The sequence below is a fragment of the Methylotenera sp. E1MeOHC1 genome (assembly GCF_058745595.1).
In genome coordinates this window covers 1382242-1497584 of record NZ_CP196025.1, presented here as the reverse complement: position 1 = coordinate 1497584, position 115343 = coordinate 1382242, and the positions used below count along the sequence as shown (strand labels likewise).

The 115343-nt window shown below is 45.9% G+C and carries 114 protein-coding genes (2 of these 114 only partly in view); 47 read left to right on the top strand and 67 right to left on the bottom strand.

Annotated features, from left to right (window positions below; all coding sequences use genetic code 11):
- The 4 genes from purE to ACSSU7_RS06815 form a co-directional block, all read left to right on the top strand.
- Positions 1 to 347, top strand: the 3' portion of a protein-coding gene (gene purE, locus ACSSU7_RS06830; protein WP_492515818.1) for a 5-(carboxyamino)imidazole ribonucleotide mutase. 160 nt of this gene lie to the left of the window's left edge; only the last 347 of its 507 coding nucleotides appear in the window; its start codon lies beyond the left edge, outside the window; it ends in the stop codon at positions 345 to 347.
- Positions 344 to 1498 carry a 5-(carboxyamino)imidazole ribonucleotide synthase gene (locus tag ACSSU7_RS06825; RefSeq protein WP_492515817.1) on the top strand — a complete coding sequence of 385 codons (1155 nt, stop codon included), beginning with the start codon at positions 344 to 346 and terminating at the stop codon, positions 1496 to 1498. Before purE ends, ACSSU7_RS06825 begins: the two co-directional genes overlap by 4 nt.
- Before the next feature lie 141 nt (positions 1499 to 1639).
- A complete protein-coding gene (locus ACSSU7_RS06820; RefSeq protein ID WP_492515816.1) occupies positions 1640 to 2476 on the top strand; it encodes a prohibitin family protein in 837 nt (278 codons plus the stop codon).
- A 9-nt stretch (positions 2477 to 2485) separates the two neighbouring features.
- Positions 2486 to 2938 (top strand): hypothetical protein, encoded by a 453-nt coding sequence (locus tag ACSSU7_RS06815; RefSeq protein ID WP_492515815.1) that lies wholly within the window; start codon positions 2486 to 2488, stop codon positions 2936 to 2938.
- A gap of 112 nt (positions 2939 to 3050) precedes the next feature.
- Here ACSSU7_RS06815 and rpsT read toward each other — a convergent pair whose 3' ends face one another.
- Positions 3051 to 3314 (bottom strand): 30S ribosomal protein S20, encoded by a 264-nt coding sequence (gene rpsT / locus ACSSU7_RS06810; RefSeq protein ID WP_015831476.1) that lies wholly within the window; start codon positions 3312 to 3314, stop codon positions 3051 to 3053.
- Between the two features lie 182 nt (positions 3315 to 3496).
- On the opposite strand from rpsT, the gene murJ reads away from it, so the two are divergent.
- The 5 genes from murJ to ACSSU7_RS06785 all read left to right on the top strand — a co-directional run bounded on the left by murJ (position 3497) and on the right by ACSSU7_RS06785 (position 10056).
- Entirely contained in the window at positions 3497 to 5041 is a 1545-nt protein-coding gene (murJ, locus tag ACSSU7_RS06805) for a murein biosynthesis integral membrane protein MurJ (RefSeq protein WP_492515814.1), read from the top strand.
- Positions 5042 to 5950 (top strand): bifunctional riboflavin kinase/FAD synthetase, encoded by a 909-nt coding sequence (locus tag ACSSU7_RS06800; RefSeq protein ID WP_492515813.1) that lies wholly within the window; start codon positions 5042 to 5044, stop codon positions 5948 to 5950.
- Positions 5951 to 6113: 163 nt separating this feature from the next.
- Positions 6114 to 8930 (top strand): isoleucine--tRNA ligase, encoded by a 2817-nt coding sequence (ileS, locus tag ACSSU7_RS06795; protein WP_492515812.1) that lies wholly within the window; start codon positions 6114 to 6116, stop codon positions 8928 to 8930.
- Positions 8923 to 9384, top strand: coding sequence for a signal peptidase II (gene lspA, locus ACSSU7_RS06790; RefSeq protein WP_492515811.1), 462 nt, complete (start codon positions 8923 to 8925; stop codon positions 9382 to 9384). Before ileS ends, lspA begins: the two co-directional genes overlap by 8 nt.
- 33 nt (positions 9385 to 9417) lie before the next feature.
- Positions 9418 to 10056: a molybdopterin-dependent oxidoreductase gene (locus ACSSU7_RS06785; RefSeq protein ID WP_492515810.1), complete on the top strand. Its 639-nt coding sequence runs from the start codon at positions 9418 to 9420 to the stop codon at positions 10054 to 10056.
- A gap of 47 nt (positions 10057 to 10103) precedes the next feature.
- Here ACSSU7_RS06785 and ACSSU7_RS06780 read toward each other — a convergent pair whose 3' ends face one another.
- Both ACSSU7_RS06780 and ACSSU7_RS06775 read right to left on the bottom strand, forming a co-directional pair.
- Positions 10104 to 10682, bottom strand: coding sequence for a response regulator transcription factor (locus ACSSU7_RS06780; protein ID WP_492515809.1), 579 nt, complete (start codon positions 10680 to 10682; stop codon positions 10104 to 10106).
- 9 nt (positions 10683 to 10691) lie between these two features.
- Positions 10692 to 11972, bottom strand: coding sequence for an ATP-binding protein (locus tag ACSSU7_RS06775; protein WP_492515808.1), 1281 nt, complete (start codon positions 11970 to 11972; stop codon positions 10692 to 10694).
- 229 nt (positions 11973 to 12201) lie between these two features.
- Between ACSSU7_RS06775 and ACSSU7_RS06770 the strand changes: the two genes are divergently transcribed.
- Complete coding sequence (locus ACSSU7_RS06770) at positions 12202 to 14517, top strand: TonB-dependent receptor (protein ID WP_492515807.1); 2316 nt, start codon at positions 12202 to 12204, stop codon at positions 14515 to 14517.
- Positions 14517 to 15713, top strand: a complete 1197-nt coding sequence (locus ACSSU7_RS06765; protein WP_492515806.1) for a sialidase family protein — start codon at positions 14517 to 14519, stop codon at positions 15711 to 15713. The genes ACSSU7_RS06770 and ACSSU7_RS06765 overlap by 1 nt, the downstream gene beginning before the upstream one ends.
- A gap of 34 nt (positions 15714 to 15747) precedes the next feature.
- On the opposite strand, the gene ACSSU7_RS06760 is transcribed toward ACSSU7_RS06765, so the two are convergent.
- The 11 genes from ACSSU7_RS06760 to ACSSU7_RS06710 all read right to left on the bottom strand — a co-directional run bounded on the left by ACSSU7_RS06760 (position 15748) and on the right by ACSSU7_RS06710 (position 24927).
- A complete protein-coding gene (locus ACSSU7_RS06760) occupies positions 15748 to 16410 on the bottom strand; it encodes a sulfite exporter TauE/SafE family protein (RefSeq protein WP_492515805.1) in 663 nt (220 codons plus the stop codon).
- Between the two features lie 7 nt (positions 16411 to 16417).
- Positions 16418 to 16684, bottom strand: coding sequence for a hypothetical protein (locus tag ACSSU7_RS06755; RefSeq protein ID WP_492515804.1), 267 nt, complete (start codon positions 16682 to 16684; stop codon positions 16418 to 16420).
- A gap of 12 nt (positions 16685 to 16696) precedes the next feature.
- A complete protein-coding gene (ccoG, locus tag ACSSU7_RS06750) occupies positions 16697 to 18133 on the bottom strand; it encodes a cytochrome c oxidase accessory protein CcoG (RefSeq protein WP_492515803.1) in 1437 nt (478 codons plus the stop codon).
- Positions 18134 to 18265: 132 nt separating this feature from the next.
- Positions 18266 to 19168: a cytochrome-c oxidase, cbb3-type subunit III gene (gene ccoP, locus ACSSU7_RS06745; RefSeq protein ID WP_492515802.1), complete on the bottom strand. Its 903-nt coding sequence runs from the start codon at positions 19166 to 19168 to the stop codon at positions 18266 to 18268.
- The gene (locus ACSSU7_RS06740) at positions 19165 to 19308 is read right to left on the bottom strand and encodes a cbb3-type cytochrome oxidase subunit 3 (RefSeq protein WP_492515801.1); all 144 of its coding nucleotides are present in this window, start codon (positions 19306 to 19308) and stop codon (positions 19165 to 19167) included. The genes ccoP and ACSSU7_RS06740 overlap by 4 nt, the downstream gene beginning before the upstream one ends.
- 11 nt (positions 19309 to 19319) lie before the next feature.
- Complete coding sequence (ccoO, locus tag ACSSU7_RS06735; protein ID WP_492515800.1) at positions 19320 to 19946, bottom strand: cytochrome-c oxidase, cbb3-type subunit II; 627 nt, start codon at positions 19944 to 19946, stop codon at positions 19320 to 19322.
- 10 nt (positions 19947 to 19956) lie between these two features.
- Positions 19957 to 21390 (bottom strand): cytochrome-c oxidase, cbb3-type subunit I, encoded by a 1434-nt coding sequence (ccoN, locus tag ACSSU7_RS06730; protein ID WP_331019747.1) that lies wholly within the window; start codon positions 21388 to 21390, stop codon positions 19957 to 19959.
- A gap of 230 nt (positions 21391 to 21620) precedes the next feature.
- Positions 21621 to 22520, bottom strand: coding sequence for a heme o synthase (gene cyoE, locus ACSSU7_RS06725; protein ID WP_492517773.1), 900 nt, complete (start codon positions 22518 to 22520; stop codon positions 21621 to 21623).
- A 13-nt stretch (positions 22521 to 22533) separates the two neighbouring features.
- Positions 22534 to 23541, bottom strand: a complete 1008-nt coding sequence (locus ACSSU7_RS06720; RefSeq protein ID WP_492517772.1) for a COX15/CtaA family protein — start codon at positions 23539 to 23541, stop codon at positions 22534 to 22536.
- Between the two features lie 2 nt (positions 23542 to 23543).
- Positions 23544 to 24161, bottom strand: coding sequence for an SCO family protein (locus ACSSU7_RS06715; protein WP_492515799.1), 618 nt, complete (start codon positions 24159 to 24161; stop codon positions 23544 to 23546).
- A gap of 10 nt (positions 24162 to 24171) precedes the next feature.
- A complete protein-coding gene (locus ACSSU7_RS06710; RefSeq protein WP_492515798.1) occupies positions 24172 to 24927 on the bottom strand; it encodes an SURF1 family protein in 756 nt (251 codons plus the stop codon).
- 36 nt (positions 24928 to 24963) lie between these two features.
- On the opposite strand from ACSSU7_RS06710, the gene ACSSU7_RS06705 reads away from it, so the two are divergent.
- Positions 24964 to 25167, top strand: coding sequence for a twin transmembrane helix small protein (locus ACSSU7_RS06705; protein WP_135276182.1), 204 nt, complete (start codon positions 24964 to 24966; stop codon positions 25165 to 25167).
- Between the two features lie 82 nt (positions 25168 to 25249).
- Here ACSSU7_RS06705 and ACSSU7_RS06700 read toward each other — a convergent pair whose 3' ends face one another.
- The 7 genes from ACSSU7_RS06700 to ACSSU7_RS06670 form a co-directional block, all read right to left on the bottom strand.
- Complete coding sequence (locus tag ACSSU7_RS06700; protein WP_492515797.1) at positions 25250 to 26155, bottom strand: cytochrome c oxidase subunit 3; 906 nt, start codon at positions 26153 to 26155, stop codon at positions 25250 to 25252.
- A 144-nt stretch (positions 26156 to 26299) separates the two neighbouring features.
- Complete coding sequence (locus ACSSU7_RS06695; protein WP_492515796.1) at positions 26300 to 26863, bottom strand: cytochrome c oxidase assembly protein; 564 nt, start codon at positions 26861 to 26863, stop codon at positions 26300 to 26302.
- Positions 26864 to 26987: 124 nt separating this feature from the next.
- The gene (ctaD, locus tag ACSSU7_RS06690) at positions 26988 to 28580 is read right to left on the bottom strand and encodes a cytochrome c oxidase subunit I (protein ID WP_492515795.1); all 1593 of its coding nucleotides are present in this window, start codon (positions 28578 to 28580) and stop codon (positions 26988 to 26990) included.
- Between the two features lie 21 nt (positions 28581 to 28601).
- Positions 28602 to 29816 carry a cytochrome c oxidase subunit II gene (gene coxB, locus ACSSU7_RS06685; RefSeq protein WP_492515794.1) on the bottom strand — a complete coding sequence of 405 codons (1215 nt, stop codon included), beginning with the start codon at positions 29814 to 29816 and terminating at the stop codon, positions 28602 to 28604.
- Between the two features lie 23 nt (positions 29817 to 29839).
- On the bottom strand, positions 29840 to 30304 hold the full coding sequence (locus tag ACSSU7_RS06680) for a DUF2244 domain-containing protein (RefSeq protein WP_492515793.1): 465 nt from the start codon (positions 30302 to 30304) through the stop codon (positions 29840 to 29842).
- Positions 30305 to 30573: 269 nt separating this feature from the next.
- Positions 30574 to 30714: a cbb3-type cytochrome oxidase assembly protein CcoS gene (gene ccoS / locus ACSSU7_RS06675; protein ID WP_135276176.1), complete on the bottom strand. Its 141-nt coding sequence runs from the start codon at positions 30712 to 30714 to the stop codon at positions 30574 to 30576.
- An 11-nt stretch (positions 30715 to 30725) separates the two neighbouring features.
- Positions 30726 to 33068: a heavy metal translocating P-type ATPase gene (locus ACSSU7_RS06670; RefSeq protein WP_492515792.1), complete on the bottom strand. Its 2343-nt coding sequence runs from the start codon at positions 33066 to 33068 to the stop codon at positions 30726 to 30728.
- 159 nt (positions 33069 to 33227) lie between these two features.
- Between ACSSU7_RS06670 and clpB the strand changes: the two genes are divergently transcribed.
- From clpB to ACSSU7_RS06645, 5 genes are all read left to right on the top strand, one after another.
- Entirely contained in the window at positions 33228 to 35819 is a 2592-nt protein-coding gene (gene clpB / locus ACSSU7_RS06665) for an ATP-dependent chaperone ClpB (protein WP_492515791.1), read from the top strand.
- A gap of 50 nt (positions 35820 to 35869) precedes the next feature.
- Entirely contained in the window at positions 35870 to 36793 is a 924-nt protein-coding gene (locus ACSSU7_RS06660) for a lytic transglycosylase domain-containing protein (RefSeq protein ID WP_492515790.1), read from the top strand.
- Between the two features lie 2 nt (positions 36794 to 36795).
- The gene (locus tag ACSSU7_RS06655; RefSeq protein WP_492515789.1) at positions 36796 to 37359 is read left to right on the top strand and encodes a hypothetical protein; all 564 of its coding nucleotides are present in this window, start codon (positions 36796 to 36798) and stop codon (positions 37357 to 37359) included.
- Between the two features lie 68 nt (positions 37360 to 37427).
- On the top strand, positions 37428 to 37847 hold the full coding sequence (locus ACSSU7_RS06650; protein WP_492515788.1) for a secondary thiamine-phosphate synthase enzyme YjbQ: 420 nt from the start codon (positions 37428 to 37430) through the stop codon (positions 37845 to 37847).
- Between the two features lie 157 nt (positions 37848 to 38004).
- Entirely contained in the window at positions 38005 to 38286 is a 282-nt protein-coding gene (locus tag ACSSU7_RS06645; protein WP_492515787.1) for a hypothetical protein, read from the top strand.
- A gap of 131 nt (positions 38287 to 38417) precedes the next feature.
- Here ACSSU7_RS06645 and ACSSU7_RS06640 read toward each other — a convergent pair whose 3' ends face one another.
- Entirely contained in the window at positions 38418 to 39677 is a 1260-nt protein-coding gene (locus ACSSU7_RS06640; protein WP_492517771.1) for a murein hydrolase activator EnvC family protein, read from the bottom strand.
- A 19-nt stretch (positions 39678 to 39696) separates the two neighbouring features.
- Positions 39697 to 41253, bottom strand: a complete 1557-nt coding sequence (gpmI, locus tag ACSSU7_RS06635) for a 2,3-bisphosphoglycerate-independent phosphoglycerate mutase (protein WP_492515786.1) — start codon at positions 41251 to 41253, stop codon at positions 39697 to 39699.
- A 153-nt stretch (positions 41254 to 41406) separates the two neighbouring features.
- Between gpmI and ACSSU7_RS06630 the strand changes: the two genes are divergently transcribed.
- From ACSSU7_RS06630 to ACSSU7_RS06610, 5 genes are all read left to right on the top strand, one after another.
- The gene (locus tag ACSSU7_RS06630) at positions 41407 to 41820 is read left to right on the top strand and encodes a rhodanese-like domain-containing protein (RefSeq protein WP_492515785.1); all 414 of its coding nucleotides are present in this window, start codon (positions 41407 to 41409) and stop codon (positions 41818 to 41820) included.
- A 4-nt stretch (positions 41821 to 41824) separates the two neighbouring features.
- The gene (grxC, locus tag ACSSU7_RS06625; RefSeq protein WP_492515784.1) at positions 41825 to 42082 is read left to right on the top strand and encodes a glutaredoxin 3; all 258 of its coding nucleotides are present in this window, start codon (positions 41825 to 41827) and stop codon (positions 42080 to 42082) included.
- Positions 42083 to 42255: 173 nt separating this feature from the next.
- A complete protein-coding gene (gene secB / locus ACSSU7_RS06620) occupies positions 42256 to 42735 on the top strand; it encodes a protein-export chaperone SecB (protein WP_492515783.1) in 480 nt (159 codons plus the stop codon).
- A 5-nt stretch (positions 42736 to 42740) separates the two neighbouring features.
- Entirely contained in the window at positions 42741 to 43193 is a 453-nt protein-coding gene (locus tag ACSSU7_RS06615) for an SH3 domain-containing protein (RefSeq protein WP_492515782.1), read from the top strand.
- On the top strand, positions 43193 to 44185 hold the full coding sequence (locus ACSSU7_RS06610) for an NAD(P)H-dependent glycerol-3-phosphate dehydrogenase (protein ID WP_492515781.1): 993 nt from the start codon (positions 43193 to 43195) through the stop codon (positions 44183 to 44185). Before ACSSU7_RS06615 ends, ACSSU7_RS06610 begins: the two co-directional genes overlap by 1 nt.
- An 80-nt stretch (positions 44186 to 44265) precedes the next feature.
- On the opposite strand, the gene trmL is transcribed toward ACSSU7_RS06610, so the two are convergent.
- On the bottom strand, positions 44266 to 44730 hold the full coding sequence (gene trmL, locus ACSSU7_RS06605; protein ID WP_492515780.1) for a tRNA (uridine(34)/cytosine(34)/5-carboxymethylaminomethyluridine(34)-2'-O)-methyltransferase TrmL: 465 nt from the start codon (positions 44728 to 44730) through the stop codon (positions 44266 to 44268).
- 54 nt (positions 44731 to 44784) lie between these two features.
- On the bottom strand, positions 44785 to 45489 hold the full coding sequence (locus ACSSU7_RS06600) for a ComF family protein (RefSeq protein ID WP_492515779.1): 705 nt from the start codon (positions 45487 to 45489) through the stop codon (positions 44785 to 44787).
- Between the two features lie 97 nt (positions 45490 to 45586).
- On the opposite strand from ACSSU7_RS06600, the gene bioB reads away from it, so the two are divergent.
- The 5 genes from bioB to bioD are packed head-to-tail and all read left to right on the top strand — an operon-like array spanning position 45587 to position 50211.
- The gene (gene bioB, locus ACSSU7_RS06595; protein ID WP_492515778.1) at positions 45587 to 46648 is read left to right on the top strand and encodes a biotin synthase BioB; all 1062 of its coding nucleotides are present in this window, start codon (positions 45587 to 45589) and stop codon (positions 46646 to 46648) included.
- Between the two features lie 9 nt (positions 46649 to 46657).
- Positions 46658 to 47821, top strand: a complete 1164-nt coding sequence (bioF, locus tag ACSSU7_RS06590; RefSeq protein ID WP_492515777.1) for an 8-amino-7-oxononanoate synthase — start codon at positions 46658 to 46660, stop codon at positions 47819 to 47821.
- Entirely contained in the window at positions 47818 to 48630 is an 813-nt protein-coding gene (gene bioH / locus ACSSU7_RS06585; protein WP_492515776.1) for a pimeloyl-ACP methyl ester esterase BioH, read from the top strand. The genes bioF and bioH overlap by 4 nt, the downstream gene beginning before the upstream one ends.
- A 5-nt stretch (positions 48631 to 48635) precedes the next feature.
- Positions 48636 to 49532 carry a malonyl-ACP O-methyltransferase BioC gene (gene bioC, locus ACSSU7_RS06580; protein ID WP_492515775.1) on the top strand — a complete coding sequence of 299 codons (897 nt, stop codon included), beginning with the start codon at positions 48636 to 48638 and terminating at the stop codon, positions 49530 to 49532.
- A gap of 31 nt (positions 49533 to 49563) precedes the next feature.
- On the top strand, positions 49564 to 50211 hold the full coding sequence (gene bioD / locus ACSSU7_RS06575; RefSeq protein ID WP_492515774.1) for a dethiobiotin synthase: 648 nt from the start codon (positions 49564 to 49566) through the stop codon (positions 50209 to 50211).
- A 161-nt stretch (positions 50212 to 50372) separates the two neighbouring features.
- Here bioD and ACSSU7_RS06570 read toward each other — a convergent pair whose 3' ends face one another.
- From ACSSU7_RS06570 to ACSSU7_RS06520, 11 genes are all read right to left on the bottom strand, one after another.
- Entirely contained in the window at positions 50373 to 51950 is a 1578-nt protein-coding gene (locus ACSSU7_RS06570; RefSeq protein WP_492515773.1) for a M48 family metalloprotease, read from the bottom strand.
- A gap of 177 nt (positions 51951 to 52127) precedes the next feature.
- A complete protein-coding gene (nadD, locus tag ACSSU7_RS06565; protein WP_492515772.1) occupies positions 52128 to 52778 on the bottom strand; it encodes a nicotinate-nucleotide adenylyltransferase in 651 nt (216 codons plus the stop codon).
- A gap of 155 nt (positions 52779 to 52933) precedes the next feature.
- Positions 52934 to 54190: a glutamate-5-semialdehyde dehydrogenase gene (locus ACSSU7_RS06560; protein ID WP_492515771.1), complete on the bottom strand. Its 1257-nt coding sequence runs from the start codon at positions 54188 to 54190 to the stop codon at positions 52934 to 52936.
- Positions 54191 to 54289: 99 nt separating this feature from the next.
- Positions 54290 to 55303 (bottom strand): DNA polymerase III subunit delta, encoded by a 1014-nt coding sequence (gene holA, locus ACSSU7_RS06555; protein ID WP_492515770.1) that lies wholly within the window; start codon positions 55301 to 55303, stop codon positions 54290 to 54292.
- A 9-nt stretch (positions 55304 to 55312) separates the two neighbouring features.
- Complete coding sequence (locus ACSSU7_RS06550) at positions 55313 to 55822, bottom strand: LPS-assembly lipoprotein LptE (protein ID WP_492515769.1); 510 nt, start codon at positions 55820 to 55822, stop codon at positions 55313 to 55315.
- A gap of 3 nt (positions 55823 to 55825) precedes the next feature.
- Positions 55826 to 58267, bottom strand: a complete 2442-nt coding sequence (leuS, locus tag ACSSU7_RS06545) for a leucine--tRNA ligase (RefSeq protein WP_492515768.1) — start codon at positions 58265 to 58267, stop codon at positions 55826 to 55828.
- Between the two features lie 362 nt (positions 58268 to 58629).
- Positions 58630 to 59283: an adenylate kinase gene (gene adk / locus ACSSU7_RS06540; protein WP_492515767.1), complete on the bottom strand. Its 654-nt coding sequence runs from the start codon at positions 59281 to 59283 to the stop codon at positions 58630 to 58632.
- Between the two features lie 81 nt (positions 59284 to 59364).
- Positions 59365 to 60138: a 16S rRNA (adenine(1518)-N(6)/adenine(1519)-N(6))-dimethyltransferase RsmA gene (gene rsmA / locus ACSSU7_RS06535; RefSeq protein ID WP_492515766.1), complete on the bottom strand. Its 774-nt coding sequence runs from the start codon at positions 60136 to 60138 to the stop codon at positions 59365 to 59367.
- A gap of 36 nt (positions 60139 to 60174) precedes the next feature.
- Positions 60175 to 61191, bottom strand: coding sequence for a 4-hydroxythreonine-4-phosphate dehydrogenase PdxA (pdxA, locus tag ACSSU7_RS06530; RefSeq protein ID WP_492515765.1), 1017 nt, complete (start codon positions 61189 to 61191; stop codon positions 60175 to 60177).
- 34 nt (positions 61192 to 61225) lie between these two features.
- On the bottom strand, positions 61226 to 62527 hold the full coding sequence (locus ACSSU7_RS06525) for a peptidylprolyl isomerase (protein WP_492515764.1): 1302 nt from the start codon (positions 62525 to 62527) through the stop codon (positions 61226 to 61228).
- 2 nt (positions 62528 to 62529) lie between these two features.
- Positions 62530 to 64920: an LPS-assembly protein LptD gene (locus ACSSU7_RS06520; protein ID WP_492515763.1), complete on the bottom strand. Its 2391-nt coding sequence runs from the start codon at positions 64918 to 64920 to the stop codon at positions 62530 to 62532.
- Positions 64921 to 65212: 292 nt separating this feature from the next.
- Between ACSSU7_RS06520 and ACSSU7_RS06515 the strand changes: the two genes are divergently transcribed.
- From ACSSU7_RS06515 to ACSSU7_RS06490, 6 genes are all read left to right on the top strand, one after another.
- Entirely contained in the window at positions 65213 to 66238 is a 1026-nt protein-coding gene (locus ACSSU7_RS06515) for an aminoglycoside phosphotransferase family protein (protein WP_492515762.1), read from the top strand.
- Positions 66239 to 66307: 69 nt separating this feature from the next.
- Positions 66308 to 66967, top strand: a complete 660-nt coding sequence (gene murU, locus ACSSU7_RS06510) for an N-acetylmuramate alpha-1-phosphate uridylyltransferase MurU (protein WP_492517770.1) — start codon at positions 66308 to 66310, stop codon at positions 66965 to 66967.
- Between the two features lie 24 nt (positions 66968 to 66991).
- Entirely contained in the window at positions 66992 to 68296 is a 1305-nt protein-coding gene (locus tag ACSSU7_RS06505; RefSeq protein ID WP_492515761.1) for an aminopeptidase P N-terminal domain-containing protein, read from the top strand.
- Between the two features lie 6 nt (positions 68297 to 68302).
- Entirely contained in the window at positions 68303 to 69466 is a 1164-nt protein-coding gene (locus ACSSU7_RS06500) for an FAD-dependent monooxygenase (protein WP_492515760.1), read from the top strand.
- Positions 69463 to 70659 carry an FAD-dependent monooxygenase gene (locus tag ACSSU7_RS06495; RefSeq protein ID WP_492515759.1) on the top strand — a complete coding sequence of 399 codons (1197 nt, stop codon included), beginning with the start codon at positions 69463 to 69465 and terminating at the stop codon, positions 70657 to 70659. Before ACSSU7_RS06500 ends, ACSSU7_RS06495 begins: the two co-directional genes overlap by 4 nt.
- A gap of 120 nt (positions 70660 to 70779) precedes the next feature.
- Positions 70780 to 71499 (top strand): DsbC family protein, encoded by a 720-nt coding sequence (locus ACSSU7_RS06490; RefSeq protein ID WP_492515758.1) that lies wholly within the window; start codon positions 70780 to 70782, stop codon positions 71497 to 71499.
- Between the two features lie 56 nt (positions 71500 to 71555).
- Here the strand turns inward: ACSSU7_RS06490 and ACSSU7_RS06485 are convergent, their stop codons facing one another.
- Entirely contained in the window at positions 71556 to 72776 is a 1221-nt protein-coding gene (locus ACSSU7_RS06485; protein WP_492515757.1) for a type II secretion system F family protein, read from the bottom strand.
- A gap of 99 nt (positions 72777 to 72875) precedes the next feature.
- Positions 72876 to 74600, bottom strand: a complete 1725-nt coding sequence (gene pilB, locus ACSSU7_RS06480) for a type IV-A pilus assembly ATPase PilB (protein WP_492515756.1) — start codon at positions 74598 to 74600, stop codon at positions 72876 to 72878.
- 351 nt (positions 74601 to 74951) lie between these two features.
- On the opposite strand from pilB, the gene ACSSU7_RS06475 reads away from it, so the two are divergent.
- A complete protein-coding gene (locus ACSSU7_RS06475; RefSeq protein ID WP_015831543.1) occupies positions 74952 to 75155 on the top strand; it encodes a cold-shock protein in 204 nt (67 codons plus the stop codon).
- 110 nt (positions 75156 to 75265) lie between these two features.
- On the opposite strand, the gene icd is transcribed toward ACSSU7_RS06475, so the two are convergent.
- Entirely contained in the window at positions 75266 to 76522 is a 1257-nt protein-coding gene (gene icd / locus ACSSU7_RS06470; protein WP_492515755.1) for an NADP-dependent isocitrate dehydrogenase, read from the bottom strand.
- 15 nt (positions 76523 to 76537) lie between these two features.
- Between icd and ACSSU7_RS06465 the strand changes: the two genes are divergently transcribed.
- The 5 genes from ACSSU7_RS06465 (at position 76538) to ACSSU7_RS06445 (ending at position 80862) form a co-directional block, all read left to right on the top strand.
- Complete coding sequence (locus tag ACSSU7_RS06465; protein ID WP_492515754.1) at positions 76538 to 77092, top strand: pseudouridine synthase; 555 nt, start codon at positions 76538 to 76540, stop codon at positions 77090 to 77092.
- The gene (locus ACSSU7_RS06460) at positions 77089 to 77799 is read left to right on the top strand and encodes a type 1 glutamine amidotransferase (RefSeq protein WP_492515753.1); all 711 of its coding nucleotides are present in this window, start codon (positions 77089 to 77091) and stop codon (positions 77797 to 77799) included. Before ACSSU7_RS06465 ends, ACSSU7_RS06460 begins: the two co-directional genes overlap by 4 nt.
- A 50-nt stretch (positions 77800 to 77849) precedes the next feature.
- The gene (gene aroC / locus ACSSU7_RS06455) at positions 77850 to 78938 is read left to right on the top strand and encodes a chorismate synthase (protein ID WP_492515752.1); all 1089 of its coding nucleotides are present in this window, start codon (positions 77850 to 77852) and stop codon (positions 78936 to 78938) included.
- Positions 78939 to 79018: 80 nt separating this feature from the next.
- Positions 79019 to 80191 (top strand): MFS transporter, encoded by a 1173-nt coding sequence (locus ACSSU7_RS06450; RefSeq protein ID WP_492515751.1) that lies wholly within the window; start codon positions 79019 to 79021, stop codon positions 80189 to 80191.
- Positions 80191 to 80862, top strand: a complete 672-nt coding sequence (locus ACSSU7_RS06445; RefSeq protein ID WP_492515750.1) for a retropepsin-like aspartic protease family protein — start codon at positions 80191 to 80193, stop codon at positions 80860 to 80862. The genes ACSSU7_RS06450 and ACSSU7_RS06445 overlap by 1 nt, the downstream gene beginning before the upstream one ends.
- 113 nt (positions 80863 to 80975) lie before the next feature.
- On the opposite strand, the gene folE2 is transcribed toward ACSSU7_RS06445, so the two are convergent.
- From folE2 to ACSSU7_RS06420, 5 genes are read right to left on the bottom strand one after another with little or no spacing between them, the layout of a single operon-like run.
- The gene (folE2, locus tag ACSSU7_RS06440; protein WP_135276135.1) at positions 80976 to 81779 is read right to left on the bottom strand and encodes a GTP cyclohydrolase FolE2; all 804 of its coding nucleotides are present in this window, start codon (positions 81777 to 81779) and stop codon (positions 80976 to 80978) included.
- 42 nt (positions 81780 to 81821) lie between these two features.
- Positions 81822 to 83675 carry a 1-deoxy-D-xylulose-5-phosphate synthase gene (gene dxs, locus ACSSU7_RS06435; RefSeq protein WP_492515749.1) on the bottom strand — a complete coding sequence of 618 codons (1854 nt, stop codon included), beginning with the start codon at positions 83673 to 83675 and terminating at the stop codon, positions 81822 to 81824.
- Between the two features lie 33 nt (positions 83676 to 83708).
- Positions 83709 to 84620, bottom strand: a complete 912-nt coding sequence (locus tag ACSSU7_RS06430) for a polyprenyl synthetase family protein (protein WP_492517769.1) — start codon at positions 84618 to 84620, stop codon at positions 83709 to 83711.
- Positions 84613 to 84882 (bottom strand): exodeoxyribonuclease VII small subunit, encoded by a 270-nt coding sequence (locus tag ACSSU7_RS06425; RefSeq protein ID WP_492515748.1) that lies wholly within the window; start codon positions 84880 to 84882, stop codon positions 84613 to 84615. The genes ACSSU7_RS06430 and ACSSU7_RS06425 overlap by 8 nt, the downstream gene beginning before the upstream one ends.
- A 58-nt stretch (positions 84883 to 84940) precedes the next feature.
- The gene (locus ACSSU7_RS06420) at positions 84941 to 85621 is read right to left on the bottom strand and encodes an alpha/beta hydrolase (protein WP_492515747.1); all 681 of its coding nucleotides are present in this window, start codon (positions 85619 to 85621) and stop codon (positions 84941 to 84943) included.
- A 104-nt stretch (positions 85622 to 85725) separates the two neighbouring features.
- On the opposite strand from ACSSU7_RS06420, the gene ACSSU7_RS06415 reads away from it, so the two are divergent.
- Together ACSSU7_RS06415 and ACSSU7_RS06410 are read left to right on the top strand one after the other, a co-directional pair.
- The gene (locus ACSSU7_RS06415) at positions 85726 to 86508 is read left to right on the top strand and encodes a 3',5'-cyclic-nucleotide phosphodiesterase (protein ID WP_492515746.1); all 783 of its coding nucleotides are present in this window, start codon (positions 85726 to 85728) and stop codon (positions 86506 to 86508) included.
- Between the two features lie 66 nt (positions 86509 to 86574).
- Positions 86575 to 87693, top strand: a complete 1119-nt coding sequence (locus ACSSU7_RS06410; protein ID WP_492515745.1) for a cyclic nucleotide-binding domain-containing protein — start codon at positions 86575 to 86577, stop codon at positions 87691 to 87693.
- 114 nt (positions 87694 to 87807) lie between these two features.
- Here ACSSU7_RS06410 and ACSSU7_RS06405 read toward each other — a convergent pair whose 3' ends face one another.
- The 3 genes from ACSSU7_RS06405 to ACSSU7_RS06395 all read right to left on the bottom strand — a co-directional run bounded on the left by ACSSU7_RS06405 (position 87808) and on the right by ACSSU7_RS06395 (position 90354).
- Positions 87808 to 88167, bottom strand: a complete 360-nt coding sequence (locus tag ACSSU7_RS06405) for a pilin (protein ID WP_492515744.1) — start codon at positions 88165 to 88167, stop codon at positions 87808 to 87810.
- A gap of 445 nt (positions 88168 to 88612) precedes the next feature.
- Complete coding sequence (locus ACSSU7_RS06400; protein WP_492515743.1) at positions 88613 to 89149, bottom strand: SRPBCC family protein; 537 nt, start codon at positions 89147 to 89149, stop codon at positions 88613 to 88615.
- 203 nt (positions 89150 to 89352) lie between these two features.
- Positions 89353 to 90354: a YVTN family beta-propeller repeat protein gene (locus ACSSU7_RS06395; RefSeq protein ID WP_492515742.1), complete on the bottom strand. Its 1002-nt coding sequence runs from the start codon at positions 90352 to 90354 to the stop codon at positions 89353 to 89355.
- Between the two features lie 109 nt (positions 90355 to 90463).
- Between ACSSU7_RS06395 and ACSSU7_RS06390 the strand changes: the two genes are divergently transcribed.
- A complete protein-coding gene (locus ACSSU7_RS06390; protein WP_492515741.1) occupies positions 90464 to 90952 on the top strand; it encodes an RNA pyrophosphohydrolase in 489 nt (162 codons plus the stop codon).
- A gap of 142 nt (positions 90953 to 91094) precedes the next feature.
- On the opposite strand, the gene asd is transcribed toward ACSSU7_RS06390, so the two are convergent.
- From asd to nadC, 6 genes are all read right to left on the bottom strand, one after another.
- Positions 91095 to 91949: an archaetidylserine decarboxylase gene (gene asd, locus ACSSU7_RS06385; RefSeq protein ID WP_492515740.1), complete on the bottom strand. Its 855-nt coding sequence runs from the start codon at positions 91947 to 91949 to the stop codon at positions 91095 to 91097.
- Between the two features lie 203 nt (positions 91950 to 92152).
- Complete coding sequence (ilvC, locus tag ACSSU7_RS06380) at positions 92153 to 93169, bottom strand: ketol-acid reductoisomerase (protein WP_492515739.1); 1017 nt, start codon at positions 93167 to 93169, stop codon at positions 92153 to 92155.
- A 210-nt stretch (positions 93170 to 93379) separates the two neighbouring features.
- The gene (gene ilvN, locus ACSSU7_RS06375) at positions 93380 to 93871 is read right to left on the bottom strand and encodes an acetolactate synthase small subunit (protein WP_135276122.1); all 492 of its coding nucleotides are present in this window, start codon (positions 93869 to 93871) and stop codon (positions 93380 to 93382) included.
- Complete coding sequence (locus ACSSU7_RS06370) at positions 93871 to 95595, bottom strand: acetolactate synthase 3 catalytic subunit (protein ID WP_492515738.1); 1725 nt, start codon at positions 95593 to 95595, stop codon at positions 93871 to 93873. The genes ilvN and ACSSU7_RS06370 overlap by 1 nt, the downstream gene beginning before the upstream one ends.
- Before the next feature lie 173 nt (positions 95596 to 95768).
- Positions 95769 to 97553, bottom strand: coding sequence for a type IV pilus assembly ATPase TfpB (gene tfpB, locus ACSSU7_RS06365; protein WP_492515737.1), 1785 nt, complete (start codon positions 97551 to 97553; stop codon positions 95769 to 95771).
- Between the two features lie 164 nt (positions 97554 to 97717).
- Positions 97718 to 98599 carry a carboxylating nicotinate-nucleotide diphosphorylase gene (nadC, locus tag ACSSU7_RS06360; protein WP_492515736.1) on the bottom strand — a complete coding sequence of 294 codons (882 nt, stop codon included), beginning with the start codon at positions 98597 to 98599 and terminating at the stop codon, positions 97718 to 97720.
- 87 nt (positions 98600 to 98686) lie between these two features.
- On the opposite strand from nadC, the gene ACSSU7_RS06355 reads away from it, so the two are divergent.
- Positions 98687 to 99301 (top strand): glutathione S-transferase family protein, encoded by a 615-nt coding sequence (locus ACSSU7_RS06355; RefSeq protein ID WP_492515735.1) that lies wholly within the window; start codon positions 98687 to 98689, stop codon positions 99299 to 99301.
- 58 nt (positions 99302 to 99359) lie between these two features.
- Here ACSSU7_RS06355 and ACSSU7_RS06350 read toward each other — a convergent pair whose 3' ends face one another.
- The 4 genes from ACSSU7_RS06350 to ACSSU7_RS06335 form a co-directional block, all read right to left on the bottom strand.
- On the bottom strand, positions 99360 to 99689 hold the full coding sequence (locus ACSSU7_RS06350) for a hypothetical protein (protein WP_492515734.1): 330 nt from the start codon (positions 99687 to 99689) through the stop codon (positions 99360 to 99362).
- A gap of 15 nt (positions 99690 to 99704) precedes the next feature.
- Positions 99705 to 100814: a tRNA 2-thiouridine(34) synthase MnmA gene (mnmA, locus tag ACSSU7_RS06345; protein ID WP_492515733.1), complete on the bottom strand. Its 1110-nt coding sequence runs from the start codon at positions 100812 to 100814 to the stop codon at positions 99705 to 99707.
- Between the two features lie 25 nt (positions 100815 to 100839).
- Entirely contained in the window at positions 100840 to 101283 is a 444-nt protein-coding gene (locus tag ACSSU7_RS06340) for an NUDIX hydrolase (protein ID WP_492515732.1), read from the bottom strand.
- A gap of 101 nt (positions 101284 to 101384) precedes the next feature.
- The gene (locus ACSSU7_RS06335; protein ID WP_492515731.1) at positions 101385 to 102017 is read right to left on the bottom strand and encodes a MarC family protein; all 633 of its coding nucleotides are present in this window, start codon (positions 102015 to 102017) and stop codon (positions 101385 to 101387) included.
- A 74-nt stretch (positions 102018 to 102091) separates the two neighbouring features.
- On the opposite strand from ACSSU7_RS06335, the gene ACSSU7_RS06330 reads away from it, so the two are divergent.
- Both ACSSU7_RS06330 and rng read left to right on the top strand, forming a co-directional pair.
- The gene (locus ACSSU7_RS06330; protein WP_492515730.1) at positions 102092 to 102694 is read left to right on the top strand and encodes a Maf family protein; all 603 of its coding nucleotides are present in this window, start codon (positions 102092 to 102094) and stop codon (positions 102692 to 102694) included.
- A 27-nt stretch (positions 102695 to 102721) separates the two neighbouring features.
- Positions 102722 to 104167: a ribonuclease G gene (gene rng, locus ACSSU7_RS06325; protein WP_492515729.1), complete on the top strand. Its 1446-nt coding sequence runs from the start codon at positions 102722 to 102724 to the stop codon at positions 104165 to 104167.
- 120 nt (positions 104168 to 104287) lie between these two features.
- Here rng and ACSSU7_RS06320 read toward each other — a convergent pair whose 3' ends face one another.
- The 4 genes from ACSSU7_RS06320 to ACSSU7_RS06305 all read right to left on the bottom strand — a co-directional run bounded on the left by ACSSU7_RS06320 (position 104288) and on the right by ACSSU7_RS06305 (position 108600).
- Positions 104288 to 106378 (bottom strand): dynamin family protein, encoded by a 2091-nt coding sequence (locus tag ACSSU7_RS06320; protein ID WP_492515728.1) that lies wholly within the window; start codon positions 106376 to 106378, stop codon positions 104288 to 104290.
- A gap of 14 nt (positions 106379 to 106392) precedes the next feature.
- Positions 106393 to 106968, bottom strand: a complete 576-nt coding sequence (locus ACSSU7_RS06315) for a YggT family protein (RefSeq protein WP_492515727.1) — start codon at positions 106966 to 106968, stop codon at positions 106393 to 106395.
- 16 nt (positions 106969 to 106984) lie between these two features.
- Positions 106985 to 107791, bottom strand: a complete 807-nt coding sequence (gene proC / locus ACSSU7_RS06310; protein WP_492515726.1) for a pyrroline-5-carboxylate reductase — start codon at positions 107789 to 107791, stop codon at positions 106985 to 106987.
- Between the two features lie 113 nt (positions 107792 to 107904).
- Entirely contained in the window at positions 107905 to 108600 is a 696-nt protein-coding gene (locus tag ACSSU7_RS06305) for a YggS family pyridoxal phosphate-dependent enzyme (RefSeq protein WP_492515725.1), read from the bottom strand.
- A 73-nt stretch (positions 108601 to 108673) separates the two neighbouring features.
- Here ACSSU7_RS06305 and ACSSU7_RS06300 point away from each other — a divergent pair, with 73 nt between their 5' ends.
- Both ACSSU7_RS06300 and ACSSU7_RS06295 read left to right on the top strand, forming a co-directional pair.
- Positions 108674 to 109717, top strand: coding sequence for a type IV pilus twitching motility protein PilT (locus ACSSU7_RS06300; protein WP_492515724.1), 1044 nt, complete (start codon positions 108674 to 108676; stop codon positions 109715 to 109717).
- Between the two features lie 70 nt (positions 109718 to 109787).
- Positions 109788 to 110924: a PilT/PilU family type 4a pilus ATPase gene (locus ACSSU7_RS06295; protein WP_492517768.1), complete on the top strand. Its 1137-nt coding sequence runs from the start codon at positions 109788 to 109790 to the stop codon at positions 110922 to 110924.
- 78 nt (positions 110925 to 111002) lie between these two features.
- Here the strand turns inward: ACSSU7_RS06295 and ACSSU7_RS06290 are convergent, their stop codons facing one another.
- The 6 genes from ACSSU7_RS06290 to ribBA all read right to left on the bottom strand — a co-directional run.
- Positions 111003 to 112277, bottom strand: coding sequence for a dihydroorotase (locus ACSSU7_RS06290; RefSeq protein ID WP_492515723.1), 1275 nt, complete (start codon positions 112275 to 112277; stop codon positions 111003 to 111005).
- Positions 112274 to 113236 carry an aspartate carbamoyltransferase catalytic subunit gene (locus ACSSU7_RS06285; RefSeq protein WP_135276105.1) on the bottom strand — a complete coding sequence of 321 codons (963 nt, stop codon included), beginning with the start codon at positions 113234 to 113236 and terminating at the stop codon, positions 112274 to 112276. Before ACSSU7_RS06285 ends, ACSSU7_RS06290 begins: the two co-directional genes overlap by 4 nt.
- A 4-nt stretch (positions 113237 to 113240) precedes the next feature.
- On the bottom strand, positions 113241 to 113798 hold the full coding sequence (pyrR, locus tag ACSSU7_RS06280; protein WP_492515722.1) for a bifunctional pyr operon transcriptional regulator/uracil phosphoribosyltransferase PyrR: 558 nt from the start codon (positions 113796 to 113798) through the stop codon (positions 113241 to 113243).
- An 83-nt stretch (positions 113799 to 113881) separates the two neighbouring features.
- A complete protein-coding gene (gene ruvX, locus ACSSU7_RS06275; protein ID WP_492515721.1) occupies positions 113882 to 114346 on the bottom strand; it encodes a Holliday junction resolvase RuvX in 465 nt (154 codons plus the stop codon).
- Between the two features lie 17 nt (positions 114347 to 114363).
- Positions 114364 to 114945, bottom strand: coding sequence for a YqgE/AlgH family protein (locus tag ACSSU7_RS06270; RefSeq protein WP_492515720.1), 582 nt, complete (start codon positions 114943 to 114945; stop codon positions 114364 to 114366).
- A 10-nt stretch (positions 114946 to 114955) separates the two neighbouring features.
- A protein-coding gene (ribBA, locus tag ACSSU7_RS06265) for a bifunctional 3,4-dihydroxy-2-butanone-4-phosphate synthase/GTP cyclohydrolase II (RefSeq protein ID WP_492515719.1) crosses the window boundary here: on the bottom strand, positions 114956 to 115343 show its final stretch. 707 nt of this gene lie beyond the right edge of the window; 388 of the gene's 1095 nt are visible here — the last part of the coding sequence; its start codon lies off the right edge, out of view — the gene reads right to left on this strand; the stop codon is at positions 114956 to 114958.

Here is a 115343-nt window from a genome sequence, read left to right as displayed (position 1 = left end):
TTGCGCAGACTGCAGCCAGCAAGGGCATTCAAGTGATTATTGCCGGTGCGGGTGGTGCTGCGCATTTGCCGGGGATGGTTGCCGCTAAAACCACGCTGCCAGTTTTAGGTGTGCCGGTTCCATCTAAGCACTTACAAGGGCAGGACTCGTTATTATCAATCGTGCAGATGCCCAAAGGCATTCCGGTTGCAACGTTCGCCATCGGCGATGCGGGTGCTGCCAATGCGGGTTTATTTGCTGTATCTATCCTTGCTAATCAGGATGCTGCGCTGTCTGCCAAGCTGGCTGAATTTCGTATCAAACAAACAGAAAAAGTATTTAACATGGAGTTAAGCGACAAACCATGAGTCAACCTTCTATGATTCTTCCACCAGCTATGCTGGGTATGTTGGGTGGCGGTCAATTGGGCCGTTTTTTTGTGATTGCAGCCCATGAAATGGGTTATAAAATCACGGTGTTGGACCCTGATCAGAATAGCCCGGCTGGCAAAATTGCTGATGTGCATATATGTGCCCAGTACGATGACGCCGCTGCATTAAAAAAAATGGCAGAAACCTGCCAAGCCATTACCACTGAGTTTGAGAACGTGCCCGCTGCAACATTGAATACATTGGCGCAGTCCGTGCCAGTGCGTCCATCTGCAGAGGCGGTTGGTGTTGCGCAACATCGGGTAAGTGAAAAGAATTTTCTGAAAGAAGCGGGCTTGCCGGTGGCGCCTTATGCAGTGATTGATGCTGAGTCAGATTTACCGGCAGATGATAGCGAGATTTATCCAGCCATCCTTAAGGTGGCAAGATTTGGTTACGATGGTAAGGGTCAGGCGCGTGTTGCCAATTTGAGTGAGGCAAAAGCGGCTTTTGCGGCATTCTCGCAAGAAGAGTGTGTGTTGGAAAAGATGCTGAAGCTGGATTACGAGGTTTCAGTGGTGCTTGCCCGCGATGTGAACGGGCATATTGCAACTTTCCCTACTGCTGAAAACAGTCACTTGAATGGTATTTTGGATATCTCTATTGTGCCGGCGCGTGGCAGTGATGCCGTGAATCATCAGGCACAGAAGTTGGCAATCAGTGTGGCTGAGAAGCTTCAATATACTGGCGTATTGGGTGTGGAATTCTTTGTGTGTGATGGAGAACTGCTGGTGAATGAAATTGCACCGCGTCCACATAACTCAGGGCACTACACGCTGGACGCATGTATTACTAATCAGTTTGAGCAGCAAGTGCGTGTGATGACAGGTTTGCCCTTAGGCAGCAGTCGCCAACATAGCCCGGCTGTGATGGTGAATCTGCTCGGTGATATTTGGCCGGATGAAGCATCGCAAACCGAGCCAGCTTGGCAATTGGCGCTGGGTGCTCCTACGCTTAAAATGCATCTGTATGGTAAAGCAGAGGCACGTGCAGGCAGGAAAATGGGGCACTTCACTGTACTGGGTACCAATCGTGATGATGCAATTAAATTGGCGATGCAAGTGCGCTCTGAGCTCAAAATCGGCGAGTAAGCATAGTTAATCGTCTGCAAGACCTAGTCAGGTGTGGCTAGGTCTTTTTTTTATGTCTTTTTTATTTGTTTTAAGATTTTTATTAAGAGTTTGGTACTATTTGCGTACCAATAACTTTAAAAAAACAAATAGGGAGGCATTATGGCTATACTCAATAACCCCTCAGTTCAGCCTCAACCCGGCGTAATCAGGGCAATTAAATATGTCGCCATATTAATTGCAGCACTCATCCTTATCTCCTGGTTGAATCCGTTTGTAGTCATTAACGCAGGTAACCGCGGTGTGATCACGACTTTCGGTAAGGTTAATCCAATAGTGCTAGAGGAGGGGTTGCACCTCCGTATCCCAATCATGCAGCAAGTGACTGAAATTAATGTGCAAATTCAAAAAGGTGAGGGAGACGGCGATGCAGCTTCGCGTGATTTGCAACAAGTGCACGCCAAGATCGCGCTTAACTATCATTTGATTCCAAACCGCGTAGCTGAAACCTATCAAGCGATTGGTGATTTGAACTCTGTGGGTGACCGTATTATCATACCTGCCGTACAAGAGGCAACCAAAGCCACTACCGCTAAATACACGGCGGAAGAGCTGATTAGCAAGCGCCCGGAAGTACGCGACCAGATCAGTCAGTTCATGCGTGACAGGCTGTTGCGTCACGGCATCCAGATCGATGAGTTCAGTATCGTCAATTTCCGATTCTCTGAAAGCTTTAACCAGGCCATTGAAGCCAAGACCACAGCCGAGCAATTGAAACTGAAGGCTGAGCGCGATCTGGAAAGGATACGCGTTGAGGCTGAACAAAAAATCGCATCAGCCAAGGCGGAAGCCGAGTCACTGCGTTTGCAGAAACAAGAGATCACACCGGATCTGCTAAAGTTACGCGAGATCGAAAATCAGCGCGTAGCCCTAGAAAAATGGGATGGCCGTTTGCCGCAGGTCACCGGTGGTTCTGTGCCACTCATCAATATTAAGTAAGTGATATGCATGTTGAAACTTACAGTATTTCGCACCTTAATCATTTTGCTGCTGTGCGGCTTCAGTTGGGCTGCATTAGCTAAGCCACCTTATCTGGAGCCTGGTGTTAATAACTACAATGACATGCTCACATTGCTAGGAAAGCCTCTGTCAAAAGAGGCTACGCCTGATGGCTATAATTACTTATATGATGGCATGATTGTGAATATCAGTGGACCTGATCAAGCGACGATTCTGACAGTTACTTATCTTAAGCCCAACATTTACAATAAATACTTATATCTTGATGTTGGTTTAACTGATAGTCGAATCAAAGAAAATATAAGTGATTATTACGAGCATAAAGAAGCCGCTTATCATTTCATCACGGATTATGAGAGGTCGGTAATTTTTTGGTTTGATAAGAATCAGCGTGTTGTTAAATATGTTCAAGCGCGCAAAGGCAGTTTGAAGCGTATTTAATAGATAGATAGAGTCTTATATAGAGTCAGTGGACAATAAAAAAGCCGAACATCAGCTCGGCTCTTTTATTTGATTTAAGTAACGACGCAAGTATAAAAACTTGCGAGGCTAATTATGCCATCGCTTTAATTGCAGCGTTTAAGCGGCTTTTATGACGTGAGGCTTTGTTTTTGTGAATGATGTTTTTGTCCGCAATGCGGTCAATAACACTTACATTCTCTGAGTACGCAGCAGTAGCTGCAGCTTTATCGCCAGCTTCTACAGCTTTAATGATTTTTTTAATTGCTGTGCGCAAAGTAGAACGCAAGCTTGCATTGTGAGCGCGTTGCTTAACTGCTTGACGAGCACGTTTTCTTGCTTGTGCGGTATTTGCCATCTGTTTTTCCTAAAAAGCTATTCAAAATACGAAGCCCGTAATCATAGCATTTTATAAATATATTGCAAGTTAAAATAATGCAAATATTCTTGTAAATACTACCTAGTGACTATTGGCGTGTTAAAATTACGCAATATGTTGTTAATGCTATACTTTTCTCACCTACATTATAACGATAAAGCATGAATTTACTCAACGCGCTGGCTAAAGTCGGCAGCATGACTTTTGTTTCGCGTATTTTGGGCTTCGTGCGCGATACGCTAATTGCACGCGTTTTTGGTGCCGGGATGCTGAGTGATGCCTTTATTGTCGCGTTTAAAATCCCTAATTTATTACGTAGAATTTCTGCTGAAGGTGCATTCAGTCAAGCGTTTGTGCCAATTTTGTCTGAATATAAGAGCCAGCGCGGCTTTGATGAAACGCATCATCTGATCAATCGCGTCGCCACTTGGTTGGGCCTGATTTTGGTAGTGGTTACGTTAATGGGTATGTTGGCCGCGCCTTGGATTGTGAGTTTGGTTGCGCCTGGTTTTAGAGGCGATGCGGTGAAAATGCAACTGACGATAGAGTTGTTGCGTATTACTTTCCCTTATATTTTCTTTATTTCCTTGGTATCAATGGCTGGCGGGGTGCTCAATACCTATAATAAGTTTGGCGTGCCCGCTTTTACGCCGGTGTGGCTCAACGTGGCGATGATTGTTGCCATCTTGTTTTTTGCGCCTTACTTTGATGAGCCCGTGAAGGTGCTGGCATGGGCAGTGTTTATCGGTGGGTTTTTGCAATTAGCGTTTCAGGTGCCATTTTTAAAGCAGATTGGCCTGCTCCCTAAGCTTGATTTTAAATCGGATGATGAAGGTGTCTGGCGCATACTTAAACTAATGGGCCCTGCAGTTCTTGGCGTGTCTGTGGCACAGATATCGCTGATTTTGAATACGATTTTTGCTTCATTTTTAAATACAGGTAGTGTCAGCTGGCTGTATTACGCAGACCGCTTGATGGAGTTTCCGACTGGTGTGCTCGGTGTTGCGCTAGGCACCATATTGCTACCGAGCTTATCTAAGGCTTATGCGGGCAAGGATGATAGCGAGTACTCGCAATTGTTGGATTGGGGTTTGCGCTTAACCTTTATTTTGGCGGCACCTGCCGCGGTTGCCTTGGCCGTATTGGCAACCCCTTTGGTAGCGACCTTGTTTAACTATGGCAAATTTACGCCATTAGATGTGTTGATGACGCAGCAAGCCTTAATTGCTTACAGCGTGGGGTTATTAGGCTTGATTCTGGTTAAAATTTTGGCACCTGGCTTTTATGCGCGACAAAACATCAAAACACCAGTCAAGATCGCCGTATTTACCTTGGTGATGACGCAACTCATGAATCTAGTCTTTGTTTTTGGTTTGCATTTGCAGCATGTAGGTTTGGCATTGGCGATTGGCGTAGGCGCCTGTCTTAATGCTACCTTGTTATATCACCACTTACGTAAAGCGCAAATCTTCCATCCGCAATCAGGCTGGCTGCTTTTTGTCGCTAAGTTATCGCTTGCACTGGCTGTAATGGGTGTTGTGCTGCACTTTGCGATGGGCGATGCCCGCGTTTGGTTAGGTTTAGGCTTAATGCCTCGATTGGTTTATTTGAGTGGCTTGGTGATGTTGGGTGCAGTGAGTTATTTCGGCATGCTGCTGTTGCTAGGATTTAGGCCACGTGACTATATGCGTAGAGTGAGCCGATAGATGCAAATTTTTAGACACATTCCCGCCACCTTACAGCCGCCATGTGCCTTGGCGATTGGTAATTTTGATGGCATGCATTTAGGGCACCAAGCGTTGTTGGCGCAACTTAAGCAAACGGCACAAACCTCAAACTTGGAGGCGGCAGTGATGACGTTTGAGCCGCACCCACGTGAGTTTTTTACGCCGGAAAGTGCACCAGCACGGCTTTGCTCTATGCGGGAAAAGTTAGAGTATTTTGCGCAAGTCGGTGTGAAGCGTGTTTATGTGTGCAGATTTAATCAGCGCTTTGCAAAAGTGACCGCTGAAGCTTTTATGCAAGATATCTTGCGCCATGCGATTCATGCACAGGCAATTCTGGTAGGTGAGGATTTTCGCTTCGGCGCAAAGCGCGCTGGCTCTGTAAGTGATTTTGTAGCGGCAGGGTTTAACTTAGTAAGTTTGCCGCAGGTCGATCTGGCCGGGGTCAGAGTTTCTAGCACGAGAGTGCGTACAGCCTTAGCTGATGGACGTTTGCAGGAGGCGGCATCACTGTTAGGTAGGGGTTATAGCATTAGCGGTAAGGTGGTGCATGGCGCAAAGCGTGGACGCCAGCTTGGCTTTCCTACCGCCAATGTGCATATGCGGCATGAGCGACCTGCATTAAAAGGGGTATATGCAGTAAAATTAGACGGTTTGAATGCAGTTGCCAATTTAGGGGTGCGCCCAACGATTGCGGGTGTGCCTAAGCTGTCATTAGAGGTGCATGTGCTTGATTTTAATGGTGACTTGTACGGTAAGCATGTACATGTGGAGTTTTTGCATAAAATACGTGATGAAATGAAGTTTGATGGTTTGGATGCATTGAAAGCGCAAATAGCAATTGATGTAGAATTGGCAAGAAATTTTTTTGGGACTGTTGTTTCCCCGTAGCACTAAATGTAACCCATACCCTATGGGTTGTGTCGCTGACTGAGATACCTTTTTGTGGTGTGCCTGTAACTGGATTTCTGTGTTGTCTTGATTTATATGCGCAAAAGTAGCTGCTACATTAAGCGGACAGAAATGATGAATATGAAATGTGTTGAGATTTTAAATGACTGAAGATAATAAAGAGCAAAGCAAGTATAAATTAAACCTACCAGAGACCGCCTTCCCCATGCGTGGTGATTTGGCGAAGCGTGAGCCTGCATGGTTGAAAGCTTGGCAGGATAAAAAACTGTACGCGCGTATTCGCAATGCACGCAAAGGCGCAAAAAAATTCATTTTGCATGACGGCCCTCCTTATGCCAATGGTGATATTCACATTGGGCATGCGGTGAATAAAATCTTAAAAGACATCATCGTAAAATCTAAAACATTTTCAGGCTTTGATGCACCTTACGTGCCAGGTTGGGATTGTCACGGCTTGCCGATTGAACTCGTCGTAGAAAAAAATCACGGTAAAAATATAGACCCAGCTCAGTTCCGCGAGTTGTGCCGTGCTTATGCTGCCGAGCAGGTGGAAAAGCAAAAGAAAGACTTCATTCGTTTAGGTGTGCAGGCCGATTGGGATAATCCTTATTTAACGATGGATTACCAAACTGAAGCTGACATCATGCGTGCTTTAGGTGATATTTATAAAAATGGCTATCTTTATCAGGGTAGCAAGCCTGTACATTGGTGCGTGGATTGTGGCTCGGCGTTGGCTGAGGCAGAGGTTGAGTATGAGGATGTGAACTCACCAGCGATTGACGTAGGCTTTAAAGTGGCAGATCGTGTTGCATTGGGCAAGGCATTTGGCGTAGATGTGACAGCTGATGCTTATGCGGTGATTTGGACAACGACGCCTTGGACATTACCAGCAAACCAAGCGGTGAGTGTGCATCCTGAGCTGGATTATGATTTGATTCAAACCAGCAAAGGCTTGCTGATACTTGCAAATGCTTTAGCCGCGGCGACATTAACGCGTTATGGTGAAGCTGATGCAAAAGTGCTGGCAACTTGTAAAGGTTTGGCATTAAAGCATTTGCAGCTAGCACACCCGTTTGACGCGCGCCAAGTGCCTGTTATCTGCGGTGACCATGTGACAACCGAGGCAGGTACCGGCTTGGTACATACTGCTGCTGCTCACGGTAATGATGACTGGCTGGTGATGCGTGCTAACTTCCCGGAGCAAAAACCAAGAGTCTTAATCGGTAGTGATGGCAAATTCTTTACCAGTGAGTTGGTAGAGTTTGCCGCTATTCGTGGTTTAAGCAGACAGGATGCGAACAAAGTCATCTTGGCGAACATGCAGGAGAGTGGTCGCTTACTTGCTAACGCGCGTTTAAATCATAGTTTCCCGCATTGCTGGCGCCATAAAACGCCACTTATGCAGTTGGCGACGCACCAGTGGTTTATCGGGATGAATGCACATGACATTAACGGTAAAGCATTGCGCGAGCATGCCAATAAAGCGGTGGATGAGACTGAGTTTTTCCCGAGTTGGGGTCGTGCACGTTTAGAGGCGATGATTAAAAATCGCCCGGATTGGTGTGTATCACGCCAACGTAACTGGGGCGTGCCGATGCCATTGTTTGTGCATAAAGAAACCGGTGAGCCGCATCCGCAGACCACCGCGCTGTTAGAGCAAGCTGCCTTACTTACGGAGAAAACCGGTGTAGAGGCTTGGTTTAGTTTAGATGGCCCGGCCTTCTTGGCGCAACATGCCCCAGACTATGCCGAGCAGTATAAGAAGGTGACTGACACCTTAGACGTGTGGTTTGACTCAGGCAGTACGCATGCTGCGGTGCTTAAACGCCGCCCTGAGCTGGCCTTCCCGGCAGATTTGTATCTAGAGGGTTCAGACCAGCATCGTGGCTGGTTCCAGTCTAGCTTACTGACCGGTTGCGCGATTGATGGTCATGCACCGTATAAAGCATTGCTAACGCATGGTTTTGTGGTAGATGGCAGCGGCCACAAAATGAGTAAATCTAAGGGTAATGTGGTTGCACCACAAAAAGTGATGGATACCTATGGCGCAGATATCTTGCGTTTGTGGGTGGCCTCTACCGATTACTCAGGTGAGCTGACTATTTCGGATGAGATTTTAAAGCGCGTTGCTGAAAGTTATCGACGTATTCGCAACACCTTACGTTTCTTACTGGCGAACTTGGCTGACTTTGATACGGCTAAAGACTTGTTGCCGATGAGCGAGTGGTTGGAAATAGACCGTTATGCTTTGCATTTAACTGAAAAATTGCAAACAGAAGTATTGGCGGATTATGACCGTTACGAGTTCCACTTGGCGGTGCAAAAGTTTGTTAGCTTCTGTTCAGAAGACTTAGGTGGCTTTTACTTAGATATCTTAAAGGACCGCTTATATACGACCGGCGAAGCCTCACATGCGCGTCGTGTTGCACAAAGTACTTTGCATCACATTACACACACCATGATGCGCTTAATGGCACCGATTTTAAGTTTCACTGCGGATGAGATTTGGCAAACGCTAGGTTTGGATGCAGAGCGTACAGTATTTGAAGAGCTTTGGTATAGCTTGCCAGCGCACGGGCTAAGTGATGCAGAGGTTCAATCTTGGCAAACGGTGCTTGAGGTGCGTGCCTTAGCAAATAAAGCGATAGAAGAGAAACGCTCTGCTGGTTTGGTGGGCTCATCATTGCAATCTGAATTAGATATTTATGCAGATGGTGCAACGTTTGAGGCATTAAGCCGATTAAAAGATGATTTGCGTTTCGTGCTGATTACCTCACGCGCTTCGCTACATCAGCGTGCCGGTGCTTTAGAGGTGCAAGTGGCACCAAGTGCGCATGTTAAATGTGACCGCTGCTGGCATTACCGCGCAGATGTGGGGGCAGACGCTGCGCATCCACATATTTGCGGACGCTGCGTAAGCAATTTGTTTGGTAAAGGTGAGGTTCGCTCACATGCGTAAGTGGTTTGCTATTAGCGCCATTGTGGTCGCCTTAGATTTGTACACCAAGTATTTAATCCAACGTGCTTTTGCGTATGGTGAGCATTTAACCATTACTCGCTTTTTTGATTTGGTACGTTTTCATAATGAAGGTGCAGCGTTTAGTTTTTTAGCTAATGCTGGCGGCTGGCAGAAGTGGTTCTTCACTGCTGTGACTGCAATTGCCGCCATTGTGATTACGTACCTGATTAAAAAGCATCATCATGAGAAACTATTTAGCTTAGGTTTGGCCTTAGTATTAGGTGGTGCGATTGGTAATTTGTACGATCGCCTGACCTTAGGCTATGTAGTGGATTTTCTGTTTTTTCATATTGATCAGTTATATTGGCCGGCTTTTAATGTGGCAGATAGTGCAATATGCGTTGGGGTCGGTTTGTTGCTTGCGGATAGTTTCAAGAAGTCGAAAGTAAATTAATCAACTCATAGACATTTATTTCGGAACAAATCTATGCCAGACTGGAAAAAGCTTATTGAAGGAAAAATAGCGTTAGCAAAACGTGGTGCAAAGCCAGGTAAAGCCAATGCAAATGAGCGGATTCCGGCAGGGCAAACCGAAGTAAAGAATTTTCCGACTTTGGATTTGGGAATTCGTCCGCAAGTAACAACTGAAAACTGGGCTCTGCGTGTGTATGGCTTGGTAGAACATGAGCTCGATATTAACTGGGCGCAATTTCAGGCAATGCCGCAAGTGACCGAAGTCTCGGATTTTCATTGTGTGACGCGCTGGAGCCAATTAGATATGGATTGGCAGGGAGTGCCAGCCCGCGAGATTTTGTCCATGGCCGCACCGTTGCCAGCCGCAAAACATGTAACCTTGCATGGCTATGATGGCTACACTACAAACTTACCTCTGGATGCGTTACTAGACGATGACGTCATCATTGCTCACAGCGTGCTGGGTGGGCCTTTAACCGCAGCGCATGGCGGCCCGGTGCGTATGATCGTGCCTAAGCGTTACGCGTGGAAAGGCGCCAAGTGGCTGAAAGCTATTGAGTTACATGAATTTGACCGCCCAGGGTTTTGGGAGGTGCGCGGTTATCATAATGAAGCTGATCCATGGCGTGAAGAGCGCTTTAGCGACGATTAACCTTGTCCGCAATGCTAGCGTTGTTTTCCTAGTGGGGCCTGATGCTATTAGATGATGCTTGGGTTGATGCTAGGTTTCTTGCCTAATTTTCTTTGTAGCGTACGCCTGTGCATATTGAGGCTACGCGCGGTGGCGGAAATGTTGCCATCATTCTCTGACAACACCCGTTGAATATGCTCCCACTCTAATCTGCCGACAGGTAGTGGTGGTGAGGCTAGTTCAACCTCTGCATCGCCAGCCTGTTTATCAAATGCAGCAACAATTTCATCCGCATCGACAGGTTTAGCCAGGTAGTGGGTTGCCCCCAGTTTAATTGCCTCTACTGCTGTGGCAATACTGGCATAGCCTGTGAGCACCACTATTTTTGTTGCGGCTTGTAAGCTTGCCAGCTGCCTGACTAATACCAGGCCGGAGTTGCCAGACATTTTAAGGTCAACCACCGCAAATTCCGGTGGGTCAGTCTGCGCAATTGTAAAGGCAGACTCTGCACTGCTGGCTAGCGTGACTAAAAAGCCGCGTTTACGCATTGCCATGGCCAGTGCGTTTAAAAACACTTCATCATCGTCAACCAGCAGCAGGCTAGGCTGTTCGTCGCTACTTTTTGAGTCTGTGGTGAGGTCAAGCATTAGCTATCCTTAATGACCTATGCGCAATTGTTTTAGTGGTAAGGTGATGGCCGTGAGTACACCACCTTCGGCGTGATTGGTGAGAGTGAGCGTCCCGCCAAATTTTGCAATAATCATTCGTGTGAGGTACACCCCCAAGCCCATACCATTACCATTCTTTGAGCTAAAAAATGGTTTGCCTAGCTGCGATTTTACTTCGTCGCTCAGCCCGTTACCAAAGTCTCTAATATATACCTTTAAGGTGCTTTCATCCCAGCTTGCATCGAATAGCACTCGGTCTGGCGATGCGTCGGCTGCGTTGTCTAATAAATTCTGTATGGCCTGTCCCAGTGTTCTGTCTGTGAAAATTAATGGGTTGCTTGAGCTATCGCTCAAGCTGACCACGAGCTCGGTTGCCGGGCGCGTGTCACGCCAGCGCTGAATCGCTTCTTGTAAGAACTCGCTTATCAGTAACCCATGCCCGCCATCTGCCCGGCTTTTGCCGGCATTATGCGTGATGGATGATAGTATTTCCTTACAGCGGTCAATTTGGGTGCGGATGATGGCTAGCTGTTGTAATTGCTCGGGCTGGTTTGATAAATCTCGTGCCAGCTCTTTGCTAATCACGGCCATGGTTGCGAGTGGTGTTCCTAACTCATGTGCGGCGCTGGCAGCAAGCGTTCCTAATGAGAGTGCGCGCTCACTTTCTAGCGATTTCTCTCTCACTGCGGCTAGTAGTTTATCGTAATCACGTAAGCTTTGCCCGATACGCGTGACAAAAAAAGCAATAATGCCTGCACTCACCACAAAGCCCAGCCACATCCCTACCAAATGGATGTCTAGCGATTTCCCAGCCAAATAGTGCATATGTAGATGCGATAACGGCACGTAATAAAATACCAGTGTGGAGTAACAAATCACGGCAGTCGCTGCCAGTAACCAAGTGTATTCACGTTTTAAGGCAACAGCGGCAATAGTCAACGGTAGTAAATACATCCACACCAAAGGGTTGCTGTAGCCACCAGTAAAATAAAATAAGACTGTGAGGCCGAGTAAATCACCTAGTAGCTGTAATAGCAGTTCACGGTCTGTCACGTTGCTGAATTTTTGCAGACGCAATAATGTCATCAGGTTAAGGAGCAGCATGCCGCCAACAGCAAGCGCGATTGGAATTTTTGGTAGAGGAATATGCAGGTGATATAGCGCCAGCGTGGCGGCCAGCATGAATGCGACCATGACACTGCGCAGCAAAAATAAGCGCTTCAGGTTACGGCGTGTTGGGTTTTCTAAAGTAGGAAAGTGCGTATTCATCACCTGATTATTATACGTGCTGATAACTAAATTGCATTGCGTCAAATTGTCGCGCATATGTGCGTACTGCCCCTGCGACAATTAGTCACATTACGCAGCAAGCATATCTAAAATATACTGCTAACCTATCAAGATGTAAGCATCTTAACTGCAGCCAATCCAGTTAAGCCGCGCATCAATAATTAACAATAATAATATTTTATTAGTATATAAAAATCAGGGAGATGCAATGCGTGTTAAGTTAATCTCAGCCATCATCGCAGCAAGCTTTAGCGGCACATTATTTGCCGAGCATAATGAGGCGATTGATTTAGATGCGGTTGAAGTGCGCGCACCTATGATTGATAGCCGCATCACCAAGCACCCAGCCACTGTTGAGACTTTTGATAAAAAACAAATTGAAGAAAGTGTTAACGCGGCAACCCCTGCGCAAACCCTGAAATACCTTCCCAGCATCCAAGTTCGCGAGCGTTTTATTGGCGATCGTAATGGAATTATTGCCACGCGTACCATTGGTACGTTATCCAGTGCGCAAAGTATGCTGTACGCCGATGGTGTACTACTTTCTAATTTACTTGGTAACTCATTTGCATTCCCGCCGCGCTGGGGCATGGTGAGCCCAGAGGAAATTGAAAGCATCAGCATGATGTATGGCCCATTTTCTGCGCTTTATGCGGGTAATTCATTTGGTGGGGTCATGAGTATTGCCACACGCATGCCTGATAAGCATGAAGCACACGCTAGCGCGCAAGCCTTTACGCAAAATTTTAAGCTGTATGGTACAGATGAGCGTTATCAGGGGCACCACTTAACTGCATCTGTAGGCAACAAGGTCAATGATTTTTCATTCTGGTTAGGCGCAGACCGTTTGGAAAGTAAAGGGCAGCCCATGAATTTCTCAACAGCTAATCTTTCCTCCACGCCGGCTGGCGGCACAGAAGTGAGTGGCGCATATCAAGATAGAAGTGAAACAAACGCTAGCCGTGTCATTTTTGGAGCTAATAGCATTGATGATACAGCGCAGACCAATATTAAGTTTAAAGCCGCTTATGATATTACCCCCCAACACAAAATAGCCTATACGCTTGCAGTTTGGGATATGGAGGGAAAAACTGACGTTGAGAGTTACATTAAAGATAGCGCTGGCAACCCAGTATATAACGGCAGGGTAACATTTAATGGGAAGCGTTATGATGTTTCCGGAATGAATCCAGGCGAATCTGAGTCATTGCATATCATGCAGGCACTGGATATTAAATCCAATACTAAAGGTTTTTTTGATTGGCAGTTGACGCTGTCAGATTATGATTACCAAAAAGATAAAAGTAGTGCGGCAAATGCGCTTGCATCAGGAACAGTGGTGCAAGGTAACCCTTACCTTACTAAAACCGGACGTGTGACTGATTTATCTGGAACTGGGTGGTCAGTGTTTGATGCACGTGCAACCTTGCGTCCGCAAGCACATACCGTAGATATTGGTTATCACTTGGATCAATATCAATTAAAGAGTGATACCAATAATACTGCTGACTGGTCAACTGCAAGCAAGGGCACATTGAGTGCATCTGCACGTGGCGAAACTATCACGCATGCACTTTATGTGCAGGACAAATGGCAGATTAACCCGCAGTGGGCACTTACCCTAGGTGGGCGCGGTGAGTATTGGCAGGCTGAAAATGGCCTGAATACAACGACTATATCTAATGTATTACGTACTGCAAATTATAAAGATAAATATGAGGCTAAGTTCTCACCAAAAATCTCTATCAGTTTTGAACCTGAGCCAGCATGGGGCTTCCGTGCAGCGTTTGGGCAGGCATTTCGCTTCCCTACGGTAAGTGAGATGTTTCAGCCTTTACAAAATGGTGCCACAGCCTACTTTGTTGAATCTAACCCTAATCTAAAACCAGAACAAGTGATTGCAACAGAGCTTACGGCCGAGCGGCGTTATGATCATGGTTTGATTCGAGCAAGCTTGTTCAGTGAGAATAAATATGACGCACTGATTTCACAAACCATTACCAATGGGCGTGCTATTCCTTACGACACCGGCACCTGTACCAGAAGCGTAGGCTGTAGCTTTGTGCAGAATGTTGACCATATCCGTACGCGTGGGTTAGAGCTGGCAACGCAGTGGCAAGATGTATTGATACATGGGTTGGATTTGCAGGGTAGCGCCACTTTCACCGAGGCGGAGGTGCTACGGAATGAGGCAGCGCCCACTACGGTTGGCAATAAGCCGCCACGTATCCCGCGTAGTATGTTAAAAGCCGTTGCAACATACCACAGCGGCAGTAATCTCACGTATAGTTTAGCAGCACGCTACAGTGGTCGCCAATATAATGCGCTGGATAACAGTGATGTTAATGATGGTACATTTGGTGCCGCCAGCAGGTTTTTTGTGCTGGATGCCAAGGCTAACTATAAGTTTGCCAAAGGTTATACGGCAAGCGTAGGCGTAGATAATTTAAATAATTACAAATCCTACGTGCTTCACCCTTATCCACAACGCACAGCCTATGTGCAATTGAAATTTGACTATTGATGATTAAATATTTACTGGCAATTGCTTTATTTTGTTGTGCATTACATGCAAGTGCACATGAAGACCATACTAAGCACCAGAGCTCAGCTATTGCTGTTAGTGTCGCCTTTGACTCCAAAGGTGCGCTATGGCGTGTAGCCGTGCAGGACGGGTTTTTACAAGTAAGCAAAAGCCTGGATATGGGATTATCTTTTTCAAAACCAATCAAAGTAAATCGTGAGCCACATAAAATTGGTGCAGACGGTGAGGCGCGCCCGAAGATAGCTATTTCACCAGAGGGTTACATCTACCTGACTTGGACTGAGGCGCTTAAGGCGCCATTTTCAGGATACATTTGGTTTGCTCGGTCGATTGATTCAGGTAAAACGTTTGAAGCGCCATATGTTGTGCATCAAGATCGCAGCGAAATCACACATCGATTTGATTCTCTAAATGTGAGCAGGTACGGAAAAATCACCGTCACTTGGGTGGATAAACGTGATTTAATCGCCGCGAAAGCAGCCAATAAACCTTATGACGGCGCCGCGATTTACTACGCTGTTTCTGACAATAAAGGCGTAAGTTTTTCATTGGAACAGAAGCTTGCCGATAGTAGCTGCGAGTGCTGTCGTATCGCCCTGACTAATAAACCCGATGGTACTGTCGCTGCGATGTGGCGTCATGTGTTTGAAGGGAGTGAGCGTGACCATATGATGGCTGAAATTCCAGCCAATCAAACCACTCCCCAGCCAAAACGTGCAACCTTTGGTCGCTGGAGAATTGATGGTTGCCCGCATCACGGTGCGGCGTTAGCAAGTGGTGGCGAGGGAACTGATTGGTGGGGCTACCACATGGCGTGGTTTGATGGCGGTAATGATGATGCGGGGGCGAAAGCGACGCTATATTATGCACGTATGGATGGTGAAGCATGGGTATCGTCGCCAGCCAAAAAGTTTGGCAATATGAAAAAGCAGGCTGGGCATCCGGCTTTGGCCGCAATTGGCGACAATGTTTGGTTGGTTTGGCGTGAAAAAGATCTAGGCAAGCATCAAATCTGGTTGATGAAGTCTAGTGATGCAGGTAAAAGTTGGGATCTACCACATGTGCTGAGTGAGACCGCAGGTGTGGCTGATTACCCTGTGCTGTTGCAAAAAGATAAACAAATGTTTTTGTTATGGAACACCGTTACTGATGGGTTAAAAGTATTAGCTCTTTAGCGCTATTTTTCGTCTGTAGCAGGCTGTAACTATGTTATGTAGCGCACCATACTTTGGTGTTGTGGGTAAGCTCCATCCAAATTGCCCAAGCGCTTGCCGCACTCAGTAACACACCAGCTAAGCGCATGCCGTAAGGTTCAATGGTGTTGGTCTTGAGTTTTAGCCATAGCCATGGTGCTAAAAACAGGGACACGCTGGAACCTAGCGCAAAAGCTGACATGCTTAATGCACCGTCTAATGGGTTGCCGTTAAATGAGGCAATAATCAGTGCCGAATACAACAGGCCGCACGGCATGAGCGCCCACAGCATGCCGATATAGAAATGGCCGCCTTGCTTAGTGCTCAGTTTCTTCACATATCCCCATATGTTACGCCCAGCACGATCTACCCAAATTGGCTGGCGTGCGTAGATGATTAACAATACGCCCCAGAAAAATATCAATACATGGAAGAATGTCCACAATGGATGCAATATGCTGCTATAGCTAGACAGCCATGCGATGCTTTGGATCGCAAACGTGGCAATTGCCCCCAGCATGGCATATCCGCATAAGCGGCCAATATGGTAATGGTAAATGGCGTAAGGGGTTTGCGGTGACTGTGTGAGTGCGGTGCAGGCTGCGCCACACATGGCAACGCAATGCGGGCCACCTGCTATCCCCATCAGTAATGAGCTGTAAATAAGCGCGGTTTGCATTGCGCTACTATTTTTCCAGATTCACACCAGTGGCCGCATGGTTGCGCGCGAGAACGGCAGGTTCTAGCGCATTTTTCTCTTCAGTTGTGAGAGGCTTGTTAGTATGGAACTCTGAATTTTCATCGTGTGCTAATACTGGATCTTGCCCGTTCACGGCAATATATACAGTGGTTAAGCTAGCAACCACCACAATGGCTGGGCCACAGAATACTAGCCATGCATAACCAGACTTCCACCATTTTGCTTTTTCATTTTGCGTTTGCTTTGTTGACATAGGGTTACCTCTTTAGCGAGACATATAAAAAATAGACTTTTCAAATAGGCGCTCTTTTGAATCGTCCGCAACAATTTCAAATACCACTGGGTGTGAGCCGCTTTTAATCGAGCCATCTGTAATCTGCAAACTCACTGCCACCATTCTTGACTCTGCGGCGTTCACGGTAAATTCTGAATCAGAAGCTAAAGATAAGCCTTCGATGCCAGATACTGAAATATGATATGTTTCAACATGCTCCGAAGCATTGGTGATTTGCAGTTGATAAACGTTCTCCACTTTACCGCCGGGAGCGATACGAGACATTACGCCGCGGTCGCGAATTACATCAACTTTAAATGGTATGCGTGTAGCCAATGAATAAACCAGACCTGCACTCATTAGCAGCAATAGGGTGCTATAAATGAGTACACGAGGCCGTAAAATTTTCTTTAGCACCTGCTCTTGTGACCAGTGATTGGTGAGAGCGTTCTGTGTGGAGAAACGGATTAATCCACGTGGGTACTCCATTTTGTCCATAATGCTATTACATGCATCCACACACAAGCCGCAACTAATACACTCTTGCTGCAAACCGTTACGGATATCAATACCGGTTGGGCATACCTGTACACAGAAGCTGCAGTCAATGCAGTCACCCAAGCCAGTTTGCTTTGCATCCACCTTACGTGAGCGGCCGCTACGTGGTTCGCCGCGCTCCTCATCATACGTGACGATGAGCGTGTCATTATCAAACATCGCGCTTTGGAAGCGTGCATATGGGCACATGTGTTTACAGATCTGTTCGCGCAAGAAACCAGCGTTACCGTAAGTGGCAAACGCATAGAAGCAGATCCAAAACGTTTCCCATGGGCTTAAGCTCCATTGAGAAATGTTATATATAAGATCGCGGATAGGGGTGAAGTAACCAAGGAAAGTAAAACCGGTCCATGCTGAAAAGCTGATCCACAGGGCATGCTTGATGGTTTTTTTGGATAGTTTATTGGTGTTAAGTTTGCTTGCGTCTAGACGTAGGCGCGAGGCGCGGTCACCTTCCACCTGCCGCTCTATCCATAAAAATATTTTAGTGTAAACGGATTGTGGGCATGCAAAACCGCACCAAAGCCTACCGGCAACAGCCGTAAATAAGAACAGGGCCAGGGCGGCAATAATTAAAATGACGACTAAATAAATAAGGTCTTGTGGATACAGCACCAAACCGAAAATATAAAAACGGTGGGTACTAATATCTAATAGTACGGCTTGGCGTTGACCCCATTCCAGCCATGGCACACCATAGAACACAATCTGTGTAATCCAGATCATGGCCCAGCGCCAGTTTTTATAAAAGCCAGAGATGTTACGCGGGTAAATCTTCTGGTGTGGCTCGTACAATGACCTAGTGACTGGCTGTGCAGGGTCGTTAATGATAGGAATTGTTTTCTTTGGTGTACGTGGCTTAGTGGACACTTTAATTCAGACTTAATTAGAAGTTCGGTGAGTAAATACAAAAACGCCCACTATTTTAGCATAAGCCAAATAGCGGGCGTTAAGATGTTGTTTGTATTAAATTAATCTTAGCTAGTTTTAGCCTTTGATTAATTATTTTACGTTAGAAAAACGCCAAACATAAGCAGCCAATACGTGAATTTGCTCAGGTGTCAGGCGTGATCCTTGTGCTGGCATTTTATTATCTATGCCATTGTTAATGCGTTGGATAATCGCGGCTTCACCAGCACCGTGCAACCAGATGTTGTCAGTTAAGTTAGCTGAACCAATTGCTTGGTTGCCTTTGCCATCCGGGCCGTGACAAGCTGCACATGCGGCAAATTTTTCTTTACCTAATGCTGCGCGTTCAGCGTCATGCTCACTGTTAGATAAGCTCAACACATAGTTTGCTACGTTTTTAACGTCGTCAGCACTACCTATTGCTGCAGCCATAGGAGGCATCATGCCATGTCTACCGTTAGTAATGGTTTGCTTGATGGTTTCGTGTGAACCGCCATGTAACCAGTCGTTATCAGTTAGATTAGGGAAACCTCTGCTACCGTGTGCGTCAGAACCGTGGCATTGTGAGCAATTGTTCATGAATAAACGCTCACCGATAGCCATTGCTTTTGGATCTTGCGCAACTTCTTCACCTTTCATTGAGGTGAATTTTGCGTAGATTGGCGCAATACGGTCGTTGGTTTCTTTAACTTCTTGTTCATACTGTTTAAGCGCAGTCCAGCCAAGTTTACCTTGGTAAGTACCCAAGCCAGGGAACAGGAATAGATAAATTGCACCGAATACGCAAGTGATAATGAACATCCACATCCACCATCTAGGCATAGGATTGTTCATTTCAATGATGTCTTCATCGTACACGTGGCCAGTTGATTCACCAGTGTGCGCCGCATCATGTGACTTGCTTGTCATAAATAGTATCGTTAAGCAGAACACGATACCGCCAATCACGATTGCCGAAATAAAGTACGGCCAGAAATCGCTTGTAAAATCACTCATTCTTCATCTCCCTCAAGCGGCAATTTTGCCGCTTCGTCAAAGTCTTTTTTATGCCGCCCAGACCAAGCCCAGACCCAGATACCGATAAAGGTAACTAGGGCTGCGACTGTGGCGATGCTGCGTAAACCAATAGTGTCCATAATTCAGTTGCTTATTGTTTAAGCGCTGTACCAAGCACTTGCAAGTAGGCGATTACGGCCTGCATTTCTGTTTTTCCATAAACATCGTTAGCTGCGCTCTTGATTTCAGCATCAGCATATGGAACACCAGCGATTTTTAAAGCGCGCATGTGTGCAGGCAAGTTTTCCGCATCTACTAGGTTTTTCTCAAGCCATGGGTAGGCTGGCATAACAGACTCAGGCACCAAATCACGAGGGTTAATCAAGTGAATGCGATGCCATTCATCACTGTAACGGCCGCCTACACGTTGTAAGTCTGGGCCTGTACGTTTACTACCCCATTGGAATGGGTGGTCGTAAACAAACTCACCAGCGACAGAGTAGTGACCGTATCTCAATGTTTCAGCTTTAAATGGGCGAATCATTTGTGAGTGGCAGTTGTAGCAGCCTTCACGGATGTAAATGTCGCGCCCAGCTAATTGTAGAGCTGTGTAAGGTTTTAAGCCTTCCACTGGTTGCGTGGTTGATTTCTGGAAGAATAGCGGTACGATTTCCACCAAGCCACCAAATGAAACCACAACCAAAATCAAGATCACCAATAAGAAACTATTGGTTTCAATTTTTTCGTGGGTAAAGCCTTTTTGTTCTTTATCTGACATTTTCGATCTCTTAAGCATGAACAACTGTTGAAGGGATTCTGGCGCGAGCAGGCTGCCCCATTTGAACTGTTTTAATTACGTTCCACAACATGATTGCCATGCCGCTAACGTACATCAAGCCACCAACCATACGAATTACGTAGAATGGGTGCATTGCTTTAACAGACTCAACAAATGTGTAAGTTAATGTGCCGTCGTCATTCATTGCGCGCCACATCAGACCAGCAGTAACGCCTGAGATCCACATTGCAGTAATGTAAAGAACCACGCCGATCGTTGCCAACCAGAAGTGCAACTCAATCGCTTTCTTGCTGTACATTTGTTTTACACCCCATAAGCGAGGTACCAAGAAGTACAGTGAACCCATAGATACAAAACCAACCCAGCCTAAAGCACCTGAGTGCACGTGGCCCACTGTCCAGTCTGTGTAGTGTGAAAGTGAGTTAACGGTTTTAATCGCCATCATTGGGCCTTCAAACGTGCTCATACCGTAGAAAGACAATGAAACGATCAGGAAGCGTAAGATAGGGTCATCGCGCAGTTTGTGCCATGCACCAGACATGGTCATCATGCCGTTAATCATACCGCCCCAGCTTGGTGCTAATAGGATTAAAGACAGTACCATACCTACTGATTGTGTCCAGTCAGGTAGTGCGGTGTAATGTAAGTGGTGTGAACCTGCCCACATGTAAGTGAAAATCAAACCCCAGAAGTGCACGATAGACAAGCGATATGAGTACACTGGGCGCTCAGCTTGTTTAGGAATAAAGTAGTACATCATGCCCAAGAAGCCAGCGGTCAAGAAGAAACCAACCGCGTTATGACCATACCACCATTGGATCATCGCATCTTGTACACCAGCGTAAGCTGAGTATGATTTCATCCATTCGGCAGGGATTGCAGCACTGTTAACGATATGCAGGATTGCTACCACAATGATAAATGCACCGTAGAACCAGTTTGCAACATAAATGTGTTTGATTTTTCTTTTTGCGATAGTGCCAAAGAAAACAATAGCGTACATCACCCAAACTACCAGTAGTAGTAAGTCGATAGGCCACTCTAGCTCTGCATATTCTTTAGCTTGAGTGTAACCCAAAGGTAAAGAGATGATAGCTGCGATAATGACGGCTTGATAGCCCCAGAATGAGTAGCGAGCCAACATCGGAAATGCTAGTTTAGCTTGGCTGGTACGTTGTACTACATAGTACGACGTAGCAAACAGTGCACAGCCACCAAAAGCAAAAATAACCAAGTTGGTGTGCAACGGACGTAAACGTCCAAAGCTGGTCCATGGCAGTCCTAAATTTAATTCAGGAAATGCCAGTTGTGAGGCAACAATCACCCCCATTAACATTCCAAGAACTCCCCAAACTACCGCCATTACGCTAAACCGGCGTATGACGTAGTCGTCGTAAAACGTTTCTACATTATTAGTGCTCATTACTTTCATCCTTAAATAAAACCAAATCATATTCATGACTAGTGGCGGGCCCTAGCGCCGTAGTCATATCAGCATCCGTTTCAATTCTAAACAATAGTGCACGTGCTTTAATCGCGGAATTATACAACGTAATCTTTGCTTTTACATTGGATTTAGCGACTTTTTGTATGCATTTATATGAATCAATTCACGAACTGTAATGCTTGTTTACATTAAATATTTTTCAGAATTTAAAGTGGCAAGTAGTGATCAATTAGTAAACCTGCAAATAATAGGGTTAAATAAATAATGGAGTACCTGAACGTGCGCTTAGCTAGTGCATCTGAGTAGTTCAGGTAAAGTTTGATGACGTAAGCCATGAACATAGCATCAAGCAGTAGCACTGAGCTTAAATAAATCATACCGCTCATGCCCAAGCCATAAGGCATGAGTGATACTGCTACCAAAATAATGGTGTAGAGCAGAATGTGTAACAAGGTAAAGGACTCACCATGGGTTACAGGTAACATGGGCATGCCAACTTTGGCATATTCTTCTCTACGGTATAGCGCGAGTGCCCAAAAGTGTGGAGGCGTCCATGCAAAAATGATTAAGAACATAATCAGTGACTCTGGTGAAACAGTGTTGGTAACAGCGGCCCAGCCCAAGATTGGCGGCATTGCGCCCGAGGCACCGCCAATAACGATATTCATCGGCGTGGCCGGTTTAAGGAAAATAGTATAAATCACGGCATAGCCTACAAATGTAGCTAGGGTTAACCACATGGTAAGTGGGTTTACATAAAAATAAAGGATTGCCAGCCCAGTGCCGCCGAGTAGCGTAGCAAATATCATGGTTTCACCTGATGACACTTGTCCTGTAGGCAGGGGGCGGGCGCGAGTACGAGCCATGTTGGCGTCAATTTTGTGTTCAATCAGGCAGTTAAACGCTGCCGCCGCACCTGATGCAAAGGCTACGCCCAAGGTTGTTGCAACCAGTAGCGGTAGCGCTACCATATTAGGTGTAGCTAGAAACATACCAATCAGTGCGGTGAACACAATGAGCGAGGTCACGCGCGGTTTGCACAGAGGGAAGAAATTTTTTAATCGCGGAACGAGTGCTTTAATTTGGCCCATGACGTTAACGTGCATGTGTAGCTCACTTTTAAGTTTTTGCGTGGTCATGTTGATGCTCCGTGATTTTAGAGTTAATAACGATGGTGGTGATTACCAGTAATGCTGCACCTAGGTTGTGCAGTACTGCCAATGCTAAGGGTAAGTGGAGAATAAGATTGGCGATACCGATCATGATTTGTGCGGTTAACAGGCATAGTAGCAGTAGTGCTATTTTTCTAAACGCAGGTACTTTAATAAGCTGCACAATCAATAACGTAATATAAATAAACGTGATTAGCGCGCCCATTCTATGCGTCCATTGAATGGCGGTCAGTGATGCCAGTGTTAAATTGCCACCATTGGCACTTTGCCCGAGTTCGCGCACCAGATGGAACGCATCGCTAAAGTTCATTTCTGGGATCCAGTGGCCATGGCAGGTAGGAAAGTCGGTACAGGCTAGCGCTGCATAGTTGGTACTAGTCCATCCGCCTAACAATACCTGCAGTAGCAATATGAGTATTGCACCACGCACCATCAGCTTTAAGTGTGGTGGGGTGGGCGGTATATTGTGATGTGCGGCCCAATGCCGGTGGGCTAGCCATGTAAGTAGGCCTAGTGTGGTAAGCCCACCAAGTAAATGTGCGCTGACAATTACCGGTTTTAATAGCATGGTAACTGTCCACATTCCCAGCATAGCTTGAAATATGATAATGATAAGCAATGCTGTGGTGAGTGCTGGGTTTACTGTTAACTGGCGTTTGTTGCGCCATCCCAGCACAAAAATTGCCAACACCACTAAACCTAGCGAGCCTGCTAAGTATCGATGCGCCATTTCTTTCCACGCCTTGGCGGCTTCAACAGGTTTATCTGGATGGAGTGTCTGTGCTTGCTGAATCGCAGTTTCACTTTGTGGAACAGTGAGGGTGCCATAGCAGCCAGGCCAGTCCGGGCAGCCTAGTCCTGCATCAGATAGTCTGACATAAGCGCCCAGCACGACAACGCACAGTGCAAGTATGGTGCCAAACAGGCATAGATTTTTAAATAGCTTGTAGCCCATGACTAACCCGTCCAAGAGTACTTCATTAAACGCGTGATATCTTTACGCACCAGTGCAGGTGATGTGGATGCTTGGTAGCTCATAATGAGCTGGCCCAGCGGGTCGCTCAGGTAAATTCTATTCGTGTTAATCGCGGCCTCATTGTCTATATTGAATTGCTTGCTGAACGCAATGACATCGTCCGCCGGCTGATTGATGATTAATAGCTCTGGATAGTTGCGTGCAATATCAGCAACATCCTGTGAGGTCGTAATTAACACGCGCTGCATACGTGGGATTTCTTTATATAAAGAAACATGCAGCTGCCGCATCTGGTGCAGCTTGTTTTTGCATTGGAGGTCACAGTCTGCGGTGACATAAACCATGCTCCATTTATCTTTGAGCAAGCTAGCGCTTACCTTGGTGCCATTGTTATTGATGAGTGTCTGGTCGATAGATAATGCCCTAGGAGGTGACACTAACTCACCCACGCTTTCTCCCTTGGGGCGCCAGTCCAGTTTGTACATCGCGATCACAGCGATGATAGGGATAATAAAAAAAATCAACATGCATAAGAGTATTAGGCGGCCTCTACGTTGCTGGTTGAGATACTCAGTGCTGCCCATGGCCGTATTTATCATATGATTTTGCCTATATTTTGGTATTGTTGGCTTTTTTAATGCTGGTGAATAAGAAAATAAGTACGCTAGCCAGCGCAAACCCAAACCATTGGTAAGCGTAACCTATGTTGGTTGTAATCTTACTGGTAGGCAGTTGCCAGTTGCGCACAAAGCCACCAGCATTACTTTTGGCATCTAATTTAATCACCAGCGGCAATATGTGAATAGGCACGATTTTTTGGTAACGCTCCATATCCATATGTTGCCAGATGGCATTCCATGTGTTTTTTTGTGGCTCACTTTCCAGTGTAAAAATCTTACTGCTAGGCACCCAGACTAAACCAATGACTTCTAGTGCTTGATTGGGCGTGCTGATTGTTGGTAAATCCGTATGGGTTGCACTGCCTGCTACCCAGCCTCTGTTAACCAAGACATAATCGTTGCTGCCATCAAGCTTTAATGGGGTGATGACATGAAAGCCTGCCACATTGTTTTCTACTTGGTTGTCGAGCAGAATTTGGTACTCGGTTTCATAGTGGCCTTTTATTTTTACTTTTTTGTATTTCCAAGTGTCTAAATCGTTGAAGTTGCTTGGGAGGCTTAATGCATCCTGCTTAAGTGAACGATTGTAGCTAGACTGGATTTCTGTGCCTAACTGCGCCTTGTGATATTGCCATAAGCCTAGTTTGATAAATAGTGGTAAGCAAATCATTAGAATTAATAAGCCTTGCCATGAAGTGCGCAGTAAGTAATTTCCTAATCTAAATTGCATTTGTGTGATGTGCATCGCATAATGACTTAACTAAACTGATAGGACATGATTATGATATTCAAAGTTGTTATTGTGTTGGTGCTGTTTGTCATCATTGCTAGCTTGTTTTCAGCATTGTATTTTTTGGCCAAAGATAAAGATGCTGGGGTGCGTACGGTAAAAGCATTGACCATACGTATCGGTCTTTCTATTACCTTGTTTGTGTTTTTGTTGATCGGGTATTACTTTAATTGGATTCCACATGCTGCTACCTAAGGTTTGCGTAAAGTAACTTATTAATTTAGCAGTGTTAGTTCTAAATAAGCGATGCATATGCACCGCTTATTTTTTGAGGGTGTTATAGCCAGTAAACAAAAATAAATAGACCTAGCCAGACCACGTCTACAAAGTGCCAATACCAGGCAACACCTTCAAAGCCAAAATGACTTTTAGCCGAGAAGTGGCCTTGCATTGAGCGTAACAAAATCACAATCAGCATGATGGTGCCTAATGTAACGTGGAAGCCGTGAAAGCCGGTCAGCATGAAAAATGTTGCACCATAAGCGCCGCTGCCCAACGTTAGCCCCATGTGGGTATAGGCTTCGTGATACTCGAAGGCTTGGCAGACCAAGAATGCAGTGCCTAAAGCCACGGTTAGAAATAAACCGAAAATCAGTTGTTTGCGATTGTCTTTAAGTAAGCCCCAATGTGCCCAAGTAATGGTTGCGCCTGAGCTGAGCAGTAATGCGGTATTGATGGCGGGTAAGCCCCATGCAGCCATTGGTGTGAGTATGCCCGGTTTGTACTCAGTCCCTAATACCGTGCCGCCTGGCCCCGCAGATGGCCACGTGCCTAAGAAGTCTTTATACGGGGTGAATATGGGGTCGAACGCTGCAAGGTCTGGTACCGAAATAATGCGCATATAGAATAGCGCGCCAAAGAATGCGGCAAAAAAAGCCACTTCAGAGCAAATAAATACGATCATGCCGATACGAAAGGATTTATCTTCCCATTTTTTATATTGGCCGGTGACGCTTTCAACCACGACTGCACTTAACCATTTAAAGGTCATCAGTAAAATGATGGCTGCGCCTATATACATCATCCATTTACCTGGCGTTTGCAGGTAGGCAAGATCTTTGTTTTTATCAGTAGCTACACTAAAAATAAAACCGGACGCGAGCGTGAGTAACCCTGCTGATAAAGTGACAGGATATAAAGCGCCATGTGGGACATAGTAATGATTATTTGAATGTGTTGTCATGCATAAGCTCCCCATTACATTATTTAACTTACTTGTAGCTAAAATAAAATCAATAAATGATGGCTATTGTTTTATCTAGGCCTGTATGTGTGCGTTATTTCTCAATTTAATTACCTGTGTTCTACTCTCTATTTACTTGGATGCTTATTTATCTGCACTGAAAAATGCGTAAGATAAAGTCATCTCTTTTACTTCTGCAGGTATGTCTGGGCTTACAAAGAAACGTAAGGGCAATAGTTTCGTTTCTCCCGGGTTTAGCGCCTGCCTTTCAAAACAAAAACATGCTAACTTTTTAAGGTGGGCAGCAGCTACGCCCGGCGTTACGCTAGGTACTGCCCTGCCTGCCACTACTTCACTTGTGATGTTCTTTGCTTCAAACAATACGGTTTCCACTTTGCCAGGGTGTACCTTGATGCTGGATTGTTTAGGATAAAAGTTCCAACCCAACCCAGGCATGGTACTGGTGGTAAATTGCACTGTTATCCAGCGTGTTTCATCTACCTTGGTGTTATTTAGCTCACTCGCCGTGCTCTTGGTTTTGCCATTTAACCCTGTCATCGTGCATAACACGTCATATATTGGTACTAATGCAAATGCAAACAAAAGTGCTGCTACGACTATCCATACCATTTTGTAGCCTAGCTTTTTGTTAGCTGCCGCCCTTAGCTCCGTGGGGCTGAGGGCGGTTTTGTTTGCATCTATTTCCATATGGTAAACATTGATGCCAAGTACCAAATAAATGCAATCACAGCTAAAACAATGGCTACTGTCTTGTTTTTATCACTTCTGGAAGTATCTTGATTTTTCATATCAATTAAGTGATTCTTTTATCCTATTTAATAATCGGTTGCTCTGTGAAGCTATGGTAAGGCGGAGGGGATGACAATGTCCACTCCAGCCCTTCTGCGCCTTCCCATACTTGGTCTGTTGCTTTTTGCCCGCCTTTGACTGTACTGATAATGTTATAAACAAAGATCAGTTGTGATAAACCGAGTACAAATGCCGATATGGACGAAACCATATTGAACTCTGCAAACTGCAATGCGTAGTCAGGAATGCGGCGTGGCATGCCAGCTAAACCCAAGAAGAATTGAGGAATGAACGTGAGGTTAAACGAAATAGCCGTGAGCCAGAAGTGCAATTGGCCTAGTTTTTCGTTGTACATATGTCCAGTCATTTTTGGCAGCCAGTAATAAACCCCAGCCATAATGCCCATGATCCCGCCAGCAAATAGTGTGTAGTGGAAGTGTGCTACAACAAAATAACTGTTGTGATATTGTGCATCGGCTGCAACGTCAGCGAGTACTAAGCCTGTTAAGCCACCGATACCAAATAGGATAATCCAGCCTACTGTAAATAGCATTGGCGTTTCAAAGCTCATGGAGCCGCGCCACATGGTTTTAATCCAACAGAAGAACAACACCGCTAACGGTAATGAAATAGCCATGGTGCTGTACATAAAGTAGAGCAGTGCCGGGACGGGCATGCCAGCAGTAAAGAAGTGATGCGCCCATACAACTACTGACATTGCACCAATTGCCCATAGTGAGTAAACCTGCGCTTTATAGCCATACATCGGTTTACGTGAGAACGTTTGTAAGATTTGTGGAATAAAGCCCCATACCGGCAGCAGCAAAATATACACTTCAGGATGGCCAAAAAACCAAAATAAGTGCTGGAACATGATGGGGTCACCACCACCCGCTGCGTCAAAAAAGTGTGTGCCAAAGTGACGGTCTGTCAACAGCATGGTAACTGCACCTGCTAGTACAGGTATCGTTGCGATTAACAAGAATGCAGTAATCAACCAGCCCCATGCAAACATCGGCATTTTCATAAGCGTCATGCCAGGTGCACGCATGTTGAACAAGGTAACGATAATGTTGATAGAACCTAATACAGATGAAATGCCTAGCAAGTGCACTGCAAAAATTGCAAAATCCACGCCTATGCCACCTTGAATCGAGAGTGGTGGGTAAAATGTCCAGCCGGTTGCTAATGCGCCATCGCCAATGCCGAATAGTGCTAGGGTAAATGGCAGGGTGAGTAAAATTGCAGATGGTGGCAGTAACCAAAAGCCCCAGTTGTTCAAACGCGGCAGCGCCATGTCTGGCGCACCAATTTGCAATGGCAGCATCCAGTTAGCAAAGCCGGTTGCCGCAGGCATGAGCGCAGCAAAAATCATAATCAGTGCATGTACGCCGATGAGTTGGTTAAAGAAGTCAGGCTTAATTAATTGCAAGCCTGGTTGAAATAACTCGGCACGAATGCCAAGAATCATGGATCCGCCCACCAAAAACATAATCAGTGAGAAGGTCAGGTACATAGTACCGATATCTTTATGATTGGTTGTGGTTAGCCAGCGCATGATCCCTGTCGGGTGGTCAGTGTGCTCATCATGATGTGCGACTGTAGTAGTGCTCATAACTCTCTCCTGTACCTGTGTTTATTGACGTGCGGCTTTAACCTGCGCGGGTTGAAGGACATCACCCACACTGTTGCCTAGCGCGTTGCGTTCATAAGTGATGACAGCAGCAATTTCGGTATCATTTAATAGTGCTTTCCATGCTGGCATCACACGTATCCCATTGAGTACCCGATCTAAATGGCTGTCTGGCAGGTATTTGCCGCTGGCGTCAAAAATAGGTGAAGTTGCGATTTTGCTGCCGGTGAGCGCGGGGAACGCTGGCGGCAAGCCTGCACCAGATACTTGGTGGCATACTGCACAGTTTTTGTCATAGACGGCCTTTCCTTGGGCGATTAACTCGTCTTTGCTCCATTCTTTATCTGCGCCAGCAGCTTGTGCAGTGATTTCTTTCTGCTTGAGATCTACCCATGCTGCGTATTCGGCTTTAGGTAGCGCATCAACCACAACAGGCATATAGCCGTGGCCTTTTCCGCATAGCTCCTTACATTGACCGCGATAAGTGCCAGCTTTATCAACCTGCACCCAAGTTTCACGGATAAAGCCCGGAACGGCAACACGTGATGAGCCAAATTGCGGCACCCACCAGTTGTGCAGTACGTCAGTTGATGTCATGAGTATGCGTACCTTGGCGCCAACCGGAAGTACCAGTCGGTTATCTACATCTAGCAGGTATGGGCTCTTAGGATCGTCAACGGGTGGCACTGTGCCGTTTACTTGGTCTTGAGGAGTAGATAGAGTGCTGGTGAACTTAATGCCTTTGGCATCTACGAGGCCATTTTGGTTCCCTTTGTCAGTATTGCCTATATATTCATATTGCCAACGCCATTGGGAGCCCGTGATTTTAATCATCATGTCGGACTCGTTTTTGGTGTCCTCCATCATCACTACGCTGTGGTAGGCCGGAATGCCCATGATGACAAAGTCAATCACGAGCAGAATAACAAAGGGAATCAGTGTCCAGAAAATTTCTGTCGCGGTTGACGGTGCTTTGTCTACTACTGCTTGGTGACCAGCACTCTTGCGGTGTTTGATCAGTGAGTAAATCATGATGGCGAGTACCACAACAAAAATCACGGCAACGATCAGCATGAATTTATTGTGTACATGTAGTGTATCAAGTGCCATCGGGGTGACTGGCTCAGGAAAGTTCCAGCGAATCTCAGCAAACACTTGCGGTGCTGTGAGTAACAAAAGTAAACCGAAACCAATCTTTTTCATAGCCTGCTTCAACATACCTTCTCCCAAAACAAAAACCATTAAACGATTTTTAAATCTTGCTTCAGTTGCTTGGCGATGACTTCTCGCTCTTCTTTGTTGATGTAACGACTGCCAAATTCGACTTCCTTGCCATGTGAGCCAATGAAAATCGCGGTTGTACCGTCTAAGGATTCGTGTAATGTCACCCTTATCCAGTAACGTTGAAAAGTGAATTTCTCAAAACTTTTATAACTGTATTTCTCTATTACCACATCATCATTAACGATTTTGATGCTTTCAAAATCACCATAATGCAGGTAAGCATTGATTAGCACGTATGCGAGTACGATGATTTCTATCCCGGCAAATGGCAGTACCAACCAAGCCCCTGCTAACGTAAACCCGATGGTAATTGTCGTTGTGATGGTGAAAACACCAACAAACAACCAGACAAATCCCGTTGGGGATAGCGAGTTATTTGGCTTTGCAATCAATATGTTGCCATCTGAGCCAGAAACCGTCATGCATCATCCAAGCCTTACGTTTAAATTGATGATTTGCTAACACAATTTCACATGCGTCAATTTGACGCATGTCAGAAACTAGCATAAAAAAATTAATTACTCAAGAGAATTTGTTACAAATTTGAAACAAATAGAAATATTTTTGAAAGGTTTTGTCAGCGTATGCACTCTTGGGAAAATGTGCAATTTGAGGCTGGGATTATGTGTGCAGCGCGTTGCTAATAAGTCGTCATGTGTAGCGCTGTTGCTACTTTTGAGCAAGAAATATTTTAGTCGTCATCTTCTAAAATACGCTTGCCTTCATCTTCGATATCTTCAAATTGACCACGGTAAATTGCCCACCAAAGACCACCAAGGACGACGAGCGCCATGATGACAGAGAGTGGAATAAGTACAAATAATATGTCCATGACGAGCTCCTTTATTGATCGCTATGCGTGTCGGTTTCTGGTGATGCAAATTTAGTTAAGCGTAGTGCATTAGCCACCACAATCAGCGAGCTAACGGCCATGCCCAGGCCCGCCAGCCATGCGGATAGTATGCCAAAAAATGCCAGTGGGATGCTGATTAAGTTATAGACAATCGCCCAAGCGATGTTTTCTTTAATAATCTTCATGGTTTGTTTGGCATGGCGAATCAGGTGCGGAATCTGACTGATGTCGCCGTTTAAAAATACATAATCAGCATGCGCCAGTGTGAGCGGCACCCCTTTGCCCATGGCGATAGATACATGGGCGCTGGCTAAAATAGGCCCATCATTCAGGCCGTCGCCCACCATCAATACTTTCTTGCCTTCACGTTTGAGTGCTTGCAGGCGTAAAAGTTTGTCTTCTGGACTACATGCGGATTGGTATTGTGAAATGCCAATCTGAGTGGCGGTGTTTTCAACTGCACTTGAGCGGTCGCCAGAGAGTAGTTCGATAGCGAGCTTGGCTTCCTTTAACGAGGCGATAGCGAGCGCGGCATTGTGTTTGATGGCTTCTTGTAAAGTAAAAGTTGCTAGCCAGCCTTGCTTGTTTGCTAAATAAACTTGTTGAGTGTTGCTGTCATTTTCTGCAATACCACAGAAAATTGCTGAGCCTAGCTTGAGCTCGTTACCAATACCACTGTGTTCAAGTAGCGAAGCATCGGTAGCATTGATCGTAGCGCTAATGCCGGCGCCAGATATTTCTTCAATGCCATTTAACTCGATTTCAGGCGTGGGTAAGTCACTAGACTTGTGGGCGTTAACCAGTGCGCGCGAAATCGGGTGCATGGAGTGCTGTGCAACGGCTGCTGCAAGCGTCAAGGCTGCTGACTCGGTTAGCCCGGCTTTAGTTGCGATGGCTTTAATTTGAATGTGGTCTTCTGTCAGCGTGCCGGTTTTATCAAAAATAATCGTATCGACGTCTGCAATGTTTTCAATCGCCTGGATGCGTTTAATTAAAATTCCGCGCTTCACAAAGGCGCTGGCACTGGCGAGCATGGCTGCCGGCGTGGCTAGCGAGAGCGCGCATGGGCAGGTGACAATCAGGACGGCGGCGGCCGTCATTAAGGCGCGCCCGTGGTCTATATTCCATAGTAATGCGGCTGCAATGGTGGCACTTAACATCACAAAAATCAGGAAAGGGCGGGCAACGCGGTCTGCTAGTTTTGATAGGCGGGGCTTCTCAACTGCGGCATTGTTGATGAGATTAACAATTTGACCGTATTTGGTAGATTCACCTATGGTATTGAGCGTGATGCACACAGGCTGGCGCAGGTTGTAACTGCCAGCAATCACATCATCATCTAGGTTTTTCTGGATAGGGGTAGATTCGCCAGTGAGTAGAGATTCGTCGACACTGGTATTGCCGATAATGATTTTTCCGTCAGCCGGAAAAGCCTCACCAATCTGCACTCGGACAATGTCTCCGACTTTTAGCTTGGTATTCAGCACCCGTGTAAATGTGCCGTCCGGGTTCTGTCGTTCTGTGTTTTCAGGAATACGGCTGGCGAGATTGTCTAGCGCGCCCAGTGTTTTGCGATGCAGCTTTACTTCAACCAAGCGCGCAGAAAGTAAAAAGAATACGAACATGGTGAGTGAATCAAAATACACGGTATTGCCCCACCAGCCGCTGGGGTCAAACGTGGCGGCTGAACTGACAATAAAGGTGATGATAATGCCCAGTGCCACAGGCAGATCCATACTGATTTGCTTTTGCTTCAGGTCGCGCAATGCATTGCTGAAGAATGCGCTGCTGGAGAATAGCAGTACCGGTAGACTGAGTAGCCACGATGCCCAGTTCAGTAAGTGCAATATGTCGCTAGAAATTTCGCCTGGCGTTGTAAAGTAGGTTGGGCTGGCGTACATCATGACTTGCATCATGCAGAAGCCGGACACCATCCAGCGCCAAAACGCTGCTCTTTGCTTTTGTAGTGAGACTAGGTCATCTTCATGTTGGGTGGCGGGGAATGCGCTGTAACCTAAATCATGAATGGCAGTTAGTATTTTGGAGGGCAGGGTTGCACTAGGCGACCACACTACCACCGCGCGCTTTTTGGACATGCTCACGCGCGCACTAACAATGCCCGGTGTTGATTTCAAGCCTTGTTCAATAATGCCGGAGCATGCAGCGCAGCGTAATCCATCCAGTAGCAAGTCAGATTGTACTAATTGCTGTGAGGATTGTATGTCTTGATTTAGCACTGGCTGGCTAAACGCTTGCCATTGGTCTTCGGTATCTAAAATCGTCCAAGCTGCGTTGGATGGCGTGTCTTCAGCACTGAAAGTATTGGTAAGCAAAAATCCACTCCATGCAATGGCATTGTCAAAAGACTGTTAATTCAATTGCCATTTAAATAACGAATTAATACTTTGTATTATATATTGAAAAGTGAATATTCAGCCCCACGTTAGCTGCAGAAAAGCATTTAAACCTTAGAGTGATAATAGGAGAAATCTGTGCGCTTTGATAAATTAACGACTAAATTCCAACAAGCGATTAGCGATGCGCAAAGCTTGGCTTTGGGCGCTGATAATACCGCAATTGAATCACAACATTTACTGCAGGCATTACTGCAGCAGGAAGACGGCGGCACCGCATCGCTATTGGCGCGCGCCGGTGTGCAGCTGAATCAGCTGAAAACAGGCTTAACTGCAGCCATTGCCAATTTACCTAAATCAGCTGACGCCAGCGGTGAAGTGGCCATTTCACGTGATTTGAATAATCTGCTGAATGTTACCGATAAACTTTCGCAAAAGCGCGGCGATGCTTATATCGCAAGCGAGATGTTTTTATTAGCCTTGGCTGATGATAAAGGCGAAACCGCAAAGTTACTCAAAAAAAATGGCTTAACTAAGGCTGCACTGGAGGCTGCGGTGCAAGCGGTGCGCGGTAATGAAAATGTAGATAGTCAGGAAGCCGAAGGCCAACGCGAATCTCTAAAAAAATATACGATAGATTTAACCGAGCGTGCGCGCCTTGGCAAGTTAGATCCAGTAATTGGCCGCGATGATGAAATCCGCCGTGCGATTCAAGTGTTGCAACGTCGCACCAAAAACAACCCGGTGCTGATTGGCGAGCCTGGTGTAGGTAAAACTGCGATTGTAGAAGGTTTGGCGCAGCGCATTGTTAATGGCGAGGTGCCAGAGTCGCTAAAAGGCAAGAAAGTACTGTCATTGGATATGGCAGCCTTACTAGCGGGTGCTAAATACCGTGGTGAGTTTGAGGAGCGTTTGAAATCTGTGCTGAAAGAGCTGGCGCAGGATGAAGGTCAGACCATCGTGTTTATTGATGAAATTCATACCATGGTGGGCGCCGGTAAAGCAGAAGGCGCGATGGATGCCGGCAATATGCTGAAGCCGGCTTTAGCGCGTGGTGAATTGCATTGCGTGGGCGCGACCACTTTAGATGAGTATCGCAAATATATTGAAAAGGATGCCGCTTTAGAGCGCCGCTTCCAAAAAGTGTTAGTGGATGAGCCTTCTGTGGAGGCAACTATTGCCATATTGCGCGGCTTGCAAGAGAAGTATGAGCTGCATCATGGTGTGGAAATTACCGACCCTGCGATTGTGGCCGCAGCTGAATTGAGCCATCGCTACATTACAGACCGATTCTTGCCCGATAAGGCGATTGATTTGATTGATGAAGCGGCAAGCCGCATCAAGATGGAAATTGACTCCAAGCCTGAGGTGATGGATAAGCTGGAGCGTCGCCTGATTCAGCTCAAAATTGAGCGTGAAGCGGTGCGCCGTGAAAAAGACGAGGGCAGCAAAAAGCGCTTTGAGTTGATTGAAGAGGAAATCGGCAAGCTGGAGAAAGAGTACGCTGATTTAGAGGAAATCTGGAAAGCAGAGAAGGCGCAGGTGCAGGGCTCTGCTCACATTAAAGAGGCGATTGAAAAAGTAAGATTCGAGATAGAGGAAGCCACGCGTAAGGGCGATTGGCAGAAAGTCTCAGAGCTACAGTATGGCAAGTTGCCGCAACTGGAAACGCAGCTGAAACAAGCGTCAACTGCTGAGGTGAGTGTAGATTTAACCAAACACAAAATGCTGCGCACTGAAGTAGGCGCAGATGAAATTGCCGAAGTGGTGAGCCGTGCCACTGGCATCCCTGTCAGCAAGATGATGACGGGAGAGCGTGAAAAATTGTTGACGATGGAAGCGAAATTGCATGAGCGCGTTGTGGGGCAGGATGAAGCGGTGCGCTTGGTTTCTGACGCGATTCGCCGCTCACGCTCTGGTTTAGGTGATCCAAATCGACCTTATGGCAGCTTCTTGTTTTTAGGCCCTACTGGTGTGGGTAAGACTGAGTTATGTAAGTCTTTGGCCAACTTTTTGTTTGACTCAGAAGACCACTTGATTCGTATCGATATGAGTGAGTTTATGGAGAAACACTCTGTTGCGCGCATGATAGGTGCGCCCCCTGGTTATGTGGGTTATGAAGAGGGCGGAACCTTAACCGAAGCAGTGCGTCGCAAGCCTTATAGCGTGATTCTGCTGGACGAGGTGGAGAAAGCACATCCGGATGTATTTAATGTGTTGCTGCAAGTGTTGGATGATGGTCGTTTGACCGATGGTCAAGGTCGCACAGTGGACTTTAAAAATACCGTGATTATCATGACCTCTAACCTTGGCAGCCAAATGATACAAAGCATGAGCGACCAGGACTATCAATTGGTGAAATTGGCGGTGATGGGCGAAGTGAAAACGCATTTCCGGCCTGAGTTTGTGAACCGGATTGACGAGGTTGTGGTGTTCCATGCGCTGGGTGAAGATAACATTAAATCGATTGCCGCAATTCAGTTGCAATACCTTGCTAAACGCTTGGCTGCAATGGATATGCAGCTAGAACTGACAGATGCTGCCGTTGCCGAAATTGCAAATGCAGGGTTTGATCCTGTGTACGGTGCTCGACCTTTGAAACGCGCAATACAGAGTGAAATAGAGAATCCGTTGGCACGTGAAATTTTGGCAGGGAATTTTATTGCTAAAGACATTGTCAAAATCGACGTGAGGGCTGGGAAGCTGGTGTTTTCAAAAGCGACTACTTAGCCTGTGATAATGGCAGGCCTTCGTAAAGGAGCGGGTTAATCGATATTGCGTTGATCAAAAAGTTGAGCCTAGCCACGTTAACGATGTTGTTTGCGGTGGCTGGCGAGTCCTATGCAGAGCCTAGTCGGCATGAGCAAGAGACCTTTAATCACGAAGCTTTTAATCTGGAGCCTGAGGTGATTAAAGGTTTGCTCCTGCAAGCGGCAAGTGCAGAGCACGATGCAAAGGGCTTGGAGAGCGATTGGCAGGCCGCGCGGCTGTACTGTCAGGCGTCGCGCCTAGGCAGTGCCGAGGCACAGTTCAGGCTTGGTATGCTATATGCGGCCGGCAAAGGTGTGCCTGCTAACCGTGATTTGGCTGCTGCAATGTTTGCAACTGCATCTTTGCAAGGGCATTCGGAGTCGCAGCGTATGCTGGAAACGGTAGAGCTGGGTGCTGTTGATTTGCCACCTTGCGTTATCGCGGAGGTTGATCCAGAAAAAGCAGTGGCTAGCGCTGATGGCATTGACCAATATGTTGCCGGTTTGCCAGAGAATAAACGCTGGATTCTGCATTTGGTCGATACGATTTCCGCTTGGTACAAGGTCGATGCTAAATTGGTATTGTCTATTATTTCGGTTGAGTCCGGTTTTGTGCAGTCTGCACACTCTAACAAGCAGGCGCAGGGTTTGATGCAATTGATTCCTGATACAGCTGAGCGGTTCAACGTAAAAAATGCATTTAACGCCAGCCAAAACATTAAGGGCGGCGTGGCTTATTTACGTTGGCTGCTCGCTTATTTTAAAGGTGATGTTGCCCTCGCGGTGGCTGCCTACAATGCGGGTGAAGGCGCTGTGAATAAATATAACGGCATCCCGCCTTTTTCGGAAACGCGCCAGTATGTTAAAAAAGTACAGGCACGTTATCCCATCAAAAATCACGTATTTGATGGTGCGATTGTAGAGCCATCACCTATTTTTAAACGGAAGGGTTGATTGTGATAGAGGTTAGCAATCGTGCTTATTTGGCACTAATCATTACATTGTTGTTGGCTGCTGGCTGCGCAACTAATGGTCAAGATATGGCGAACGCCCCAGCTATAGATAGAGTTTCAGCGGAAGAGTTAGAGAAAATAATGCCACAGGCGCATCCGGTGTTGAGCTTGGATGATATTGTTGCTTTGTCTAAACAAGGGCTGGGTCATGAGCAGATTATTCAAAAAATCAAAGACACAGACTCAGCTTACGATCTAACGCCTAGTCAAAGCGTCGATTTAAGCAAGCGCGGCGTGGATGGCAGAGTGTTGGATTATATTCATACCAGCCGCGAGTTGGCGTTAAGAAACAAGCTGGCAGAAGAAATTAATAAACGCGAGCAAGTAAAGCGCGCTGAAATAGATAAGCTAAAACAGCAAATGATTAACAGCCAGCGTTTTAATGATCCGTTTTGCCGCTACCCACGCTTTGGTATGAGTCCTTACGCTTTTGGTGCCTACGGCTCACGCTTCAGACCAGGCTTTGGCATGGGCGCGGGTTATCTGTCACCTTGGGGTTGCTGGTAGGTTTGCATTGAGTGTTTGTTGGTATGTTAGATATACTCTAAGTGTTAATGACGAGTTTGGAGTAATCAATGCAGCAAAAAACATGGCAGATTAGCGTAAATACACAAGGCCGCAAGCTTTACGATATTACACCGCAGGTGACTGCATGGGCTGAGTCTAGCGGCCTACGCACGGGGTTGCTGACGCTCTATATACAACATACCTCTGCTAGCTTATTGATTAATGAAAATTATGATCATGATGTGCTGGTGGACATGGAGGCGTTTTTTAATCGCCTAGTGCCCGATGGTGATCCGCTGTTTATTCATACAGTAGAAGGGCCGGACGACATGCCGGCGCATGTGCGTTCTGCACTGACGCAAACTCATTTATCTATCCCGTTGTTGGAAGGCAAGCTTGCATTAGGGCAGTGGCAAGGTATTTTTCTCTATGAGCATCGTCACGTGGCGAGTCATCGCCGCGTTATTTTTCATTTGATGGGTAATTAGTTTGCTAGTTAAGCGGGCTGTGGCCTTATGCGCATTAAGGTTGCAGAGAATCTTGAATGCGTTAGAATAGCCATAGGCTTCGGGAAACAACTTAACTGATTGAATATAAAACAATGAGTTAAGTTGTTTAAATTATTTACAATACTAAGGGGATTATATGTCTATATTATTGCGTTCACTATTGGCTGTGGGCATGACAAGTTTGTTGTTGGTAGGATGTGGCGAAAAAGAAGAGGCAGCACCAGTAGAAGCTGCTGCACCAGTTGCGGCGCCAGCACCTGCACCAGCTGCACCTGTTGCAGGTGGTTATGAGCCATCTACAGATGAGCGCATTCCTGGTATTACTTTAGACCCAGCACAAATTGCTGCTGAAACAGAAGCGGCAGCGGCAGCAGCAGCGGGTGAAGTGGCAAACTTTGCAGACTCAGAGCCACAGTAATTGCTGTCGCTAAGCCGTATTTAAAGCTTAGCGAACTAGCTTGTAGGGTTGATTAAAAAAGCACGCAGATTTGCGTGCTTTTTTATTGGGCTGATGATGACCTTTCGGTTGGTGATGGCTGGCATGGTGGCCTAGTTCAAGCTGCTCCATGTCATTGGGTCAAAAGGCCTGCTTTGGTTTCTGAGCTCATAATACAGCCCGTTGGACTCATTGCCCCCGGTGTTGCCTACCGAGGCGATAGTATCCCCGCTTTTTACCGTTTCGCCCGCTTGTTTTAAAACAGATTGGTTATTGCCATACAAGCTCATGTAGCCATCGCCATGGTCAAGAATAATTAGATTGCCAAAGCCACGTAGCCAGTCGGCAAAAACCACGCGGCCAGTAGCAACAGCTTTAACCTCTGTGCCTTCGTTGGCTTTGATAAATAAGCCTTTCCATGAGATGCCGCTATCTTGCCTGGCTGAGCCAAAACGGTTGCTTACCGTACCGCGTACAGGCAAGCGTAGCTTGCCTTTTAGTGCAGAGAAATTAGCGCCGGCAAAATTATCACTTGGTAAGTTTTCATTGTTAACCGCAATATTGGCACTAGGTGTGTTTTTAACTACAGGCGATGTCGGCTTGCTTGCTGTAGGTTTGCTGACTGGTTTGGTTTTGGGAATGATTCTGGCTAGCCTACTCACAAGCTGTGACAGCCGCTTTTCATCGCGACTTAGTTTTTTAATCTGCCCGCGTTGCTCAGCAATCTGCTGTGAAAGCGAGTTTACAACTTTAGATTTTTCTTTCTTTTGCGCCTCTAAAATGCGCTTTTCATTCAGCTGTTTTTGTTTCAGGTCTGTGATTTCTTGCAATTTTGATGCTGTTAACTCGTTGAGTCGCTTAATCTTATTTAAGTTGTTCTGCATCTTGTTGATTAAGTCTGCACGCGCTTTTGCCACGTATGAGAAATAATGCAGGTCACGTGCAACTTCACTCGGGCGTTCGCTCTGCAGTATCATTTGCACATAGCTTTGCTGTCCGTGAGTATATTGTTGGTAAAGCTGCCCGCTTAGCAGTTTTTGCTCTTGGCTCAGTGCCTGATTGGTGGATTTTGATTCAGCATCCAGTTTGGCTAATTCTTTTTTGTTATCAACCTGTTGTTTGCTGATTTCATGCAGCTTTTTATCCGCACCACTAATGGCAACTTCACTTTCCTTGAGTGCATCTGCGGCATCTTTGTGTTCTTCCTGCGCCTGATCTAGCTCTTTTTTGAGTGCTTCCAGCTGCTGTTGCAGCTTGCTCAGTGCCTGTTTCGGCTGATCGGATTTTTTCTCCGCATAACACCATGATGCGTTAAGTAGCAACGGGAGCATCAATGTCAGTATTGATGTTGTTTGAATAATACGTTGGCGCATCATGGTATGGGGCGTGGGTTTAAGCGTTAAACTGAACTAAGTTTTTACCTGTCATCTCAGCTGGCTGGCTGAGGCCCATTAAGCTTAAGATGGTTGGAGCTAAGTCTGAGAGTGCGCCATTTGGGTTTAATTGCCCATCTCTGCCAATGTATATGAGTGGCACCAGATTGGTGGTGTGCTGGGTATGTGGCTGATGGTTGCCTGCGTCATACATTTGCTCCGCATTGCCGTGGTCTGCAGTGATCAGTACTTCACCACCGATGCTTTGCATAGCATTCACTACACGGCCGATGCAGGTGTCAAGCGCCTCCACGGCAGCAATCGCTGCCTTTAGGTTGCCGGAGTGACCAACCATGTCGCAGTTAGCGTAGTTGCAGATAATCGCATCGTATTGACGATTCAGAATCACCTCTTCCAGTTTCTCTGTAACCTCGTTTGCACTCATTTCCGGTTGTAAGTCGTAAGTTTCAACTTTTGGCGATGGCACAAGAATTCTATCTTCACCGGCAAACACAGTTTCCTCACCGCCGTTAAAGAAGAAGGTCACATGAGGATATTTCTCGGTTTCAGCAATTCTTAGTTGTGTAAGTCCTTGGTTTGATAAATATTCACCCAGTGTGTTTTTAACTTCTTGTGGTGGAAAAATCACCGTGGCCTTGGTTTCTTTTTTATCGTACATAGTGAGCGTGAAGAAGCCTGCTAACTTAGGTATGCTGCTACGGTGAAATCCATCAAACTCGTCAGCAAGTAGTGCATGTGTTAGCTGACGGGCGCGGTCAGAGCGGAAGTTCATAAATACAGCTAAATCACCGTCTTCCATGCGTACCGCCGCTTCATGGGCTGGGTGGATAGCTGTGGTTTTGACAAACTCATCGTTTTCTCCACGAGCATAGGCATCTTGTAAGCCTGCGGCGGCAGTTTCCGCGCTAAATTCGCCAACACCTTCGGTAAACAATTTATAAGCGGCTTCAACACGTGGCCAGCGTTTATCGCGGTCCATGCCGTAAAAGCGGCCGCTGATAGACGCAATCTTGCCAACACCGATGGTTTTACATTGTTGCTCTAATGCCTCAATATAAGGCGCGGCACTCACTGGCGGCGTATCGCGACCATCTAAAAATGCGTGTATATACACTTTGCTCAGGCCATGTACTGCAGCCATTTTAATCATGGCATGAATATGGTCTTGGTGGCTATGCACGCCGCCGTCTGAGAGCAGGCCAAAAATGTGCAAGGCTTTGTCAGTATTTTTAATGTTGGTTAGTGCTTGCGCGAGCGCTGGGAGCTCAAAGAACTCACCTGAGGCGATGCTGTTGTTGATGCGCTCAAAGTCTTGAAATACCACACGTCCGGCACCAATATTAAGATGACCCACTTCTGAATTACCCATTTGGCCATCAGGTAAACCTACATAGTGCTCTGATGCGTTAATTAATGTATGTGGGAAGTTTTTCCAAAGCGCATCCCAGTTTGGTTTGTTGGCTTGAGCAATGGCGTTATCGGTGATTTCTTCACGATAACCGAAGCCATCCAAAATGAGTAAACACACAGGAGTGATATTTTTATTAGGGGACATGTTGCGCCTCAATCTTTTGCATAAATAGTGATATCAATATGCGCATTTTAGCGCATTTGCACGTAAAATCTGATTATAAATGCGTAAGTGCTAGTGCTCAGGTGTGGTGAATCCCGCTTGAGATTAAATGCGTAAAATTTTGAAAGGTAAGTTGTGGAGTTTATAAAAGATAATGTCTTGTTAATTGGCTTGGCTTTGGGTTCTGGCATTATGTTGCTATTACCAGATTTTGGTAAAAAAGCAGGTGGTGTGCCTAACTTAAACACAACCGAGGCAGTGGCATTGATTAACCGTAACCATGCTTTAGTGATCGATGTGCGTGATGATGCAGAGTTTGCCAGTGGGCATATTGTGGATGCGAAACATATTCCGCTAGAGCAGTTGGCAGACCGCCTGAAAGAGTTAGCTAAATACAAAGATAAGCCGCTGTTAGTGAATTGCCAGCGCGGTGCGCGCTCGGCAAAAGCATGCGATATTTTACGTAAAGCAGAGTTCAAGCAAGTGCATAACTTACAAGGTGGGCTCAATGCGTGGGTTGGAGCTAAACTTCCAGTAGTGAAAGCGTAATCGTATGGCAAATATCCTAATGTACACCTCAGCAGTTTGCCCTTATTGCATCAACGCCGAGCGATTGTTAACAAGTAAAGGCGTAACCGAGATCAATAAGGTGCGTATAGACCTGCAGCCTGAACGCCGTGAGGAAATGATGCAGAAAACGGGGCGTCGTACCGTGCCGCAAATCTATATTGATGATCGCCATATTGGCGGTTTTGATGATTTGCGTGCGTTGGATCTGGCGGGGGGGCTTGATCCATTATTGGCGGCATAGCTGCTACTTTAGCGGCAGTATGGTTTTGCAGTACATTTATAGCCGAGCGCAAAATTTATATAGCCTCAGGCGCAAGATTTAAAGTCTGCTAGAATGCCAGCTTAAGTTTTAACCGGCTGTAAATGATTTTAATCACGTTTATCAATTTTAATTAATATTTTAAGTAGAAAATTATGGCACAAGAAGACAACAACGTAGCACAAGAACAAGCGCAACAACCAGGCTTCAGCATTGAAAAAATTTACGTGAAAGACGTTTCATTAGAAATTCCACATGCACCACAGATTTTTACTGATCGTACCCAGCCACAAGTTAGTATTGAGTTAAGTAACTTAGCGCAGCAAATTGAAGAGAGCGTATTTGAAGTTGCAATTAAAGTAACTGTAACCTCTAAAATTGCAGATAAAACTGTGTTCTTGGTTGAGGTAACGCAAGCCGGTATTTTCCAAGTGCGCAATGTCCCAGCGGAAAGTATGGAAATGATTGTTGGCATTACTTGCCCTAACATTCTGTTCCCATACCTACGTGAGAGCGTTTCTGATTTAATCGTACGTGCTGGTTTCCAACCGGTATTATTGAACCCAATCAACTTTGAAGCTTTGTTTGCACAACAAAAGCAACAAGAAGCTGAGCAAGCAGGTTCTGTGCAATAAGTGTAATGCTTCAATTTCTGAAAGTTGCTTTAATTTTCATGCTGATGTGGGTGCCGATCACGGCATCCGCGTTGGATTTTAGGTCGGTTGCCGTTCCTAAAGCCATCTTGTACGATGCGCCCTCAATTTCATCCAAAAAAGTGTTGCTGCTGAGCCAATTCTATCCGGTAGAGGTAGTGGTAAACCTTGGCGATTGGCTAAAGGTGCGCGATGCACAAGGCAGCATGAATTGGGTTGAAGCTAAGCAGTTGTCAGCAAAGCGTTCGGTGATGGTGACTAAAAATCTCACGGAAATGAGAGCGCGGCCTGATATCGCCGCCGACTTGGTGGCAACGTTAGAAAAAGATGTTGTGTTAGAACTGATGGATGTTAAAGCGAATAATGGCTGGCTTAAAGTAAAGCATAGAGACGGCGTGATGGGGTATGTGTTAGTGTCATCTACTTGGGGTTTTGATTAATGGCAAAAATTGCAGTATTGGGTGCCGGGGCGTGGGGAACTGCACTGGCGATGAACATCAGTCAGCGTCATCAGGTTGCTCTGTGGGCACGTAATGCTGGCCATGTGTCCGGTATGCGTAAGGCACGTGCCAACCCTTTGTATTTAGGTGATTTTAAATTTAACGATCAGTTGCAGGTTGAAGATAGCTTGCAAGCTGCGCTAGATGGTGCTGATTTGATTTTATCTGTAGTACCTACTGCTGGTTTTAGAAGTATTCTCAAAGATATTAAGCAATTGGGCTGTACTTTGCCGATTATTTGGGCACATAAGGGCTTGGAGCCGCAAACCGCTAAATTGCCGTATGAGGTGGCGCTAGAAGAGTTGGGCAGCGAACAAAAATGGGGCGCACTGTCTGGGCCTAGCTTTGCTGCTGAATTAGTGCGTGGCTTGCCAACCGCAGTGACTTTGGCAGCAAATGATGAAGCATTTGCTAATGAAGCTGCGTTGTTGATTCATGGCGCAAATCTGCGCGTGTACCATACGACCGATGTGATAGGTGTATCGGTTGGCGGTGCGGTAAAAAATGTGATGGCAATCGCCGCTGGTATCTCCGATGGGATGGGTTTTGGCAATAATGCGCGTGCTGCCATGATTACGCGTGGTTTGGCGGAAATGACACGTTTTGGCTTAGCACTTGGTGCTAAGGTGGAAACTTTTATGGGGCTGGCAGGTGCCGGTGATTTGATTCTCACCTGTACCGGGCAATACTCTAGAAACCGAGAAGTCGGCCTGCAGCTTGCCAGTGGCAAAAGTCTAGCCGATATTTTGCAAGGGCTGGGTCATGTTGCGGAGGGGGTTAATACCGCACGCGAGGTGATGCGCAGAGCTGAAACACTGGGCGTTGATATGCCAATTACTTATGAGGTTAACCAAGCGTTATCGCATGGTAAAAGTGCGCAAGATGCGGTGATGGATCTTTTAGGGCGTGAACAAAAACCTGAGGGTGTGTAAGTATTGGTTACACATTGCGCATTAAAGTGCGCAATGTGTTTGTCGTGCAGTTTGTATTTAGTGCAATCTAGTCCAGCCGCTTAGGCCCCACCTTCAAATCCTATTTGTCTCCAAGCTTCATAAAGCAATATTGCTGCAGAGTTTGATAAGTTCAGGCTACGGCTATTAGGCAACATCGGTAAGCGTACACGATGTTCTGCAGTAAACTCATTGCGTATTTCTTCAGATAGGCCACGCGTTTCTGGGCCAAACACAAATGCGTCACCTGCTTTAAACTGAATATGGCTATGCGTAGTACTGCCTTTAGTGGTGATCGCAAATAGTCGATGCCCTGCGAGTGCTGCTTTGCAGGCGTCCCAATTTTCATGTACTTTCAAGTTTGCATACTCGTGATAATCTAGGCCTGCGCGTCTGAGTTGCTTGTCTTCCAAGCTAAAGCCCAGCGGTTTGACCAAGTGTAACTGCGCACCTGTGTTGGCGCATAAGCGGATGATATTCCCTGTGTTTGGTGGAATTTCAGGCTCAAATAAAACGATGTGAAACATAAGTCAGTTAATCTCTCTAAGTACGTATCGTGTAGACAACCCCATGATGGCTACCTATTTGGGTAGGGTTCTTGCCATCACCCAGCATTCTACACGTGCGGCGCCTGCCTGTTTTAATGTTTTAGCGAGTTCATTTAGACTGGCACCGGTCGTCATCACGTCATCAATAATCGCAATGTTTAAATTGTGCAGAGGGCGTTGGCAGTGAAATGCGCCGCGTATATTGTGGATACGCTCTTTGAGCTTGAGGCTCGCTTGTGGTGGCGTGTATTTAATACGCTGGCAGGTGGTGTAATCTAGCGGAATAGTGAATGCGTGACTTAATCGCTTGGCGATTTCCAGTGCCTGATTAAAGCCGCGTTCGGTTAAGCGTTTTTCATGCATGGGCATGGGTATAATGAGGTCAACGGGATGGCTTATTGTGGTTGGCGCATGCTGATGATCTATCCACAGCGAGCTTAACGTACGTGCTAAATTTAGGCTGGCGTTATATTTGTAGTGCTGCAATAAGCCATCTAGCGGGTAATTGTAGGTAAAGGCCGCTTTTGTCGCGTCAAAGTGGGGCGGAGTGCTCAGGCAACCACCGCATAGGTTTCCGTTAGTGACGAGCGCACACTGCGAGCAGTGTGCGGTGTTGTGCCACGGGAGGTCTGACAGACATGAGGCACATAAACCTAAATTACCGCCAAGGTAATCTGTGCAGAGCATGCAGGTTTGTTGTACAGGGATGAGTTGCTTAAACTTTAATCTATTGTTCAAAATTTGCAGTCAGTTTTGTTGACAATGTATAATCGCACTCAAATTCTATCTCAATTTCACATAATCACTAATTTTGTGAATACACAAGGAACACACCATGCTTGGACTTTCACCAGATTCAGAGGCAACAACGCCATGTGCCACAGCTTCTAATGAGGCAATTATTAATACCGATAGCCTAAAGGCAGGCTTAAATAAATCATGCGGTACGCACGAAGAAAAAACCGTGAATCGCTGGAGCGTGGCCGAGATTGTTGAACTGTTTGAATTGCCGTTCAGTGATTTAATGCATCGAGCACAAACAGTGCATCGTGAAAACTTTGACCCGAACGCGGTACAAGTGAGTACTTTACTCTCGATTAAAACCGGTGGCTGTTCTGAAGATTGCGGTTACTGCCCACAAGCGGCACGTTATCATACCGATGTGGAAAGTGAGCCATTAATGGCTTTAGATGACGTGTTGGCTGCTGCGCAAGAAGCCAAAGACAATGGTGCTAGCCGTTTCTGTATGGGTGCTGCATGGCGCGGCCCAAAACAGCGCGATTTAGAGCCTGTGCTTAAAATGATTTCAGAAGTTAAGGCCATGGGATTAGAGACTTGTGCCACCTTGGGTATGTTAAAAGAGGGGCAGGCCGAGCAGTTGAAAGATGCTGGTTTAGATTATTACAACCACAATTTAGATACTGCACCAGAATTTTATGGTGAAGTGATCACTACGCGTACTTATCAAGACCGTTTGGAAACACTAGACCGCGTACGCAGTGTAGATATCAATGTGTGTAGCGGCGGTATTATCGGCATGGGCGAGTCACGTAATCAACGTGCTGGATTGCTGGCGCAATTGGCGAATATGGAGCGCCCACCGGAAAGCGTGCCGATTAACCTGCTGACTCAAGTGGAAGGTACACCGTTACACGGTACGGATGAGTTAGACCCATTAGAGTTTGTACGCACCATTGCCGCAGCACGTATTACCATGCCAAATAGTTTTGTGCGCTTGTCTGCTGGGCGTCAGAGCATGCATGAGGGCATACAGACTTTATGCTTCCTAGCGGGTGCCAACAGTATTTTCTATGGTGAAAAGTTACTGACTACCGGCAACCCGGAAGCGGAAACAGATAAACAGTTGTTTGCCAAACTTGGCATTAACAAGATTTAGTCGCTGCACATGTTAGCTTCTTTACAGCGTGAACTTGAGCAGCGCAAAGTCGATGGATTATTGCGTCAGCGTCGTTTATTGGATTCGCCGCAGGCTGAGCATATTGTGGCGAATCAGCAGCCGTATTTATCTTTTTGCAGCAACGATTACTTAGGGCTGGCCAATCATCCTGAGCTGATTGCCACGATGCAAAAGGCCGCAGGTGACTCTGGTGTAGGTAGTGGGGCTTCCGGTTTAATCACCGGGCACCACCGTTATCACGATGACTTAGAAAAGCAGCTTGCGGCATTCGTTGAGTTACCAGCCGCGCTGCTGTTCTCTACCGGCTATATGGCAAATATTGGGGTGCTGGGTGCACTGACAGGCCGCGGTGATGCGATATTTGCGGATAAGTTAAACCATGCCTGCTTGAACGATGGTGGTTATTTTTCGCACGCGGAGTTTCAGCGCTACCCACATAATGATGTAGTAGCATTGGAAAAACTATTACAGGCAAGTACCGCCAAGCATAAGTTGATTGCTGCGGATGCAGTGTTCAGTATGGATGGCGATATTGCGCCTATTCCTGAGTATCTGGCACTGTGTGAAAAGTATGATGCTTATCTGTACCTGGATGATGCGCATGGTTTTGGCGTGCTGGGTGAGCATGGTAAAGGCTCGCTGAGCCACTTTAACATCAAATCACCGCGTATTATCATGATGGCAACTTTGGGTAAGGCCGCTGGTGTTGCGGGGGCTTTTGTGGCGGGTGAGCAGGTAGTGATTGATTACCTGATTCAAAAAGCCAAAAGCTATGTGTACTCTACACCGGCACCACCTGCGCTGTCTGCCACGCTTTCTGCATCGGTTAAGCTGATTGAGCAGGGCGATCATTTACGCGCGAATCTGCAAAGCTTAATCCAGTATCTGAAAGCGAACCTTAAGCTTAACAAGTGGCGCTTAATGGATTCTGACACTACCATCCAGCCCTTAATCGTGGGTGATAACTTAGAGGCATTGGCGCTCAGTGAGTATTTGCAAACGCATGGTATTTTGGTGCCGGCGATACGCCCGCCAACCGTGCCAGTAGGTACTGCTAGGCTGCGTATATCATTATCGGCAGCACATACCCTAGATGACATTAAAAAACTGATTGCTGCTATTCATCAGGCAGAAAGAGAGCTGAGTGCATGATCGCTAATCATCTCCACGTTGAAATCATTGGGACTGGCCCCAACTTGGTGTTGCTTCACGGATGGGGGATGAATGGTGCGGTATGGCAGCCTTTAGTGAAAAGACTAAGCAAGCTGTTTACGCTGCACATTGTCGATTTGCCTGGCATGGGCTTAAGCCGCCCGATTGAGCCGTTTCATTTATCTGCGATTGCGGAAAAAGTGGCAGAAGTGCTGCCTGCGCATGCAGATGTGGTCGGCTGGTCTTTAGGCGCACAAGTGGCTATGCGTATCGCTTTAGATTACCCTGATTTGGTACGTCGATTGGTGCTGGTTGGGGCAACGCCTTGTTTTGTAAATAAGAGCTTTGATCAAGAAAGCGTAGAGTACAAATCCACTTGGGATATTGGTATTGAGCCTGAAATATTTGGCAACTTTGCTGACAGCGTGAATGAAGATTATCACAAGACCATGACTCAGTTTTTAACTTTGCAGTGCATGGGCGCCGATGACGCAAGAAGCACGGTTAAATTGCTGCGTAATAAATTTGCCGAGCGTCCAGCGCCTACTTCACAAACTTTATATCGCGCGCTGAATATATTGCTAGAAACCGATTTGCGTGCGGAAATCGAACATTTAAGAAAACCCACATTGCTGGTACATGGCGACCGCGACAGTTTGGCGCCGGTGCAGGCAGCGCATTGGATGATGAAAACACTGCCAGTTGCTTACCTGCGGGTGATGGCTGGTGCGTCACATGCTCCATTTTTATCGCATCAGGAACAGTTTATTGATGCCATCGTTCAATTTTTAGAACCTCAAGTGCAGTAACCACAATGACAGACGATATTTATCGCATAGATAAAGCGCGTGCGCGCGCCTCTTTTGGCCGTGCAGCAGATACTTACGATGCTGCGGCCATCTTGCAAAAGCAAGTGCGCGAAGAAATGCTAAGTCGCCTAGATTTAGTCAAATTAACTCCGCAAACTATCTTGGATGCAGGCTGCGGTACAGGCTTGGGCAGCCACGCACTGCAAAAAAAATATGGGGCAGCACAAGTTGTGTCGCTGGATTTTGCTTACCCGATGTTACAAAAGACCCGCAAGACCTACACCAATGTTGGTTTGTTACATGTGCTGAAGTCTTTAGTGGGCCTGACGCAGCAAAACCTTGTTTGTGCCGATATCGAAGCCTTGCCGCTCGCTAATGCCAGCGTGGGCATGGTGTGGTCTAATCTTGCCATACAGTGGTGCAATGATTTAGATGCTGCCTTGCAGGAGTTCCATCGCGTACTGCAACCAGAAGGGCTGCTCACATTTAGCACATTTGGGCCAGATACTTTGCGCGAACTCAGGGTCGCGACTAGTAGCGCTAGTGGCTACACGAGTATCAGCCGTTTTATTGATATGCACGATATTGGCGATGCCTTGGTGCGCGCAGGTTTTAATGCCCCCGTGTTAGATGTTGAGCGATTTACGCTGACGTATGACGATGTGAAAAGCGTGATGCGCGACCTGAAAAGCATAGGCGCGCACAATGCCACAGATGGCCGTGCCAGAGGTCTGCTCGGCCGTGGTTTTTTTGCAAAGCTTGAGTCTGCTTACGAGCAGTTTAGGCAAGACGGGAAATTACCCGCGACCTTTGAAGTGGTTTATGGTCACGCGTGGCGTGCCAAAGACAAAACATTATTACCAGATGGCGCAGTGCCCATTCATTTTTCTCCTAGAAAATAATTCATTGTTGTTGAGCCAGTTTAGCTAAAACATGCAGTCATCTTATTTTATTACCGGCACCGATACCAACGTAGGCAAAACCTATATCGCCAGCGCTTTGGTTAAGCATTTTGTGCGTGCTGGCTATCAAACAGTCGGCATGAAGCCGATTGCATCCGGCTGTAATTTAATGCCGGATGGCGAGTTGCTTAATGATGATGTGCTTGCACTAACCGCAGCGAGTAACGTTGCTGCACCGTTGGATCTGATTAACCCTTATCGCTTTGCTCCGGCAATTGCACCGCATATTGTAGCTGAGCAAGCAGGTCAGCTTGTAGACTGCACAAAGATTATGCGGGCATACCAGCAATTGGGTGCATTGGCTGACATCGTGGTGGTAGAAGGCGCAGGTGGCTTTTTAGTGCCATTGAATGCTAAGCATACCATGGCTGACTTGGCAGTTATGCTGGACATCCCGATTGTTCTAGTGGTAGGGATGCGCTTGGGTTGCATTAACCATGCCCTGCTTACGGTTGAGGCTATTCAAGCGCGTGGGCTTACCTTGGCTGGCTGGGTCGCCAACCAAGTTGACCCAGACATGCCAATGTTTGCAGAAAACCTCGCTAGCTTACAGCAGCGGATTGCTGCACCATGTTTGAGTGTGGTGGGCTGGCAAAAGGAAGCGAGTTTTAGCATTTAGTTATCCTCGCTGCCGTTTTAGTCACTTATCGCGTGGACTTTACTTAGCTGCATAATTTATAGGCCGCTTACTGCACAGTCTAGTTAGGCTAATCAAATTTGGCCGTTCATTTGACCTTGTTTTCTAAACTGCTATTGTATTTAAGCTGGTGAGCCAATGCCTTACTGAGCCATATCCGCAGCTTCTACTACCACTTTGTACAAGTTAGCTTCTTGCGGCGTTGCTACGTGCTCGCCCACCGCCACTTGGTTACGTTTGCCCGGTGCTACACCACCGCTGATCAATAGCGGTTGGCTTTGCGCGATGGCGCGGCCGGCTGCGTTGTATTTGATTACACGCACCTGTACACTACGTAGCGATACTGCCGTGTCATTTTGCACCACCGCAAATAAATTGCCGTAATTATCGCGCTGTATGCCTGATTTAATGTATTTGGCTGGGTTGCGTGGTAAATCTATGCGTACCGCTCTGGCGATGGCATCTTTACCGATATCTGAATTAGAGCTTGCGGCAACTTGATAGTGCTGCAAGGCAATATCGGTCTGGCCGCGGTCTTCTGCGATTTGACCCAATAATGCATGCCCAGGTGCTGTTGGCAGCAGTTCATTGGCACGTTTTAAGTATGGTTCAGCTTCTGCTTTTTTGCCCATATTAAATAGGGCAATGCCACTTTGAATGTGCGGTTTAAAGTAATTTGGCTGCATATCGATGGCTTTTGCATACAGCTTTAATGCATCTTGTGGTTTTTTCTCGGTCAGTGCAATATCACCTAATAGTTCTTGAAAGCGCGCTTCACGCGGCTCTCCGGCAATCGCTTGTTTAATCAAGGTTTTTGCTTTGTCGACATTTTTTTCACTGAGCGCTTTCACTGCATCATCGTAAGCTTTATAGGCGCCTTGGGTAGCTCTTAATTTAGCGGTTTTTTGCTTATAAACCTCTTTGCCCCAATCACCACCTGCGCCAATTTGCGCCAGCGTTGCTTTATTCGCTTCTACACGCGCTTCTGATGGCGGATGGCTTGCAAACAGGCCATCAATAAAGCTACTCTTTCTGTCCGCACTTAGTCTGACAAAGGTTTCTTGCAGCGTTACGGCGGCAGCGGGGTCGTAACCCGCTTTTTTCATATATTGCATACCATATAAATCCGACTCACTTTCTGCATCACGGCCATACTTGCTATTGACCAACTGCGCACCTGCTTGCGCACCGCCTACAATCAGGTTTGCATAGTCTGTATTTTGAGCACCGATGCCAACGGCAATCATCGCGCCTTGCATAAAAATACCGCGCTCCATGCCTTGTGCTCCATGGCGTGCAGCCGCATGTACCAGTTCATGGCCCATGACCGCGGCTAATTCTGCCTCGCTGTTAAGCTCATAGAGCAGGCCGCGGTTAAATGCAATTTTGCCGCCAGGCATTGCCCAAGCGTTGGGGACAGAGTCATTGAGCAGGTTAAATTCATACGGCAGTTTGCGGTCAGAAACTGCGGCTAATTTATTGCCTACACTTTGTATGTATGCGGTTAGCTCCGGGTCGAGTACATAATCTCCGCCTTGAGATTGCCGGGTTGGTGCATAGTTTTGGGTACCGATAGAGATTTCCTGCGCCTCGGATACAAACTGAAATTCACGCTTTTTGGTCACAGGGTTCACGCCGCATGCACTGACTGTCAGGGTTAGCGATAACACAAATGCTAAGTTAAATGTAGTGTAAAAGGGCTGTGGTAAATGTAGTTTCATCGTGTGGGCTCGTCTGTAGGGTACAGGACAAAAAATAAAATTTGCGTTTGCTTGAGTCGCGCTGGTTTAAATGTAGCAGACCTGAATTTAACTATCTTAAATCTAGCTATCTTAATTTAACAATCATAGATGACATCTATGTGATTTGTATTATAGAACATAGTGCGCAGTGCCGCGTTATTTGTAAAGTTGATGGGTTTTAATGTAATTAATCACACTGTCGGGCATTAGGTAGCGCGTGGATGCTTGCTGCTTAAATGCCTCGCGGATCGCGGTGGATGAAATATCTAACGCGGTGACTTGTCGCATAGTGATATAGCCAGCAGTGCTGCTGTGCAGGTCTTCACAGTTTTCTGTGTAATGCGCATGCAGAAAGTCTTCTAGTATTTTGGGGAGCAGATTACTGGGCTGATTTTTGATTGTATGTGGTCGCTGCACGAGTGCAATATGGCAATGCTGCAAAACCTCTTGCCAGCGGTGCCAAGTATTAAATTGCGTAAAAGCATCGCTGCCCATGAATAGGGTCAGACTGGCGTTGTTGCGCAGCTCTGCACGCAGGCTCAGTAAAGTATCTATGGTATAGGAGGTGCCGGTGCGGTGCAGCTCACGCTCATCCAACATAAATTGTGGATTATTCGCAATCGCCAAACCTACCATGGCAGCGCGATGCTCTGCGCTGATGCTGACGGCATTTTTATGCGGTGGGTTGGCGGCTGGGATAAAACGTATCGCATCCATGTGCAGGTCATCTGCCAGCTCTTGCGCCATGCGTAGATGCCCATAATGGATGGGGTTAAATGTGCCGCCAAGTATGCCTATGGTTTTCATTGCATCAACATCAAGGTAGGTGAGTTATTGTAGACTATAGGCAATTTGGCTGTTAGTGGGGTAGGTAGGTATTTAGCAGCATGTCAGTACTGTTGCTAAATACCCCAATTTTTTATTAGTGATTGCTGAATATGACCAATGCCTAGCGTGCCAAATTAAGCGCGCACATGCCCATCACCTAATACTACGTATTTAAGTGACGTTAAGCCCTCTAGCCCGACAGGGCCGCGCGCGTGTAATTTGTCAGTTGAGATGCCGATTTCTGCACCGAAGCCGTATTCAAAGCCATCAGCGAAGCGTGTGGATGCATTTACCATCACGCTGCTAGAATCAACCTCACGTAAAAATCTGCGAGACTTAGTGTAGTTCTCAGTCACAATGGCTTCAGTATGTTGCGATGAGTGCTCGTTAATGTGAGCAATCGCTTCATCTAAACCACTCACGACTTTGCATGAAATAATGGCGGCAAGGTATTCTGTGTAGTAATCCTCTTCCGTTGCTGGAATCGCTTGGCTAACCAGTGCGCAAGTTTCGGCACAGCCGCGAATCTCAATGCCGTGCGCGGTGAGCATGGCAGCTAGCTTAGGAAGCATATCAGCTGCTACTGAGCGTGCTATCAATAAAGACTCTGTCGTATTACAGGTGCCAAGCCGCTGTGTTTTGCTGTTCTCCAGAATGCGTAGCGCTTTTGCAAAGTCGGCTTCGTCATCAATATACACATGGCAGTTGCCATCCAGATGCTTAATCACAGGGATGCGTGCGTCATTAGAAATGCGCTCAATCAAGCCTTTGCCGCCACGAGGCACAATGACATCTACGTATTGCTTCATGGTGATAAGTTCGCCTACTGCCGCACGGTCTGTGGTTTCTACAATCTGCACGGCTGTGGTTGGTAAACCTGCTTCCGCAAGCCCCTCATGTACGAGTTTAGCCAAGGCCTGATTGCAATGAATCGCCTCGCTGCCACCGCGCAGAATAGCGGCATTACCGGATTTAATGCATAGGCCAGCCGCATCAACCGTCACATTGGGACGAGCCTCATAAATTATGCCGATAACACCCAGTGGTACGCGCATTTGGCCAATTTGAATACCGCTAGGGCGGTATTTGAAATTGCTCATTTCACCGATTGGGTCCGTGAGGCTTGCAATCTGGTTTAGACCCTCAGCCATATTGGCGATGGATTTTTCAGTAATGGTGAGCCTGTCCAGCATCGCAGGCTCTAGGCCATTGGCTTTTGCCGCCTCTAGGTCTAGTTTGTTGGCGGCGAGTAATGTGTCTTTTTCACGTAATATCGCAGCCGCAATTGCGTTGAGCGCGATATTTTTTTGGTTCGTGTCAGCGCTTGCCATAAAGCGCGAGGCTTTACGTGCTTCTACACCGATATTTTGCATGTATTGTTGAATGTTCATGATTAATTATACTTTTTATTGCGTGGAATAAAAATAAATTTGGCATGCAGTGAGTGCTGAGAATGCATTGACCGCGATGGGCGTGCGTTTAATTTGCAGCTATCGGCTACGTACTTTTGCTAAGCCAAAACATAACCTGGATATTTCTAGCCAAGCATCACCGAGCATGACACCTTTTGCCATCCTATCAATATCGGCTAGCTTTTGCAGTGCAGCATCTAATTGGCGCAAACTTAAACGTGATAGCGCGCGTTTGACCAGTATTTGTTTGTCGCCATAAATACGTGCGTTAGTCATGGCGGTGGCTAGGTTGGTGCCGCGCATTTCTGCCTGTTTAATGCGTACTAATGGACGCAGCACCCACATGAGCGGGTTCATGATAGCCACGGCGTTTTCGCCTTCATCTTGCAGGCCTTGCAGAATTCTTACGGTACGTTCAGCATCACCGGCAAGGACTGCTTCACCGAGCTGAAAGGCATCGTAACGGGATACGTTGAGTACCGCTTCACGTACTGCTGTGTCTGAAAGTTCTCCTTGCGGATAGAGCAGGCTAAGTTTCTGCACTTCTTGATTAGCTGCAAGCAGATTGCCTTCAACCTGATGAGCCAGAAACTCCAGCGTTGCTAGGCTGGTGCGTTGCCCATGCTGCGCCAGACGGTTTGCAATCCATGTGGGTAAGTTTGCAGCATCTACTTCGTTAATCGTTAATACTTGCGCATGTGCTTCTAATGCGGCAAACCACGCACTGTTCTTAGCCTCACGCTCTAACGTAGGTAAGATGATAATCACGGTAGTGTCGGGCAGAGTCTTGGTGGCCAGCGCTTGCAAGGCTTTGCTACCATCCACGCCAGGCTTGCCATTGGGAATGTTTAGCTCCAATAGGCGGCGACTGGAGAACAATGAAATGGATTGCCCAAAACTCTGAATTTGCTGCCAATTAAAATTACGCTCGACAATTAAGCTGGTGCGCTCATCAAATCCTTGCGTATTGGCCGCAGCGCGAATCGCGTCTAGGCACTCGCGCTGTGCTAAGGGTTCGCTACCCACTAGCACATAGAGTGGCTGCAAACCTTGCTGTAAGTGTGACGCCAATTGGGCTTGGGTTAAGCGCATACTGTGGTGCTATAGCTTGTCTGGGTTGGTGGCAGATAGTCTACGTAAGATAGCTCTCACCGCTTCTTTACGCATGTCGTTATAAAGCCCGGCTTCTTCTTCTGCTTTACCTAGTAATACCTTGTCATTGTAAGAGAAATCACGGCGAATTTGTATAGTTTGCACTCTTCCCCACAACGGGGTGTCCTGCGACCGTGTCCTAAAGTTGACTGTATAGTACAGTTCAAACTCACGTACCAAACCGCCGCCACTTAAAGAAAGAATACGTTTCTCAGTGGTTTCGTTCAACAACTCTAGTAACATTTCAGCGTCTTCGGCACTGTCCACAATTTTGACATTATTGGTTTCAAGCGTACGTTTTAAATCTTTTTTGATGCTAAGTTGATTGCCTTGGAAATTTAACTTAGTAAAAGATAAAGGTGCGGAGCCTCGTAATTGAAACCCGCATGCCGTCAGCAAGAGTGCAATTAAAAACACCCAACTTAATTGACGCGAAAATGTTAAGTTCAGGTATTGCATGGTTTACCCCACAACAACGTTAATCAGTTTATTTGGCACTACAATCACCTTGCGTACGCTCATATTCTCTTCAATGAATTTTTGTACGCATGGTTGTGCCAAGGCGAGTGCTTCTAACGCTTCTTTACTTTCGGTTTTGGCTGCGGTGATACTGCCGCGCAATTTACCGTTCACTTGTATCATATATTCGATACTGTCTTGCACCATCGCTGATGCGTCGGCAGCTGGCCAGCCCGCATCTAAGATATGGCTATTCGGGCAAAGTTCAGCCCATAGTGCCTGGCAAATGTGCGGCACGATAGGGGATAGCAATAGCGCAACATTTTGCAGCACTTCTTGCCTTACCTGACGTGACGTATCATCCGTGGCTTCCACTTTGGCTAAGCCATTCATTAACTCCATCACTGATGAGATTGCAGTGTTAAAGCTATGACGACGGCCATAGTCATCCGCTACTTTTTCAATGGTGAGGTGCAATTGACGACGTAATGTTTTAAGTTCAGCGTTTAATTCGCCCGAGGTATAAGGTGTCGTGGTGCCAAGCGCTACATGGTCGTAGGTGGCTTGCCATAGTCTGCGTAAAAAGCGGTGTGCGCCTTGTACACCACTGTCAGCCCATTCTAGGCTTTGCTCAGGCGGGGCTGCAAACATCATAAACAAACGTGCGGTGTCGGCGCCATAGGTGTCAATCAGCTCTTGTGGATCTACCGTGTTACCTTTGGATTTACTCATTTTGGTGCCTTCTTTCAGCACCATGCCTTGTGTGAGTAAGTTGGTAAATGGCTCATCATTTTTAATCAGGCCAACATCACGCATGAGTTTGTTAAAGAAACGAGCGTATAGCAAGTGCAGAATCGCATGCTCAATACCGCCTACATATTGGTCAACAGGTAGCCAGTAGTTGGCGCGCTCATCCGTCATCGCGTTGTTGCTATCAAAGCTGGCGTAACGTGCAAAGTACCATGATGATTCAAAGAATGTGTCTAGGGTGTCGGTTTCTCGTGTGGCTTTACCGTGGCAAGTTGGGCAGGTGGTTTCGTAGAAGCTCGGATCTTTCTTAATCGGTGAGCCCACGCCATCCATCACTACATTTTCAGGTAACACTACTGGTAACTGTTCTGCAGGGACAGGCACCTCGCCGCAGCTTGTGCAATGCACAATCGGAATTGGGCAACCCCAATAACGTTGGCGCGAAACGCCCCAGTCGCGCAAGCGATATTGGGTGCGGCGTTTGCCTAAGTTCTTAGCGGATAAAGCCGTGGCGATTGCAGTGCTTGCACCATCAAAATCTAAGCCATCAAATTCTTTTGAATCAAATAAAATGCCATGTTCTGTCATTGGCAATGTGTCGATGTCGCTATGTTTAATCACAGCTTTAACTGGCAAGTTATATTTACCGGCAAACTCAAAATCACGCTCGTCATGCGCAGGCACTGCCATCACGGCGCCTTCGCCGTAACTCGCCAATACATAGTTAGCTACCCATACTGGCAATTGCTCGCCATTGAGTGGGTGGGTAACAAATAGACCAGTTGCCATGCCTTTTTTCTCGGCGGTTGCAACGTCAGCTTCAGCCACGCTGCCGCGTTTGCATTCGGCGATAAATTCAGCAAGGGCAGGGTTATTCTCTGCCGCTAAAGTTGCTAGTGCATGTTCTGCCGCAACAGCTACGTAAGTTGCACCCATCAATGTATCTGGGCGAGTAGTGTACACCTTGAGGTTGCCATCTTGGCCAACGATAGGGAACTCTACTTCGCAACCGTAGCTTTTGCCTATCCAGTTACGTTGCATGGTTTTTACTTGCTCAGGCCAGCCTTCCAGCTTGTCTAAATCATTCAGCAACTCTTCAGCATATGCCGTGATTTTCATAAAGTATTGTGGAATATCGCGTTTTTCTACTAACGCGCCGCTACGCCAGCCTCGGCCATCAATTACTTGTTCATTGGCTAATACGGTACCATCCACTGGATCCCAGTTAACAGTTGAGGTTTTTTTATAGATTAAACCTTTTTTGAATAGCTCCGTAAACAGCCATTGTTCCCATTTGTAATACTCTGGTTTACAGGTGGCAATTTCACGGTTCCAGTCCACGCCTAAGCCTAGCTGTTTGAGCTGGGCTTTCATGTGCTCAATGTTGCTATAAGTCCAAGCCGCTGGCGCTGTCTCATTTTTGATGGCTGCATTCTCAGCAGGCAGGCCAAACGCATCCCAACCCATGGGTTGCATCACGTTAAAGCCTTTCATTTTATGAAAGCGGCTTAACACATCACCAATCGTATAGTTACGTACATGCCCCATGTGCAGACGGCCGCTTGGGTATGGGAACATCGACAGGCAATAATATTTGGGTTTGTCTGATTGTTCAGTTGCGGCAAATGTTTGATTTGCTTCCCAGTAAGTTTGTGCTGATTGTTCGATGTCTTTGAATGGATATTGCTGGTGCATGTGAGTAGCTTAAGAGTTAATTTTTAGATTATGGAATTATACCTTGTAGGGTATGAATTAGCGAAGCGTCAAAGTATTCATCATGCGGATGTGCGATTGGTAGTTGGTGGCCATCCTTAGGCTAGCATAAGCTATATGTCGCTTGCTTATTGCGTTGCTCGCCATCATGAGCGGCAATCGGAAACTCGTTTACGCTCAAACAGTGGATTGCCGAAAACTCTCATTAAAACTGCGCTACTCAGCGCGACAGCAGGGGGCTGTTAGTGGGCAACATGGAGAACCATTGATTTACAAAGGTTATTAGGGTGTGCCGGTAAGTCTATGGTGTGCAAATAGTCCTTTATCTGCACACCACGTTTGAATTATTTCAAAGCTGCAAAAATATTATCGCGAATCACATTCATGTCGCCCAAGCCATTTACAAATACGTGCTTAGGTGCGCCAGCTGTGCCGCTGCTCGCCCAGTCTGAATAGTATTTCACTAGTGGTTTGGTTTGGCTGTGGTAAACGTCTAAGCGTGTTTTAACAGTCTCTGCTGCATCATCAGGACGTTGTACTAGATCCTCACCTGTTACGTCATCTTTACCCTCTACTTTTGGCGGGTTAAATTTAACGTGGTAGGTACGGCCGCTTGCTGGGTGGCTGCGACGGCCGCTCATGCGTTCAATAATCGCTTCGTCAGGTACGTCAATTTCCACTACATAATCAATGCCTACGCCTGCGTTTTTCATTGCTTCTGCTTGTGGAATAGTGCGTGGGAATCCATCGAATAAAAAGCCGTTCGCACAATCTGCTTCTTTAATGCGCTCGCTTACCAAGCCGATAATCACGGCATCTGGTACCAAGCCACCGCTATCCATAAATGCTTTGGCTTCTAGGCCAAGTGGCGTGCCAGCTTTTACTGCCGCACGTAGCATATCGCCAGTAGAGATTTGCGGGATATTAAATTTTTCACGTAAGTGAGTAGCTTGTGTGCCTTTGCCTGCACCTGGAGCGCCTAAAAGAATGATTCGCATGGGTTGGAAGTCCTTAATAGTAAATTTGAATGTGGATTTTATCTTAAAAGTCGTGTTCGCATACAGTATGCGCTGAGGACTTTAAGTGTTTTGGCTCAGATAGTTGCTGACTCTCACAAAGTCAGCCACGCTTAGATTCTCGGCGCGCAGTTGTGAGTCAAGATCTAAAGCCTTAAATCCGTCATCATCCAGCAAGCCTTTGAGTGTATTGCGCAGGGTTTTTCTGCGCTGTCCAAACGCCGCGGTGACTACCTGTGCGAGTAAAGTTTCATCATTTGCTGGGTGGGGTAGCGTTGCATGCGGCACGCAGCGTACAAATGCAGACTCGACTTTAGGTGCTGGGTCAAAAGCCTCTGGCGGCACTGTGAATAGGTACTCCATTTGCAAACGGTATTGCAGCATCACGCTCAGTCGCCCATAAGCGGCGGTGGATGGTGATGCCACCATGCGTTCCACCACTTCTTTTTGCAGCATAAAGTGCATGTCGATAATGGAGGCGACATTGTCCAGTAGATGAAACAGAATTGGCGTGGAAATGTTATACGGTAAGTTGCCAACAACTCTGATTGCACTGCCTAAACTGGAAAAGTCAAACTTGAGCGCATCAGAATTATGGATGGTGATTTTGTTGTGTACATAGGTTTTTTCCATCCAGGCAATGATGTCACGGTCAACTTCCACCACATGCAGCATAGCTAGTTGCTGCATTAACGGTTGGGTGAGTGCGCCTAAGCCTGGGCCAATCTCCACCATGAGGTCATCTTTTTTTGGAGAAATAGCTTCAACCAAGCTGGAAATAACGCCTTGGTCAGTGAGGAAGTTTTGGCCGAAGCGTTTTTTTGCAATGTGTTTCATAGCGTTAATCAATAATAGGTGAAAGCATGTGAATAGTTACACACTGCTGGATGGCTTGTTTTTAGTGAGCTGAATCGCTAGTTCAATGGCGGCGAGTAAGCTGCCAATTTCAATCTTGCCGGTGCCTGCAAGGTCTAGGGCTGTGCCATGGTCAACTGAGGTGCGAATAATGGGTAAGCCCAATGTGACGTTCACACCTTCACCAAAACTTGCATGTTTGAGTACCGGTAAGCCTTGGTCATGATACATCGCCAATACGGCATCTGCATGTTTTAAATGATGTTTTGCAAACAGTGTATCGGCCGGCAATGCGCCAATCAGGTTCATGCCTTCGGTACGCAGTTTGACTAGTACCGGGTTAATTACGTCAATTTCTTCGCGGCCTAAATAGCCGTCTTCCCCAGCGTGGGGGTTAAGTCCCGCTACTAAAATGCGTGGGTTCTGAATGCCGAACTTGTTGACTAAGTCATGATGCAGAATACGAATGGTGGTTTCCAGACCTGCTTTGGTGATGGCTTGCGGTACGTCTTTTAAGGCTAAGTGCGTAGTAGCAAGTGCAACGCGCATGCTGTCTGATTGATTCCCCGCGACTAGCATCATGACAACTTGAGGTGTATCAGTTAACTCTGCTAAAAATTCAGTATGGCCGCTAAAAGCGATGCCTGCATCGTTGATGATGCCTTTATGGACTGGTGCGGTGACCATGGCATCAAACTCTGCTTTGATGCATCCATTAGTAGCTGTTTTTAAGGTTTCCAGCACATAAGCGCTATTGTCTGCGTTTAACTGGCCGGCAATTACAGGTTGGCTAATGGCCTGGTTAAGCAATGTAAGTGAGCCATTACCTAAATGCGGCTGTCTGACGTTTGCATCATAGGCCACAGTGTTGAGCGGGAGCTTAAGTGCTTTGGCGCGCGCTTGCAGCATCTCGGTATCGGCAATTACCACTAGCTGGGCGTCGAGCGGCTGTGCCGCCAGCATGATGCATAAATCAGGACCAATGCCGGCAGGCTCGCCTGCGGTTACAACAATACGAGGTAATGGTTTTGTCACTGTAATGGTTTCGTGATGATAGCGTTAAGCGCTATTAATATTTGTCTTCAAGCCTTAGCTCTACGAACGCGCGGTCACGCAGCTCACGAATCCAATCTTGATACGCTTCATCCGCTTTTCTTGCACGAATTTCCTGACGTGCTTTTAAGCGAGCAGCCTCTTTGCTCATGTCTTGTTTTTTGCGTTCTAGCACTTGTATCACATGCCAACCAAACGGGCTGAGCACCGGTTCGCTGATTTCATTGGGCTTAAGGTTGTTCATGGCTTTTTCAAATTGGGGTACTGTATCGCCTGGATTCACCCAGCCTAAGTCACCGCCATTGGATGCGGTGCCATCTTCAGAGAATTGGCGTGCTAGTACTTCAAATTTTTCGCCATTATCCAAGCGCTCTTTAATGCCATCCATTTTTGATTTGGCATCTTTTTCCGACATGACTTCAGACAGCTTAATCAGAATATGGCGTGCGTGCGTTTGCTCGATAATGAGCGGAGAACTGCCGCCACGCTTATCGGTTAGCTTCAGGATGTGAAAGCCGTTAGGGCTACGTAACGCGGCCGAAACCTCACCTTTTTGCATCGCTTTTAATGCGTCAAGGAATAGCGCTGGCATTTGCGCGCTTTGCTTCCAGCCGATGTTGCCGCCTTCTAAGGCATTAGGTGCATCAGAAAAACTCGCAGAGACTTTTGCAAAGCTGGTGCCTGATGCCAACGCGGCAAGTATTTCGTCTACTTTTGCTTTGGCTTTTTGTACATCTTCGGTCGCGGCATCTTCTGGCACGCGAATCAAAATGTGAGAGATTTCATATTCATCTTGATTTTGATTGGTTGAAGCTTGTGTGGTTAAGTAGTTGTCTATCTCAGATTCGCTGACGTTCACGCGACTTTCTACTTCACGCTCTCGCAGTCTTGCAATGATGATTTCGTTGCGAATGTCTGATCTAAACTTACGTACGCTAATGCCGTCTTGGTTGAGCGCATCGTAAAACTCTCTTACCGTTAATTTGTTTTGTTCAGCAATACGCTCAAGGGTTTTGTCGAGCTGGGTGTCATCCACTTTAATGCCGGTTTGTGCTGCGTACTGTAGTTGCAATGCGTCAGAAATTAAACGCTCTAATATTTGTTTTCTTAAGATGCTAGCTTCCGGCAGCTCTGTGCCTTGTTTTTTTAACTGTGCGCTTAGCGAGACAATGCGGCTTTCCAGTTCTTGTTCGGTAATCACCGTTTGGTCAACGATTGCCACGATGCGATCCATTTTGGTCACGTCCGCAGCTAATGTGTTGAGTTGACTAAAACTTAACGCAATAAAAAGTGAGATTTTACTAAAGTTACGCAACATAATTACTCGTAATATGATGATTGAGGGTTATCCGGGATGAAGTTAGAGCCCACATAACCCGGAACGTTTCGTTTAATTACTGCTAATGGGTTTGCGCCAATGGAAGCAAGACCGCCGAGTTCAAGTTGGAAGAAGAATGCGTAGTTTGCATCTGCAGTCGCAGTAGTCACCCGTTGCATCACGCCGCGTGCTTGCCAGCAACCTGCATCATACTCTAAACCCGCAAGTGTTTCGATGATGTTCTTTTCGCGCATTGAGTAGTTCATGCGCCCAACCCCGTACCAGCCTTTGCCTATTGGCCACTGGCTGGAAATGTTGAATTGATCTAATAAATCTTGTCTATAGCTGTAGCTTAGATTTAACACCTTACCGGGTTCAGGATTGTAACGGCTGGTGATTGTGGTTCTAACTGCGCTTGAGTCGTCAGTGTTGTATTGCCAGAAGGCATCAATTTTCCAGCTGTTCTTAAGCTGGCCGGTAATGCCGGCAATCACGTCAGAACTGTTATTTTTGCGGAATGTAGACAGGTTGCTATAGTCCAAAGCAACTTCTTGGTCGGCAAAGTAGTAGCGTTGACCAATCGATGCGGATAAGCGCTGCGTGCCACTGCTGCTTTCAATAAAGCGCGTAGTGAGCGCAAAGCTGAGTTGATTTGCGTTATTAATGCGGTCATTGCCGGTAAATTGATTCTCCATAAACAACGTGGCGAAATTTAAGTCGGTAACGCTACTATCAAACACAGGGATTTTTGCCTGGTTTCTGTCGGGGATATATACGTAGAATAGTCTAGGCTCAATCGTCTGCGAGTAAGCTCTATTGGCAATTTTAAAGTCGCGGTCAAAATACAAGCCGCTGTCTAGGCTGAATATTGGCAGCGTTCTATGTTGTGACTCTTGATCCGTTGCAACATTATTTAAATTGTAATTGGTGTAATGCACACCCAGTTTCGGTGTGATGTAGCCATATGGCCTAGTCATTGGCAGCGTGATGCTTGGGTAGGCGGTGAAGCGTGTGCCTGTTGGGCGCGCGGTGCTGTCATTGTTGTTATCAAAAGCAACAAGCTGCGTGTATAGGTTTAAATTAACGTCGCCATAGCTTTTGCCGCCGGATAAGGTCATTTGCGGCAGGCGTTCGTATGGGAATGACACGTTATCTAGGGTCTGGAACTTTTGCGCAATTGCATTAAAGCTCCAATTTTCATCTGCGTAATCTACATTAAATTGTTGTGGCAGATTAATCCGGCTGGTGGTGACAATGCGAGTAGACAGTTCAGAGAAATACTGGCTATCGGACACCTTCTCTAGGCTGTAGCCTGCTGACCAGCCATTACCAAATCGATGTTGATGTTTTAAATTGGCAAAATAGCGGGTTTCATTGGTGAGCGTGTCGCTAGGCAAGTACTCTATGTTATCTGTACCAGAGAAGTTCTCTTCCATATACCTGAACTCACCCTGCAACTGCACGCCGCGCTTACTTAATGCGCGCAAGCCCAGTGTGGCATCCATATTGGGGGCAATGTTCCAATAGAAAGGCGCCAGTACTTCAAAGCCGCTGCGGCTTGTACTACCCATTGTTGGTGCGAGTAAGCCCGACTTACGCTGGTTGTTAAATGAAAACTCAATCCATGGGGTGTATAGCAATGGCACCCCTTTAAATTCAACACGAGCGTTGGTCGCTGTGCCTGAGCTTGTGTAGTCATCTAGCTTGATTTCACTGGCTTTGATGTACCAGTCATCCACGCCAACTTCGCAAGTGGTGTAGCGCGCACCGGTCAGGCGTTTTTTATCTTCACCCTCAAAATAGATGTGCTCTGCATTACCGCGCACCGTAGAGGGCTTGGATGAAAGTTGCATTTCACCGTATCTATTGGTTTTCGTGGTGCCATTTAGGGGTGAGCTTGCCCGGTTTTGGTAGCGTAGCTGTTCGTTTTGCTGACTACCTAATTCGTCGGCAAAGACCAGTGCATCATCATCTTGCGCGTTTGATGTGCGTGCACTCTTGTGCATGATGATAGACGCATCGCGCATTTCGCCAATGCTTTCCGAAAGGCGCATGCGTAATTCAGGGCCAGATAGCTTTGCATCTCCCACCTCAACTCTGGCGTTACCTGTGACATGGAGTTCATCATTTTGTACGTTGTATTCAATGACGTCGCCATAGGCGGTTTGTTTGCCACGGTGAATTTCAGCGTTGCCAATGGCGCGCATCTTTCTATCAAGATGCAGCTCTAGTTTGTCGCCGTCGATAATGATGCCGTCATTTGTCTCTTGCTCACTACTTGGAGAGCTCTCGGTTGGAATGCTTTCGGGCGGTGTATTTTCGTTTGCGTGCGATTGCGGTGCGTATGCCAATACAATAGGTGCGATGGCAGCTAAAAAGCGACTTTTTAGCATGCGCGTACCATCAGAAGCGGCATAGGGTTGAGCGGTGAAATTAAAAGCACGGGTATATAGGCAAACTGTTTTATTTTATCAATGTTAAAATCTCACATATTGCAATTTTTGGCAATCAGAAATTGACGTTGCCGCAACAGTAACTAACGTTGGGATTTACATCTTTGACGTTAATCGGCATGCTTAGGCTAGCAATGCTAAGGTGAAATTAAAAGCAAATTATACTTGTATAGCAGCGTTAACGATACATGGTTTCAGATATATCAACATTTAAAATGTTAGAAAGATAGACGTGGATAAGGGTCAACAAGATGTAAGGCAGCAGCAGTTAACAGCATGGTTAACACTGGTATTGCAGCATGATGAATTTAGTTTAACGACAGCATCGGCAGATGCCAGCTTCAGGCGCTATTTTAGAGTACATTTAACCGCTAAAGATGGCAGTGCAGAGACCCTAATTGCGATGGATGCACCGCCGCCACAAGAAAACTGTGAACCATTTGTCAGAGTTGCGGCTTTGTTTGGCGAGGCTGGTATGCATGTACCTAAAGTGTTGGCGCAAGATTTAGATCAAGGTTTTTTATTGCTGAGTGATTTGGGCGATGTGACTTATTTAAGCATGCTCAATCTAACCAGCGCGCCAAGCTTATATCATGACGCCAACACAGCGCTCATCAAGTTGCAATTGGCGAGCAAGCCAGATGTGCTGCCTGATTATGATGCGGCATTGCTCAGCCGTGAGATGCAGCTTTTTCCTGACTGGTATGTCAGTAAGCACCTGAATGTGACTTTAGATGCAAAACAGCAGGCTGTTTTGCAGCAAACGTTTGAAGTGCTCAACCGCAACATTTTGGCACAGGGTAAGGTGTATGTGCACCGAGATTACCATGCGCGTAACTTGATGGTCTGTGAAGATAATCCCGGTGTTTTAGATTTCCAAGATGCAGTTTACGGACCTATTACCTATGATTTGGTGTCTTTGTTAAAAGATGCATATATCGGCTGGGAAGAAGAGCAGATTATCGATTGGTGTGTACGTTATTGGCAGGCGGCGCGTAAAGCAGACTTGCCAGTACCAGACGATTTTAGCGAGTTTTATCGTGACTTTGAGTACATGGGCGCTCAGCGCCATATCAAGGTATTAGGTATTTTTGCAAGGCTGTATCATCGCGATGGTAAAGATGGCTACCTAAAAGATATGCCGCTAGTGATGACTTACCTACGTAAAGTATGTGAGCGCTATATCGAACTTAAGCCAATGTTGCGTTTGCTCGATAGTTTAGAAGGCACTAAGCCACAGGTTGGTTACACCTTCTAGTCGGTTAATTGCAGATGTTGTGCGCCATAAGCAAATGGGTTATTGATAAAGGGTGATGATTTGAAAGCAATGATATTGGCGGCGGGACGGGGTGAGCGCATGCGCCCACTGACCGACCATAGCCCTAAACCATTATTACCAATCGCTGGTAAGCCGCTGATTGTTTGGCACTTGGAGCGCTTGGCCCAGGCGGGCTTTAAAGAGGTGGTGATTAATCACGCGCATCTGGGCAGCATGATTGAGGCTGCGCTGCAGGACGGCGCGCAATGGGGATTACGCATACAGTATTCTCCTGAGCCGATAGCATTAGAAACTGCTGGCGGCATTGCTAATGCGCTGGATTTGTTGGGGAGTGATCCATTTTTGGTGGTGAATGGAGATGTATTTACAGATATCTCGTTCGCCGATCTTAGACTAAGCCCGGGCAATTTGGCGCATTTGCTGCTAATTGATAATCCGCCGCAGCATATGCAAGGCGATTTTGCATTTGCAGATGAAAAAATTAAATTGGAAGGTGAGCCCAAGCTTACGTTTTCTGGCGTGGGGGTTTATCACCCAGCCTTATTTGCAGACATTCAACGCGGCGAACCGGCAAAGCTTGCACCATTGTTAAAGCAAGCCATTGCTGATGGCAAAGTTACCGCCGAGCATTTTAAGGGTGTGTGGCATGATATCGGCACGCCGGAACGCTTAATGGCACTAAATCAGCAGTTGCTGGGTCACAGTTGAAAGTAAAAAAGAAATCAACCGCATATGTTTAATCTAAATGAATTTAAAACACGTCGCCACCTGTTGCTAAAAACGATGGGCGAGGGCGTTGCCATTATTCCAACCTCGCCAGAGCTGATTCGCAATCGTGATAGTCAGTATCCGTATCGCTTTGATAGTTACTTCTATTACCTAACTGGATTTAAAGAGCCTGAGGCTTTATTGGTGTTAATTGCCGGTGAAGACGCTAGAACTATTCTGTTTTGTCGGGACAAAGATATAGAGCGTGAAATTTGGGATGGTTTCCGTTACGGCGCAGATGCTGCTAAGCAAGAGTTTGGGTTTGACCAGGCATACAGCTTTAATGCACTAGATGAGTTAATGCCTAAGTTACTGACGAATCAATCTAAGCTGTTTTACAGCCTAGGTGCCGACAGTGCTTGGGATACGCGAGTGACCACTTGGTTAAATCAAGTGAAAACGCAAGCCAGAAGCGGCGCAAGTGCGCCAGATGAAATGGTGGATGCACGTAAGTTGATTGATGAAATGCGGTTGTATAAAACTAGCTATGAGTTAGAGCTTATGCAGAAATCCGCCAACATCGCTGCGCGCGCCCACGCACGTACGATGCGTCATGTGCGTGCTGGTCAAATGGAGTACGAATTAGAGGCCGAGTTCTTACATGAGTTCTATCGCTCGGGTGCACAGGCGCCGGCTTATACCAGTATTGTGGCAGGCGGTGCCAATGCTTGCACCCTACATTACAACGCGAATAACTGCGTATTAAAAGATGGTGACCTTTTGTTGATTGATGCAGGTTGTGAGCTAGATGGCTATGCGTCAGACATTACACGTACCTTCCCCGTGAACGGTAAGTTTAGTGCAGCGCAACGCGATGTCTATGAGTTAGTGCTGGCTGCGCAAGCCGCAGCGATTGCGCAAGTTAAACCGGCCAATCATTGGAACTCACCGCATGAGGCGGCTTTGGATGTGTTAGTGCAAGGTTTGATTGATTTGAAACTGTGCCACGGCAGTAAAGACGCTGTGTTGGAAAATGGTGCGTATCGCCAGTTTTATATGCACCGCACGGGCCATTGGCTGGGGCTGGATGTGCATGATGCTGGCGAGTATAAAGATAAAGCGGGTGCATGGCGTAAGTTGGAGGCTGGCATGACGCTGACAGTAGAGCCTGGCTGCTATATTCGTCCGGCTGATAATGTGCCCGAGCATTTCTGGAATATCGGGATTCGTATAGAAGATGATGTGCTGGTTACCGATAGCGGTTGCAATGTTATGACCATCGATGCACCCAAGACGATCGCCGATATTGAAGCAACGATGCGTGGTTAATGTGTAATGGCAAATGTAGATAATATTGTGATTGTTGGCGGCGGCCCTGTAGGAATGGTGCTGGCACTCCTGTTGGCGAAGCAAAGTGTGGCAAGCACACTGCTTGAGGCACGTAAACTTGGTGCCGCCAATCAAGATACGCGCGCGCTAGCCTTATCTTATGGGACGCGTCGAATTCTTGAGAAGCTCGGTATTTGGCAGCATCTGTCATCACATGCGACGGCGATTAATACCATTCACGTGTCGCAAAAGGGCAGCTTAGGGCGTAGTGTTTTGCGGGCGCTGGATTGTGAGCAAGAGGCGTTGGGATATGTGTTGTCCTACGGCGCTTTGTGTACGGTATTAAATGCAGAGTTGCAACGATTGCCGATGGTAACGTTGATAGATGAAGCGCAGGCAGATGCGATTAGCTACGATACCAATCAAGCCAACATCCGCTATACGCGCTTGGGTGAGAGTATGCAGTTAAGCAGTGCTTTAGCTGTGTTGGCAGATGGAGGCCGTAGCTTGGAAGAGGCGGCTGGTTTAAAGCGTGAAACCAAAGAGTATGGACATGATGCGCTGATTACTAAAGTGAGTGCAGAGTTGGCGCATGACAATATTGCCTATGAACGCTTCACTGCAGATGGCCCGATGGCACTGTTACCGAATGGTCCGCGCGATTTTTCTTTGGTATGGACCGGTAAAAAAGAGCTGATTGCGCCATTGTTAGCATTAACCGATAGCGAATTTCTCACACAGTTCCATGCACAGTTTGGTGATCGTGTCGGCCGCTTTTTGACAGTGGAAAAACGCATGACATTCCCATTGCGACTATCGCAACTGCAGGAGACCGATACCCCGCATCTGGTGGTGATCGGCAACGCAGCGCAAACCATGCACCCAGTGGCTGGGCAAGGTTTTAACGTGGGCTTGCGTGATGCAGACGTGTTGGCGCAGCATATTGTTAACGCGAACGCTACCTTAGGTAGCTCTGAAATGCTGTCTGCATACCGTGCGGGCCGCAAAACTGATACAAAAAATGGACTGTTTTTTACAGACTTCTTGGTCAATATTTTTTCAAATGATATTTTAGGCTTTGCCAAGTTGAGAAGTACAGGCTTAGGCCTGTTTGATATGGTGGCACCAGTTAAGCGTCACTTGGTACGTAAAATGAGTTTTGGTAAATGATGGAGCTACGCTTAAAAACAGATATAACCATTGTCGGTGCTGGGCTTGTGGGCATGGCCGCTGCCGTAGCCCTGAGTCAGGCTGGTTACGAAGTCGTTTTGGTGGATAGCCAAGCCCTAGGAGCGCCAATTGATGTAGATAGTGATTGGGATCAGCGTATTTACGCGATTAGCCCAAAGAACATGCAATGGCTGACTCAGCTAGGTGCTTGGTCTTTATTGGATACGCAGCGTATAGCAGAGATGCAGTCCATGCAAATATGGGGTGACGCCACCACGCAGCCACTGCAATTACACGCTGAGGATGTGAGCGCTGATTGCCTAGGATTCATTGTAGAAGAGCGCTCGCTAAAATCAGCGCTTTTAAAGTGTATACAGACGAGCAATGTGCGCATGATTGTAGGGCATCGCTGTTTATCTGTTCAATCATCCCCCCAGCGCGCGGTACTACAGCTATCAAACCAGCAGGAGATAGAGAGTAGTTTGCTGCTTGCTGCGGATGGCGCTAATTCATGGGTTAGGCAGCAGTTGGCGATGGGGGTACAGCATAAAGATTATGAACAAACTGCGATAGTTGCCAACTTCACCACAGAGCAGTCGCACGCAAATATCGCAAGGCAGTGGTTTACACAGGATGCAATGGGTAAGAGTGCAGTATTAGCATGGCTGCCATTGCCAGAAAATAAAATCTCAATTGTTTGGTCTGCACCCACTGCGCACGCAACAACATTATTACAGTTATCGCCTGACGCATTTACGCACGCAGTTATGCAGGCCGGCGATGGTGCATTAGGTGATATGCACTTAATGGGGAAACCTGCAAGTTTTCCTTTGGCGCTCAAGCAGGCGAGCAAGACTGTTATGCCATCGGTGGTGCTGGTTGGCGATGCTGCACACAGCGTTCACCCCATGGCTGGTCAAGGCGTTAATCTTGGCTTTCGCGATGTGATTGACTTGCTAAACTTATTAGGTGCTAGACATGTCTATCAACCAATTAACGATGCGGCATTACTGAAGCAATACGCTAGAATCAGGAAAGCAGATTTACTGAGTATGGTGACACTCACAAATGGTTTATATCATTTGTTTGAGAGTCCTTACTCTATGGTTAAAAATGTACGAAACTGGGGGCTGACTACGGCTAACCAGCAAACGGTTAAGAAGCTGCTAATTGCCAATGCAATTGCACTTTAAAAGTGCCACTTAGAAATAATCACTTAAATTGAAGTAAAGCGTTTAAATGAGGTCAAGCGCTGCTATGACTCTCAGCGGTTCTGTGTAAAACGTTATCCATCATTAGTTAAAGGAAATTAGATGTTAAAGAAGTTCGCTAGTATTGCATTGCTGAGCGCGTTTGCTACAACTGCTGTGGCAGACGAAGCCAGTGTTAAAAAAGCAGTTGAATCTGCCTATCCTAAATTTAAGGTGGAAAAAGTCACCAAAACACCTTATGCCGGCTTGTACGAAGTGTTTATGGGCGGGCAGATTATTTACACAGATGAAAAGATGTCATTTTTAATCGCAGAAGGCCGTTTGGTTGATCCAAAAACCAAAAAAGATCTTACAGGTGAGCGCTTAGAGGAGTTGACCAGAATTGACTTCTCAACATTGCCGTTAAATCAGGCGATTAAAGTGGTGAAGGGGAATGGCAGCCGTAAACTGGTTGTGTTTTCCGATGTGGATTGCCCTTTCTGCAAACGTTTAGAGCGTAACGAGTTGGTTAACATCACAGATGTCACTATCTATACTTTCTTGTACCCAATCGAGCAGTTACACCCAGATGCAGCGAATAAATCAAAGCTAATTTGGTGCGCTAAAGACCGTGTGAAGGCTTGGGAAGACTGGATATTAAGAGACCAGCTAGCGAGTGCCGCTGGCAGTTGCGATGTGCCATTGGAAAAAGTAGGGGAGCTTGCGCGGAAAGTAGGGGTTACTAGTACCCCTACCTTAATATTTGCTGACGGTAAACGTATGTTAGGCGCACAGCCTTATAAAGAAATTGAGCGCATGCTAGCATCTGCAAGTAAGAAGTAATTAGAGGTGCTATATGACTAATAGGGTGATTTATATCACCCTATTTTTTCTTATGACTAACCCACAACTTGGCCAAGTTTGAAAATAGGTAGATACAAAGCTACGACCAGGCCGCCAATCAGTACGCCAAGCACAACCATAATGATAGGTTCCATCAGGCTCGATAATGCCTCTACTGCATCGTCAACTTCAGCCTCATAAAAATCTGCAACCTTGCTTAGCATTGAGTCTAATGCGCCAGACTCTTCACCAATAGCTGTCATTTGTAAGACCATGTTAGGGAAGACCTCTGCATTTTGCATGGCAACAGTTAAGCTTGTACCCGTACTAATCTCACTCTGGATTCTTTTTGTAGCATCGTAATACACCCGATTCCCAGATGCTCCTGCGACCGAATCCAAGGCCTCAACTAGTGGTACCCCAGCCGCAAACATGGTGGCCATTGTACGTGCAAATCTTGCAATAGTTGCTTTGCGGATTAATTCGCCAAATATAGGTAATTTTAACATTAGCCTATCCATCGTTGCCTGCAGTGAGAGAGAGCGCTTCCAGGTGTAGAAAAAGAACCATAGCCCAAATCCAATCGAACCAAAGATTGCCCACCACCAGTCTACAAAAGCATCAGAGATTGCCATCACGACTAGAGTCGGTCCTGGAAGGTCTGCACCAAAGCTGGAAAATAAATCTTTAAATGCAGGCACCACAAAAATCATAATTACTGCGGTGATGATAAACGCTACCACTATAATGGAAACAGGATAAAACAAAGCGGATTTGATTTTTGATTTAATGGCTAGGATCTTTTCTTTATAAGTGGCAAGCCTATCGAGTAAGGTGTCCAAAATGCCAGCTTGTTCGCCAGCGCCAATCAAGTTACAGAATAAGGCGTCAAAATACAAAGGGTATTTACGGAATGCGGCACTTAAGCTGCTGCCGGTTTCTACATCAGATTTGATATCATTCAGTAGTTTGGCTACGGCAGGATTGTTGTGCCCCTTCCCCACAATATCAAAAGATTGCAGAAGAGGAACGCCGGATTTCATCATGGTGGCGAGTTGGCGCGTAAATAGAGTGATATCTTTATCTGAGACTTTGCCTGTGTTTGCAAAGCCGCTTTGTTTTTTAATTTTGGTGACCGTAATCCCTTGGCGACGTAATGTTGCACTGACAAATGACTCGCCAGACGCTTTCATTTCCCCCTTAACGATTTTGCCTTTTTTATCTTTACCTACCCAAGTATAAATAACTTCTTTTGTGGCCTTAGGATTAGCTGCCATAATCATTCCCTGAGTGATTTATTTATAATTTATTGATTTAGTGTACTTTAAACTGAACAAGTATTATTAGCATACTTGTAAATTGACGTATTTAAAAAACTATTCATTGGTGCAAGCCTCTACCTCTTCGATAGAGGTTAACCCCTGCATCACTTTAAGTACACCAGATCGACGTAAGTCATTAACCCCTTCGATTTTGGCTTGGTCTGCAATGTCGTGCGCAGTGCCATTTTTCATGATGATGCGGCTAATCGCGTCGGTAATAGGCATTACTTGGTAAATACCAACGCGCCCTTTATAACCTGCATTGCATAGCTCACAGCCCTCTGGATTATGGCCATAAAGTTGCCAGCTTTCATTAAAGTCCTCTTCAATAAAGCCTACATTCAGAAGCGCTTCTTTAGGGATATTGATAGGAATCTTACAATGTTTACACAATCGTCGCGCTAAGCGTTGTGCCGTAATCAGCGAGACTGCTGACGCAATATTAAATGGTGCAACTCCCATATTGAGTAGGCGTGTTAATGTAGATGGTGCATCATTAGTATGCAGTGTTGATAGCACCATATGACCAGTGGATGCGGCCTTGATGGCCATGTCCGCAGTTTCTAAGTCGCGAATCTCACCAATCATAATCACATCTGGATCTTGCCGTAAAAATGACTTTAACGCCGCTGCAAACGTCAAACCCTGTTTGTCGTTAACGTTAACTTGGTTGATCCCGGCTAGTGGGATCTCGCATGGATCTTCCGCCGTTGATATGTTCACGTCTGGGCTGTTAAGAATGTTTAAGCACGTATACAGAGATACGGTCTTTCCTGACCCCGTTGGACCTGTTACTAACACTAAGCCATAGGGGCGACTTACTGCGTTGAGCAAACGTTCTTTTTGTATAGGCTCATAACCCAGCGCTTCAATACCAAGGGTGGCGCTAGCTGGGTCAAGAATACGCATTACGATTTTCTCACCATGAATCAGCGGTAGTGTGCTCACCCGGAAATCAATAGTACGTGTTTTAGAGATTACTAGCTTCATACGGCCATCTTGCGGAATACGTTTTTCCGAAATGTCCATGCTCGAAATAACTTTAATGCGAGAGGCTAATTTTTCTTTAATCGCGAGGGGTGGCTGGTTAATTTCTCGCAATGCGCCATCTATACGGTAGCGTACACGATAAAACTTCTCATATGGTTCAAAATGTAAGTCAGATGCGCCCATGTTAATGGCGTCTAGCAGCATTTTATTGAGAAAACGTACGACAGGGGCATCATCAACCTCTGTTTCAACTTGTTCCTCTTCTATAGCATTTGGGTTTTCATCACTAAAGCCAAAATCATCATCATTTCCAATATCTAATGATTTTAGACTGGTGTCTTTAGCTTGAATCACTTTTTCTATCCAGCGTCCAAGCTTATCATCTTCCACAACAATAGGCGAAATGTTCATGCCCATCTGGAATTGGACGCTATCTAATGCGAGGATGTTAGTAGGGTCGGAAATTGCGACATAAAGGACATTGTTACGTGCTTGTAGGCCGATTACACGGTTACCAATAGCGAGTTTGCTATCAATTTGTTTGGCTGGTAGATAATCTGGATTGAAGGAATCTAGATTAAAGTAGGGAAAGCCAAACGCTTTGGCTGAAGCTTCTGCAATACTTAACGCACTGAGTTTTTTGCTTTGAATTAGCTGTGAAATAAATGAGGAATTTGCAGAAGCGGCTTGAGCTTCAACTGCTCTTGCTTCGTCTTCGGAAAGCAGTTTTTCTTGAATTAATGTTCTAGCTAGACCACTTAGTTTGGTTTGTGAAGTTGCAGTTGCCATATTGATTGTCGTGGTTGAATAAGCTTATAAGCAATTACAGTTGGTTAATTCAGACCAATAATGCACTTTACGTTTTTTTTTGTAAAGACTTTACGTCTTTTATCGTGCAAATTCAGCAGTTTTCTAATTAATGAGCCCCAAAACTTGATAGTCTAGTTGGATTGCTTAAATTTATAGTTAGTTAGTCGTTAAAAAACTACTTGACATGCTAGAAAAAGCAACTTATAAATATGCTTAGGTGTTTGAATTCGAGTTTTTTGCAGCGAGCTTTGAATTGAGTTACTGCGACTTTATGTTCTTGAGGCAAACTTTTTGGGGCGCCCCCCTTTGTATTATGTAAGGATGTATGAAATGGCAACAGGTACCGTAAAATGGTTTAATGATTCTAAAGGTTTTGGTTTTATTACGCCTGATGATGGTGGTGATGATTTATTCGCACACTTCTCAGCGATTGTAGAATCTGGTTATAAAAGCCTAAAAGAAGGTCAACGTGTGAGTTTTGATTTAACTGAAGGCCCAAAAGGTAAACAAGCTTCAAATATTCAGAAAGCTTAAGTTTTATCTAAAGCTACATTTGGGTTAGCCTACATCTGGTCCCCAATACTCAAAAGGCTCTTTATGCATTGCTGCATAAAGAGCCTTTTTATACTTAGTGCCAGTGTTAATTACTGCATATTGGCAATAATCTCGTCACCAAATTCTGCCGTACCTACTTGTGTTGCGCCTTCCATTTGTGTAGAGAAGTCGCTAGTGACGCGTTTGCTAATAATTGCATTGGCTACGCCTTTAAGTACTAGGTCGGCAGCTTCTGTCCATCCTATGTGACGCAGCATCATTTCAGCAGAAAGTATCAATGAGCTTGGGTTGGCGATGTTTTTGCCGGCAATTTTTGGTGCGGTGCCATGCGTTGCTTCAAACATCGCAACTGTATCACTTAAGTTGGCGCCAGGGGCAATGCCGATGCCGCCTACCTGTGCCGCTAAGGCGTCACTTACATAGTCACCATTTAAATTGAGGGTGGCCACTACATCGTAATCTTGTGGGTGCAACAAGATTTCCTGTAAGAACGCATCTGCAATGCAGTCTTTGATGATGATGCCATTTGGCAGTTTGCACCATGGGCCGCCATCAATTTCAACCGCGCCAAACTCTTGCTTCGCAACTTCATAACCCCAGTCTCTGAAGCCGCCTTCTGTAAATTTCATGATGTTGCCTTTATGGGCAATGGTCACTGATTTACGGTTGTTATCAATCGCGTACTGAATTGCCTTACGCACTAAGCGTTGGCTGCCGTCGACCGAAACTGGTTTGATGCCAATTGCTGATGACTCAGGGAAGCGGATTTTTTTACGCATGCCCATATCACTCAAAAAGTTGATGACCTTTTCTACTTCATCTGTGCCTGCTGCCCACTCAATACCTGCGTAGATGTCTTCGGTGTTCTCACGGAAAATCACCATGTCGGTTTTTTCAGGGTGTTTTACTGGGCTAGGTACGCCTGTGAAGTATTGCACCGGGCGTAAACATACGTAAAGGTCAAGTTCTTGGCGTAGCGATACATTCAATGAGCGAATGCCGCCGCCTACTGGTGTGGTTAACGGGCCTTTGATTGATATTACATAATCGCGCACAGCTTGCATGGTTTCACTTGGCAACCAAGTGTCTTTACCTTCTTTGTCTTTGCCGTAAACTTTTACTGCTTTTTCACCGGCAAACACTTCCATCCATGAGATTTTTCTTGTGCCACCGTAAGCCTTGTTGACTGCGGTATCTACAACTTTAATCATAGGTGGGGTAATATCAATGCCTATACCATCACCCTCAATAAATGGGATAATCGGATTGTTGGGTACGTTTAGCGTATTGTCTGCATTAACAGAAATTTTTTCGCCTGTGCTAGGTTTGATAATTTTCGAAGTCATTCACAATTTCCTAAGATGATAATTTTATTTAATAAACCATTTAACGTCGTGTGCCAATTTAGCCCGCATGACTCACCGAATCCTGATAACAGGCACGCCACGTTAAAAGACTTTATTCCTATCCCTGATGTATATGCAGCCGGACGTTTAGATACTGATAGTGAAGGTTTGCTTATTTTAACCGATGATGGGGTATTGCAACATCGTTTAAGTCACCCAAAACATAAAGAAATTAAAACTTACTGGGTACAGGTTGAAGGGGCGCCATCTAATGAAGATTTGCAGCCACTAAAAGTAGGTGTGGATTTGGGTGATTTCGTAACACAACCAGCAGAAGTGAGTGTCATGGACGAGCCTGCTGGTTTGTGGCTAAGAACCCCGCCGATTCGTGAGCGCAAGGCCATTCCTACTACATGGCTGCAAATCAAAATCTCTGAAGGTAAAAATCGCCAAGTGCGGCGCATGACTGCGAAAATAGGGTTTCCGACTTTGCGTTTAATCCGGTATGCGATTGGGCGTTACACAATAGACGGCATAGTAAATGGAGAGTACAAGGTGTTAACAGCATGAAGCCAGTAATTATTTTTCGCCACTTTAATAGTGAAGGCCCGGGGTATTTTTCTGACTTTTTAGATGCGCAAGGGATCCCTTGGTGTTTGGTGAAAATTGATGAGGGCGATGCAGTCCCCACTTCAATAGAAGCCTATAGCGGTATAGTGCTAATGGGTGGGCCGATGAGTGTGAATGATGATTTGCCTTGGATACCGCCCGTGCTTGATTTAATTCGGCAGGCTGTGGATGCAGATGTGCCTGTATTAGGGCATTGCTTGGGCGCACAGTTAATGAGCAAAGCTTTGGGCGCAGTGGTGACACAAAATGCGATTAAGGAAATTGGTTGGGGAGAGGTGAATGTCAGTGTCAACAACGCAGCCCAACATTGGTTTGGTGAATTAGAGAGCTTTAATGCATTTCATTGGCATGGTGAAACTTTCAGCTTGCCTGAGGGGGCTGTGCATATTTTGGCAAGCAAATATTGCGAGAATCAAGCATATGCAATTGGCCAAAAACATTTGGCTTTGCAGTGCCATATAGAGATGACCGAGGCGATGGTAAGTGAGTGGTGTGTGGTTGGTGCGGAAGAAGTCGCATCTGCACATAGCAGCCCTGCGGTGCAGGATGTTGAAACCATGCAGCAAACATTGCCGTTGCATTGTTTTTTTCTCAATAAAGTTGCAAATCAGGTGTATACGCAGTGGATTAAAGGCTTGCTTAATTAACATGTTGCTCGGGTATGTTAAAATCACTTAACTTTAATTGAGGTCGTATCATGTCTGGCAATACACTTGGCAAGCTTTTTACCTTTACATCATTTGGTGAGTCGCACGGTGCTGCGATTGGCGGTATCGTCGATGGCTGCCCACCTGGCTTGGCATTGACTGCTGAAGACTTGCAAATTGATTTAGATCGCCGTAAGCCTGGTACCTCACGCCATGTGACACAACGCCAAGAGGCGGACATGGTAGAGATACTGTCTGGTGTGTTTGAAGGTAAAACTACTGGTGCACCGATTGGTTTGCTGATTCGCAATACCGATCAGCGTAGTCAGGATTACAGCAAGATTATGGATACATTCCGCCCAGGGCATGCTGACTATACCTATACGCAAAAATACGGAGTGCGCGATTATCGCGGAGGTGGTCGCTCAAGTGCACGTGAAACAGCTGCACGCGTGGCTGCGGGTGCGATTGCGAAAAAATGGCTAAAACAGCGTTTTGGCGTTTCTGTGCGCGGCTATATGAGCCAATTAGGTGAAATTGATATCCCGTTTGAAAGTTGGGATGTAGTGAATGACAATCCGTTTTTCTCACCTAGTGTCAGCATCTTGCCAACACTTGAGGATTACCTAGATAAAATTCGTGCAGAACGTGATTCTGTGGGCGCACGTATTACTGTTGTGGCGGAACATGTGCCAGTAGGCCTAGGTGAGCCAATTTTTGACCGATTAGATGCTGAAATTGCTTATGCCATGATGAGCATCAATGCGGTAAAAGGCGTGGAAATCGGCGCAGGTTTTTCTAGCATTGCGCAACGTGGCAGCGTGCATTCTGATGAAATGACACCGCAAGGCTTTGTTACTAACCATGCGGGTGGTATTTTGGGCGGTATATCCACTGGGCAAGAAATAAGAGTGAACGTGGCATTAAAGCCTACATCTAGCATTCCACAAGAGCGACGTTCGATTGATAAAAACGGCAATGCGGTGACGATGCAGACCACTGGTCGCCATGACCCTTGTGTTGGCGTGCGTGCGACCCCGATTGTGGAAGCAATGCTGGCAATGGTGTTGATGGATCACGCTCTACGTAATCGCGCTCAAAATGCAGATGTGCAATGCACAACACCTAAAATTATATAAATTAGGTTAAAACCACTCACAATTCAATTTTAAGTAAAAAGTCGGCATCTGCCGACTTTTTTTATCGGTATGATATCCATATGCATACAGACTTACATTATCGGCTTTCTCGCTTTTATTTTATCTACTACTTCTTTGTGGGTGCGTTTGTGCCGTATTGGGGGCTGTATTTAAAATCTGAGCAATTTTCTGCGGCAGATATCGGGGTACTGATGTCTTTATTTCAGATTAGCCGTATTTTTGCGCCAAACTTTTGGGGCTGGTTGGCTGACCATACTGGAAAACGCGCACCATGGATTAGGCTCACCGCCTTTTTAGGGCTGTGTGGCTTTGTTGCAGTGTTTTGGGCGCATGGTTTTTTCTGGATGTTTTTTGTGATGGCCGCGCTGAGTTTGTTTACTAGCTCAACGCTGCCTTTGGCTGAGTCGCTTACATTGGCGCACCTTGCCACGACCAATGGGCACTATAGCCGTATTAGAATGTGGGGTTCGTCAGGGTTTATTGTAGCGGCTGTGGTGCTAGGTTTCTTGATAGATCGTGCTGGCATTGCAAGTTTGCTGTGGTTTTTACTCGCGGTGCAAATCACATTGTTTATACTTACTTATACACTGCCGGAGCCCAAACTCACCGCACATCCGCATGATCACTTTTCTATTTGGCAGGTAGTGCGCCAACCAAATGTGATTGCTTTGCTGGTGGGCTGCTCATTAATGGTGACAGCGCATGGTGTGCTTTATAATTTTTATTCCATCTATTTGAGCGAGCATGGGTATAGTAAAGGGATGATAGGCTTACTATGGGCAGTAGGCGTCATCTGTGAGATTATTATTTTCATGCTGATGCCTAAAATTCTGGCAAGATTTACGTTAAAAACAATCTTGCTGGTGAGTTTGGTGCTGGCGGTGGTTCGCTTTAGCTTGATTGGCGTTGCTGTTGATCATGTGTGGCTATTGATTTTAGCGCAAACTTTGCACGCTGCCACATTTGGCAGCTTTCATGCAGCATCTGTCGAGGTGATTACTCAGTTTTTTAATGGCAGGCACCAAGCAAAAGGTCAGGCTATATATAACAGTGTGGCATATGGGGTGGGCGGCACGGTGGGTGGCGTTGCGGGTGGTTATGCTTTGCAGTATTTGGGCGGTCAGCAAACTTTTATGCTGGCGGCAGTTTTTCCGCTATTAGGTTTGGTCGTTGTGGCACTTGGATTGCGACTTAGTCCGCAACCCACCACTCAACAAGGGATGTTCAAATAATGGTACGAGTAAAATTAAGCCAATGCTTGCTGATGATGTTGTCAATTTTAGCCACACTGTTATCAAGCTATGCGAGCGCAAATACGCGCGTGAATATTGTAGGGTTGTTTAGCAACAAAGCTGTGATGATGATTAATGACGGCAAACCCAAAACCTTGAGTGTAGGGCAAACAGTGGATGGCGTTAAACTGATTGCTGCGGATAGTAGCTCCGCAACCTTGTTGATTGAAGGGAGCACAAAGCAGTTGGGCATGGGGCAGGCAGCATCAGTCGGCGAGGCCTCAGCAACAACAAACAGTAATGCCAGTGTCACGCTGTATGCAAGTGCTGGCGGACATTTTGTCTCACAGTGCAAAATTAATGGCGCACCGCTGAAGTTCTTAATTGATACCGGAGCGACTACCGTTGCGCTCAATAGTGGGGATGCTAAATTCGCTAATATTGATTATAAAAAAGGTGAGCCAGTACTAGTGTCGACCGCAAATGGCGTAGTCACTGCATATCGTATCACCATTGCAAACTTAAAAATTGGCGACATTACGCTTAGTCAGGTCGAGGGCAGTGTCTTGGAAGGTGGTTTTCCTTCGGTTGTATTGATGGGGATGAGCGTGTTGAATCGCATGGAAATTAAGCATCAGGGTAGCACTATGACGCTGACGAAAAAATATTAAGCACAGCGCCGATATGTTTAATTGCTGGTGTTAGCCATTCCCAAGCTATATATGCAGCAATGTTAATACGGATATAAAAAAAGCCACTTTATTAAGTGGCTTTTTATTGAGAGCTAAACGCGCTTATCTTTTTCGATTAAGGCGTATGCTGAATGGTTATGTATAGACTCAAAGTTCTCTGATTCTACCGTGTAAGCCACAATGCGTTTTTCTGCGTTAAGTTGTGCTGCAACGTCACGTACCATATCTTCAACAAACTTAGGATTGTCGTAAGCGCGCTCAGTAACAAATTTTTCATCTGGGCGTTTTAGTAGGCCGTATAGTTCACATGAAGCTTGTTTTTCTACCAGGTTGATAATGTCTTCTATCCATATGAAGTCATTAATCAGCGCCGTTACCGTTACATGTGAGCGCTGGTTGTGCGCACCGTAATTAGAGATCTTTTTGCTACATGGGCATAGGCTAGTCACAGGTACTAGTACTTTTACTGTGATTTCAAAGTTATCCTGATGTATTTCACCGATAAAGGTGACTTCGTAATCTAACAAGCTTTTTACGCCAGAAATTGGCGCCGCTTTGTTTACGAAGTATGGGAAAGTCATTTCAATGTGACCAGATTCCGCTTCAAGGCGTTTTACCATTTCACGTAGAATTGTTTCAAAAGATTCTACAGAAATTGCATGCTCATTCATGTTGAGAATTTCAACAAAACGAGACATGTGAGTACCCTTAAATTGCTGAGGCAGATGCACATACATGTTAAACATTGCAACAGTGTGTTGCTCGCCACCGGTTTTGTCTTTTACAACAACCGGATGGCGGATGGCTTTAATACCAACTTTGTCAATTGCTAGGTGGCGTGTATCAACAGTGTTTTGTACATCTTCAATCGGGTTTTTATGCGTAGTCTGGTCCATGTATAGTTTCTTAAATTTTACAAATATTAGTTGAGTATAACACTAGGTTATTAGCTTCGCAATTGCCGAGGCTATTCCCTTAGCATCTAGACCGCAATCCGCCAGCATAGTTTCGTGAACGCCATGCTCAATAAACTGATCCGGCAAGCCTAGGCTTAGTGTTTTTACTGGGTGTGGCAAGTTTAATTGTATGGCTTGTAATGATTCCATCACGGCGGAGCCAGCGCCGCCCATCACACAATTTTCTTCTATTGTGATAATTGACGTATGTGTGTTCGCAATCTGTGCGATTAGTGCATGGTCTATAGGCTTAACAAAACGCATATTGGCGACGGTGGCATTGACTGCTTCGGCTGCTTCAAGTGCCGGTGCTAGCATAGAGCCAAACGCTAAAATCGCTACCTTTTCACCTTGGCGTTCAATGCTGCCTTTGCCAATTTCAATCGGCTTAAGGTCTGTGTTAACTAGCGCGCCTGTGCCGCTACCTCTAGGGTAACGTACTGCGGCTACACCGTCGTATAGGAAGCCAGTGGTTAGCATTTGGCGGCATTCATTTTCATCGCTAGGGGTCATAATCACGATGTTTGGAATGCAGCGCATGAAGGTTAAATCAAAGCTGCCTGCATGTGTCGGGCCGTCTGCGCCTACTAAGCCTGCGCGGTCTATTGCTAATAGGACGGGCAGGTTTTGCAATGCAATGTCATGAATCAGTTGGTCGTAAGCGCGCTGTAAGAATGTGCTGTAAATGGCAACCACCGGTTTTAATCCATCACAGGCCATGCCTGCCGCAAATGTCAGTGCGTGTTGCTCCGCAATGCCTACATCATAGTAGCGCTCCGGGAAATGGCTGGCAAAGGCATTTAGGCCGGAACCGTCGCACATGGCAGGGGTGATGCCGATGAGTCTCTGGTCAGCCGTTGCCATATCAACAAGCCAATCACCAAAAACCTCGGTGTAAGACTTAGCAGTTTTTGCACTAATGGCGTTGCCGTTAAATGGGTCGAATTTACCTACACCGTGGAACTTGTTAGGGTTCTCTTCAGCAGGTTCAAAGCCTTTACCTTTTTGCGTCACAATGTGTAAAAATTGAGGGCCACTCAGTTGTTTAATGTTGTGCAACGTGTCGATTAAAGCATCTAAGTCGTGACCATCAATCGGCCCGATATAGTTGAAACCAAATTCTTCAAACAATGTGCCAGGGGTGACCATGCCTTTGACATGCTCTTCAGCCCGTTTGGCAAACTCCATCATCGGCGGTAATGCAGATAATACTTTTTTACCGGATTTTCTGACCGTGCCATAGAAGCGGCTGGAGAGTAATTTAGCTAAATAATTGTTTAATGCACCGACATTGTTAGAAATGCTCATGTCGTTGTCATTGAGTACAACTAACAGGTTTGCATCCATGTTGCCAGCATTGTTAAGTGCTTCAAATGCCATGCCGGCAGTCATGGCACCGTCGCCGATAATGGCGACTGAGCGTCGCTCGCTGCCAGCTTGCTGGGCAGCAACTGCCATGCCTAATGCTGCAGAAATCGAGGTGCTAGAATGCCCTGTGCCAAAAGTGTCGTACACACTTTCATTGCGCCTAGGAAAGCCCGCAATACCTTGTGGCTTACGCAGATTTTGCATGTCCTCACGGCGGCCAGTCAATATCTTATGTGGGTAGGTTTGGTGACCAACATCCCACACTAATTTATCGTCTGGAGTGTTAAACACGTAGTGTAATGCAATGGTTAACTCAACTACGCCTAAGTTAGAGGCTAAATGTCCACCGGTTTTGGCTACGCTATCTACCAAAAATAAGCGTAACTCTTGTGCGAGCTGCGTTAACTCCCTGCGCTCCAGTAGTCGCAGTTGTTCGGGGTAGTTAATGGTGTTTAATAGTGGGGTCACGAGTGGTGTTGTTAATTTAAGTGGCGGTTGAGGTTAAAAGCTACGATGTAAAATAAAGCCAGCAAGCTCGCGTAAGCGTTTTGCATCTTCACCAAATGGTATTAAAGCGCTGATAGCTGTTTCGTACAGCTGGTCTGCTAATTTTTTTGCGCGGTCTAAACCTAAGATGGTCACATAGGTAGGTTTGCTGCTATCGGCATCTTTACCCGCAGTTTTCCCTAATGTACTGGTGTCGGCTTCTACATCGAGAATATCATCAACGACTTGGAATGCGAGCCCAATATGTTCTGCGTATACGATAACAGCAGACATTTGCTCAACGGTGCCGCTTGATGCGCCCAATAATGCTGCGGCCTGAATCAGTGCGCCAGTTTTAAGCTTGTGCATGGTTTCAAGCTCACTTTGGGTAAGTGCCTTGCCAATAGAGGCTAGGTCAATCGCTTGCCCGCCAGCCATGCCTAAAGAGCCGGATGCTTTTGCCAGAATGTTCAGCATGGATATTTGCTGATTAGCATTTTCGCAAAGTGTTGGGGTGGAGAGTACATCAAAAGCCAAGCTTTGCAGGGCATCGCCTACCAGTAATGCGGTGGCATCGTCGTATTGCTTATGACAGCTTGGTTTACCGCGGCGTAAGTCATCGTTGTCCATGCAAGGCATATCATCATGTACTAAAGAGTATGCATGAATCATTTCCACTGCGCAGGCCGCAGCATCGGTAATTGTAGTATTTGTCGCGCACAGTTCTGCTGCTGCGTAGCAAAGCAGGGCTCTCACACGCTTGCCGCCACCTAGTAAGCTATAGCGCATGGCATCATGCAGAACTTCTGGTGTAGTTTCCTGGCTAGGCAATGCTTCATCCAGCACGATTTCAATATGGTCTTGCTTGTCTTTTGCCCATATTAAAAAATCAGTCGCTGCGCTGTCTGTCATGTTGGTGTTAGTCATTGGTGTTGAACGGCGCGAGTTGTTGCTGCTCATTAAGTACTTTAACTTGCTGTTCAACATCAGCCAGTGATTGTTGGCAGAATGCTAGTAATAAGTTACCGCGTTTATAAGCTTCTAGTGAGGCATCTAGTTGCATTTGCCCGGATTCCATTTGCGCTACGATGCTTTCTAGCTCGGCAAAAGCTTGTTCGAAGCTGAGTGTAGGTTCCAATGAGCCTTTATCACTAGCTGTCGTATTGGTTTTTGTTTTAGATGCAGGCATCGCGTCCCAAAGGCTAAGATTAATGAATACGCTATTCTACCAAATCTTAAGGCAAAGCTCAGGACAAAACTTGTGTTAGGAAGCTTTCTATATCGATAATTTCTTGTTCACAAAGCGAGTGTGTCATGTTGTATTGATGCCAAGTGACAGAATATTGACAGTTTTGTAGTAAATTGCGAGATTTTTCAGCCATTTCTAACGGGATAATGTCATCAAAAGTACCGTGTGCCATGAAAATTGGCGTATTCATATTGGCTGCATGTGCTTCTTTGCTTAGCAGCGAGTGGAGTGGTACATAGGTGGAAAGCGCCAGTACTCCCGCTAGTTTTTGCGGATAGCGTAATGCGGTATGTAATGCGATTGCTCCGCCTTGTGAAAAACCTGCAAGCAAAATCCTGTCAGAGTTGACTCCTTTGTTAATCTCATTATTAATCAATGAGTTGATGTAACTCTCGCTGGCTTTGATGCCTGCTTCATCCTCTTGCACAACTGGAATGTTGCCATAGATGTCATACCAAGCAGGCATGATGTAACCGTTATTTCTGGTCACCGCCATATCCGGTGCATGTGGTAGTATAAATCGAACATGGCTAAATGCTGTATTCTCTAAAATACGCTGCACAATGGGTTCAAAATCATATCCATCGGCACCAAGGCCATGCAGCCAGATGACGCTGGCATTGATTTTGCTGGGGTTTGATGTGTGTAGGCTTAGTTCTAACGGTTGTTGATAAGTCATAGTGATTGTAGCAATGTACTGATAATCGTAACATTGTACTCAAAACTGCCTGCACATAACCGTATATAAACTGAGCAGCTCATATTAATTAAGGTAATGTCCAAATGGCGCAACTTAAAGTACTTGGTTGTAGTGGTGGTATCGGCGGAGACTACCGCACAACATCGCTGTTGCTAGATCAGGATATCTTGATTGATGCGGGCTCAGGTGTTGGTGATTTGTCGATGGATGAATTACTCAAGATTAGCCACATATTTGTGACTCACTCGCATTTGGATCACATTGCCTTTATCCCGCTCTTATTAGATACCGTCATGGGCATTCGTAGCGAACCTATTACGCTATATGCGACACAGGAAACGCTGGCTATTTTACAGGCACATATTTTTAATTGGAAAATATGGCCAGATTTTAATCAGATTCCGAATAGTGCTGCGCCTTTTCTACGTTATCAGGAAATCAAGCTTGGGCAACCGGTGATGTTAAGGGGGCGTACTATCACTGCGCTACCTGTGCATCATGTAGTGCCCGCTGTTGGTTATCATATTAAAGGTACAAAACACAGTTTGGTTTATACTGGCGATACAACCATCTGTGATGCGCTATGGCATGAGGTGAATCATATTACTCACCTTAAATACTTAATAATAGAAACAGCTTTTAGCAATAGCGAGCTCGAATTGGCAATCTTGTCTAAACACCTGTGTCCATCCATGCTGTTGCAAGAGTTGGAAAAATTAAATGCAGTGCATCTGACAAGTGCGCTTAAAGTGTACATTACGCACTTAAAACCAGGTGAGGATGTGCATATTATGCGTGAAATTGCTGAGGGTAATCCTAGGCTACCCATTACAGCACTAAATCGACATCAGGTTTTTGAGCTGTAATTTGCTTAAATAACACTGGTATCGCCATAAGATTTAGCATCAACTATACCTATCGGTAGGCAATATATGTCACACAACCCTAATTACTTAGATACTTACGCTCAAATGACTACAGCTGTACTTGCATTATTAAACACTTTTGAACCTCTTGCCAAGCTCTCCGCTGGCCGTAAGCGTGAGCTTGCAGGCTTATGCTTTGTGGAGAAGGTAAGTCAAGGGATTGATCCGTTGCGCATGAATATCTCCAATGCAAAACAGGCAGTTTATCTAATTAAAGGTGAATTGGAGCTAAGGTTTCTCAATGATGAGAAGGTGATATTGCGAGGGGATGATACTGCAGCCAGGCATCCCATTGCTTGTGATCAGAACTTGGTTGATAGCATTGCGCGTACTGATATAGAGATTTTGCGTATAGATAATGACCTGTTAGATATCATGATGACATGGGATCAGCTATCTACCGGAGATGATGTGCTAAAAAGTGTGCACAACACCGATGATGGGAAATCTAGCAGAACGCCTGTTGAATGGATGCGTGATACAAGTGTGTTTAGTGTGTCTAAATTACAGTCAGGTGTTTTTAGTAAAGTGCCTGTGGCTAATATTGAAGCAATGTTTCAACGTATGGAGCGTATCAGTACGGTTGCTGGGCAAGTAATTATTCAGCAAGGCGCAGTGGGAGATTACTATTATCTAGTTGAGCGTGGCTCTTTGCTGGTCAGTCGCGCTGATGGCGTTAATGCAGCGCCTGTGGCGGTTGCTGTGTTAAATGAGGGGGATGCGTTTGGGGAAGAGGCGCTAGTTTCAGACAATAAGCGCAATGCTACAGTAACAATGAAAACAGATGGGCAGTTGTTACGACTTAATAAACGTGATTTTGTTGAGTTGCTTAAAGATCCTATGCTCACGCAGATTGGTAGAGAGGCTGCTGAAGCTAAAGTTGCTGACGGCGCAATTTGGGTGGATGCACGATTACCTTCTGAATATCAGTATGACCACATTGATGGTGCGATTAACTTGCCTTTAAATGAGACTCGGCAAAAAATTTCAGACTTAGATCGCAAACTTACTTATGTAGTGTATTGCCAAACGGGGCGTCGTAGTTCGGCGGCGGCATTTATATTGGCGCAACAAGGGTTTGATGTAGTGGTGTTAAACGGAGGTGCTAGGGGGGCTGGTATTTAGTGCAGCTTAAGTATTGAGCATTGCCTAGTTATATTGATGTATATACTAAAAAGCCCATCAAATATTGATGGGCTTTTGTTTGATTAAATTAGTTTATAACTAATTGATCATTTATTAAGGCATTGTGCAGCTACCTGAGTCATATGAGCAGGTAATTGTTTTCGTGCCAGGTGCTGCGGCAGTCATATCGTAGGTACCTGTTAACGCTGCGGCTGCTGTATCAGTTGCTGGTGCTGTAGGGAAAGCTGTTGAGCATGCTTTATTGGTAAGCGTAGGGTACACTGATACGTCACCACTTTGTTTTGATGTGGTAATCGCACGTGCGCCACCTGATGCTTCATCTAAACATGCGTTATTAGCAGCTTTAATTGTATAGTTTTTGTATTGCGGCAATGCTACAGCCGCCAAAATACCGATAATTGCAACTACAATCATCAACTCAATCAAGGTAAAACCTTTTTGTACTTGTTTCATTTTAGTTTCCTTTAGTAAAAATATTTAAGTGTTTTCACACTGTGGTTAAAAGTACTGCTTGGGTTTTAATAAGCAACTGCTGTGCCAGTTGTTTGAGCTTGTTGTATATATTTGTTGAATTTAAAATATTATTAAGTTGAGGTGTGAGGTTTCTAACATATTTTTCAGAGCGGCTATCTTATAACATTTTGTATTTAAACAGATTTAATGGTGTTTCTGTATTTTATTTAAGAATGCTTAATGCGCACATTGCTGCTTTTAGCTTAAAAAATATCTTGATTGCGGTGCTTAATAGGCAATAAAAAAGCGGAATTTATATTCCGCTTTTTTATTGAACTGACAATTTTTTGTATTTTATACCGCTCAAACTGTCAAAAAAGGTCACGTAGCCATTGCATCAGTGACCATTTTGTCGATGCTCCATTTTGAGAGCCGTCGCGGTCACTTACTTTGACGATTCAGCTGCCTTTTTTAGACCAGCTAAACCGGCATCGTAAATGCCGTTGATTGCATTTAATGCAGTTTCATCATCTTGGCCAGCTGGGATAGGTGGATTTAGTTTGTATAAACGGTAGAAACGACCAACCCATTGCACTGTAGACTCGCCTGGGTTCGCGCCCTTTTTAACTACGATGTATGCATTGTAGTCAGTTAAAGGTAAACCGCTTGATACGATTTCATAACGGATTTTCATGTCAGCTTCATCTGCGCTGCGTAGTTTCTCAAGAATCGTGCCACCGTCTTTAAGGGTTAGCGTTCTAAATGTATCTTCGCCTTTTTTCTCTAACTTAGTATTGGTCACTGCTGGGTGCCATTTTTGCATGTTGCCAAAGTCTTTTACTAATGCCCAAACTTTAGCTGGCTCAGCTTTAATAGTTACAGACTTATCAACCTTAAGTGGTGATGGGCCATGTGCAGATGCTGATATAGAAACTAAGCTTGTAGTTAAGCCAAGTGCGATTAACGCTAGGATTTTTTTCATTCACTTTTCTCCAAAGATCTCAATAATGAGAGGAACTGTTCAAAAACAACAATACATTATAAATTAGAATCTGAATTTATGAGAACCCGAATCTGCAATTGTAAAGTGGTTTGTGCTGTATTCAACGCGGTGAATACAGCTTGGTTGACATGTAGGCGAGATTAGCTTGGTTTGTGCATACTTGCAAATCTTGCTAACTGAAACTATGGGCTTAAAATAAATTGACCAAATGCGCGGCTTTTTTCGCCAGTGTTGATTGTTGTTAATAGTTGGTTGGTGTTGGTATCAATCACGCTTACGTTGTTGCTGCCCCAGTTGGCAACATAGGCACGATGGTTTGTATGGTCGATACTGATGCCTTCTGGTGTGCTACCTACGTTGATGGAGGCAATTACTTTGCTATTGGCAATATCCAGTACGGTGACGCTATCGTCTTGCGTGTTTGTGACGTAGAGTGTTTTTTCATCTGCGCTAAATGCAGCGCAGTAGGGGTGATAGCCTACTTTCATGCTTTCTATGCTATTGGTCTCTGTATTAATAATACTGACGGTGTCATCTTGCACGTTGACGCTAGCGACCAGTTTGCCCGAGCTACTTAACGCGATACCAAATGGGTGTTTTCCTACTTGGACTCGACGTTTTACCGTAAGGGTCTCGGTATCAACCACTGCAATGTCATTGCTGTCTCTATTTGTGATGTAGAGGGTTTTATTGTCTGTACTTACTGCCAAGCCAGCAGGTGCTTCGCCTATGCTTAGCTCTCGCACTGTTTTGGCGGTATCTGTACTAATTGCTAATACGCGATTGTTGAACCAGTCTGCCGCGTAGAGTGTTTTCTCGTCAGGTGAGATTGCTAAGCCCACCGGTGAGCCGTTGACTTTGATAGTGTCAATCAAGGAGTTATTGGTGGTGTTAATCACTGAAATGTCTTGGCTCTCAACATTGGAAATATAAGCGCGCTTTAATTTTGTTGCTACCGCAACACCAACAGGTGCTTTGCCCACATGAATCGTACCGGTGACTTGGTTGTTGTGTGTGTTAATCACAGATACCGTATTGGCGCCTTGATTGGTAATGTAAGCATAGTGTCGGCTAGCGCTTAGGTTAGTGCTCACATCCGTTGAGCAAGACAGCATGCTAATAATGAAGCCGCCTAGCGTGATAAATGTGCTGATTTTGGTGAAGTTGTGTTTTTTTGATTTCATTGCTTTTAATATTAATTGTCTATCAGGCAAATGGTTGCTTTCAATAATGCTGGAAATATGAAAAAATTGCATCATATTTTATAACAGTATTATTTAGGCAATTTATGCTATGTTAGATCGTGACGGGTTTCGCCCGAATGTCGGCATTATTTTATGTAATGCCAACAATCAGGTTTTTTGGGGTAAGCGTATCCGTGAGCATGCTTGGCAGTTCCCGCAAGGTGGGATTAACCATGGCGAGAGTCCAGAGCAGGCGATGTATCGTGAGCTGATGGAAGAGGTGGGTTTAAAACCTGAGCATGTCAAGATTTTAGGCCGCACTAAAGATTGGCTGCGCTATGAAGTCCCCACTAGCTGGGTTAAACGTGAGTGGCGTGGTAGTTATCGTGGGCAAAAGCAAATTTGGTATTTGCTACGCTTAATGGGGCGCGACAGTGATGTTTCGCTGAGAGCGACCAGTCATCCTGAGTTTGATGCTTGGCGCTGGAATGACTACTGGGTGCCGCTTGAGGATGTGATTGAGTTCAAGCGCGCGGTGTATGAGGCCGCATTGAACGAGCTTGCGCCAAATTTGTATCATAAGGGCGTGCATAAGTAGTTGCTTCGCGTAGTAAGCTATGTTTTTACTCACATGGTGACGATGCTATCAGTTCACCGCATGTGCCGTCTGGTCGTTACGTGACGGCCTCCGTTAATTAGGCTGGCTCTCTAGTGCTTTATCTAGATAACCAGCCTATGTCTTAATTTCCCATATGCTCGCCAAGTTTGATGGTTTGTGCTGGTTTCCATGCTGGGTTGAACGTGAGGCTGTCTTTTTGAAATAGCATAACGACAGTGGAGCCTAATAAGAATCTCCCCATTTCCTCACCTTGTTTGAGGCTGATATTTTTATCTGCGTAAGACCAGGTTTTGATTGTAGCCAGGCGTGGTGGGTTGATGATGCCGTCAGTTGCATCGTGCCATACTGTTGCCATACTGCCAACAATGGTTGCGCCAACTAACACCATGACAAAGTTTCCGTGTTGTTCTGATGTAAACTCACACACCACACGTTCATTTCGTGCAAATAAGCCGGGTACGCCTTGTGCCGTTACCGGGTTAACCGAGAATAAGTCACCTGGTACGTAAGTCATTTTCTGCAGGCGGCCATCGCATGGCATATGTATGCGGTGATAGTCTTTAGGGCTAAGGTATAGGCACGCAAATAAGCCGTTTTCGTATTGCTTGGCAGTGTCTGTGTCGCCGCCGACTAGCGCGGCAGTAGTGTAGTGGTGACCTTTGGCCTGAAATATCTGGTCTTGCTCAATGTGGCCAAATTGGCTAATTGCGCCATCTACAGGGCAAATAAACTTTACGTCAGCAAGTGGTCTCGCATTTGGTGCTAGGGGGCGCGTGAAAAATGCATTAAAGCTTTGGTATGAGGTGATGTCTGGGTTGGCTGCCTCGCTCATATTGACGTTGTAGCGCTTGATAAACCAGCGAATCACGGCAGTTGTGGTCTTGCCGCCCTTTAGATGGGCTAGCTTTCCGGCAAGCGCAGTAATTGCTTGCTTAGGTAATAGGTATTGTGTGAGTACTGTTATGTTGGTTTGCACGATAATTCCAATGGTCGTTATTTTTATTTTGAACTCAATAAATAGTATGCACAACTTTAAGCGGTGCGTAGGGCGATGATCATCAGTCTACGCATCTCTAATAAAAAAGGGCAAATCGTTAAACGTTTTGCCCTTTTGACTTAATCTAATTTAAGTGAATGTAAATTAGACTTAGTTTTTAGATTGAACCGTCAAATTTTCGATCAATTCTTTGATTGATCAACCAATTTGTTTTTAGCAATCCAAGGCATCATTGCACGTAGTTGACCACCAACTTGTTCAATTGGGTGAGCAGCGTTTAAGCGACGACGTGCAGTCATTTCTGGATAGTTTGTACGGCCTTCCAAGATGAAGCGTTTTGCGTATTCACCGTTTTGGATGTTAGCTAAACACTCTTGCATCGCGTAGCGTGATTCATCGTTAATCACTTTAGGACCAGTTACATACTCACCGTACTCAGCGTTGTTTGAGATTGAGTAGTTCATGTTAGCGATACCGCCTTCGTACATCAAGTCTACAATCAATTTCAACTCGTGCAAGCACTCGAAGTATGCCATTTCAGGTGCGTAACCAGCTTCAACCAATGTCTCGAAACCAGCTTTAACCAATTCAACCGCGCCACCACATAGCACAGCTTGTTCGCCGAACAAGTCAGTTTCTGTTTCTTCACGGAAGTCAGTTTCAATCACGCCGCCTTTAGTGCCGCCGTTTGCAGCTGCGTATGAAAGTGCGATGTCTTTTGCTTTACCTGATTTGTCTTGGTACACAGCGATCAATGAAGGTACGCCGCCGCCTTTTAGGTATTCTGAACGCACTGTGTGGCCTGGGCCTTTAGGAGCGATCATGATTACGTCCAAGTCAGCACGTGGTGTGATTTGGTTGTAGTGAATGTTAAAGCCGTGTGCGAATGCTAGTGCAGCACCTTGTTTTAGGTTTGCAGCAACTTCTGCGTGGAAAATTTCTGGCATTGTTTCGTCAGGCAACAAAAGCATTACAACGTCAGCTTGTTTAGTTGCTTCTGCGATTTCTAATACGTTGTGACCAGCTGCAACAGCTTTAGCCCATGAGCTACCGCCTTTACGTAAACCGATAGTAACGTTTGCACCACTATCTTTTAAGTTTGCAGCATGTGCGTGACCTTGTGAGCCGTAACCAACGATGGTTACTTGTTTGCCTTTGATCAAGCCAAGGTCAGCGTCTTTGTCGTAATAAACTTTCATTTCTTTTCCTCTAAAAATATTGGCCACAGAGAACGCTATGCTCACAGAGAAACTTCATCTGAGATGCTTTCGTTACCACTGCTGCTTTAAAACTACAAACTACATTGTTAAGAAAACTACAATTCAATTATCAAAAAACATGCAATTGGATCAATATTCAATTGCTTACCAGTGCTAACCGCGCTGGGTATGTTTTATGGATATGCTAATTTAAACTTTTAAGATTCGATCGCCACGCCCGATGCCAGATGCGCCTGTGCGCACTGTTTCTAGGATTGCCGCGCCGTCTAAACCTTCAATAAACGCATCTAGCTTATGGCCAGAACCAGTTAGCTCAATCGTAAATGTGCCATCTGCTACGTCAATAATGCGACCGCGGAAAATGTCGCACATACGCTTCATTTCCTCACGGAACGTGCCGGTTGCTTTTACTTTCACCAGCATCAGTTCACGTTCAATAAATTTACCGTCGTTCAAGTCTAGGACTTTAACTACATCTACTAGCTTGTTAAGCTGTTTGATGATTTGTTCAATCACATCATCAGAACCAGAGGTGACAATGGTCATGCGTGACAATGTTGGATCTTCAGTTGGTGCAACTGTTAAAGACTCGATGTTGTAGCCACGTGCTGAAAATAAGCCCGCTACACGTGATAGCGCGCCAGCTTCATTTTCCATTAATAGTGAAACAATATGACGCATTATAAATCCTCCGCCAAGATCATTTCAGACAACCCTTTACCATTAGGAATCATAGGAAATACGTTTTCTTTCTGGTCAGTAATGAAGTCCATAAATACAAAGCGTGATTTCATGTCGAACGCTTCTTTTAATGCGCCTTCAACATCTTCTGGTTTGGTGATTTGCATACCTACGTGGCCGTATGACTCAGCAAGTTTTACAAAGTCAGGCAAGCTTTCCATGTAAGACTCTGAATAGCGGTTCTCATAAAAGAACTCTTGCCATTGACGCACCATACCTAGGTAGCGATTGTTTAATAAAATCACCTTGATTGGCAGACTGTATTGCTTACAAGTTGAAAGCTCTTGAATATTCATTTGAATACTGCCTTCACCTGTCACGCACGCTACTTGTGCGGTTGGGTCTGCAAACTGACAGCCCATGGCGTAAGGTAACCCAACACCCATGGTGCCTAAGCCGCCTGAATTGATCCAGCGACGTGGTTTGTCAAACTTGTAGTATTGCGCCGCCCACATTTGGTGTTGACCAACGTCAGATGTGACATAGGCTTCACCTTTAGTGACTTCCCAAAGTTTTTCAATGACGTACTGTGGCTTAATCAGACCATTGTTATTACTGTAGTCCAGACATAGCTTGCTACGCCAGCTTTCAATCTGCTCCCACCAAGCTTTAAGTGCTGGTGATTGTTTTGGTTTTTCCAGCGCCAGCAATTCGTTCATTTCTGCGAGCACTGACTTAACGTCGCCCACGATAGGCACATGCACTTTTACACGTTTGGAGATAGACGAAGGGTCGATATCTACATGAATAATGGTGCGGTCTTTGCTGTAGAAGTGGTCTGTGTTGCCAATTACGCGGTCATCAAAACGCGCGCCTACGGCTAATAGTACATCACAGTTCTGCATTGCCATGTTTGCTTCATAAGTACCGTGCATGCCAAGCATGCCTAGGAACTGCTTGTCAGTGCTAGGGTAGCCGCCTAAACCCATCAAGGTATTGGTGACTGGAACGCCCAGCGCTCTAACCAGTTTCACTAGTGACTCTGAAGCATCGCCCAATACTAAGCCGCCACCGGTATAAACCATTGGGCGTTCAGCTTCAAGCAGTAACTTAACTGCTTTTTTGATTTGACCACTATGACCCTTGGTCACTGGGTTGTATGAGCGCATTTCTACTGATTCTGGATACACGAAATCAGCATAGTGTGCAGTAATATCTTTTGGAATATCGACAACAACAGGGCCTGGTCGGCCAGTTTTAGCAATATGAAATGCTTTTTTCAATGTGGTAGCGATGTCTTTTACATCTTTAACCAAGAAGTTATGTTTTACGCATGGGCGAGTAACGCCAACCATGTCGACTTCTTGGAACGCATCTAGGCCGATGGCCGGTACTGGTACCTGGCCGCTAATGACGACTAATGGGATGGAGTCCATGTAAGCGGTTGCAATGCCTGTGATAGCATTGGTTGCACCTGGGCCAGATGTAACGAGCGCAACACCGACTTCACCAGTGGCACGTGAAAATGCGTCTGCAGCGTGCACAGCAGCCTGTTCGTGGCGCACAAGAATGTGTTTAAAGTGGCCTTGTTTATAGATTGCATCGTAAATATGCAAAACAGCGCCGCCCGGGTAACCGAACAAAAACTTTACATTTTCTTGCTCTAGGCAACGGATAACAATTTCTGCGCCTGTGATTTGTTGCGGATGAGTAGTCTCTGCCATAAATCTTTTTGATTTGAATAATTTATTTGTAACCCTACACGATAACGGTTTGAGCGTATTTGGTCAAGGACGAATGTGTGAAAGCCTGTATATTTAGTTGACTAATTTAACTAAACCCATTGAGTTTTAGCTAGTGCGCAATGCATATAAAAACCATAATAAAAACAAGGCTTTTACTCAAGGTCGAGTGGTGGGGCGACCTTTAACAATTCTTCAATGGTAGTGAGTCCTGCGGCTACTTTCTCAGCGCCGTTAATCACTAGTGGTTGCATGCCTTCTTGCTGTGCCATTTTTGTGAGTTTAGCTAAGTTAGTTTCTGGTGTGATTAGCTTTCTTAGCGGTGGTGTAATCGTGAGCATTTCATAAATGCCGCTACGTCCTCTAAAGCCAGTATTGCGACACTCTAAACAGCCAACCGGCTTATAAATATGTGTGGGTTTAGCTAGCTTGAATGGGCCTACTAGTGCATCCCATTTACTTTGCTCAATCGGTTCTGGTGTTTTGCAGCTAGGGCACAGCGTTCTGACTAATCGCTGCGCCATAATGCCAAGCACTGTGGAATGGATAAGATAGGAAGGCACGCCTAAATCTAGCAAGCGCGTGATTGCAGAGGGTGAGTCATTAGTGTGTAAGGTCGATAGGACTAAGTGGCCAGTTAAGGCAGCTTGAATCGCCATGTCCGCGGTTTCAAGGTCTCGAATCTCACCCACCATGATAATGTCAGGGTCTTGGCGCATAAGTGTACGTATGCCATCTGCAAAGCCTAAGCCAATATTGCTTTGCACCTGCATTTGATTAAAAGCTGGTTCCACCATCTCGATTGGTTCTTCAACCGTACATACGTTGACCTCTGATGTGGCAAGCAGTTTTAAAGTAGAGTAAAGCGTGGTTGTTTTGCCAGAGCCGGTAGGGCCCGTTACCAAAATAATGCCGTTTGGCGCTTTGGTCCATGCGTTCCATTTGTCTGACTGTGCTTGAGAAAAGCCCAGTGACAGGAAGTCTTTACCTGAAATATCCGGTGAGAAAATACGCATCACCAACTTTTCACCAAATGCAGTGGGCATGGTGGAGAGGCGTAGCTCAATTTCTTGCCCCTCAGCCGATAAGGTTTTGATACGGCCATCTTGCGGGCGGCGTTTTTCCACCATATCCATACGCCCCAGCAGTTTAATTCTGCTGGTGATTGCGTTCATGATATTGGGCGGTAGCTGGTAAACCTGGTGTAGTACCCCATCGATTCTAAAACGCATCATGCCCATGTTACGCCTTGGTTCCAAGTGAATGTCACTGGCGCGTTGCTCAAATGCATATTTAAATAGCCAATCAACGATGTTCACTACGTGCTGCTCATTGGCGTCTAGATTTTTATCTTTGCCGAGTTCGACTAGTTGCTCAAAATTCTGTACCCCAACAATCTGACCTGCTTTTGCCTGATTGGCTGCCTGCATTGAATTCGCAAGCTTGTACATTTCGGGCAGGTAGCGGCTCACCTCCAGCGGGTTGGCAAACACCAGCTTTACCTTCATTTTGAGTACGCGTTCCAGATCCTCAATCCACTCGGTGCTGAAAGGCTCGGTGGTGGCGATAACTGCCATGCCGTCTTTTACGGCAATCGGCATTATTTTTAAACGTTCTGCATAGCCCTTGGAAACAATCTGTGCGGCTGAGCCAAAATCCATCTTAAGTGGATCTATATGGTAATAATCTAGGCCAGCGTGACCCGCAAGCCATGAGGACAGCCACTCTACCGTGATGGCGTTGTGAGGTGACTTGAAGTTCTTCCATTTCTGCTCACCGATGACCACCAGTGGGTGCAGGTTAGAGCTATCCAGTTTGCGGTCTTTATATAGTTTTTCCGCCTGCATTTTATCTAGCATACCGTCATTGACTAGTATGCGGAGCGTATCTCCAAGCGTGAGGCGGCCTGTGTGCTTAATTGATATTGCAGCTTTGCTCATTTTTTGCCTTTTAAACTAGATGTTATCTATGTAAATTAAATACACTGGATAAAACTATTTTGTATCACCGTTTAATATCTTAGTATGGACTTATTTTTCTGCTAATGGTGCTTAATTTAATATCTATAACGTCAAGCATGGTAAGTAATCACTGCCGTTTATGCTTAAGCATTGGCTGTGAATTGCATAGAAAGATCAATCGCGCGAATGTCTTTAGTGATGGCGCCAATCGAGATTCGGTCAACACCAGTTTGTGCAATCTCACGAACATTGTCCAGCGTAATGCCACCTGATGCTTCCAGCACGGCGCTAGGGTTAGCTGTGCTGTTGATTTTAACGGCTTTAAGCAGCAGGTCGGTGTCAAAATTATCTAGCAGAATACTTGTAGCACCTGCGTCTAGCGCCTCTTGCAATTGGTCTAGACTTTCTACTTCAATCTGTATGCTTTTGCCGCTATTGAGTGCAAAGGCTTGTTGCATCACGCTGCTGATGCTACCGGCTGCTGCAATGTGGTTTTCTTTAATGAGGATGCCATCGTATAGCGCTAGGCGCTGGTTGTGGCCGCCGCCGATAGTGACCGCATACTTTTGCGCCAAGCGCAGGTTGGGTATGGTCTTGCGTGTGTCCAGAATCTGCGCGGTAGTGCCGGCAATTGCGTCTACATATTGACGGGCAGCTGTTGCGGTGGAGGAGAGCGTTTGTAGAAAGTTAAGTGCACAGCGCTCTGCGGTTAATAAAGAGCGCGCTAAGCCTTGTATGGTACATAGTATCTGATTTGGCTGAACCTGCTCGCCCTCTGTGACTAGCCAGTTGATTGTTACGTTAGCATCAACCTGCTTAAAACATTCATTAACCCAAGCAATGCCGCAGATAATCGCATGTTCACGTACAATCACTTTTGCATTGGCTGTTTGTGCGGATGGTATTAAGTGTGCGGTCAGGTCGCCGCTACCAATATCTTCATCTAGCGCATTTTTTACTTGAGTTTGCACCATGATGTTGAAATTGCTTGACTCTTTTGGGTGCTGTTGATTAATTTGTGTCATAAGTTATCGTAAGAGTGTGCTGTGATTGAATTATAATGTTAACCAAGAATTTACAAACATCAACACTATAAAGATTAGTAAAATATTATGAAGCTTTTATATACCGTAAATAGTCCTTATGCACGTAAAGTGCGTATTGTTGCCGCAGAGAAACATATTGATGTTCAGTTGCAAGAGGTGGTGTTGTCAGCGCCAGATTGCCCTGTGAAAGACTATAACCCTCTAGGTAAAGTACCGGTGTTGATTTTAGGTGATGGCGACAGTTTGTACGACTCACGCGTGATTGCTGAGTATTTTGATAACCGTACACCATTAGCGCATTTGATTCCTAAAGACAACGGTGCCAAATCTGCAGTGCGTAGATGGGAGGCATTGGCTGACGGTGTGTGCGATGCTGCGGTTGCGGTGATGTTAGAGCAAAGAAAACCACAGCCAATGCAGGATCCTGCATTTATTGATAAACAGATGGATAAAGTAACACGCGGTTTAACTGTGCTCAATAATGACTTAGGACAAAATAAATGGTGTGTAGATGACACCTTTAGTTTGGCAGATATTGCGGTAGGCTGTACCTTGGGCTACCTTGGCTTGCGCTTTAGCCAAGTAATTAATTTGGCTGAAGACTATGCCAATCTGGATCGCTTGCAGGCCAGCCTGCTACAGCGCCAGTCATTTAAAGATACTTTGCCTGTAGCCAATTAATACTGGTCAATAGTGATTGGGTGATAAGCAGCGCTGTATACGGGGCTTGCTCATATGGCTAAAAAAGCTCGCTATTTTCGTCCAGAATTCCAGATAGTTGCGATTTGTGACGCATAGACTGTCTTTGATTCAGGCGTTTTTGTGCTTGCTCAGGCAAGTCTGTAAAACGAATAATATTACGTTCTACCAGTAGTGAAATTAAATCCTCCAGCACACGCGCTAAGTGAATATCACTTTCACGGAAAGCGTCAGCTTCTGCCAGTGAGTGCTCCAAAAAGTTGATATAGGCCTTATCCGTGGCGTCTATGTGTACCCAATCATCACTCGGCTGCTCAGAAGCGCTGGCTGCGATGATTTGACCTTGGGGGTTTTTCAGTACATACGCCATGTTGATATCCCTTTGTTAAAGTGCGCCCGTAATAATACCACCGCCTAAGCAGACGTTACTTTCGTAAACCACCGCAGATTGGCCTGGGGTGATTGCCCATTGTTTTTGCCCAAATTTAATTTCTACCTCATCGGCGCTAATGCTATCAATTTCGCATGGTGCATCAGGCTGGCGGTAGCGAGTTTTTGCTGCATAAACCCAATTCGTGATTGGGTTCTCTTCACTAATCCAGTGTAGTTGCCCCGCTTTAAGGCCATCGTTAAGCAGTAAGGGATGTTCATGCCCCTGTACCACAATGAGTTCGTTCTTTTCCATATCTTTGGCTGCCACAAACCATGGCTCGCCATTGCTTTCTCGGCTGCCACCGATTTTCAGGCCCTGACGTTGCCCTAGCGTGTAATACATTAAGCCTTCGTGGCGGCCGACTAACTTACCTTCTGGCGTTTTCATGTCGCCTGGTTCACGCGGTAAATATTTACTTAAGAACTCTTGAAATGGGCGCTCACCAATAAAGCAAATACCTGTAGAGTCTTTTTTCTCTGCGTTAATTAGCCCAGCATTGCGTGCAATCTCACGGACTTCACGTTTTAAGTGTTGGCCAAGCGGAAATAAGGTTTTAGATAGCTGCGCTTGGTTAAGGCGGTATAGGAAGTAGCTTTGGTCTTTACTGCCATCATCTGCCTTCATTAGCTGGAATAGGCCAGGTTTTAATGGGTTCTCGCGGACTTGCGCATAGTGACCGGTGGCGATTAAATCTGCCCCCATGCCCATGGCGTGGTCAAGGAAAGCCTTGAATTTAATTTCAGCATTACACAGGATATCTGGGTTAGGCGTGCGTCCGGCTTGATACTCACTTAGGAAGTTAGCAAAAACGCGGTCTTTGTATTCTTTACTAAAATTCACCGCTTCGATATCAATGCCGATTTTGTCTGCGACTGAGACCGCATCGATTAAATCTTGCTTACTTGAGCAGTATTCGTCGGTGTCGTCATCTTCCCAGTTTTTCATGAAAAGACCGGTCACTTCGTAGCCTTGTTGTTTGAGTAACAATGCGGTTACTGAGGAGTCCACGCCACCAGACAGGCCGACCACGATTTTCTTTTTTTGAGCTTTATTTAAATTCATGATTCAAATTCGATAGGTATTTGAGTTATAAGTGCGTAATCACTGATAGTGGGAAATGCTGCCCACTCAGGTAGTCTTCAATACAAGTAATGACTTGTGGGCTGCGCATCAACATGGCGTTGCTGCGTATTTCATCTGCAGTCATCCACACTGTGCGAATAATGCCATCATCCAGACCAAGTTCTGGCTGGTGCTGGCTCACATGGCCAATATAGGCAAACCTTAAATAGGTTGTGTCATTGTGCTCATGTTTCCAATGGTAGATGCCAAGCAGGCTGGTTGGCTCAAATGTATATGCGGTTTCTTCCAGCGTTTCGCGTATGACCGCTTCTAGCAGGCTTTCGCCATCTTCAAGGTGGCCGGCTGGTTGATTAAAGCGGTTACCGCGGTCGGTAGTTTCTTCTACCAGAAGGAACTTGCCATTTTCTTCAATAATTGCCGCGACTGTGGCGTGTGGCTTCCATTGCATAATGTAGTCTTAAGTTAATTTAACGTTATTTTACTCTGAAGCATGCTATTTACTGAAATATCTCTTTACGCATGCGCGGTTATTTGAGGTGTGCACAGATATCAAGCCAGCGTAGGGAACAGCCCGCTCAAACCATGTGCAATAAACTCCACCGCCATTGCCGCTAGAATCAAGCCCATTAGCCTAGTGACGACATTAATGCCGATGATGCCGAGCTGGTTTGAGATGCGCACCGACAGTTTGAGTGCCAGCCAGATAGTGATGCAAACCAATGATATCGGGATGATGAGTGAAAAGTGGCTGAGCAGACTGGTATTTTTCTGGGCCGCAATAATCATGTTGCTAATAGCTCCAGGCCCTGCCAGTAAAGGAATACTTAATGGCACGATGGCAATTACCTCACGCTCGGCAAGTGTTTGTGCTTCTTCTGGTGTTTGGCTGGCCCCGCTTTGCTTGCCGTGCATCATGGAGATGGCAATCAGCATGAGTAGAACGCCACCACCTACCTGAAATGACGGAATGGATACACCGAAAAAGTCTAAGATTTTATCGCCCATCAAGGATGATACCGTTAATATGATAAACACAGAAAAGGCTACGGTTCTTGCGGTGTGTGCTCGTTCTGCGCTGCTCCAGCCGCTGGTGGCACTAATGAAAATAGGGACGCTACCAATCGGGTTTACAATGGCAAACAAGCCTAGGCTGATTTTAAATAAACTTGGCCAATCCATCATATTTATTTCCGTTTCATTCAATCTTAAGTGATTAACGCGTTGTTAATTCTTAGATAGTAAATTAAAGTGCCTATATGTGGAAAAATAATCATAACAACTCAACCATTATTCTTGCATCCCGTAGTCCTCGCCGTGTGGAGCTGTTAAAGCAGATAGGGCTGGATTGCAAAATCTACCCGGCAGACATTGATGAATCTCAGTTGCTTTACGAGTCACCCGTGCAATATGTGAAAAGGCTTGCCCTGGAAAAAGCGGCTACTTGTACTGCGCAGTTGGCAGCAGAATATCTGGATTACCCGATTTTAGCGGCGGACACCACGGTGGCACTGTCGAGCCTAGTGTTAGGTAAGCCAGTGGATGACGATGATGCGCGTGAGATGCTCACCAAGCTATCAGCTGGCACGCATCAGGTCCACACCGCTGTGGCACTGAATTTTAATGGTGAGGTTGAAGTGTTGCTGAGCTCGACCAATGTAGAAATGATGCCATTGTCAGCGGAACAAATTGAGAAATATATTGCCACAGGAGATCATCGAGACAAGGCCGGCAGCTATGGTATACAAGGTGTAGCGGGCGCTTGGATCAAACGAATTGAGGGAAGCTATACCGGCGTGATGGGGCTGCCGATATTTGAGACTGCAGCTTTGTTAAGAAAACATCGCATTATTACGATTTAAACGATTGATGAATGAATTGGGCATAAATTGAGCGAAGAAGTACTAATTAATGTAACGCCGCAAGAAACACGCATTGCCATGATGGAAAATGGCGTGGTGCAAGAGTTGCAAATTGAACGTAGCTCATCACTAGGTTTGGTCGGCAACATCTATAGAGGCGTGGTGTGCCGGGTGTTGCCTGGTATGCAGTCGGCCTTTGTGGAAATCGGCTTGCAGCGTGCAGCTTTCCTGCATGCGGGCGATGTTTTAGCGTGTGGTGATGCCGAGCGGCCAATACAGGAAGTGTTGCACGAAGGACAATCTGTGATGGTGCAAGTGATTAAAGAGCCGATTGGCACTAAAGGCGCACGATTGACTACGCAAATTAGTATTGCAGGCCGATTCTTGGTCTACTTGCCGCAGCAAGAGCATATCGGGGTTTCGCAACGGATTGAGGTTGAGGCTGAACGCGAGTCTTTAAAGGCGCGTTTGCTAGGCTTGTTGCCTGAAGGGCGAGTGGGCGGCTACATTATACGTACCATGTCTGAGGCAGCTACCGATGAAGAGTTATTGGCGGATATCGATTATTTAAATAAAACTTGGAAGCATATTAAGGATAAAAGCATTACCGTACCTGAACGTACATTGATTTTCCAAGACCTGAATTTACCGATGCGCGTGTTGCGTGACGTACTGTGTGCGGATACAGAAATGGTGCGTGTAGATTCCAGTGAAACTTACCAACGCTTGGTGGATTTTTCTAATTTATATGCAATTGCCGCCTTGGATAAGTTGGTGCATTACCAAGGTGAGCGGCCACTGTTCGATTTATATAGTATCGAGCAGGAAATTGAAAAGGCCATGTCGCGTAAAGTGGAGTTAAAGTCTGGCGGGTATCTGATTTTTGACCAGACCGAGGCTTTGACCACGGTTGACGTTAACACCGGCAGTTTTGTGAGTGGAAAGAATCTGTCCGACACCATCTTTAAAACCAACCTCGAAGCAGCGCAATCAATCGCGCGTCAATTGCGCTTACGCAATTTGGGCGGCATCATCATTATTGATTTTATTGATATGGATGAAGACGTGCAGCGTGCAGCCGTATTGGATGAACTGCAAAAGGCTGTGGCACGCGATCGGGCGCGTACTGGTATTAATGGCTTTACACCGCTAGGTTTGGTAGAGATGACGCGTAAAAGAACGCGCGAAAGCTTGGCGCATATTCTTTGTGAGCCTTGCTCTACTTGTAAGGGTAGGGGCGAGTTAAAAACCGCGCAAACCGTCTGTTATGAAATTTTACGTGAGTTGCTGCGCGAGGCACGCCAGTTTAGCGCACGTGAGTTACGTGTACTGGCTGCTCCTAAAGTGATAGAAATGTTACTGGACGAGGAGTCGCAGAGTTTAGCAAATCTCTCGGACTTTATCGCTAAGCCGATTTCCCTGCAGGTTGAAACCAGTTACGCACAAGAGTCGTTTGATATCATTTTGATGTAGTGTTTGACGCCTAGGCTGAGCATGGTGAACCCAGACTCAGGCCTGTATCAACCAATGCAGTTTAGTCTTTATCATACTGAAGCTGCATTGGCTTTGCTGTAGATTTAATTTGGGGTTAGATTAAATAAAGGGTGCGTCATACTTAATGCTGGGTTTGCTCTCACGCTCGCCTGCGCCATTCGTTGCAGCGATGTTTAAGTGTAGTAACGTACCGGTATCGCCTGTTGAATGCTCTTGGTGACTGTCCGTATTAAATTGAACACTGCGCATGAGTTTGAGCAATGTAGCATCCAACTGGTTAGATTGTTCTTGATATTTGGCAAGGTCTTTTTCAGTGGCGGCTATATTTTTAACCACTTGGTCAGCATTGTTGTGTGCTTGCATCAGTGATTCTGCGCGTTGGTCTAACGCAATTTTGTGAGTGCTGATTTGGTTCTTTAACTCACCAATCACTAAGTTAAGCCAATGCGTGCAGTCCAAGTGAGCCTGTTCAAAAATGGCTTGGATTTGCACACCCAACCCTAAAAAGAACTTACGAATCAAAAAGTTCTTTTCTGTGAGTAGGTTAACTGGGCTAGAGCAAAACTCTTCCGTTACCTTCTCCAAGGCTTGCATATGTTGAATAAACTGCCCCATGTTGAGTGCGACTGCTTCAGTTTTTTCAAAGCCATGTTTACTCCAAAACAGCTGATATAAATCATCAGCGTGTTTTTTAATGGTATGGCCTTCGATATTAATTTCTTCAGCAAGGTTAATCGCAAGCCTGGTGATTTCACGAATGTTGCGATTAAGTCCCACGGTGGTCCAACTGTCGCCCATGTCTTGCTTGGTTTGTGCGAGCGTGGTATCTAAATAACCTAAGCTTAGGTGACGCAATAGTTTGCCACTTAATCTTTTGATTTTTTCACTACCTTGGTTAAAGGTAAGGATTGAAGCTTCATAGCGTTTGCGCTCGGCTACTACCTTGGCAAGAATTTCTTTAGAAGCATCGTGGCTTTTATGTTGTAGCTCACGCAGTTCAGATAACTGGCTTTTAATGCTGCTCACGCGGATTTGCGCAAGCTTGCGCGACGCGCGAATCATATTCGAACATTCGGTGACGACTGCACGGCCTAGAATTTCATGTTTGGATTGCACCATTTGCTCGGCAAGTGAGTCTTCTAGGTGATTAATGCCGCTACGTTTAAGTAACGCTTCGTCTTTCCTGATTTTTGCGACCAATGCCTTTTGTGCGGAGATGGCAAAAATGTTTTGTGAATCTAGCCCCAGTTCGTGTGCTGTATTTCTTATTTGCTTTTGGATCAGAAGATCAACTTCAGCATCAGATTCTAGCCCGTCCCAAAGAATATCAATTTTATTTAATACAACCAGCTTATGTGCTGCGCGTTTTTGTACGTAGCTGTTCCAAATCTGCATATCTGATTTGGTAATGCCGGTATCTGTGGCAGTTAAAAATAGAATGGCCTGCGCATTAGGCAGAATACTTAGTGTGAGCTCAGGCTCAGCACCCATGGTATTGAGGCCTGGCGTATCTAATACTACTAAGCCATTTTTTAGGAGCGGATGTGGGTAGTTAATCAGGGCGTGACGCCAAACCGGAATCTCAACTTTCCCGCTTTCGGCTAGCTGCCTTTGCATGCTGGAGTCATCTTCATTCCAGAAACCTAGCTTTTTTGCGGTTTCAATATCGACTTCTCGTTTTTGTACCAAGGCACGTAAGGTGAGCTTCATTGCGTCGGCAGAGTTAATATCCAGTCTTATTTTGTGCCAGACGTCAGGCGTGGTTTTCAGGTAGCTGAGTGTGTCGTCAGATTGCCTGGTTTCAATGGGCAACAATTTGATGCAAGGCTCTTCTTTATCACTCCAGAAAATCTCGGTAGGACACATGGTCGTGCGTCCCGGCTCACTCGGTAGCAGCCTTTGGTTAAAGTCTGAGAAGAAGAGTGCGTTAATGGTCTCGGTTTTTCCGCGTGAGAACTCGGCCAAGAGTGCTAATACTAACTGATCTTTTTTTAAGATTTCTTTAATATCATACAGTCTTAATTCTTGTATGGCATTTAGCGCCTCAGCATGACCAGTCCAATCGATATATTCGTCAATCGTAGCAATAAGATTCGCTCGCCATTGGCTGTACTCTGTAATTTTCGAAGTTAAGGTCGAAATGGCAGCCGTTGCCGGATGCGGTGCAGAATTAGATATCGATATACTCATGGTGTTATCTTAACTTACAACGTAGATAGTAAGTTGTTTTCTAATGGAATTAGTATAGTAGTTAGCAATAACTGTGCCGTAATGATAAAGGCCAATGGACTCAGGTCAAAGTTACCCGCTGGCGGGATGTATTTTCTGAAGATACGCAAGACCGGATAAGTCAGACTATTTAAAACTGGTGCAATGGGTGTGTGCGGGTTAACCCAGCTTAAGATGGCTTGAATTAAAACCGCGTAGAGGAAAATAGACAGACTAATGCTGACGATACCAATCAGTGCTACGCTGAAAATAACGACCCAAACCGTACTTCCCGCAATCAGAATAGGAAAACCTTTTAGCCATAAAGTACATACACTGAGAATGAATTGTGTGAGGTAAGCTAGTAGTAGCGTAGATAGGTCTATTTTGCCAATGCTAGGTAAAACGCGGCGTAAAGGCTTTACTGCAAAATTAGTCACAGTGACGATTAGCTGCGCAAGTTGGTTTTGAAATGGCGCTTTGGTCAGCTGAAAATAAAAGCGTAATAAGAATGCAAAGCTCAGTATGCTGAGCACTGCTTGCAGTAAAAATAAAATGGCGTTATTGAGCATAGTGTTTACTAGGTAATTATTGACCTAGCAGGTCTCCTAAGGTCACAGATTTATCGGCAGCAGCTTTGGCCGCTTGTGCAATGATGTGTTTAATATCCGCAGACTCCAAGCTCAGGATGCCTTGCTCCGTTGTGCCGCCTTTAGAGGTAACTTGGGCACGCAGGGTTTTAACGTCAGTGTTGCTTTGCGTCGCTAATAAACTGGCACCGGCAAAGGTTTGCAGTGCAAGCATGTTAGCCTCTTCATCTTTTAAGCCTAATGCTACGCCTGCAGCTTGCAATGCCTCTATAAAATAGAACACATAAGCCGGGCCGCTGCCTGATATCGCAGTGACCGCGTCCATTTTTGCTTCATCATCTAGCCATAAGGTTTTACCCACCGCGGTAAGAATGGTGGTTGCTTGCTCACGCTGCGTTTGTGTTACTTGCGGCATAGCATAAAGTGCGGAAACGCCTGCCTGAATTTGTGCCGGCGTATTTGGCATGACGCGCACAATCCCTTGGTAGTGATTAAGCCAAGTGGACATGTCTTTGCTTCTGACCCCCGCGGCAATCGAAACGACAAGTTGCGATGTCAGTCTAGTGTTTAATTGCTGGCAAACTTCCTTAAGTTGCTGCGGTTTAACTGCTAGTACAATCACATCAGTGTTGCGAAAATCAGCATAAGTGTCGGTAACTTGAACATTAAGGTCTTGTGCTAATTCCGTTCTTTTTTGCGCATCAGGCTCTAGCACAGTAATATCTGACATATTAAAACCGTTTTGTTTCAAGCCGCCAATAATTGCGCGCGCCATATTGCCGCCGCCAATAAAGTTAATCTTCATTTATGCCCTTAAATTTTAGTAATTTATTTGTTTAAGTATTTAATTTACTTTGATATTTATTCATGCTGCTGCCACTGCATGGCAGTGTAAGCTAAATCTGGTAGTCATTGGTATTACGCTGCCTTTAACGGCGCTCTGGCACCAAACAACGCCGAGCCGATGCGCACAATAGTAGCGCCCTGGACGATGGCAGTTTGATAGTCATTTGACATGCCAATGGACAGCGTGTCTAGTGCAAAGCCTTTACGGATAAGCGCATCATAGCATTCTCTTACTTGTTTAAATTGCGTAATCTGCTGTGCTTGGTCTGTGGTTGGCGCCGGAATTGCCATCAGGCCGCGTAGTTTAAGGTTAGGTAGTGCATTAATTGCTGCTGCTAGTGCTTCCAGTTGTTCTGGTAATACACCACTTTTGGTGTCTTCATTACTGACATTCACTTGTATGCAGACCTGTAATGGCAGTGGCATAGATGACCTTGCCTCGTTCAAGCGCTGGGCGATTTTTAGGCGGTCTATACTGTGTACCCAGTTAAAGTTTTGTGCAATCACTTGGGTCTTATTGCTTTGTATTGGCCCAATAAAGTGCCATTCTATAGCTAGGTCAGTGAGCTGTTTTTGTTTTTCTAGCGCTTCTTGGCTATAGTTCTCACCAAAAATAGTTTGTCCTGCTGCATAAGCATCGCGAATCGCAGCCGCTGGCTGTGCTTTACTCACTGCGAGTAATTGCACCTGTTGATGGCTTGGGCTGGTGGCTGCTGCTGATTGAATAGTTGCTAGAATATCTTGCAAGCGATTGCTAATTGTGGTCATAATTCACTAAGCCTAGAAGTTCGAGCATGTAATAGTTGAAAATTAACCATAGGAATTATATCAGGAGCAGGTTGTGGATATTTCGGATTTACTCGCATTTTCAGTTAAAAATAAAGCCTCAGATTTGCACTTGTCTGCAGGCCTGCCTCCAATGATCCGTGTACACGGCGATATCAGAAAAATCAATGTACCTGCGATGGATCACAGTGAAGTGCATGATATGGTGTATGACATCATGAACGATGGTCAGCGCAAGGTGTATGAAGAAACGCTGGAGTGTGACTTTTCATTCGAGATTCCTAACTTAGCGCGTTTCCGCGTTAACGCCTTTAACCATAACCGTGGCTCTGGTGCAGTATTCCGTACCATTCCTTCAAAAATATTAACGCTGGAGCAGTTAAGTTGCCCTGCTATTTTTAAGGATATTGCAGATACCCCTCGCGGCATCTGTTTGGTGACCGGGCCTACCGGTTCTGGCAAGTCCACTACGCTTGCGGCGATGATTGATTATATCAACGACAAAGAGTTTGGGCATATCCTGACGGTGGAAGACCCGATTGAGTTTGTGCACCAATCTAAAAAATGTTTAATTAACCAGCGTGAGGTTGGGCCGCATACACTTTCATTTAATAATGCGTTACGCTCAGCCTTGCGGGAAGACCCTGACGTAATTTTGGTGGGTGAGCTACGTGACTTAGAGACCATCCGTTTAGCGCTCACCGCGGCAGAAACGGGACATATGGTGTTTGGTACCTTGCATACCAGTTCTGCAGCAAAGACAGTAGACCGTATTATTGACGTGTTCCCTGCAGCAGAAAAAGAAATGGTGCGCTCAATGCTGTCTGAGTCCTTACGTGCCGTGATTTCTCAAACGTTGTTAAAAACTAAAGATGAACAGGGACGTGTTGCTGCGCATGAGATTATGATTGGGACGCCGGCGATTCGTAACTTGATTCGTGAAAATAAAATTCCGCAAATGTACTCAGCGATTCAAACTGGGCAAAATGTCGGCATGCAAACACTGGATCAAAACTTACAGGATTTAGTAAAACGTGGTGTGGTTTCAGCGAGTGAAGCACGCGCTAAAGCAGCAAACAAAGATGCGATATTAGGCTAGATAACACGACAGTGTCTAGAGTAATGCATTCATATTAGGTTGAGTAAAGGGAGTCATCGTGCAAGGGCAAATGGAAAAAGGGCAAGCTGAGAAGTTTGTGTTCGACTTATTACGGTTGATGTTGGCTAAAAATGCTTCTGATTTGTTCATTACCGTTGGGTTTCCGCCTGCAATCAAGGTGGATGGTAAAGTAACGCCGCTGAGCAGCCAGGTATTGTCAGCATTGCAGGCGCGTGAGATTTCACGCGCGATTATGAACGATAAGCAAACTGCTGAATTTGATGCTACCAATGAATGTAACTTTGCCATCGGCATTCCTAGTGTGGCGCGTTTCCGTGTAAATGCTTTTGTACAACGTGGCTCTGTAGGGCTGGTGTTTAGAACGATTACCACCAAAATTCCTGAAATTGATGAGTTAGGCTTGCCGCCAGTCTTAAAAGATGTGGCGATGACGAAACGTGGCTTGGTTATTTTTGTAGGGGGCACCGGCTCCGGTAAGTCCACCTCACTTGCGGCAATGGTGGGTTATCGTAATCAAAATAGCTATGGGCATATTATTACCATTGAAGACCCGATTGAGTTCGTGCATGAGCATAAGAACTGTATTGTTACCCAGCGCGAAGTGGGCGTTGATACGGATAATTGGCACATCGCCTTGAAAAACACCTTACGTCAGGCGCCGGATGTAATTTTGATTGGTGAGATTCGCGATCGTGAGACCATGGATTATGCGATTGCCTTTGCAGAAACCGGCCACCTCTGTATGGCTACGTTGCATGCCAATAGCACCAATCAGGCACTAGACCGTATTATTAACTTCTTCCCGGAAGAGCGCCGCCACCAGTTGCTGATGGATTTATCGTTAAATGTGCGTGCGTTTGTGTCACAGCGCTTGATTCCTAAAAAAGAAGGCAAGGGTAGAACTGCTGCGATGGAAGTGATGCTGAACTCACCATTGATTTCAGATTTGATCTTTAAAGGTGAAGTGCATGAGATTAAAGAGATTATTGCTAAGTCGCGCGAGTTAGGTATGCAAACCTTTGACCAATCATTATTTGATTTGTATGAAGCTGATGCGATTACTTACGAAGATGCCTTGCGCAATGCTGATTCAGTTAACGACCTGCGCCTAAAAATTAAACTAGAAGGCAAAGGCGCGCACAGTAAAGACTTATCAGCGGGGTTGGATGCATTAGGCATTGTGTAAGTCAGCTGAACAAAAAAGGCGCTGTGATCAGCGCCTTTTTTTATTGCAAGTTAACTGCCATACGGCTTGGCTGTTGCGCTAATCGTGGTACACCACTTGCCCATTAACCAATGTGAACTTAACTTTGCCTGCAAGCTCCAGGCCGGTGAACGGCGTGTTTTTGCCTTGGCTTTTCAGTGTTTTTGGGCTGACTTTCCAGTACTCGTTGGCGTCAAAGATACACAAGTCCGCATTGCTGTTTGGGCTTAAGTCCCCAGCGGCAACCCCTAAAATATTGGCCGATGCTTTGGTGATGCGTTCAATAGCGTGTGGCAAGCTTACTTTCTCTTGCGCAGCCCATTTGAGTGTTAATGGTAGCAGCAACTCTAGGCCGGTTGCGCCAATCTCAGCTTCGGCGAATGGCGCCAACTTCGCATCGTCGTCCACTGGGGTGTGGTCTGAGCAGATAGCATCAATGGTGCCATCTTTTAAGCCTGCACTTAGCTCCGCTTTGTCTCGCTGCGTGCGTAGTGGTGGTTTTAAGTGGCAGTTAGCATCAAAGTAGGCAATGTCGTGCTCAGTCAGCAGTAGGTGATTGGCGCTTACGTCACAGCTTACTTTCAAACCTTGTGCTTTAGCTGAGCGTATCATGGCAACGCCTTCAGCAGTGGATAGACGGCTAATATGTACCCTTGCGCCAGTTTCTTGCGCAATGCGTAATATGCTCGCTAGCGCCAGTGCTTCTGCAGCGCTAGGGATGCCTTTGAGCCCCATTCTGGTGGCCACTTCGCCATCATGCGCTACGCCCTTTGCGGCTAAAAATGGCTCTTCAGCATGTAAAAATAGCGTGAAGCCAAACGTCGCTGCATACTCCATGGCACGCCATAGTACTTGGGTGTCAGTGACGGCAATATTAGCTTGAGAGAAGCCGACGCAACCTGCCGTGTGCAGTTCATTCATTTCTGAGAGCGCAGTACCTTTTAATTGTCTAGTCATCGCGCCGAGTGGATATACATGCGCAAGGCCTTGCTGTTTAGCGCGATGCTTGAGCATTTCTACCAAACCAGGTTCGTCCAGCACTGGGTCTGTGTCAGGTGGGCAGGCTAGGCTAGTCACACCGCCTGCGACTGCGGCTTGCAGCTCACTTGCCAATCTGGCTTTGTACTCGTCTCCGGGTTCGCGCAGTCTAGCGGATAGGTCTACTAATCCAGGGCACACTGTCAGGTTGGTTGCATCAATGGTTTTGGTGGCAACAAATCCATCTGGCATGGCACCGATACTGACAATTTTGCCAGCAGCAATAAATACATCTAGTTTGTCGTTAATGTTGTTTTTTGGGTCAATCACCTGACCATTTTTAATATGAATTTTCATAGTGCTGCTCCTGTACCGCCACCAAGAATCGCCATTACCGCCATACGTATGGCAATGCCGTAGGTGACTTGCGGCAATATGACTGACTGTTTGCCATCGGCAACGGTAGAGTCAATCTCTACCCCACGGTTCATTGGGCCAGGGTGCATCACAATGGCATCGGGTTTGGCAAGTGCCAACCGTTCAGGGGTAAGTCCGTAGGTTTTAAAATACTCTTCTGAGCTAGGTAACATGGCACCGTTCATGCGCTCATTTTGCAAGCGCAGCATCATGATGACATCAACGTCTTTTAGGCCTTCATCCATATCATGATATACGTGCACGCCAAGCTTCTCCACTTGAGCCGGCAGTAGTGTTTTTGGTGCAATAACACGTACTTCCGGTACTCCTAGTGTAGTGAGGGCGTGAATCTCAGAGCGGGCTACGCGTGAATGTAAAACATCACCAACGATGGCCACTCTTAAGTTGTGCAGCTCGGGTTTGTATTTACGAATGGTAAATACGTCTAACAAGCCTTGTGTAGGGTGAGAGTGGCGCCCGTCGCCTGCATTAATCACATGGATATGTGGCGGCACGTGTTTGGCAATTAAGTGTGCAGCGCCTGATTGTGCGTGGCGCACCACAAACATATCCGCATGCATGGCAATTAAATTGTCCACGGTGTCTAAAATGGTTTCACCTTTTGATTGCGATGATGTGCTTACATTCAGGCTGATGACATCGGCAGAGAGGCGTTTTGCCGCAATTTCAAAGGTGGTGCGGGTGCGGGTGCTGTTTTCAAAGAACAGGTTACATACGGTTTTGCCGCGTAGTAATGGTACTTTTTTAACTTCACGTTCAGCAACGCCCACAAACGACTCTGCGGTATCTAAAATTTGATTCAGTATCTTTTTGGGTAAGCCTTCAATCGAAAGCAGGTGGCGCAGTTGACCGTCAGTATCAAGTTGAGGGTTATTCATGCTGTTATGGTCTCGCACTATTGTGTTGAGGAGTAAGTTCTAAGGCTAAGTTACCATCAGCTAGCTGGGTTAACTGTAGGTGTTGTGATGCGGCTAATAATAGGTCTGCCGCAACAATTTGCGGGGCGATTGGTAGCTCGCGGCCGCCACGGTTAATCAGTGCGATTAGCGTGATGCTGGCAGGTCTGCCGTAGTCAAATAGTTCATTCATTGCTGCACGCGTGGTGCGGCCGGTATAGAACACATCATCAATTAAAATGATATGTTTGCCCTCTACGTCAAATGCTATCTGGCTCGGACGGTTTTCTGCTTTCAGGCCGCGCTGTGCGTAGTCGTCTCTGTAAAAAGAAACGTCTAGCGTGCCATGCTCAATTTGATGTGATTTAATTTTGTCTGCCAACAGCACTAGTATTCGCTGCATCAGCCACACACCGCCGCTATGAATGCCGACTAAAGCGGTATTAGCTTTAAGTAACGGTTTGAGTTTGTCCGCAAGTATGAGAAGTAAAGCTTCTGCATCAGGCAGTTGGCTATGGTCGAGGGTGTGGTTGGCATCAGTCATGTTGTTATTTTACTGAATATTCCTAGTTACTTGTCATTCTTAATGGAGTGCACACTAAATTGAGTTTAGGTGCAAACGTAATCTTATTTAGGCGCCTGATCAAAATAGCTTTGTAATATGGTTTGTGCTGCTACTTGGTCTAGCATTTCTTTTTGTGCGCGGCCTCTTATGCCCGCTTCATTTAGTAGCTGACTTGCTTCTGCCGAGCTATAGCGCTCATCGATGAGTGCCACAGGCAGGTTAAACCTACCATTCAGGCGCCGTGCAAATTTTTTGCATAACTGCGTCACTGCATGCTCGGTACCGTCTAAACTTAAAGGTAAGCCCACCACTAACAGCCGCGGTTGCCATTCGCTGACAAGTTTGGTGATGATTTGGAAACGAATCTCGTTACTTTCATTATCAATCGTCATGAGCGGGGTGGCACTGGCGAGCAAGTGCTCACCAACGGCAATGCCGATGCGTCTTTCCCCAAAATCAAAGGCAAGTACAGTGCCAGATTGCACGTGTGCTTGGTTGTAAACCTTTTCGTTATCGATTATTTGCATAGATAATGTAATTGCTGTCAGGCATGCCCTGCAACGTCTGACAGCATGGCAGGGTCAAATCCCAATAGTTTCATGGCAGCATTGAATTGCTCTTCATGCGGTGTTTCAAATAAAATTTTATTGAGGGTGTTAATGTCTTTTGCCTGCACGGAGAGCCAGCTGTTTTGTACGATTTCCTGCTCTAGCTGGTTAGGTGTCCATCCAGCGTAACCTAAAGAAAATAGTAGTTTTTTGGGCCCGGTGCCCACCGCTACTGCTTCCAAAATATCTTTAGAGGTAGTGAGTGATGTTTGATCATTAATCGTAATTGAGCTATCCCAGTCACCGCAAGGTTCATGCAATACAAACCCGCGCTCAGGTTGCACTGGGCCACCGAACAAGACAGGATTACTTGCAATAGCTGTATCTTCTAGTTTGATATTGATCTTATCAAACAGGGTTTCGTAGGTCATATCAGTCGGGCGGTTAATCACAATGCCCATGGCGCCTTCTTCACTATGGGTGCAAATAAAGGTGACGGACTTAGCAAAGTAAGGGTCAGCTAGGTTGGGCATAGCGATAAGAAAGTGGCCAGTAAGGTTGATGTTATCTAAAGACATAAGATTAAGCCTATTTCGTTGCTTCTAAATAGCCGGTTACTTCTAAGCCAAAGCCTGCCATGCTAGGCATTTTTCGCGGGTTAGCCATTAGTTTCATTTTGCGAACATTACAGTCCAGCAATATTTGTGAGCCGATACCGTAGGTGCGTAGTTCTTGATTGACGCGAATCGGTTCATCCGCACCTTTGATGCGGTCCACAATGGTTTCATTAGACTCTTGATGATGTAGCAGTATCATGACGCCAGCTTCTGCATTGGCAATCGTTTTCATCGCTTCTAGTGTGTTCCAGCTATGCGTGCAGCTAGAGCTATCCAATAAATCAAAAATAGACAAAGGCTCGTGTACGCGTACCAACACTTCTTGCTCTGGGCTTGGCGTGCCTTTAATTAACACTAGG

Coding starts and splice junctions, on each gene's coding strand:
- ACSSU7_RS06825 (WP_492515817.1), top strand. CDS start 344: ATGAGTCAACCTTCTATGATTCTTCCACCAGCTATGCTGGGTATGTTG.
- ACSSU7_RS06820 (WP_492515816.1), top strand. CDS start 1,640: ATGGCTATACTCAATAACCCCTCAGTTCAGCCTCAACCCGGCGTAATC.
- ACSSU7_RS06815 (WP_492515815.1), top strand. CDS start 2,486: ATGTTGAAACTTACAGTATTTCGCACCTTAATCATTTTGCTGCTGTGC.
- rpsT (WP_015831476.1), bottom strand. CDS start 3,314: ATGGCAAATACCGCACAAGCAAGAAAACGTGCTCGTCAAGCAGTTAAG.
- murJ (WP_492515814.1), top strand. CDS start 3,497: ATGAATTTACTCAACGCGCTGGCTAAAGTCGGCAGCATGACTTTTGTT.
- ACSSU7_RS06800 (WP_492515813.1), top strand. CDS start 5,042: ATGCAAATTTTTAGACACATTCCCGCCACCTTACAGCCGCCATGTGCC.
- ileS (WP_492515812.1), top strand. CDS start 6,114: ATGACTGAAGATAATAAAGAGCAAAGCAAGTATAAATTAAACCTACCA.
- lspA (WP_492515811.1), top strand. CDS start 8,923: ATGCGTAAGTGGTTTGCTATTAGCGCCATTGTGGTCGCCTTAGATTTG.
- ACSSU7_RS06785 (WP_492515810.1), top strand. CDS start 9,418: ATGCCAGACTGGAAAAAGCTTATTGAAGGAAAAATAGCGTTAGCAAAA.
- ACSSU7_RS06780 (WP_492515809.1), bottom strand. CDS start 10,682: ATGCTTGACCTCACCACAGACTCAAAAAGTAGCGACGAACAGCCTAGC.
- ACSSU7_RS06775 (WP_492515808.1), bottom strand. CDS start 11,972: ATGAATACGCACTTTCCTACTTTAGAAAACCCAACACGCCGTAACCTG.
- ACSSU7_RS06770 (WP_492515807.1), top strand. CDS start 12,202: ATGCGTGTTAAGTTAATCTCAGCCATCATCGCAGCAAGCTTTAGCGGC.
- ACSSU7_RS06765 (WP_492515806.1), top strand. CDS start 14,517: ATGATTAAATATTTACTGGCAATTGCTTTATTTTGTTGTGCATTACAT.
- ACSSU7_RS06760 (WP_492515805.1), bottom strand. CDS start 16,410: ATGCAAACCGCGCTTATTTACAGCTCATTACTGATGGGGATAGCAGGT.
- ACSSU7_RS06755 (WP_492515804.1), bottom strand. CDS start 16,684: ATGTCAACAAAGCAAACGCAAAATGAAAAAGCAAAATGGTGGAAGTCT.
- ccoP (WP_492515802.1), bottom strand. CDS start 19,168: ATGAGTGATTTTACAAGCGATTTCTGGCCGTACTTTATTTCGGCAATC.
- ACSSU7_RS06740 (WP_492515801.1), bottom strand. CDS start 19,308: ATGGACACTATTGGTTTACGCAGCATCGCCACAGTCGCAGCCCTAGTT.
- ccoO (WP_492515800.1), bottom strand. CDS start 19,946: ATGTCAGATAAAGAACAAAAAGGCTTTACCCACGAAAAAATTGAAACC.
- ccoN (WP_331019747.1), bottom strand. CDS start 21,390: ATGAGCACTAATAATGTAGAAACGTTTTACGACGACTACGTCATACGC.
- cyoE (WP_492517773.1), bottom strand. CDS start 22,520: ATGCACGTTAACGTCATGGGCCAAATTAAAGCACTCGTTCCGCGATTA.
- ACSSU7_RS06720 (WP_492517772.1), bottom strand. CDS start 23,541: ATGGGCTACAAGCTATTTAAAAATCTATGCCTGTTTGGCACCATACTT.
- ACSSU7_RS06715 (WP_492515799.1), bottom strand. CDS start 24,161: ATGATAAATACGGCCATGGGCAGCACTGAGTATCTCAACCAGCAACGT.
- ACSSU7_RS06710 (WP_492515798.1), bottom strand. CDS start 24,927: ATGCACATCACACAAATGCAATTTAGATTAGGAAATTACTTACTGCGC.
- ACSSU7_RS06705 (WP_135276182.1), top strand. CDS start 24,964: ATGATATTCAAAGTTGTTATTGTGTTGGTGCTGTTTGTCATCATTGCT.
- ACSSU7_RS06700 (WP_492515797.1), bottom strand. CDS start 26,155: ATGACAACACATTCAAATAATCATTACTATGTCCCACATGGCGCTTTA.
- ACSSU7_RS06695 (WP_492515796.1), bottom strand. CDS start 26,863: ATGGAAATAGATGCAAACAAAACCGCCCTCAGCCCCACGGAGCTAAGG.
- ctaD (WP_492515795.1), bottom strand. CDS start 28,580: ATGAGCACTACTACAGTCGCACATCATGATGAGCACACTGACCACCCG.
- coxB (WP_492515794.1), bottom strand. CDS start 29,816: ATGTTGAAGCAGGCTATGAAAAAGATTGGTTTCGGTTTACTTTTGTTA.
- ACSSU7_RS06680 (WP_492515793.1), bottom strand. CDS start 30,304: ATGACGGTTTCTGGCTCAGATGGCAACATATTGATTGCAAAGCCAAAT.
- ccoS (WP_135276176.1), bottom strand. CDS start 30,714: ATGGACATATTATTTGTACTTATTCCACTCTCTGTCATCATGGCGCTC.
- ACSSU7_RS06650 (WP_492515788.1), top strand. CDS start 37,428: ATGCAGCAAAAAACATGGCAGATTAGCGTAAATACACAAGGCCGCAAG.
- ACSSU7_RS06645 (WP_492515787.1), top strand. CDS start 38,005: ATGTCTATATTATTGCGTTCACTATTGGCTGTGGGCATGACAAGTTTG.
- ACSSU7_RS06640 (WP_492517771.1), bottom strand. CDS start 39,677: ATGCGCCAACGTATTATTCAAACAACATCAATACTGACATTGATGCTC.
- gpmI (WP_492515786.1), bottom strand. CDS start 41,253: ATGTCCCCTAATAAAAATATCACTCCTGTGTGTTTACTCATTTTGGAT.
- grxC (WP_492515784.1), top strand. CDS start 41,825: ATGGCAAATATCCTAATGTACACCTCAGCAGTTTGCCCTTATTGCATC.
- secB (WP_492515783.1), top strand. CDS start 42,256: ATGGCACAAGAAGACAACAACGTAGCACAAGAACAAGCGCAACAACCA.
- ACSSU7_RS06615 (WP_492515782.1), top strand. CDS start 42,741: ATGCTTCAATTTCTGAAAGTTGCTTTAATTTTCATGCTGATGTGGGTG.
- ACSSU7_RS06610 (WP_492515781.1), top strand. CDS start 43,193: ATGGCAAAAATTGCAGTATTGGGTGCCGGGGCGTGGGGAACTGCACTG.
- trmL (WP_492515780.1), bottom strand. CDS start 44,730: ATGTTTCACATCGTTTTATTTGAGCCTGAAATTCCACCAAACACAGGG.
- bioB (WP_492515778.1), top strand. CDS start 45,587: ATGCTTGGACTTTCACCAGATTCAGAGGCAACAACGCCATGTGCCACA.
- bioF (WP_492515777.1), top strand. CDS start 46,658: ATGTTAGCTTCTTTACAGCGTGAACTTGAGCAGCGCAAAGTCGATGGA.
- bioH (WP_492515776.1), top strand. CDS start 47,818: ATGATCGCTAATCATCTCCACGTTGAAATCATTGGGACTGGCCCCAAC.
- bioC (WP_492515775.1), top strand. CDS start 48,636: ATGACAGACGATATTTATCGCATAGATAAAGCGCGTGCGCGCGCCTCT.
- bioD (WP_492515774.1), top strand. CDS start 49,564: ATGCAGTCATCTTATTTTATTACCGGCACCGATACCAACGTAGGCAAA.
- ACSSU7_RS06570 (WP_492515773.1), bottom strand. CDS start 51,950: ATGAAACTACATTTACCACAGCCCTTTTACACTACATTTAACTTAGCA.
- nadD (WP_492515772.1), bottom strand. CDS start 52,778: ATGAAAACCATAGGCATACTTGGCGGCACATTTAACCCCATCCATTAT.
- ACSSU7_RS06560 (WP_492515771.1), bottom strand. CDS start 54,190: ATGAACATTCAACAATACATGCAAAATATCGGTGTAGAAGCACGTAAA.
- holA (WP_492515770.1), bottom strand. CDS start 55,303: ATGCGCTTAACCCAAGCCCAATTGGCGTCACACTTACAGCAAGGTTTG.
- ACSSU7_RS06550 (WP_492515769.1), bottom strand. CDS start 55,822: ATGCAATACCTGAACTTAACATTTTCGCGTCAATTAAGTTGGGTGTTT.
- leuS (WP_492515768.1), bottom strand. CDS start 58,267: ATGCACCAGCAATATCCATTCAAAGACATCGAACAATCAGCACAAACT.
- adk (WP_492515767.1), bottom strand. CDS start 59,283: ATGCGAATCATTCTTTTAGGCGCTCCAGGTGCAGGCAAAGGCACACAA.
- rsmA (WP_492515766.1), bottom strand. CDS start 60,138: ATGAAACACATTGCAAAAAAACGCTTCGGCCAAAACTTCCTCACTGAC.
- ACSSU7_RS06525 (WP_492515764.1), bottom strand. CDS start 62,527: ATGTTGCGTAACTTTAGTAAAATCTCACTTTTTATTGCGTTAAGTTTT.
- ACSSU7_RS06520 (WP_492515763.1), bottom strand. CDS start 64,920: ATGCTAAAAAGTCGCTTTTTAGCTGCCATCGCACCTATTGTATTGGCA.
- murU (WP_492517770.1), top strand. CDS start 66,308: ATGATATTGGCGGCGGGACGGGGTGAGCGCATGCGCCCACTGACCGAC.
- ACSSU7_RS06505 (WP_492515761.1), top strand. CDS start 66,992: ATGTTTAATCTAAATGAATTTAAAACACGTCGCCACCTGTTGCTAAAA.
- ACSSU7_RS06500 (WP_492515760.1), top strand. CDS start 68,303: ATGGCAAATGTAGATAATATTGTGATTGTTGGCGGCGGCCCTGTAGGA.
- ACSSU7_RS06495 (WP_492515759.1), top strand. CDS start 69,463: ATGATGGAGCTACGCTTAAAAACAGATATAACCATTGTCGGTGCTGGG.
- ACSSU7_RS06490 (WP_492515758.1), top strand. CDS start 70,780: ATGTTAAAGAAGTTCGCTAGTATTGCATTGCTGAGCGCGTTTGCTACA.
- ACSSU7_RS06485 (WP_492515757.1), bottom strand. CDS start 72,776: ATGGCAGCTAATCCTAAGGCCACAAAAGAAGTTATTTATACTTGGGTA.
- pilB (WP_492515756.1), bottom strand. CDS start 74,600: ATGGCAACTGCAACTTCACAAACCAAACTAAGTGGTCTAGCTAGAACA.
- ACSSU7_RS06475 (WP_015831543.1), top strand. CDS start 74,952: ATGGCAACAGGTACCGTAAAATGGTTTAATGATTCTAAAGGTTTTGGT.
- icd (WP_492515755.1), bottom strand. CDS start 76,522: ATGACTTCGAAAATTATCAAACCTAGCACAGGCGAAAAAATTTCTGTT.
- ACSSU7_RS06465 (WP_492515754.1), top strand. CDS start 76,538: ATGATAATTTTATTTAATAAACCATTTAACGTCGTGTGCCAATTTAGC.
- ACSSU7_RS06460 (WP_492515753.1), top strand. CDS start 77,089: ATGAAGCCAGTAATTATTTTTCGCCACTTTAATAGTGAAGGCCCGGGG.
- aroC (WP_492515752.1), top strand. CDS start 77,850: ATGTCTGGCAATACACTTGGCAAGCTTTTTACCTTTACATCATTTGGT.
- ACSSU7_RS06450 (WP_492515751.1), top strand. CDS start 79,019: ATGCATACAGACTTACATTATCGGCTTTCTCGCTTTTATTTTATCTAC.
- ACSSU7_RS06445 (WP_492515750.1), top strand. CDS start 80,191: ATGGTACGAGTAAAATTAAGCCAATGCTTGCTGATGATGTTGTCAATT.
- folE2 (WP_135276135.1), bottom strand. CDS start 81,779: ATGGACCAGACTACGCATAAAAACCCGATTGAAGATGTACAAAACACT.
- ACSSU7_RS06430 (WP_492517769.1), bottom strand. CDS start 84,620: ATGACTAACACCAACATGACAGACAGCGCAGCGACTGATTTTTTAATA.
- ACSSU7_RS06425 (WP_492515748.1), bottom strand. CDS start 84,882: ATGCCTGCATCTAAAACAAAAACCAATACGACAGCTAGTGATAAAGGC.
- ACSSU7_RS06420 (WP_492515747.1), bottom strand. CDS start 85,621: ATGACTTATCAACAACCGTTAGAACTAAGCCTACACACATCAAACCCC.
- ACSSU7_RS06415 (WP_492515746.1), top strand. CDS start 85,726: ATGGCGCAACTTAAAGTACTTGGTTGTAGTGGTGGTATCGGCGGAGAC.
- ACSSU7_RS06410 (WP_492515745.1), top strand. CDS start 86,575: ATGTCACACAACCCTAATTACTTAGATACTTACGCTCAAATGACTACA.
- ACSSU7_RS06405 (WP_492515744.1), bottom strand. CDS start 88,167: ATGAAACAAGTACAAAAAGGTTTTACCTTGATTGAGTTGATGATTGTA.
- ACSSU7_RS06400 (WP_492515743.1), bottom strand. CDS start 89,149: ATGAAAAAAATCCTAGCGTTAATCGCACTTGGCTTAACTACAAGCTTA.
- ACSSU7_RS06395 (WP_492515742.1), bottom strand. CDS start 90,354: ATGAAATCAAAAAAACACAACTTCACCAAAATCAGCACATTTATCACG.
- ACSSU7_RS06390 (WP_492515741.1), top strand. CDS start 90,464: ATGTTAGATCGTGACGGGTTTCGCCCGAATGTCGGCATTATTTTATGT.
- ilvC (WP_492515739.1), bottom strand. CDS start 93,169: ATGAAAGTTTATTACGACAAAGACGCTGACCTTGGCTTGATCAAAGGC.
- ilvN (WP_135276122.1), bottom strand. CDS start 93,871: ATGCGTCATATTGTTTCACTATTAATGGAAAATGAAGCTGGCGCGCTA.
- ACSSU7_RS06370 (WP_492515738.1), bottom strand. CDS start 95,595: ATGGCAGAGACTACTCATCCGCAACAAATCACAGGCGCAGAAATTGTT.
- tfpB (WP_492515737.1), bottom strand. CDS start 97,553: ATGAGCAAAGCTGCAATATCAATTAAGCACACAGGCCGCCTCACGCTT.
- nadC (WP_492515736.1), bottom strand. CDS start 98,599: ATGACACAAATTAATCAACAGCACCCAAAAGAGTCAAGCAATTTCAAC.
- ACSSU7_RS06355 (WP_492515735.1), top strand. CDS start 98,687: ATGAAGCTTTTATATACCGTAAATAGTCCTTATGCACGTAAAGTGCGT.
- ACSSU7_RS06350 (WP_492515734.1), bottom strand. CDS start 99,689: ATGGCGTATGTACTGAAAAACCCCCAAGGTCAAATCATCGCAGCCAGC.
- mnmA (WP_492515733.1), bottom strand. CDS start 100,814: ATGAATTTAAATAAAGCTCAAAAAAAGAAAATCGTGGTCGGCCTGTCT.
- ACSSU7_RS06340 (WP_492515732.1), bottom strand. CDS start 101,283: ATGCAATGGAAGCCACACGCCACAGTCGCGGCAATTATTGAAGAAAAT.
- ACSSU7_RS06335 (WP_492515731.1), bottom strand. CDS start 102,017: ATGATGGATTGGCCAAGTTTATTTAAAATCAGCCTAGGCTTGTTTGCC.
- ACSSU7_RS06330 (WP_492515730.1), top strand. CDS start 102,092: ATGTGGAAAAATAATCATAACAACTCAACCATTATTCTTGCATCCCGT.
- ACSSU7_RS06320 (WP_492515728.1), bottom strand. CDS start 106,378: ATGAGTATATCGATATCTAATTCTGCACCGCATCCGGCAACGGCTGCC.
- ACSSU7_RS06315 (WP_492515727.1), bottom strand. CDS start 106,968: ATGCTCAATAACGCCATTTTATTTTTACTGCAAGCAGTGCTCAGCATA.
- proC (WP_492515726.1), bottom strand. CDS start 107,791: ATGAAGATTAACTTTATTGGCGGCGGCAATATGGCGCGCGCAATTATT.
- ACSSU7_RS06305 (WP_492515725.1), bottom strand. CDS start 108,600: ATGACCACAATTAGCAATCGCTTGCAAGATATTCTAGCAACTATTCAA.
- ACSSU7_RS06295 (WP_492517768.1), top strand. CDS start 109,788: ATGGAAAAAGGGCAAGCTGAGAAGTTTGTGTTCGACTTATTACGGTTG.
- ACSSU7_RS06290 (WP_492515723.1), bottom strand. CDS start 112,277: ATGAAAATTCATATTAAAAATGGTCAGGTGATTGACCCAAAAAACAAC.
- ACSSU7_RS06285 (WP_135276105.1), bottom strand. CDS start 113,236: ATGAATAACCCTCAACTTGATACTGACGGTCAACTGCGCCACCTGCTT.
- pyrR (WP_492515722.1), bottom strand. CDS start 113,798: ATGACTGATGCCAACCACACCCTCGACCATAGCCAACTGCCTGATGCA.
- ruvX (WP_492515721.1), bottom strand. CDS start 114,346: ATGCAAATAATCGATAACGAAAAGGTTTACAACCAAGCACACGTGCAA.
- ACSSU7_RS06270 (WP_492515720.1), bottom strand. CDS start 114,945: ATGTCTTTAGATAACATCAACCTTACTGGCCACTTTCTTATCGCTATG.